Origin of the sequence: Streptomyces sp. NPDC096311, from assembly GCF_044763085.1 — a bacterium.
Classification (GTDB): domain Bacteria; phylum Actinomycetota; class Actinomycetes; order Streptomycetales; family Streptomycetaceae; genus Streptomyces.
Genome location: NZ_JBIWFN010000025.1, coordinates 1 through 110,542 on the forward strand (window position 1 = coordinate 1; position 110,542 = coordinate 110,542).

Sequence of the window (110,542 nt, forward strand, 5' to 3'; positions counted from 1 at the left end):
GGGGGCTCTCCGCGGGGCGGCGCCGGGGCCCCCGGGCGCGGCTGGTTGCCCGCGGGGGGGGGGGGGCCGGGGGGGCGGGGGGGGCCGGGGGGTGGGGGGGGGGGGCCGGGGGGGGGCGCCCCCCCCGCGACCGTCAGTCCAGCGTGATGGCGCGCTCGGGGCAACTGCCCATCGCCGTACGCACGGTGTCCTCGAACTCGGGCGGTACCTCCGGTGTGAGCACCACCGCGTAGCCGTCGTCGGTCAGGTCGAACACCTCGGGGCAGAGCGACCAGCAGACCCCGTGTCCCCGACAGCGGTCCTCGTCGACCTTCGCCTTCACCGCGCCGGCTCCTCGGCGAGGGTGAACTCGACGTTCAGGTTGGTCAGACCGCGCAGGATGTACGTCGGGATGTAGTGGTAGCGGCGCGCGCCCTCAGGTCCGTGCACGCGCTCGGAGAGCCTGATGTCGGCCGTGCGGTCGAGGAGCCGCTCGATGGCCACCCGGCCCTCGGCGCGGGCCAGCGGCGCACCGGGGCAGGTGTGGATGCCCCGTCCGAACGCGATGTGGTGGCGGGCGTTGGCGCGGGAGGGGTCGAAGGTGTCCGGCTCCTCGAAGTGGCGGGGGTCGCGGTTCGCGGCCCCGTTCAGGACCATCACCGTGGTGCCGGCCGGTATGCCGACACCGCCCACCGTGGTCGGCACCCTGGACAGCCGGAAGTCGCCCTTGATCGGGCTCTCCATCCGCAGCGCCTCTTCGATGAAGTTGGGGATGAGGGCGCGCTCCTCGCGCAGTCGCCGCTGCAGCTCGGGGCGCTCGACGAGCAGCTTGAGGGCGGAGCTGAGCAGCCGGACCGTGGTCTCCTGGCCCGCCGCGAAGAGATTGGTCGCCACCCGGGCCACATCGGCGACGTCGGGCGTCGAGCCGTCCGGGAACGTCGCCGAGGCCAGACCGGAGAGCACGTCGTCGCGCGGCTCGCGGCGCCGCTCCTCGACATAGGACGCGAACCGCTCGTACAGGTATTCCAGTGGCGTGTGCTCCATCTCCCGTTCCGTGCTGCCCACACCGCCGTCCGCCTGCGGCCGGTGCTCCAGCCCTCTGACGAACTCCTCGCGGTCCTCTTCGGGCACGCCGAGCAGGTCGGTGATGACCTGCAGGGTGAACGGGCCCGCGAACCCGCTGATGAAGTCGCCCTCGCCCGGGGCGAGGAACGTGTCAAGGCGACGGTCGGCCAGCTGCCACATCGCCGCCTCGTTCTCCTTGAGGCGTCGCGGTGTGATCAGCCGCATCAGCAGCGCGCGGTGGTCCGTGTGCGTCGGCGGGTCGAGGGTCGGAAGCTGGTCGCTGAAGGGGAGTTCGGCGCGGTGCAGCTCGATGAGTTCGCTCACGTCGTCCCCCTCGAGCGGGACCGGGAACCCCGGGAAGGGGCCCGTCACCGAGAGGCACGACGAGAACGTCTCGCTGTCGTTGAACACGTGAACCGCTTCGTCGTACCCCGTCACCATCACCACGTCGTGGTGGCTCTCGCGCTGTACGGGACACTTCCCGCGCATCGCCTCGAAGTACGGGTAGGGGTCCGCGACGAGCCCCTCGTCCCGGAAGAAGTTCATCGCCTCGAAGTCGTTCACCGTGTGCAACGCTCCCTTCGGCACCGGGCGTGTGGATCCCGGTGGTCGTGAGTGGTGGGTCGGCTGGGCTCGGGCGGTCGCCGGGCCGGGTCAGGGCAGCGGCTCGGCGACGCGGTGGATCTCGGCGTTGGCGCCGTCGACGACCCTGGGCTGGTGCCAGGTTTCGACGCACATCGACACCATGATGATCGAATGCACCAGTTCGAGGAGACGGCGTGCCTGGCCGGGGAGCGCGTCGAGCGGGAACGTGTCGCAGTGCGCGAGCGCTTCCTCGATGCGGGGGAACCCGGCGTCGTAGAGCACCTGAAGTTCGGTCATGTCGCTCGCCAGGCGGCGCTCGTAGCGCTCGGGCTCGATGGCCAGGCACCAGGTCGCGGCGAAGGATTCCAGCTCCGCGAACGCCTCCGGCAGGAGGGTGTCGGACACCGGGGGCGCCGACACGCGCACGACGATGATCGAGGTGTCGGCGACCTCGATCTCCTTCGTGAAGCAACTCCCTTTGCGCGGCAGTTCCTCGACCCGGCCGTCGTTCAGCCAGGCCCGCTTGAAGACCGCCTCGCGCTCGACTTCGTAGAACTCGGGTGACACGCAGTCCTCGTAGGACACCACTCCCGTTCCCAGGTCCGGGGAGTGCTCGGTCCAGCTGCCCCCGGCCGGCTCCGGATAAAGGGCCATCGCGTCAGTCCTCCGATACGGGCGTTGCCTGAACAGTTACGGCCGAGCGGACGAGAACTGCATTCTCTTCATTGAGCATCAGATTTTCACGGTGTGGCTGCCCCGTCAACGGTCGGCGGGGGACGGGGTGAATCCGGGGTCACGTGCGGGGCGGGCCGGTCATCCGCATGGGGCATGCCGGCATCACGCGCCGCTGTTCCGGCGCGTCCGTCCTGAGCTCCGTCTCGCAGGGCCGTCGACGTCGGCGCGACGGACGTTCGGGGCGGCCACCGGGGTCGCGATGTCGCGGTGACGGGTTCGCGCGACGCGACTCGTACGCGCGTTCGCGCGACGCATTGCGCGGTGAATTGCTCGGCGGTGGTGCGGAGGGCATGGAAATCGCACGGAGATCGTGCGGTGAATTCGCGGCGGACGGACATGGATTCGCGGGCGACGTGTGACGCTCCAGAATCGTCCTCTCGCCCGGCGTCACTCCCCTTGGATGATTCTCCGGGATTGTTTCGCGCTTGTTTGGGTGACCGATATGAGGGAATTGTCCTAGCAGTGCTTCGGACAGGAGGCACGTCCGTGGGAGCTGGTCCGCCAGATCGCCGGATGTCTCCCGTCCGGCTTTTTGTGCGTGCCCTCCCATGGGGACTGCCCCGTCGGCAACCCCTGAGGGAGTTGTGAGCACTATGCGCATGAGGTCCGGCACCAGAAGACACCCCCATGACGACGCCCCGGACACCTCCGCGGCCTTCGTCCGCCTCGCCGAACTGCCGGCCGGGCCCGAGCGACAGATGCTGCGCGAGGAGATCATCCGGTCCTGGCTGCCCATGTCGGAGCGTGTCGCCGGCCGCTACCGGGGCAAGGGCGAGTGGGTCGAGGACCTCAACCAGGTGGCCGCGCTCGGCCTGGTCAAGGCCGTCGACCGCTACGACCCCGAGCTCGGCAACGCCTTCGAGAGCTACGCCGTCCCGACCATCACCGGCGAGATCAAGCGCCACTTCCGCGACCACATGTGGACCCTGCACGTCCCGCGCCGCGTCCAGGACGTGCGCAACAGGGTGCGCGTGGCCCTCAAGGACCTCTCGCAGACGATGCAGGGCCAACGGCCCACCATCGCCGAGATCGCCGCGTACGCGCACCTGAGCGAGGACGAGGTACGTACCGGTCTGGAGGCCCTGGACAGCTTCTCCGCCCTCTCCCTGGACGCCGAACTGCCCGGCGGGGACGACGGCTACGCGCTCAACGACGCACTGGGCGCGCGCGACACCGGATTCGACCTGGTCATCGATCGCGAGTCGGTGAAACCGGCCCTGCACGAACTCCCCGAGCGCGAACGGGCCATCCTCTACCTGCGCTTCTTCCAGGGCATGACGCAGAGCTGCATCGCCGACCAGCTCGGCATCTCACAGATGCACGTCTCGCGCCTCCTCAGCGACTGCTGCGCCACCCTGCGCGAACAGGTGCTCGCCGATGCGGCCTAGCCCACGGGCGGTGGGCACACCCGGCCGCCCGGGGGGTTGTCCCGTCCGGGCGGTCGGAGGCGAGCTCACTGCCGAACCCTCCCGGGAGCGGTTGGCCAGCGGGCCACCTCTTTCTGAACTACCTGGGTGGATCAGATCCAAACAAATTCCGCGCCTACGGGGCGGGATGACTGTCGGGGATCTGCGTGGGCCCGTACTTGTCGAGCGTGTCCTCCAGGGCCGCGCGAATATCGGGCGGCAGATCTCCCCGCCGCCCCCAGGCGAGAATCATTTCCGCGACAGTGCGCAGCTTGACGTTCGTGCGCTGCGAGACTTCCCGGAGCACGGCCCAGCCCTGGTCGGGCGACACCCGGCCCAGGGCGACCATCATGCCGATGGCCTGGTCCACCGTGGCGTGCGAGGTGACGCCCGCCTTCAGCTGGTCGACCTCTTCCCGCAGCTCGACCATCCGGTCCGCCGTGTCGGAAGGGGAAGCCGACTCCGGCGGCGCGTCGCACGGTTCGGCGCCTCCCGAACGGGCGTCTGACGTCATCGTCCCCTCCGTGGCCTGGATCCTGACGGCGGAAACCGTCGTCCTTGGAGTCCATCGTGGCCACTCGGCCGGTCAGGTGCCAGTGCGTCCCTTGCCCACATATCGCGCCCCCTGCCCACAGTCCGCCGCCCGTTCACGCGACCAGGGTCACCGCCGCCACGGCCGGCGTCCGCAGGGTGCGGCGGGCCGTGAACAGGACGGTCCCCAGGGTCACCGCCGCCGCGACCGCGACGACGGCGAGCCAGATACCAGGTCCCTGGCCCGGCCACGGGGAGTCCGTGCGGACGGCGCTGAACGCGAGGACCCCGGCGAGCCCGGCCAGGGTGCCGAAGAAGACGCCCGTCACCGTCAGGATCAGACCCTCGGCGCCGACCACCCCGAGCACCTGCCCCGGTGTCGCACCCACCAGCCGCTGCTGCCCGAACTCCCGGCCGCGGTAAGTCGTCGCCGCGTACAGGGAGTTGATCAGCATGACGCAGCAGAAGACCACGATGACGCCGACGACCGTGAGGTTGAGCGTCTCGAGGTTCTTCGCGCCGACCGACTTCGGAGCACCGGAGGCCCTGAGCGCGTCGCTCTCGACCGCCTGCATGGTCAGCGTCGCCGACGCCATGCAGGTGAAGAGGATCAGCGGCATCAGGACACCGGACATCTCCGCGGCACGCCGACGCAGGTTCCGTACGGCCAGATACCCGCTCGGGCCCGCCAGCGGCAGCCGGTCGAGCAGGCCCTCCAGCAGTCGCGGCGCCACCAGCGCGCACCCCACGGACAGCAGGATCGCCCCGTAGGCGGGAGGCGCCATCAGCGCGGCGTCCTCGGCCGAGAACGCGAAGGTGGAACAGACCGCCGCACCACCGGCGAGCAGAGCCGCGTACGCGAGGAACGTCCGTGCCCGGCCCCGGGGGCGACGGCGGAGCGTCACCCGCCGCACCGCGAGGAACGCCGCGCCCGCCGCGGCCGGCACCGTGATGCCGATGCCCGACCCGAGGGCGACGGGGCCGAAGGAGTAGTCGACGGACCGGGCGACCTGACCGCTGTCCTGGAAGACGCCCAGCAGGGCGCGTCCGCCGAGCATCGCCGGACCGATCGCCAGTACCGCGCCCACCAGGGCGATCGCCACCGCCTCACCCACGACCATCCACCTGATCTGCGCGGGAGTCGCCCCGGAGCACCTGAGCAGCTCCATCTCGGCGCCGCGCTGACGGACGTTCACCGTCAGGGTCGAGGCGATCGCGAAGAACACCAGCAGGGTGCCGTAGCCGCCGACGACGCCCGCCGCGGTGGACAGCGACTCCGCGCTCACGGAGTCCACGCCCGGCCGCGCGGCCGTGTCGTGCAGGGAGTTGAAGGTCATGACGACCGCCGCGCCGAGGAAGGCGGACAGCAGGGTCGCCGTGGCGCGCCCGGGGCGCTGCCGGAGGGAACGCAGGGCCAGAGCGAACACGGCTCACACCCCCACCCTCGTGTCGTCGCCGAGGTGCGCCAGACGCTCGGCCACGGCGTCCGCCGTCGGCGCGGGCAGTCGGCCGGCCATCCGTCCGTCCGCGAGGAACACGACCGCGTCGGCGTACGAGGCGGCGAGGGGGTCGTGCGTCACCATGACGACCGTCGTGCCGTGCACCCGCACCGCCTCCTGAAGCAGCCGCAGCACATCCCGTGCGCCGCGGCTGTCGAGGGCGCCGGTCGGCTCGTCCGCGAAGATCACCCGAGGCTCGGCGACCAGCGCCCGGGCGATCGCCACCCGCTGCTGCTGCCCGCCGGAGAGCTGGTCGGGCAGGCTGCCGAGCCGGTCGCCCAGGCCGACCGCCGTCAGGACCTCCCGCACCCTGGCCCGGTCGACGCGCCGCCGGGCGAGCTTCAGCGGCAGGATCGTGTTCTGGGCGACGGTCAGCGTCGGCAGCAGGTTGTACTGCTGGAAGACGAACCCGATCCGGTCGCGCCGGAACCTCGTCAGCTCGGCCTCCCCGCCGCCCGTCATCTGCGCACCGTCGACCCGCACGATGCCGCTGTCGGGCCGCTCCAGCCCCGCCGCGCACCGCAGCAGCGTGGACTTGCCCGACCCCGAGGGCCCCATGACCGCGGTGAAGCTGCCGCGCGCCAGGCCGAGGTTCACCCCGTCCAGCGCGGTCACGGCGCTCTCCCCGGCGCCGTAGGTCTTGCCGACCTTGACCAGCCGCAGCGCCTCCCGGGCGGGTTCCGATTCATTCGTACGTCGTGAGGTGCGGCGAAACATCGTCATCACTCTCCGTCCGGCACGCCCTGTGCCTCGCTCACGACGCTACGGAGCGAACGCCCGACCCACATGGGGCGCAGAACCCGTATCGCGGGGTGTACTCAGCGACACCCCGTACGGGTCACCAGAACGCGCCGACTCCCGCCCGCCCCCGATGGAATGGACGCGTGACCGCGCCCCCGGACGACTGTCTCGCCCGCAACGAGTGGATCTGCGGTGAGTATCTGAGCACGCGTCGCCAGATCCTCCTGGACGCGGTCGTCCAGCACCTCCAGCTCACGGCGGTCTCCGTGCTCGTCGGACTCGTCATCGCGGTGCCGCTGGCCGTCCTCGCCCGCCGCTGGGGCTGGGCGGCCGGACCCGTCCTCGCGGTGACCACGATCCTCTACACCATCCCGTCCCTCGCGATGTTCTCGCTGCTCCTCCCCGTGTACGGGCTGTCGGCCACGCTGGTGGTCTCCGGACTCGTCCTCTACTCGCTGACCCTTCTCGTCCGCAACATCCTCGCGGGCCTGCACGCCGTCCCCGAGGAGACCCGGCAGGCCGCCCGCGGCATGGGATACGGGCCCATCCGCCTCCTGCTCACCGTGGAACTGCCGCTCGCCGTGCCCGCCTCGATGGCCGGACTGCGCATCGCCACCGTCTCGGCGGTCTCACTGGTGACGGTGGGCGCGATCGTCGGCTTCGGGGGACTGGGCAATCTCATCTACGCGGGCATGAACACCTACTTCAAGGCGCAGGTCCTCACCGCGTCCGTACTCTGCGTCGTCATCGCCGTCGCCGCGGACCTCCTCCTGCTCGCGGTGCAGCGGCTCATCACCCCCTGGACCCGGGCGGCCCGCGGATGAACGCCCTGACCGGGGCCTGGGACTGGCTCAGCGACCCCGCGCACTGGTCCGGGGACGACGGCGTCTGGCACCGTCTCGCCCAGCACCTCGTCCTGACCGTCGTCTGCCTCGTCATCAGTTGCCTCATCGCGCTGCCCGTCGCCCTCGTCCTGGGCCACCTCGGCAAGGGCGGCGCGCTCGCGGTCAACATCTCCAACATCGGCCGCGCCGTCCCCACCTTCGCCGTACTGGTCCTGCTGCTGCTCACCCCGCTCGGCAAGTGGGGCGAGGGCCCGACCGTCGTCGCGCTGGTCCTCTTCGCCGTGCCACCGCTGCTCACCAACGCCTACGTCGGGATGCGCGAGGTCGACCGGAGCGTGGTGCGCTCGGCGCGGGGCCTGGGGATGACCGGTCGACAGATGCTGTTTCACGTAGAGTTGCCCCTTTCGCTCCCGATGGTCATGAACGGCGTACGGATCGCCGCGGTCCAACTCGTCGCGACCGCCACGATCGCCGCGCTCGCGGGTGGCGGCGGACTCGGCCGGATCATCACCGCGGGCTTCAACCTGGCGAGTACCCCGCAGGTCGTCGCCGGCGCGATCCTCGTCGCCGTGTTCGCCCTGATCGTCGAGGGCATCTTCGAGATCGCCGAACGGCTGGCACCGCGCTGGGCGAGGGGCATCCGATGAGGCGAGGCGGCGCCCTGTTGAGCCTGGTCCTGCTGACCGGCTGCGGCACCGGGCCGTCCCTGGAGAACCGCGGCGCGGTCACCGCGCCGCCCGGCGACAGCAAGCACCTGACCATCGGCTCGGCCGGGTTCACCGAGAGCGACCTGCTGGCCCAGATGTACGCGCTGCTGCTCGACCAGGCCGGATACAAGACCTCCATGCTGACGGTCGCCAACCGCGAACTCTACGAACCCGCCCTGGAATCCGGTCAGATCGACGTCGTGGCGGAGTACGCCGCCACCTTCGCGGACTGGCTGAACGCCAAGACCCACGGACCGGACGCGCCGCCCGTCGGCTCACCCGATCTCGACAGCACGATGAAGGCGCTCCGGTCGCTCGCCACACCGCGCGGCCTCACCGTCCTCGACCCCGGCAGGGCCGTCGACCAGAACGCCTTCGCGGTGACGGCGGCGTACGCCGGGCAGCATCACCTGAGGACTCTCAGCGACCTCGGCGCGTCCCGTCTTCCGGTACGGCTCGCGGCGGGCGACGAGTGCGTCCAACGGCCCTACTGCGAGCCGGGGTTGAAGAAGACGTACGGCATCGACATCACCGGCGTCGACCCGAAGGGCGTGGGCACCACCCAGGCGAAGCGGGCGGTGCAGAGTGGTCAGGACCAGATGGTCCTGACCACGACGACGGACGCGACGCTCGACGAGTTCGGTCTCGTCCTCCTCGCCGACGACAAACATCTGCAGAACGCCGACTACATCGTGCCCGTCGTCAACCGCTCGCGCGCCGGCAGCGAGGGCGTCACCAAGGCACTCGGCAAGCTCAACGACGTACTCACCACCGCGGACCTGGCAGCGATGAACCAGCAGGTGGACAGCTGGCGACGGCTGCCCGAGGACGTGGCGCGGACCTATCTGAAGGACAAGGGTCTGCTGAAGTGACGCCCTCAGACGCCCTCAGACGTCCTCGGACGCACTGACACGCCCTCAGACCCGGCGCCAGCGCGCCATCGCGAAGGAGAACAGACCGAACAGCACGAGTCCGGCGGCGACGCACACCAGCAGCCACGGTCCCACCGGGGTGTGGGCGAACGAGCGGATCGTGTCGTCCAGCCCCTTCGCCCGGTCGGGTTCGTAGTCGACCGCCGCGCGCACGGCGAAGCACCCCGCCGCGGCGAACACCAGCCCGCGCGCCGCGCCACCGCCCACGCCGGTCACATCGACCAGCCGCCGCGTGCGCGCCGACATCTGACCGAGCTTCAGCTTCTTGTGGTACTTGCGCAACACGGCCCGCCCGCCGATCAGCAGACCCGCCACGACGATGCCGGCTCCGGCGGCTCCGACGATCCACTGCCCCGTCGGCAGATCCAGCACCTTGGCCGTCACATCCCGCGACTGCTGGTCGCTCGAACCCTTCCCGCCACTGCCCGAGCCCGCCGCGAACGACAGCACCGAGCAGGCGACGAACGCGTAGAACACGAAGCGCACGGCCGACAGCAGTCGCTTCTTCGCCGCCCGGCCGTCCGGGCCGGCGGATCCGAAACACGCCTCGGACAGCCGCCACAACGCCATGCCGACGAGGCCGACAGCCAGCGCCCACAGCAGCACCGCGCCGAAGGGCTGCCGCGCGATCTCCGCGACGGCGCCGTCGCGGTCCGCCTGCTTCTTCCCGTCCCCGAAGGCGATCCGCAGCGCCAGCACACCGATCAGCAGATAGATCACGCCCCGCGCCGTCAGACCCGCCCGGGCGGCGTACTCCATCCCTGAGCCTCTCGCCGCGCGCCGCGCCTCGGCGCGTCCGGTCCGTGCCGTCGCGCTTGCGTTCATGTGGACTTCCCGCGGAACGGGTGCCCTCGCATCGGAGAGACACACGTGTGCGGGAGTGGTCAGATTGCGGTATTCCGATGCTGGATGAGGCCTTCCTGCCGGCCCTTGGCTCGCTACGCTTGAGAGGGATGCTGTGCCACCGGGGGGGTTCACATGGGCAGTTCGGGATTCCGGACTCAGAGCAAGGCGGTTCAGGCCGAGACCACGTCCCGGCCCACCACCAGGACTGAGCCGGAAGGGAGGCAGTCGACCAGCCGGGGGCGGGAGGTTGAGTCGCCGCCGAGGCAGTCGACCAGCCGGGTACAGGAGGTTGAGTCGCCGCCGAGGCAACCGACCAGCCGGGTACAGGAAGCTGAGCTGCCGCGGAGGCAACCGACCAGCCGGGTACAGGAGGTTCGGCGCGTGCGAGACGACTCGGACGTGCTCCCGCTCATCGACTACGCCGACTACGACAGGTTGCTGCGCCTGGCCCGTGAGCCGAGTCCCGAGCAGATCAGCCCCCTGCGTCCCGACGAGCCGACGACTCCGTTGGTCTATGTCTTCGGCCCGATCACCGACAGCCAGGTGGCGATCAACTCCCAAGGGAATGTGACCCAGAATCGGACCGACGTACGGCCCGAGCAGTCATACCGGGCGCACTTCCAGCCGGCCCGGCGTGCCGACCCCGTACAGGTGGTGGAAACGCTGCGGGTCGAGGTCGATCGACTGGGGCTCGACCTCTACTCGCAGTACGTCATCCGGCAGGCCGCAGCGGTGATCAAGGTGGAGCTGGCCCGCCCCCCGATCAACGAGGAACGTGTCCGCAGGGCTGTCGAGCAGATCCTCGCCTGCCTGGCTCGGCAGCTCGGCGGCGCCCCACTCACCGCCCGACTGGCGGCCCTGTCGGCTCGTCTGGAGGCTGTCTTCAGTAGCGCGACGGAAGAGAACTCCGGTTCAGGAGGCGTGCGTTGACGAGTTCGGGCGGTGCCCAGTTCCACGGGCCCATTCACGGCAGCCAGATCGCGATCGGCGGTCACCACGTGACCCAGCATCAGTACGTGACGGCCGACGAGGGGACGAGCGCCCGGCTCGCCGAGGCCGTACGGTCCGTGCTCGCGGCGCTGGAGACGCTCGGCCTGGCCGCCGAGGACGAGACCGCCGTGCGCCAGGACGCCGAGGCCGCCCTGGCGGAGGCCGCCCGGTCCCAGCCGGACGGGGGACGCCTGCGCGGTCTGCTGGGCCGGATCAGGGCCGTACTCGCATCGGTGGCGGCCGGTGCGGCCACGGGGGCTGCCGCGGGCGCCGGCACCGGAGCGGCCGAGCTGGCACACACCGTGCTCCTCGACCTGCAGAACGCCCTGCCCTGAGCCGTGCCGGGGGCGCCCCCAAGGGGCGCGGGGAACCGCGCGCCCAGCCACATCGAACCCGCAGCGCAGAACACCCCGCATCCCCGCCCCACCCAGCGGAGCGCTCACGCATCGGAGATCGAGTCGAATGACACCTGCCCCCGCCGCACCCCCCGCGCATCCGCGTCCACCGACCGCCGTAGCGCTTCGTGCAGTTTCGCCGGGGTGAGTACGCCGAGGAAGTGGGTCCCGTCCAGTACCGCGACCCAGCCCGCGTCGTGCTGGAGCATCACACCGAAGGCCTGCTTCAGCGGGGCGCCCACCGGGACCCATGAGTTCATCCGGTGGGCGCGGTCGCCGACGGACCCACCCGCAGCCAACTCGTCGACGCCCACCCACCCGTGCAGATCGTCCTCCGTATCCAGGACGACCGCCCAGCGCGCGCCCAGCGCGTGCAAGCGGGCGACCGCCGCCTCGGCGGGCTCGTCCAGGCGGGCGACGGGCGGCTGTTCCAGGTCGTCGGGCTCGATGTCGGTGACCGACAGCCGCTTCAGCCCGCGGTCGGCGCCGACGAACTCGGCGACGTAGGGGGTGGCCGGGGTGCCCAGCACGGCCCCCGGCGTGTCGAACTGCTCGATGCGGCCCTGCCCGTACACCGCGATGCGGTCGCCGAGCCGTACCGCCTCCTCGATGTCGTGCGTGACCAGCAGCACGGTCTTGCGCACGGCCTCCTGCATGCGCAGGAACTCGTCCTGCAACTGTTCCCGGATCACCGGGTCGACGGCCCCGAAGGGCTCGTCCATCAGCAGTACGGGTGGATCGGCGGCGAGCGCCCGGGCCACCCCGACCCGCTGGCGCTGGCCGCCCGACAGCTGTTCCGGATAGCGCGAGCCGTACGTCTTCGGGTCCAGGCCCACCAGATCGAGCAGCTCCGCGGCGCGCGTCCGCGCCCTTGCCTTCTTCCAGCCGATGAGTGTCGGCACGGTCGCCGTGTTGTCGAGGATCGTCCGGTGCGGGAACAGGCCCACCTGCTGGATGACGTACCCGATGCGCCTCCGCAGCCGCACCGGGTCGACCGTGGCGACGTCCTGGCCGTTCACGAAGATCCGGCCCGAGGTGGGTTCGATCAGGCGGTTCACCATCATCATGGTCGTCGTCTTGCCGCAGCCCGACGGGCCGACGAGCGTGACCAGTTCGCCCTCCACGACCTCGAACGAGAGGCCGTCCACGGCCGTCGTGCCGTCCGGATAGCGCTTGGTGACCTGTTCGAACCGGATCATCCCCTCACGCTAACCGCGCAGGTCACTCCCCGCTCACCAGCACCACTTCCAGGGTGCGCGGACCGTGCACCCCCTCGACCCGGTCGAGCTCGATGTCGCTGGTCGCCGACGGGCCGGAGATCCAGGTCAGCGGGCGGGTCGGATCGAGGCGCTCCAGGGCCTGGGGTACGGAGGAGACGACCTGGTCGGGGACGCGGACGACGCAGATGTGGTGATCGGGGACCAGTGTGATGCGACGGCGTCCCTGGTCCGGGCCGCCGTCCAGGACGAGGGTTCCGGTCTCGGCGATCGCGAGCGCGCACGCGGTCACGACGCTGTCGACGCGGTCCAGCTCGCCCGAGGTGTCCTCGGCCCGGTCCGGGACGCGCGTCACGTCCGACGCCGCCAGCCACCGCGCGTCCAGGCCGGCCGGGAGGACCACCGACGCCGAACCGTGTCCGGCGAGCAGCCCGGCGAGGGTGGGGGCCAGCTCGTCGGCCGCGCAGCGATGCACCAGTGCCCGGTAGTCCGCCAGGTTCTCCGCCAGCAGATCCACCGTCTGCTCGACGCTCCGCCCCCCGTGCTCGCGCAGGTACCCCCGCTCGACGGCCTGCTCGTACGGCGTGTCGTCGCGTGGTACGTCGGCGAGCGCGCGCCGCACCCGCCCCAGGATCAGATCCCTGCTGCTCACTTGTCCGTGTCCTTTCCGCCGTGCGTACGCTGCCACCAGTCACGGAACGGCTCCGCGGGCACTGCCGGGAGATCCCGGGTGCCGCTCCACGCCTTGCCCGGACCGGGCAGCGAGCGTGGATGGAAGCGGCGCGTCCGGGAGGCGAGCCGCTGGCCGGTGCGCAGCGCGCCGGGGTGGCTGAACGCCCAGCGTGCCGCCCGCATCGCCGCTCGCTCGGCGGCGTGCCCCTTGGCGGGCTTGAGCACGACCTTGTTGCCCTCCCGCGTCACCTGACCGCCCTCGGCGATCCGTTCGCGCAGGTGGACGAGGACCTCCGGGATGTCGATGGCGACCGGGCAGACCTCGTAGCAGGCGCCGCAGAGTGAGGAGGCGTACGGGAGCGAGGCGTCGATCTCGCTCGCGGTGCCCCGGAGCTGGGGGCTGAGGATCGCGCCGATCGGGCCGGGGTATACCGAGCCGTAGGCGTGGCCGCCCGCGCGCTCGTACACCGGGCAGACGTTGAGACACGCCGAGCAGCGGATGCAGCGCAGGGCCTGGCGGCCGACCTCGTCGGCGAGCGTGTCGGTGCGGCCGTTGTCGATGAGGACGAGGTGGAAGGTCTGGGGGCCGTCCCCTGCCCCGGCTCCGCCGTCCCTCGTGCCCGTCCACATCGAGGTGTACGGGTTCATGCGCTCCGCGGTCGAGGAGCGGGGGAGGGTCTGGAGGAAGACCTCCAGGTCCCGCCAGGTCGGCACGATCTTCTCGATGCCGACGACCGAGATCAGCGTCTCGGGCAGGGTCAGGCACATCCGGCCGTTGCCCTCGGACTCCACGACCAACAGGGTGCCGGTCTCGGCGACCATGAAGTTGGCGCCGGAGATGCCGACCTTGGCGCGCAGGAACTTCTCGCGCAGGTGCAGTCGGGCGGCCTCGGCCAGTTCGGCGGGCGTGTCGGTGAGGCCCTCGGGGGCCGGGCGGCCCCACTCGCCCATCTCGCGCGCGAAGATGTCGCGGATCTCGCCGCGGTTGCGGTGGATGGCAGGGACGAGGATGTGGGAGGGCCGGTCCTTGCCCAACTGCACGATGAGCTCGGCGAGATCGGTCTCGTAGGCGTGGATGCCCTCGGCTTCCAGGGCTTCGTTGAGGCCGATCTCCTGCGTGGCCATCGACTTGACCTTGACGACCTCGCTCTCCCCGGTCATCTTCACCAGGTCGGTGACGATCCGGTTGGCCTCGTCGGCGTCGGCGGCCCAGTGCACGATCCCCCCGGCCGCGGTGACCGACTCCTCCAACTGCACGAGGTAGCGGTCGAGATGACGGAGCGTTTGGTCCTTGATCTGCTTGCCGGCTTCGCGCAGCGCGGCCCAGTCGTCGAGTTCCGCGACGGCGACCGCCCGCTTGGCGCGGATCGTGTGGGTGGCGTGGCGCAGATTACCGCGCAGGGTCGGGTTGTTGACCGCCTCGTGCGCCGCCTCGGGAAACGCGGGCATGCCGACGAAGGTGCCACTCATGCGCTCGGCTCCTCTTCCGTACTGGCCAGGATCTCCGCGATGTGCACGGACCGCATCCGCGTCTCCAGCCGGGCCATCGTGCCGCCGATGTGCATCAGGCAGGAGTTGTCGGCGGCGCACAGCACCTCCGCTCCCGTCGACTCGGCGTGGTGCGCCTTGTCGGCGCCCATCGCGGCGGAGACGTCGGCGTTCTTGACGGCGAACGTGCCGCCGAAGCCGCAGCACTCGTCCGCGCCCGGCAACTCGCGCAGTTCGAGCCCCTTGACGGCCTGGAGGAGCCGGCGCGGCCGGTCGCCCAGCCCGAGACTGCGCAGCCCGTGACAGGTGGGGTGGTAGGTGACGGTGTGCGGGTAGTACGCGCCGACGTCCGTCACGCCGAGCACATCCACCAGGAACTCGGTGAGCTCGTACGTCTTCGGCACGACCGGGGCGAGGGTGGCCGCGAGGGTGTCCCCGCGGCCCTCCGCCCGCGCCCGCTCCCCCATCCGCGGATACAGCTCCCGCACCATCGCGCCGCACGACCCGGAGGGCGTCACGATTGCCTCGTACTCACCGAAGACATCGGAGAAATGCCGGGCCAGTGGCTCGGCCTCATGCCGGTACCCGGTGTTGTAGTGGGCCTGCCCGCAGCAGGTCTGCGCCATCGGGAAGTCGACCTCGACGCCCAGCCTGGTCAGCAGTTTCACCACAGCGCGGCCGGTGTCCGGATAGAGCGTGTCGTTGACACAGGTCAGGAACAGGGCGACACGCATCGCGGCTCCTTGGGATCGATCATCGGATGAGTGCAGGGTACGCGGAGGACGAGCGGCAGGGGAGCCCCCGCTCACGGACACGGGCGAGTCGCCGTTCACGGACGGGTGAGCCGGGCCTCCGCGACGCGCCAGGCCGCCCCGTCGCCCCGGGGCTCGTACCGCCGCAACGGCTGCGTACGGGCGAGGAGTCGTCGCATCGACGTACGGTCGCCGACCAGACCGTGTGCGCGGGCCTGGACGAGGACGTTGCCGAGCGCGGCGGCCTCCGCCGGGCCGGCCACGACCGGCAGTCCGCAGGCGTCGGCCGTCAGTTGGCACAGGAGTTCGTTGCGGGTGCCGCCGCCGACGATGTGGACGACGTCGACCGGGTGGTCGGCGAGAGCCTCGGCCTCACGGATCGCTCTGCGATGGGCGAGCGCGAGGGAGTCGAGGATGCAGCGGGTGATCTCGGCGCGCGACTCGGGCACGGGCTGTCCCGACTCCCGGCAGGCGTCGGTGATCCGGTCCGGCATCCGGCCGGGGGCCAGGAAGGCGGCGTCGCCCGCGTCCACCACCGACCGCAGCGCGGGCGCCCCCGCGGCGGCCCGCAGCAGCTCACCCAGATCGGGCTGCCCCCATTCCCGTACACACTCCTGGAGCAGCCACAGACCCATGATGTTCCGCAGATAGCGGACCGTGCCGTCCAGGCCCAGTTCATTGGTGAAGTTGGCCGTGCGGCTCGCCTCGGTGAGGACCGGCCGCTCCAGCTCCAGGCCCGCGAGGGACCAGGTGCCGGTGCAGATGTACGCGAACCGCTCGCCCGCCGCCGGGACGGCGGCGACCGCGGACGCGGTGTCGTGCGAGCCGACGGTCGTCACCGGGACCGGGCCCCTCAGCCCGGTCTCCTCCAGGACCCGCGGGAGCAGCAGACCGGCCGGGTCGCCCGGCTGCCGCAGCGGCGCGAACAGCCTGAGGTCGATGCCGAGCCGGTCCGCGAGGTCGTGGGACCAGTCACGGGTGCGCGGGTCGATCAGCTGGGTGGTCGAGGCGTTGGTGATCTCCGTGCCCGCCTCGCCCGTGAGCCAGTACGCCAGCAGGTCGGGAACGAGCAACAGCCGCTCGGCGGAGGCGAGTTGCGCCGTCGAGCGGGCCGCCGTGAGCTGGTACAGGGTGTTGAAGGGCGCGTACTGGAGCCCGGTCGCCGTGTACAGCTCGGCGGCGGGCACGGTGGCCCACACCTTCTCCGCGACCCCCTCGGTGCGGGCGTCGCGGTAGTGAACGGGGTTGCCGAGCAACACGCCGTCGGCGTCCAGCAGCCCGTAGTCCACGGCCCAGCTGTCGATGCCGACGGAGTCGACCTGCCCGGCCGCCCGCAGTCCGTCGAGCACCCCCGCGTACAGCGAGAGGATGTCCCACCGCAGCCCCTCGGGGACCCGCACCGGCCGGTTCGGGAAGCGGTGCGCCTCCGTCAGCTCCAGCGCCTCGGGGCCGACGCGGCCGACCATGACGCGCCCGCTGGACGCGCCGAGGTCGACCGCGGCGAAGCTCTTCACGTGCTCGCTCATCGCAGGAAGGCCGCCGCGACACCCGCGTCGACCGGGACGTGCAGACCGGTGGTGTGGGTCAGATCCCCAGCCGTCAGGGCGAACACGGCGTTCGCCACGTGCTCGGGCAGCACCTCGCGCTTGAGGATGGTCCGCTGGGCGTAGAACTCGCCGAGCTTCTCCTCCTCGATGCCGTACGTCGCCGCGCGCTGCGCGCCCCAGCCGCCCGCGAAGATGCCCGAGCCGCGCACGACCCCGTCGGGGTTGATGCCGTTCACCCGGATGCCGTGCTCGCCCAACTCGGCGGCAAGGAGCCGTACTTGATGCGCCTGGTCGGCCTTGGTGGCCGAGTAGGCGATGTTGTTCGGACCGGCGAAGACCGAGTTCTTGGACGCGATGTAGACGATGTCCCCGCCCAGCTTCTGCTGGATCATCACCCGCGCCGCCTCCCTCGACACCAGGAAGGAGCCACGGGCCATGATGTCGTGCTGGAGGTCCCAGTCCTTCGCGGTGGTCTCGAGCAGCGGCTTGGAGATGGAGATACCGGCGTTGTTCACCACCAGGTCGACGCCGCCGAAGGCGAGCACCGCCGCCTTGAAGGCTTCGGCGATCTGTTCCTCGGAGGTCACGTCGACGGTGACGGCGACGGCCTTGTCGGACCCGCCCAGCGAGGAGGCGACCTCGGCGGCGTTCTCCGCGTCGAGATCGGCGATCACCACGCACGCGCCCTCGGCGACGAGCCGCTCGGCGATCGCCTTGCCGATCCCGCTGCCCGCCCCCGTCACCAGCGCCACCCGGGTGGCGAGCGGCTTCGGCCTCGGCATCCGCTGGAGCTTGGCCTCCTCGAGCGCCCAGTACTCGATGCGGAACTTCTCCGACTCCTCGATCGGCGCGTAGGCCGAGACCGCCTCGGCGCCCCGCATCACGTTGATCGCGTTGACGTAGAACTCGCCGGCCACCCGCGCGGTCTGCTTGTCCTTGCCGAAGGAGAACATGCCGACACCGGGGATCAGCACGATCGCCGGGTCCGCGCCGCGCATCGCGGGGGAGTCCGCGTCGGCGTGCCGCTGGTAGTAGGCCGCGTACTCCTCGCGGTACTCGCCGTGCAGCTCCTTCAGCCGCGCGATCGCCGCGTCCAGTTCCACGGTCGGCGGCAGGTCGAGGACGAGCGGCCGGACCTTGGTCCGCAGGAAGTGGTCGGGGCAGGAGGTGCCGAGCGCGGCGAGGCGCGGGTGCTCGGCGCTCGCGAGGAAGTCGAGGACGACGTCGGAGTCGGTGAAGTGGCCGACCTGCGGCTTGTCCTGCGAGGCGAGGGCACGGACGTACGGTGCCAGCGCCGCGGCCCGCTCCCGGCGCCGGGACGCCGCCAGGGCCGTGTACCCCTCGACGACGGGCCCGAAGGGCTCCGCCTTGCCACGCTCGACGAGGAACGCCTCGGCGGTGCGGATGATGTGCAGCGAGTTCCGCTCGCACTCCTCCGCCGTGTCGCCCCACGCCGTGATGCCGTGCCCGCCCAGGACGCAGCCGATCGCCCGCGGGTTGGCCTCCTTGACCGCCGCGATGTCCAGACCCAGCTGGAAGCCGGGCCGGCGCCACGGCACCCACACCACACGGTCGCCGAAACACTCGGCGGTCAGCTTCTCGCCGTCCGCCGCGCACGCCAGCGCGATCCCGGAGTCGGGGTGCAGATGGTCGACATGGGCCGCGTCCACCAGCCCGTGCATCGCCGTGTCGATGGACGGGGCCGCGCCGCCCTTGCCGTGCAGGCAGTAGTCGAACGCGGCGACCATCTCGTCCTCGCGCTCCACCCCCGGGTAGACCTCCGTCATCGCCCGCAGCCGGTCAAGGCGCAGCACCGCGAGCCCCGACTCGGTCAGGGTGCCGAGATCCCCACCCGACCCCTTCACCCACATCAGCTCGACATCACCGCCGGTCACAGGGTCGGTGTCGGTGCCCTTCGCGGAGGCGTTGCCGCCCGCGTAGTTGGTGTTACGAGGATCAGCACCGAGCCGGTGCGACCGGGCCAGCAGAGCGGCGGCTTCGGGATGGGATGCCATGTTCCTGGTCCTTAGGGAAAAGAGGGGGTGAGATGTGACGTACCTGGAGGCGAAGCGCCCTGAAGGGGCGCGGGGCTGTGACATTCCGCGGCTGCGCCGCGTGGGCGCGACCAGCCACACACGGGCCGCGGTCTGCGACGGTCCGCACCTGGCAGACGAGACTCAGTCGCTCAGGCCCCCCACCCCGCCTGCTGCCCGCCCACCCGCTCCGCCGCGATCTTCTCCGCCCATCCGGACCGCCGGTACGCGGCAATGGGGTCGGGCTCCAGCCCCGACTCCTCCCGGACCTCGCGAAGCAACGGCCGCACATCGGTGTTGTACGCATCCATGATCACCGCGTTGGCCGCGAGCACATCCCCGGTACGCTGCGCGTCGGCCAGCGCCGCACCGTCCACGAGCAGCGCCTTCGCCGTCGCTTCCTGCACGTTCATCACGGAACGAATGATCGCCGGGATCTTCGCCTCGATGTTGTGGCACTGGTCGAGCATGAAGGCGACGTCCGGCGTGAAGCCACCGCCGCGGATCACCTCGTACATGATCCGGAACAGCTGGAAGGGATCGGCCGCACCGACCATCAGGTCGTCGTCGGCGTAGAACCGGGAGTTGAAGTCGAACGCGCCGAGCTTCCCCTCGCGCAGCAGCGTGGCGACGATGAACTCGATGTTGGTGCCGGGCGCGTGGTGACCGGTGTCGACGACGACCTGCGCCTTCGGGCCGAGCTTGAGGCAGTGCGCGTACGCAGTGCCCCAGTCCGGGACGTCCGTCATGTAGAAGGCGGGCTCGAAGAACTTGTACTCCAGCAGCATCCGCTGGTCGTCCCCGAGTCGCTCGTAGACCTGGGCCAGGCCCTCGGCCAGCCGGTCCTGGCGCTCACGGATGTCGTCCTGACCGGGATAGTTCGTACCGTCTGCGAACCAGAGCTTCAGGTCCTTCGAACCCGTCGCGTCCATGATGTCCACGCACTCGAGCAGGTGATCGAGGGCCTTCCGGCGGACGGCGGCGTCCGGGTGACAGATCGAGCCGAGCCTGTAGTCGTCGTCCTGGAAGGTGTTGGAGTTGATCGCGCCCAGCTTCAGGCCGCGCTCCTGCGCGTACTTCGCCAGCGCCCCGTAATCGTCGACCTTGTCCCAGGGGATGTGCAGCGCGACGGTCGGCGCGGCCCCCGTGAAGGCGTGCACCTGGGCGGCGTCGTCCAGTTTCTCGCGCGGATTGCGCGGGACTCCGGGCTGCGCGAACACCTTGAAGCGGGTTCCCGAGTTCCCGTACGCCCATGAGGGCGTCTCTACTGCCTGGGTCTTGAGGGCGGTCTTCACCGCGGCAAGCTCGGTCACTTCGGGGCTCCTGTGACTTCGGGTGTGGCTTCGGTTTCGAACGACTTGTGGAGTCGGGTCCGAACTGCACTTCTGCCTGATCGGAACAGCTCTTCGGCCTGAAACGATCTGAAACGATTCAGAACGCCGAAGCTATGAGCCGTCCGAAGGCGTGTCAAGCCCCTGGGTGAAGACCGCCGTCCGTGACTCGGTTGTGACCATCGGCTATCGAAAATTTCGACCCGGACCCATTGACGTGACCTGGGCTACCTGCCTAACGTCCCGGCAACCTAGTTGAAACCTTTCACGACGTCGTGAGGCCTCGCCGCCCGCGTCGTTGAGGAGCTCACATGACCCACCGGTCCGACGCGGGTCCGGCCCCCGTACTGGCGCTGGAGGACATTTCCAAGTCCTTCGGCGCGGTACGCGCCCTGCGGGACGTGTCCCTCGAACTGTTCCCCGGCGAGGTGCACGCTCTCGCCGGTGAGAACGGCGCGGGCAAGTCGACCCTCATCAAGACGCTCGCCGGCGTGCACCGACCGGACGCCGGCCAGGTGCTGCTGGACGGTGAGCCCACCGTCTTCCACGGTCCCGCCGACGCCCGCGACGCGGGCATCGCGGTGATCTATCAGGAGCCCACCCTTTTCCCCGACCTGTCGATCGCGGAGAACATCTTCATGGGCCGCCAGCCCCGGCGCGCCCTCGGCCGTATCGACCACAAGGCCACCCATGAGGCGACCGCCGCTCTGATGAAGCGACTCGGAGTCGAACTCGACCCCGACCGTCCGGCGCGCGGACTGTCCATCGCCGACCAGCAGATCGTCGAGATCGCCAAGGCGCTCTCCTTCGACGCCCGCGTCCTGATCATGGACGAGCCGACCGCCGCCCTGACCGGCAGCGAGGTGGCCCGTCTCTTCGGTGTCGTGCGCACCCTGCGCGAGCAGGGCTCGGCGGTGCTGTTCATCTCGCACCGCCTGGAGGAGATCTTCCAGATCTGCCAACGGGTCACGACCCTGCGCGACGGCGCCCGGATCTCCAGCGAGCTTCTCGACGGCATGACCGAGGACGACCTCGTACGCCGGATGGTCGGCCGCGACCTCGACGAGCTCTACCCCAAGCAGGACGTCGAGGCGGGCGAAGTCGCCCTGAGCGTGCGCCGGCTGACCCGCGAGGGCGTCTTCACCGACGTCTCCTTCGACGTGCGGCGCGGCGAGATCGTCGGTCTCGCCGGACTCGTCGGCGCCGGGCGTACGGAGGTCGCCCGGGCCGTCTTCGGCGTCGACCGCTGGGACGCCGGAGAGGTCGAGGTCGACGGGAAGGCACTGACGAACGGCGCGCCCTCCACGGCCATGGCCGCGGGGCTCGCCCTCGTCCCCGAGGACCGGCGCGCCCAGGGCCTGGTGATGGACATGTCCATCGAGCGCAACATCGGGCTCACCGGGCTGCGTACGACCGTGAAGGCGGGGCTGGTGGACCGCGGCGCCGAGCGCAGCCGCTCCCTCGACTGGGCGGTCAAGCTCCAGGTGAAGTACGCCCGGATCGCCGACACGGTCAACACGCTCTCCGGCGGCAACCAGCAGAAGGTCGTCCTCGCCAAGTGGCTCGCCACCGGCCCCAAGGTGCTGATCGTCGACGAGCCCACCCGGGGCATCGACGTGGGCACGAAGGCCGAAGTGCACCGGCTGCTCTCCGAGTTGGCCGCCGACGGGGTGGCCGTCCTGATGATCTCCTCCGACCTGCCCGAGATCCTCGGCATGGCCGACCGCGTGCTGGTGATGCACGAGGGCCGGCTCACCGCCGAGATACCCCGCTCCGAAGCCACCGAGGAGACCGTGATGGCCGCCGCGACGGGGAGGGTTGCCGCGTGACAGGCATCGATAGCGCGGTCCCGGCGGCCCCGGGAACTCCGGTGGCCCCGGCCGTGACCGTGACCGCGACGGGCGTGCGGTTCGCCTCGCCCGTGGCCGGGCGGGTCGCCGGTGTGACGCTCGGAGCCACCGGTTCGGTTGCCCGTCGCACGCCAGCCGTCGCGAAGACGTCCGCCCCTGCCCTGCGGGCGACTGACCCGCGGGCGACCGTCGAGGGGGCCGCCCGCACCACGGCCGCCTTCCCCGAGGGGGCCGTCCCCCGCACGTCGACGGCTGTCCGTCAGACCCCGAACATCCCCCGGAGGGCCGCCGTATGACGGTGACCGCACCCAATCCCGCGCCCGCCGCCGAGGTACCCAAGTCGAGTGGTACCCGGCTGGTGGACCGTGTCTTCAAGATGCGTGAACTCGCCATCCTGGTCGTCTTCCTGGTGATGATCGCGATCACTCAGATGGGCAACAGTGAGTTCCTGTCCGAACAGGGCATCAAGGACCTGCTGTTGAACGCGACGATCCTGGTACTGGTCGCCACCGGTCAGTCGCTGGTCGTGATCACCCGGAACGTCGACCTGTCGGTCGGCTCCACCCTCGGCATCAGCGCCTTCGCCGCCGGCACCTATCTGCACGGCGGCGGAAACCCCGTCGTCGCGGTCGTCCTGGCCGTCCTGCTCGGCATCGGCTGCGGACTGGTCAACGGGCTGCTGGTCAGCCTCGGCCAGGTGCCCGCGCTGGTCGTCACCCTGGGCACGCTCTACATCATCCGCGGCGTCGACTCCATCTGGGTCGGCTCGCGCCAGATCACCGCGGCCGACCTTCCCGGCGGCTTCGTCGACTTCGGTTCCGGCGGCATCTCCGCGGTCCCCTACCTCGCCCTGATCGCGCTGGCGGTCCTGCTGGTCACCGCGTACTACCTCAAGCACTTCGGCAGCGGCCGCGAGCTGTACGCGCTGGGCTCCAACCCGGAGGCCGCCCGGCTCGCCGGCATCCCCGTCCGTCAGCGGATCCTCACCGCGTACGTCGTGTGCGGCGGCCTCGCCGGACTCGCGGGCGCCCTGTACCTCGCCCGGTTCGGCAACGTCGACTCGGGTACCAGCACCGGCTACGAACTCACCGTCGTCAGCGCGGTCGTGGTCGGCGGTGTCGTCTTCACCGGCGGCTCCGGCAGCGTCTACGGTGCCGCGCTCGGCGCGCTGCTGCTGACCTCCATCAACAGTGTGCTGCCCGCCCTCGGCGTCAGCTCCGTCTGGGTGCTCGCCATCAACGGCATCCTGCTCATCCTCGCCATCGCGGTCGACCGGATCGTCGCGCTGCGCGTGGCCTCCGCACTGAAGAAGAGGAACGCCCGCCATGGCTGACTCGTCCCTCGCGCGCGCCGTCCGCTGGGACACGGTCGTCGGCGCCCTCCTCATCGTCCTGCTGCTGTTCTCGTTCGGCTTCGTCGACGGCTTCGGCAACGCGCTCAACCTGTCGTTCCTGATCGGCAACACCCTGCCCATCGCGCTGATCGCGCTGCCGATGACCCTGCTGGTGGTGGCCGGGGAGATCGACCTCTCGGTAGCCTCCACGGCCGGTCTGTCCGGCTCGGTGATGGGCGCCCTGTGGAACCAGGGCATGGCGATCGAGACGATCATCCCGATCTGCCTGCTCCTCGGAGTGGTGTGCGGACTGGTCAACGGCCTGCTGGTGACCCGGCTCGGGCTGCCCTCCCTCGCCGTCACCATCGGTACCCTCGCCGCCTACCGGGGCATCGCACAGATCGTGCTCGGCTCGGACGCGGTCACCGACTTCCCCACCCAGTACCAGGACTTCGCGGCCGGACGCATCGGGAACACCTTCATCCCGCAGGCCTTCCTGCCCTTTCTCGCACTCCTGGCGATCGCGGTGGTGGTGCTGCACGCCACCCCGTTCGGGCGCTCGGCCTTCGCGGTCGGCGCCAACGAGGAGGCCGCCCGGTTCGCCGGCATCCGCGTCAAGCGGCAGAAGCTGATCCTCTTCGTCGCCACCGGCTTCATGGCCTCGCTCACCGGCATCTTCTGGGCCCTGCACTACGCCAGCGCCCGTTACGACAACGCCAACGGCCTCGAACTCTCCGTCGTCGCCGCCGTCCTGCTCGGTGGCATCGACTTCGACGGTGGCAAGGGCACGCTCGGCGGCGCGATCGCGGGAGTCTTCCTGCTCGGCGCGCTGCAGAACGTGATGAGTCTCCTGAACGTCTCCGCGCAGTCGCAGATCGTCGTCACCGGCGTTCTGCTCGTCATCTCCGTGCTCGGCCCCCGGGTCGCCCGGCAGATCTCCGTAGCGAGGGCGGCACGCACCACTGGATAGACCGTTCGAGAACCGCGGACCACCCGTGGTCGCTCGCGTCCACGCGGCGGAGCCGCATGTCCGATACAGCCCTGTGCCCATTCAGGGGCGCGCCGCACTCACCTCCGTCAGAAGGAACCCGCCATGCGCAAGTCATCCCTCCGCCGTACCGGCGCGGCGCTCGCCGCCGTCACCTCGCTCGCCCTGGCCGTCACCGCCTGCGGCGGCACCACCAAGAACGACGTGAAGAGCGGGGGCGGCTCTGCCGCCGCGACCGGCAAGGCCGACCCGAACGCGGCCACCAAGAAGGGCCTGAAGGTCGGCTTTCTGCCCAAGCAGGTCAACAACCCGTACTTCACCTCGGCGGACAAGGGCGGCGAGAAGGCGCTGACGGAGCTGGGCTCCACGTACAAGGAGGTCGGCCCGAGCAGCGCCACCGACACCTCCGGCCAGGTCAGCTACGTCAACACGCTCACCCAGCAGCAGGTCAACGCGATGGCCGTCTCCGCGCAGGACCCGGGCGCCCTGTGCACTGCGCTCAAGCAGGCCATGAGCAACAAGATCAAGGTCGTCACGTACGACTCCGACACCAAGCCCGAGTGCCGCAACGCCTTCGTCTCCCAGGCCAGCGCCGAGGACCTGGGCCGTACCGAGGTACAGCTGCTCGCCGAGCAGATCGGCTACAAGGGCGAGATCGCGATCCTGTCCGCCGCGCAGACCGCGACGAACCAGAACACCTGGATCGACTTCATGAAGGAGGAGCTGAAGGATCCCAAGTACAAGGACGTCAAGCTGGTCAAGGTCGCCTACGGCAACGACGACGCCCAGCAGTCCTTCCAGCAGACCCAGGGCCTCCTCCAGGAGCACCCGAACCTCAAGGGGATCATCTCCCCGACCACCGTCGGCATCAAGGCCGCGGCCCAGTACCTCTCCGGCTCCAAGTACAAGGGCAAGGTCAAGCTGACCGGCCTCGGCACCCCCAACGACATGCGCAAGTACGTCAAGAACGGCACCGTCGACGCCTTCGAGCTGTGGGACCCGGCGAAGCTCGGCGAACTCGCCGCGCGTACGGCCGTGGCGCTGTCCTCGGGGCAGATCACCGGAGCCGAGGGTGAGACCTTCAAGGCCGGTGACATGGGCTCGTTCACCATCGGCAAGGACGGCGTGATCAACCTGGGCAAGCCGACCGTCTTCAACGCCAAGAACATCGACCAGTTCAACTTCTAGGATCCGGGGGTCCCTTGATGCAACGTGTGTGCTTTCTGCTGAAGGTCCGTGCGGACCGCCTCGACGAGTACCGCGAGCGGCACGCCGCCGTGTGGCCCGAGATGCTCGACGCGCTCTCGGCCACCGGCTGGCACAACTACTCGCTCTTCCTGCGCGAGGACGGCCTGCTGGTCGGCTACTTGGAGACCGAGGACTTCGCGGCCGCGCAGGCCGGCATGGAAGCCACCGACATCAATGCCCGTTGGCAGGCGGAGATGGCGCCGTTCTTCGAATCGCTGGACGGCGCCAGACCCGACGAGGCCATGAAGCCCCTCACCGAGGTCTTCCACCTCGCCTGACAACCCCTTCCTGGCACCCCCGTCACCCGCTGGTATCCGCGCGAAGCCCTCCCCAGGAGTCCGGACATGAAGAGACGCACCCTGCTGGCCACCGCCCTGCTGACCGGTGTGGCAGGCCCCGGAATCGGCGCCGGTACGGCGCGCGCGGCCGACCCAGGCCCCTCGGTCTCCCTCACCGGCAGCACCCAACTCGACGCCCAGGCCCTGTTCTTCGTGTCGTACGACGGCCTGGTCAACAACAACTCGTTCCAGAAGAACGGTCTGCTGACCTACAAGGGCTACCAGTACGCCGTCTGGTACACCGCCGACCGCAGCGCGGTCGTCGCCCGCCGGGCGCTCGGCGCGTCCGGTTGGTCGACGGTCACCCTCGCCCATCGGCTCAAGAGCTCCGACTCGCACAACGTGATCTCCATGGGCGTGTCGAAGACCGACGGCCGGCTGCACCTGAACATGGACTCCCACAGCGACGGCTTCTTCTACGTGAAATCGGTGGCCGGGCTGCTCGACAACCCCGCCTCGACCGCCTGGACCTCAGCCGTCTTCGGAGCCGTACAGACCTCGCTGGACGGCCTCGCGCTCACCACGCAGTTCACCTACCCCCAGTTCGTCTCCACGCCCGACGGCAAGCTCCAGCTGAGCTACCGCGTGGGTATCTCCGGAAACGGGCGCAACGCCCTCGCGGAGTACGACGGCTCGTCCTGGACCGCTCTCGGGGAGTGGTCCGGCTCGACCGGCACGTACACCAGCGAGCACGGCTCCAGCACCGCTCGCAACATGTACCTGCACGGCATCGACTACGACGTCAACGGACGCCTGCACTCCTTCTTCACCTGGCGCGAGCAGAACGGCGCCGTGATGTGCAACAGCGGCGGCATCACCAACCACGACACCGGCTACGTCTACTCGACCGACCGCGGCCGTACCTGGCGCAACAACGCGGGCACCGTCGTCGGCACCACGGGCGGCTCCGACACGGTGGGTGTCACCGACGCCGGACTCGTCGTCGACGCGCTCAACCCCGACCACTCCCTGATGAACCAGGAGAGCCAGGCCACCGACTCCACCGGCCTGCCGCACGCGATCATCAGCTATGTGCCCGGGCGGTTCGGGCAGTGCACCACGAACTACGTCACCGACCGGACGAACAACGGCCGCGCCTTCCACCTCCACAAGAACGCCTCGGGCAGCTGGGCGAAGACCGAGATCCCGATCGCCCTCGGCTCGAGCCAGCGCACGAAGCTGATCCTGGACACGTACGACAACGCCTACGCGATCATGCCCTTCGGCCGGATCGCGGGCGCCTCGAAGTCCTCCGGGTACACGGACTGGACACTCCTGTACGACGGCAGCGGCCTCGACGCCTTCGGTGAGGTGGTGATCGACGAGACGCGCGTCTCACAGGACGGGACACTGTCGGTCATGTACCAGGAGAAGTCGAGCGGGACCACGCCCTCGGCGCTCCACGTCGTCGACTTCCGGCTGCCCGCATGACCAGCGAAGTCGGCGGACTCGCGGGTAATGTGAAGGCCCGCCCGCCGCTTCTCGTCCCCCTGGAGGTTCCCGCCTGATGGCACAGTCGGTGGGTATCAAGGACGTCGCCCGCGCCGCCGGAGTCTCCGTGGGCACGGTCTCGAACGTCATCAACCGCCCGGACAGCGTCGCCTCCGAGACCCGGGCCCGTGTCCAGTCGGCGATAGACCGGCTCGGCTATGTCCGCAGCGAGTCCGCGCGGCAGCTGCGGGCCGGACGCAGCCGGATCATGGGCCTGCTCGTCCTCGACATGGGCAACCCCTTCTTCGTGGACGTCGCCCGCGGCGCCGAGCGCGCCGCGCGGGAGGCCGGGCTCGGCGTGATGGTCTGCAACAGCGCGCAGAGCGCCGGCGAGGAGGCCGACTACCTGTCGCTCTTCGCCGAGCAGCGGGTACGCGGCGTGCTGCTGACGCCCGCCGACGCGACCGGGCGCAACATCGCGACGTTCCGCCGCAACGGCATCCCCTTCGTGCTGGTCGACCGCGTCGCCGAGGGCACCACCGAGTGCTCGGTCTCGGTCGACGACGTGGCGGGCGGCGCGCTGGCCGTACGGCATCTGGTCGACGCGGGCCATCGATCGATCGCGTACGTCAGTGGGCCGCCCGGCCTCAACCAGGTCAGGGACCGCCGCGTGGGCGCCCTGAACGCGCTGGCCGAGGCGGGCCTCCCGCCCACCGCGATGCGGGAGCTGCCCACCCAGCGCCTCGACGTGGCCGCGGGCCGCGACGCGGGCGCGCGGCTGCTGGGCCTCGCCGAGCGCCCGACCGCCGTCTTCTGCGCCAACGACCTGCTCGCGCTCGGCGTCCTGCAGGCCATGTACGCGGCGGGCGTCGGCGTCCCCGACGACCTCGCGATCGTCGGCTACGACGACATCGAGTTCGCCGCCGCCGCGGCCGTCCCGCTCACCTCCGTACGGCAGCCCGCCATGACCATGGGCGCCCTCGCCGCCGAACTGCTGCTGGAGGAGACGGAGGCCGAGACGGCACCCACACCGCACGAACACCGGCGCGTGGTGCTCCAGCCGGAGCTGGTCGTGCGCCGCTCCAGCCTGTCGGCGCGCTGACGCGCGGCACGCTCCACGCGCCTGGCCTGCTGAGCGACCATTCAGTACGACTTTCTTGATCCCCGGTCTCGGCCGGTCGGGGATCATGTGCTCAACTGGGACGCAGCCTGGATCCGTACGTCTCGGGAGCCCTGTTGAGCGTCAGCTACCGCCAGCCCGGTGTCGTCCTCACCGACCACCGTTTCACCGTGCCCCTCGACCACGACGACCCGGCGGGGGAGAGCATCGAACTGTTCGCCCGCGAGGTCGTCGCGAGCGACAAGACGCACCAGGACCTCCCCTGGATGGTCTACCTCCAGGGCGGCCCCGGCTTCGGCGCCAACCGCTTCGTCGGCAAGCAGGCCTGGCTCGGCCGCGCGCTGAAGGAGTTCCGGGTGCTGCTGCTCGACCAGCGCGGCACCGGCCACTCCACGCCCGCCAACCGCCAGACGCTGCCGCTGCGCGGCGGTCCCGGCGCGCAGGCCGACTACCTCGCGCGCTTCCGCGCCGACTCCATCGTCCGCGACTGCGAGGCCATCCGCCCCCGGCTCACCGGCGGCGACCCCTGGACCGTACTCGGCCAGAGCTTCGGCGGCTTCTGCGTCGTGCACTACCTCTCGACCGCCCCCGAAGGTCTGCGCGCGGCCCTCATCACCGGCGGCCTGCCCTCCCTCGACGCGCACGCGGACGACGTCTACCGGGCCGCGTACCCCCGTATCGAACGCAAGGTCGCGGCGCACTACGCGCGTTACCCCCAGGACGTCGAGCGGGCCCGGCAGATCGCCGACCACCTCCTCCGCCACGAGACCGTCCTGAGCAACGGCTACCGCCTGACCGTCGAGGCCTTCCAGTCCCTCGGCATCCTCCTCGGCGGTGGCGAGGGCAGCCACCGGCTGCACTACCTCCTGGAGGAGGCCTTCGTCCGCACCCCGCAGGGCCTGGCCCTCTCCGACGCCTTCCAGGAGGAGGTACAGGGCCTCCTCTCGTACGCCGGCCACCCCCTGTACGCGCTCGTCCACGAGGCCTGCTACGCCCAGGACGACCGGCCGACCGCCTGGTCCGCCGAGCGGGTGCGCGCCGAGTTCCCCCAGTTCGACGCGGCGAAGGCCCTCGCGGACGACGGACCGCTGCTGTTCACCGGCGAGTCCGTGCACCCCTGGGTGTTCGACACCGATCCCGCGCTGCGTCCCCTCCGCGAGACCGCCGAGGAACTCGCCGCGCGCACCGACTGGCGGCCGCTGTACGACCCCGCCCGCCTCGCCGCCAACGAGGTGCCGGTGGCCGCGGCGGTCTACCACGACGACATGTACGTCGGCCCGGAGCACTCCCTGCGCACGGCCCGTGCCATCGGTGGTCTGCGGACCTGGGTGACGGACGAGTTCGAGCACGACGGTGTACGGGCCGGGGGGTCGCGCGTTCTGGACCGGTTGCTGGCGCTGTCGCGCGACGAGGTCTGAGCGGGCGCCGTTCGGGGGAGAGGACAACACGATGGACGACGACGAACTCCTCGAACACCTCGCGGATCGGTTCCAGGAGCACCGCGGTCGCCTGCGGGCGGTGGCGTACCGGATGCTCGGCTCGCTGAGTGAGGCGGACGACGCGGTCCAGGAGGTGTGGCTGAAGCTCGGCCGCACGGACGTCGGTGAGATCAGGAACCTCGCGGGCTGGCTGACCACGGTGGTCGGCCGGGTCTGTCTGGACCTGCTGCGTTCGCGTGCCGCGCGTCGTGAGGAGCCGCTGGACACCTATGTCCCCGACCCGCTGGTCAGCCCCCTGGAGCGGATCGACCCCGAGCAGGAGGTGCTGCTCGCCGACTCGGTGGGGCTGGCCCTGCTGGTGGTCCTGGAGACACTGGAGCCCGCCGAGCGCCTCACGTTCGTCCTGCACGACATGTTCGCGGTGCCCTTCGACGACATCGCGCCCGTCGTGGGCCGCTCGTCGGCCGCGACGCGGCAGCTGGCGAGCCGGGCGCGGCGGCGGGTACGGGGCGCTGCCGTACCGGAGCCCGAGCTCGATCCCGCCCGGCAGAAACTGGTCCTGGACGCCTTCCTCGCGGCCTCGCGCGCCGGGGACTTCGAGGCGCTGGTGTCCGTCCTTCATCCCGATGTCGTGCTCCGCGTCGACTCCGGTGTGCTCGTCGGCGGGGCGGCGGCGTCCAAGGTGGTCCACGGCGCGACCGGCGTCGCCCAACAGGCCCTCATGTTCCGCCAGTTCGCGGAGTTCTCCCGGCTCGCGCTGGTCAACGGGGCGATCGGCGTCGTCACGGCACCCGAAGGCCGTCCCCTGTCCGTCATGGGCGTCACCATCACCGACGGCCGCGTCGTCGAGATGTACATCCTCGCCGACCCCGAACGCCTGACCCACGTGAACCTCACCGGACTGGAGGGCTGAGCCACCGTTTGCGCTGGAAAGCTGCGCGCAGCGCCCTTCCAGGGGCGCGGGGAACCGCGCGATCAGCCCCCACCCACCCGCAGCCGAAGAGTGCGTCGCAGAGGTGCACCCGACGGCTCAGTACGCTGGTGACATGCGAGAAGACAGTGTGGCGGCAGTCGATGACCGGCTCCTTGAGCTGCGGGCCGACTGCGGTCGGTGTTTCGGGTTGTGCTGTGTCGCCCTGCCCTTCACCCGCTCGGCGGACTTCGCGATCGACAAGGACGCGGGAAAGCCCTGCCAGAACCTGCGGACGGACTCCCGGTGCGGAATCCACACGCAGCTGAGGGAGAAGGGGTTCAACGGGTGCACGGTGTACGACTGTTTCGGCGCCGGCCAGCAGGTCTCCCAGGTCACTTTCGGCGGCCAGGACTGGCGCACCGGCCCGCGGGAACGAGCCCGGCAGATGTTCGACGTGTTCCCGGTCGTCCGCCAGCTCCACGAACTGCTCCGGTACCTGAACGAGGCCCTGACCCTCCCCGCGGCCCGCCCGATCCACGCCGACATCCGCCGAGCCCTCGCCGAGACGGAGCGACTGACGAACCAAACCCCCGAGGAGCTGGGGGAGTTGGACGTGAACGCGCACCGGCAGCAGGTCAACACCCTCCTGCTGCGGACCAGCGAACTCGTGCGCGCGGGAGTCGGCCGCGGCAAGAAGAAGGAGCGGCGCGGCGCCAACCTCATGGGCGCCCGACTCAAGGGCGCCGACCTGCGGGGTGCCAACCTGCGCGGCGCCTACCTCATCGCCGCCGACCTCACCGGCGCCGATCTGCGCGGCGCGGACCTGATCGGTGCCGACTTCCGTGACACGGATCTCACGGACGCGGATCTGACCGACGCGTTCTTCCTGACCCAGCCCCAGCTGAACGCGGCCAGGGGCAGCGCCGGGACCAGGCTGCCGCGGTCAGTCACCCGCCCGGGCCACTGGACGCAGTGACACCGGGTCCGCCGCGGGTGCCCGGTCATCGAGGTGCAGCCGCAGCCCCTCCGGCATCAGCGTCAGTCGTTCGGAGACTTGCAGCTGGTAGTCCGGTTCGGGCCGCAGCTCATAGCGGCGCAGCAGCAGCCCCAGGACGAGCGTCGCCTCGTGCAGCGCGAACTGCCGGCCGATGCAGGCCCGCGCCCCGGTGCCGAACGGCTTGAAGGTGTGGGCGGCCCGGGACCGTACGGCCCCCGGGTCGAAGCGGTCCGGGTCGAATTCCTCGGCGTCCGCGCCCCACACCTCCGGGTTGCGGTGCAGCAGCGCCGTCAGGACCAGGGTCCAGGCACCCGTCCGCATCGGGTGGACCCCGCCCAGCACGGTGTCCTCGCGGGCCTCGCGCGCGAAGGCGGGCGCCGTCGGCCACAGTCGTAGCGACTCGTCGAGGACCCGGCGGACGTACCGCAACTTGGCGACCTGGTCGTAGGCGGGCAGGGGAGTGTCGCCCCAGACCCGGTCCACCTCGGCCTGTGCGCGGGCGGCGACGCCCGGGTGCTGGGCGAGGTAGTGCAGGGCGAAGGAGAGCGCGCCCGAGGTCGTCTCGTGGCCGGCGATCAGGAAGGTGATCACCTGGCGGCGGATGTTCTCGGGCGTCAGCCGTTCCCCCGTGTCCGGGTGGGCGGTCTCCAGCATCCGGTCGAGCAGGTCCCCCTCGCCGGAGGAGTGCCGGCGGGCGGCCACGACGGCGTCGACCGTCTGGTTCAGGTACGCGGTGTGCGCCTCGTTGCGGCGGGTGGCCCCGCGCAGCAGGACCGGGGCCAGCGGCGCGGGGAGCACGTTCAGGCGCTGCGCGTAGGTCAGGGTGCCGACCATCGCGGTGACGAAGGGGTGCGGCCTGGAGCGCTCGAAGGAGCCGAAGTCGTGGCCGAAGCCGGTGCGGGCGATCGTCTCCAGCGTCAGTTTCGTCATGTCGCCGGGCACGTCCACCGCCCGGCCGGCCGCGCGTTCCCCGTCCCAGCGGTCCATCAGCCGCTCGGTCACGGCGAGCATCATCGGGTGGTAGCCCTCCATCGCCTCACGGCTGAAGCCCGGGGCGAGGACGTCGTGGGCCAGCTGCCAGTTCGGTTCGTGGTTGTACGCCGTGAACAGACCGTCCCCGGCGACCGGCCGCAGGTTGGCGACCCCGAGCCCGACGTGCTTGGCGAACCGGTTCTCGTCCGCGAGCTCGGCCGCGAGCTCGGCGCCCCACACGAAGACGATCTCCTTGCCGAAGCCCTTGCGCCGGAAGATCGGCCCGAGCCTGCGCCCGAACCGCATCGAGTCCTGCAGGGGAGAGCGGACGTTCGCGCCGATCACATCCCCGACGAGGGGGAGCCGGTAGGGCGGGCGGGGGATGCGGTGCAGCTCGGGCCAGCCCAGCTCCGCGCTCCGGAACCCCTTGGGCAGCACGGCCCCTGTCGTCTCCGCCATGACGCGATCTCCCTTGTGCCGGTGGCACGTCGACGCTGCCGCCCCGACCATGTTGTACGCGGGTTCAATAGCGGTTTTCAGTGTGATCCCGTTGTTGAACCGACGTCAAGTAAGGTGCGGCCATGATGGGCAAACAGGGGGAGCGAGGGGAACGGACCCGCCGTCGGCTGAGTACCGAGGAGCGCAGGGAGCAGCTGCTGTCCGTCGGGGCGCGGCTGTTCTCCGAGAGCCCGTACGACGAGGTGTGGATCGAGCAGGTCGCCGAGATCGCCGGGGTCTCGCGCGGGCTCCTGTACCACTACTTCCCCACCAAGCGGGACTTCTTCGCGGCCGTCGTGGAGCGCGAGAGCGAGCGGATGCTGCGGCTGACGGCCGCGGTGCCCGGCATTCCCGTCCGCGAGCAGCTGAGCGCCGGACTCGACACCTTCCTGGCGTACGTCGAGGCCCACGCGCACGGCTTTCGTGCCTTCCATCGCGCCGACGCGGCCGGTGACCAGGCCGTGCGCAGGGTCTATCAGCGGGCGCTGGCCGCGCAGGAGCAGCAGATCCTGGCGGCGCTCGACGCGGACCCCGACGTTCCCGGGGGGATCGAGGACCGGCCCGAGCTGCGGATCGCCGTCCGTGGCTGGCTCGCCTTCACCACGGCCGTATGCCTGGAGTGGCTCAGGGGGGCGGAGCTGACCCGGGAGCAGCTGCGGGATCTGTGCGCGCGGGCGCTTCTGGGCGCCATCACGCCGTAACTCGTGCGAGGGACGCAGGTGTGGCGTGGTTGGCGTACACCCGGATCTCCGATAGGTTAGGCAAGGCTTACCTAAGGGAGGTTGGGATGGGTGACCGCATGGGTGACCGTCATACCTGGACGGCCGCGCCCGCCGCTGCCGAGCGCGCCCGCTCGGTGCTCGCCGCGGCATGGTCCTGCGCGGTGACCGCGGAGGGCGGCAGGGAGGAGCTCGTCGGCGCGCACACCGTCACCGTGGACGGCCGGGTTCTCCTGCACGTGCCGGACGACAGCGCGCTGACGGCCGCGGCGGTCTGCGCGCCGCGCGGAGAGCCCTCCGCCGTCCTGGAGTTCGCGGACGTCGCGCCCGTGCCGGTGCGGGGCCGGATCCGCGCCCGGCTCTGGATGGCCGGCCGCTTCGTCCTGGCGGAGGGGCACCTGGAGTTCCGGCCCTCGCGCGTGGTGCTGCGCGAGGCGTCCGGCGCGCTCGTGGTGGACCTCGACGAGTTCGCGGACGCCGTCCCCGACCCGCTCGCGACGGCCGAGGCGAGCCTGCTCACCCACCTGGCCGACGCGCACCCGGACGCCGTCGAGCGGCTGACCCGTCTCGTCGAGCCCGAGGGTCTGCACGGCGCGGTCCGCGTCCAGCCGCTCGCCGTCGACCGGCACGGACTGACGCTGCGGATCGAACGGGCGCGCGGCAACGGCGACGTACGCCTGTCCTTCCACGCGCCCGCCGACGACGTCTCGCAGCTCACCGAGCGGATGCATGTGCTGCTCACGCAGGCGAGCTCCGCGAACTGCCCCCGCGCGCTACAGCGGCAGCGTACAGACGGCGACGGGTGAGGCGAACGGCTTGCCCGCGAGCCGGAGTACACCGCTCGCGCCCTCGACGTGGAAGACACTGACCGTGCTCGAGCGCTGGTTCGCCGTGAACAGCAGCCGTTCGTCCGGTGAGAAGGCGAGGTGGCGCGGGAAGTCGCCACCGACCGGGACGCTGTCCAGGAGCCTCAACCGGGCACCGGCCGCCTCGACCGCGTACCGCGTCAGGGTGTTGTGGCCGCGGTTGGCGAGATAGGCGTACGAACCGTTCGACGTCACCAGGATCTGCGCCGGATAGTTCGTGCCCGTGCCCGTGCCGGTGGACTGCGGGTCGCCCGGGGTGAGCCGTCCGCTCGCCGGGTCGTACGCGCAGACCACGACCGTGTTGTCGACCTCGTTGGCGAGATAGGCGAAGCGGCCGCCGGGGTGGAAGGTGAGATGGCGTGGCCCCGCGCCCGGCCGGGTGTGCGCCTGGGAGACCTCGGTGAGCGTTCCCTTCGACTGGTCCAGGCGGTAGGTGTACACCGTGTCGGTGCCCAGGTCGACGGCGAGGACGTGCCCCCCGTCCGGACTGGTCGTGAACTGGTGCGCGTGCGGGCCGTCCTGGCCGGGGCCCGGTGCCGGACGGGAGTGCGTGACCAGGTCGGTGCGTTCGCCGAGTGCGCCCGAGGCGTCGACGGGGTGCACGGCCACACTGCCCGAGGCGTAGTTGGCGCTCAGCAGCCACCGTCCGCTCGGATGCACGGAGAGGTGGCAGGGGCCCGCGCCACCGGTGCTCCGGGAGCCCAGGACCCGGTTGTCGGCGAGCCGTACGGCCGTCACGGCGCCCTCCGGCCGCTCGTCGACGGCGTACAGCGTGTGGCCCTTCGGATGCGTGGCGAGGTACGACGGGTCGCCGATGCCGGTGAGTGTGCCGGTGGCCGTCACGGTGCCCGTCACCGGGTCGTACGTGGCCAGGCCGATCCCCTTTCCACCGCCCTCGACCGAGGTGTACGTGCCGAGGAACAGCCGGCGGACGGTGGGGGAGGAAGAGGTCGGCCCGGGGGCCGAGGTGGCGGGGGAGCCCTCGGCGGGTGGGTTCGTGGCGGCCGTGGGTCGGGTGCGCGGCGCGGCCGGTGCCGGCACCGTCGTCACCGCGGTGATCCCCGCCAGCGCCCCGAGGAACCGGCGCCTGCCCCAGCCGCCGCCCGCGTCCCGTGCCGGATCCGCGCCACTGTTCATAGCTGCACCTCGGGTGTCGGTTGCCTCGGTCGTCACAGCCACCTTGGCGTGCCACACCCGAGAAGTGCAAGAACGGCAATGCTTGTTGCGCCCTGTGCAACAAGAAGGGGGATGGTCCGACGGCTGAGTGGGGCCGCCTACCAGTCACCGTCCTCGACCGGCTCGCCCGGCGCGTCGCCCAGCTGTTTCACCTGGTGGGGCGAGGGCTCCTGCCAGGGCTCGTGGTCGTCGCCGAGCCACTCGCCGACCGGCCGCACCGAGCTCAGTGTGTCGGTGGGGGCGACGTCATGGGCCGCGTCGTCGTAGTACTCGAACCAGGGCAGCCCGGCCCGTGTGTAGGCCGCGCGGTCGACGGGTGACGGCGGGGGAGCCTCGCCCGTGATCCGGCGCCACTCGGGAGGCGTCACGAGATGCACGAACACCCGGCCGGCGGGCTCCCTGGCCCAGGCGCCGCGCGAGCGCTCGTCCGCGTAGACCTCCTGGCGCATCGAGCCTCCGACGCCGAGTCCCATGGCCGGGGCACTCCTCGCGCGGGCCGCCGAGGGGGGCGCGGCGGCCATGGCGGCGCCGGGAGCCGGCGGGGCGGCGCCATAGGCGGACACGCTCTTCACGGACCTCGTGCTCACGGACCGGCGGCGCTCCCACTCGCGCCACTTCGCGAGCTCCGCGTCATTGAGCCGGAAGGACTGCAGCTGCAGGCCGCCCCACACCTCCTCGCCGGTGACCTGGCCCTCGACCGTGGCGCCGAGCCCCAGCGGCACGGCCACGAACTGGCGGACCGTGCCCTTCCCGGAGTTGATGCCGTCGAGCCAGGGCTGGCGGGGGATCACCACGTAGTTCTGCGGGTTCCGGGAGAGCAGGGAGCTCCACGGCCTGCCCGAAACCGCGCACACCTTGCCCACGCCGACCTGGAGCGCGGCCGGCTCCGTCGAACCCGCGAAGCTCAGCCACATGGCCTCGCGCAGATACACCGGCAGCATCACACCGCCGCGCGCACGCCACTCGGCGGGCACGGTGTCCGCGTGGTCCTCGACGCGGCGCACGGGGAACTCGCCGAGCCCCGGCGGCAGTTCGTGCGTGCCCGTCTCGGGCAGGCGCAGCGTCCGCATGAACCGGACCCGCACCCCGCCCGGCAGGCGCAGTGTGTTCCCGTCGATCCGCACCGCGTCGTCGGCCATCCGTCCGCTCCCCCCATCGTCGCCCCCGTCCCCGAAAACGGAACGTCTGTCCTCAGAGAGAACGACCGGAGACGGGGGGACGGTTCCGGTCCGAACGCGGCTGTCGCGGCCCGCGGGCCGTCCGAAGGCGCTGCCGCAGTCGGACGAGGTGGTCACGGCGCTTGCGCTCTTCGCGGGTACCGCGGTCGAGCTCCTCCATGAGCCGTCGTGAGCGGTGCTCCGTGTCCAGCTCGTCCAGGATGCGGTTGATCTCGGTGAGGACGGCGCCGTGCAGCTGCCACTGCCGGGCGTCCCGCTGCACCTCGTCGAGCAGCAGCTGGGCCAGCTTGTCGCGGGTCGCCGTGGCTGTGGACAGCTCCGCGGCGAGCCGGGCCTCGGCCGACTCGGCGTTCTGACTGATGTGCGTGGTCACCAGGACCGCGAAACTCACCACGGCGTCGCCCACTTCGGACAGCAGCTGCTCCAGCGTCGCCCCCACCTGAGGCTCGAACAATGGCTCGGGATCGCGCTCCTTGGCGAGGTCGGTGAGGGTGCGGGCGAGCACCCGCAGCACCACCGTGCAGATCTCCAGCGTGTCGAGGCCGGTGCGCAGCACGATCCGGTGCAGCAGGCCCTCCCGTACGCGCGGATTGAGCTTGAGGCTGTCCTCGGCCTGCCGGAGCGCCGCGTCCACCTGGACGATGTCGTGGTCCAGGCGGCGCGCCTCGTGCAGCCGCGCGGTGGCGTGCTCGACGGGGGTGCGGCCGGCCGCCTCCTCGCCCATGCGCAGCATCAACCGCCGTACCCGCCGCGCCAGATCCTCGATGGACTCGCCGGCCGCACCCACCCACACCGGCGGAGCGAAGAGCAGATTGCAGCCGAGTCCGACCACCGCGCCGATCAGTGTCTCCAGCACCCTGGCCCAGGCCGTGTCCCCGACCCTGGTCACGCCGAGCACGAGCATGGCGCTGATCGCCACCTCGGGCACGAACTCGCTGACCCGGACGAGATGGCCGACGGCCAGCGAGGCGAGGATGAGCAGGGCCAGACTCCACCATGTCAGACCCACGAGAACGCTGAAGGCGATGGCGACGACGACACCCGCCACCACGGAGTTCACCCGGCGGATGCCGGTGGTGAGAGTGGCGTAGAGCGTGACCTGCACGACCAGGAGCGCGGTGAGCGGGGCGGTGAGCGGCGCGGGCTCCGGACTGAGCCGCAACGCGATCACGTACGCGACGGTCGCGGCCCCCGCCGACCGCACCGACTGGACGACCACGGGTTCCTCGTGCCACTTCCGGAGCTGTGCGCCCGCCACGGCCCACGCACCACGTACGTCTCGCATCCTTGGCCTTTTCCCTTTTCGCAGGCGTACCGAACGTGCTGATCGAGGACCGTAACTGTCCGCAAGGGAGCCTAGTTTGTTCTCGTCGGCCGGAAGGCACCGAGGAGGGGACCAGGAATGAGCGATCTCGCGGGCTTCGAGCTGCTGACCAGGGCACATGTCTACCTGAGTGAGGTGGCCGCCGCCGTACCGGAGCGGGCGTGGGGGGCGCCGACGCCGTGCAGCGCGTGGACGGTGCGGCAGGTCCTCAACCACGCGCGACTGGATCAGCAGGCGTACGGCGCCGCGATCACCGGCGCCGACCGGCCCGGCTCCGACCCCTTCCGGCCCGCCGACGTGCTGGACTCCGACGCGCAGACGGTGCTGGAGAAGGTGCTGCGGGGCGTGGCGGACGCCTACGCGCAGTTGCCGGCCGACTCCCCGGAGGTCGCGACCCCCCTCGGACCGCTGCCGTTCCCGCCGGCCGCCGCCGCTGCCGCCATGAACGCCGCCGTGCACGCCTGGGACATCGCCGTCGCCACCGGCCAGGACGCGCCGCTGGAGGAGGAGCCGGCGGCGGGTATCAGGTTCGCGGCGGATCGGCTCGTCGATCATCTGCGCGACTCGTACGGGGTGTTCGCCGCTCCCCGCGAGGTGCCGGCGGCCGCCGGCCGGGCGGAGGCGCTGCTCGCCTTCCTCGGCCGGGACCCGCACTGGACGCCCGCCGTGTCCTGACGCGCGGACTGCGCGGCGGGGACCCCCGCGGTGTTCTCAGCCGGTGGGCCGCCGTCACCGGCTGGAGTCGGCGCGGCTGCGGGACCGGTAGCCGGCCACCTTCGCGAGGTTGCCGCAGCGGTCCATGGAGCACCAGCGGCGCCGACGGGCCTGGGAGTCGTCAAGGAAGAGCAGCGAGCACTCGGGGTTCTCGCACTCCTTGACCCTGGCAAGGAGCGGGCCGCCGACCAGCAGGACGGCGTCCCGGGCCACGGTCGCGAGGGCCGCGGGTCCGGGACGCTCGGCCGTCCAGCGCAGGGGCTGCCGGGGGCCCGCGCCCTCGTCCTGCGGCTCGGCGAGCTGGGGGGCGAGGTCGGGACGGGCCGCCGCCTCGTTGGCCCGCGCGACATCGGCCGGATCGGGTGCCTCCCCGGCCATCGCGGCGCGTACGAGCCGGTAGAGGGCCTCGCGCAGGGTGCGGGCGTGGGTGAGATCGCCCTCGGTGACGCGCACCGGGGTGTCGTCGGCCCCGGCGCTCAGGCCCGCCCCGGTGATCCAGCGGGCGAGGGCGTCGGGGTCCGGGAGCCGCTCCAGGGGGGTGGCGTGCCGCTTGCCGAGCGTGGCCACGAAGTTCAGGCAGGGGCGTCCGCCGATGAAGGGGAACGGCGAGGCGGGTTCGGGGACGGCGGCGGGAGCGGAGGGCATGGTCGGAGTGTAGCGCCTTGACACCGGTTGAAGTGGTGTCGCATGGTGACACCACTTCAACCGGTGTCACCGTGCTCGTGGGCCTCCTCGGACGCCGCGGTGCTCCGATGCGTCCACAGGGAAGCAGGTGCGGTATGCGTGCGGTGCGGATCGACGAGTTCGGCGGGCCCGAGGTGCTGGTGCCGGTGGAGGTCCCCGACCCGGTCGCGGGCCCGGGCCAGGTGCTGCTGCGGGTCGTGGCGGCGGGGGTGAACCGGGCGGACGCGCTGGTCCGTGCCGGGCGGTACCACCGGGCCGGACGGCCGCCGCTGATCCCGGGCGTGGAGGCGGCCGGCGTCGTCGCCGTGGTGGGGGAGGGGGTCACCGGCATCGAGGTCGGACAGCGGGTCATGGCCCTGGACGGGGTGAACGCACCCGGTTTCTACGCCGAGTTGGCCGTCGTGCCCGCCCGGCAGGTCACGGTCGTGCCGGACGGTCTGGAGCTGGCCGAGGCCGCCGCCCTGCCCGTGGCCTGGCTCTCCGCCTGGTACTGCCTGCGCCATCTGGCGAAGGTGACCAAGGACGACACCGTGGTGGTGAAGGCCGCCGCGAGCGGGGTGGGCAGCGCGGCCGTCCAGATCGCCGCCGGGGCCGGCGCCCGTGTCGTCGCGCTCGCGGGTTCACCCGACAAGACCGCCTGGGCCGCCGGACTCGGCGCCCACGACACCCTTGACACCTCCGCGCATCCGGGCGACGCGGAGGTCGAGGAGGTGTTGCGGCTGACCGGCGGGCGCGGTGCGGACGTCGTCCTCGACACCGTCGGCGGCCCCGCCTTCGGACGGAGTCTGCGCGAGGTCGGGCACGGCGGGCGGGTGATCGCCCTCGCCAACGTCGCCCTGGAGCCGAGCACGATCGACACCCGCGACTTCTATCCGAAGAACGCCGCCGTCCTCGGCTTCCAGCTCACCAATCTGCAGATCCACGGCTACGACCCCCGCGAGGACCTGCGCGAGCTGGCCCGGCGGGTCGCGGCGGGCACGTACCGCGTGCCGGTCGAGACGGTGGTCCCGCTGGACCAGGCACGCGCGGCCCACGAACGTCTGGAGCGGCGCGACAACCGGGGCAAGATCGTGCTGGCCGTCCAGGAGAAATGAGTTGCGGATGTCGCGCCCGACGAGTGATCTCTGAAGGTCCCGGAGCGGGGCGAACGCGTGCGGAAACAGGGCAGGGGAGGGGCCAAGTGGACTTCAGGGACGGCCGCACACCCCAGGGGAGGGCGCTGCGCCACGTTGCGGCGCTCTCCCGCGGCCCGGCGGTGGACCCGGCGCGCGCTGGACTGGCCGGCCCTGTTCGACCTCCTCACCCCGCTGCGGCCCCGCCACTGTGTACATGTGCGGCGACGGCTCGCGCATGGCACCCGGCGTCCGCGAGGCCTTCCGTACGCTGTACCGGGACCGTACGCCGTACGCCGTACGCCGGATGCCGACGAGGCGACCGCCGAGAGGTGGCTGAACGAGCTGATCGCGAACGGGCGTTACGTGGAGGACGCGTACGCGGCCGGGTGACCGAAGGGGCGGGTGGGGCGCATGACGGAGGACTCCTGGGAGCGGGCGCGGCGGATCCTCGCGGCGGCCGGACTGCCGCCGGACCGCCTCGCCCGCTGCCGTCCCCTCGACGGCGGCACCTACAACACCGTCGAGGAACTCCTCCTCACCGACGGCACCCGCCATGTGCTGAAGGTCCCGCCCCCTGAGACCGCCCCGGGCATGCGCCATGAGCGCGAACTCCTGGTGTCCGAGGCGGAGTTCTACCGGTCGGCGGCCACCGTCGACGTACCGGCGCCACGCGTCGTGGCCACCGGGGGCCGTCACCTCCTCATGACGGCCTGCCCGGGCCAGGCATGGGACGACACGGTCACCGGTGCCGAACAGACCCACCTGCGCACGGAGCTGGGCGTCCTCGTGGCCCGGCTCCACCAGGTCACCGGGCCCGCCTTCGGCTACCCCTCCGGGGCCCTCGGCCCGCTCGCCCCCGACTGGCGCACCGCCTTCACCACCATGTACGACGCCGTCCTGGACGACGCCTGCCGTTACCGGGCCTGGTTGCCCCGGCCCGTGGAGGAGGTGGCTCGCACCGCGAAGGGGGCGTACGACGCCCTGGACGAGGTCACCGACCCCCGCCTGGTCCACTTCGACCTGTGGCGGGGCAACATCCTCGTGGACCGCTCGGACGGCACACCCCGGATCGGTGGCCTCATCGACGGCGAGCGCATGTTCTGGGGCGACCCCCTGGCGGACTTCGTCTCCCTCGCACTCCTCGGCGACATCGAGCAGGACTCCGCCTTCCTGACCAGCTATCAGAACGCGGGAGGCCGCCCCGACTTCGACACCGCGGCCCGTCGGCGCCTCGCCCTCTACCGCAGCTACCTCTACCTGATCATGCTCATCGAGACCGTGCCCCGCGCCGTGGGCGACGACCATGCCGCCTGGACCCGCGAGGCGGTGGCTCCGCAGCTCGTGGCGGCCCTGGACGACATCGGTCGGCGTGGCGCCGACCGGTCGAACGGATGACCTCGCACCCTCGCCTTCGGCTGGACGCGTACTCCGGTCGGGGTGTCACGCGCGTCCAGCGCGAAGGCCGGGGCGTACGTCAGGCCGCGCTGCGCCCGCGCTCCCCGTGGGCCCGGATGATGTCCGCGTACCGGTGTCCGCTCCCCTTCACCGTGCGCCGCTGGGTCTCGTAGTCGACGTGCACGAGGCCGAAGCGCTTGTCGTAGCCATAGGCCCACTCGAAGTTGTCGAGCAGCGACCAGGCGAAGTATCCGGCGAGGGGGACGCCCTTGCCGGCCGCCGCGGCACAGGCGGCGAGATGCTGCTCCAGGTACCGCGTGCGCTCGGGGTCGTCGACGGTGCCGTCGGGGCGCACGACGTCGGGATAGGCGGAGCCGTTCTCGGTGACGTACAGCTTGCGGGCGCCGTAGTCGTCGGTGAGGCGCAGCAGCAGGCGCTCGATGCCGGAGGCGTCGACCTCCCAGTCCATGCCGGTGCGGGGAACGCCCAGGCGGCGCACCGTGCGCACGCGCGGCGCGGGGCCTGAGGGGTCGTCGGCGACCGTGGACGGGAAGTAGTAGTTGAGGCCCAGCCAGTCCAGGGGCTGTGCGATGGTCTCCAAGTCGCCCGACACTTCCGGGAGTTCGACGCCGTAGACCTCACGCATGTCCGCGGGGAACCCGCGGCCGTGTACCGGGTCCAGCCACCAGCGGTTGGTGTGTCCGTCCAGTCGGCGGGCCGCCGCGACGCCCTCGGGGCGGTCGGTGGCGGCCTCGATGCTGGAGAGGTTGTTGACGATGCCCACCTGGGCGCCCGGTGCGGCGGCGCGGACGGCCTGCACGGCCAGGCCGTGGCCCAGGAGCAGGTGGTACGAGGCGCGGACCGCGACCGCCAGATCCGCGAGGCCGGGAGCCATCCGGCCCTCCAGATGGCCGATCCAGGCCGAGCACAGCGGCTCGTTCAGCGTCGTCCAGTGGTGGACGCGGTCGCCCAGACGCTCCGCGACGACCGCCGCGTACGAGGCGAAGTGGTATGCCGTGTCGCGTGCGGCCCACCCGCCGCGGTCCTGGAGCACCTGCGGCAGGTCCCAGTGGTAGAGGGTGACGGAGGGGGTGATGCCCGCCTCCAGCAGGGCGTCGGTCAACTGGTCGTAGAAGTCGAGCCCCTTCGCGTTGACCGGGCCGTCGCCGCCCGGCACCACACGTGGCCAGGCGATGGACAACCGGTAGGCGTTGGTGCCCAGTTGGCGCATGAGCGCGATGTCCTCGCGCCAGCGGTGGTAGTGGTCGCAGGCGATGTCACCGTGGTCGCCGTTGTCGATCTTGCCCGGTGTGTGCGAGAACGTGTCCCAGATGGACGGCGAGCGGCCGTCCTCGGCGACGGCTCCCTCGATCTGGTAGGCCGACGTGGCCGTGCCCCACAGGAAGTCCTCGGGGAGTGCGGCAAGGTCGATGGTCACGGAAGTCCCTTCAGGGGATGGGGAGTCGGTCACTTGACGGCTCCGGCCGTCAGGCCGGCGACGAGGTAGCGCTGGAGCAGCAGGAACCCGGCGACCACCGGGACGCTCACCACGAGCGAGGCGGCCATGATCTGGTTCCAGTACACGTTGTTGAGCGTGGAGTAGCCCTGGAGCCCGACGGCGAGCGTGCGCGTGGTGTCGTTGGTCATCACCGACGCGAACAGCACCTCACCCCAAGCGGTCATGAAGGCATAGACGGCGACGGCGACGATGCCGGGGATCGCGGCGGGCACGACCACCCGCAGCAGCGCGCCGAGCGGTCCGCAGCCGTCCACGAGCGCCGCCTCGTCCAGATCGCGCGGCACCGAGTCGAAGTACCCGATCAGCATCCAGATCGAGAACGGCAGGGAGAAAGTGAGATACGTGAGGATCAGGCCGCCGCGCGAGCCGAACAGTGCGATGCCCGTGGCGTTGCCGATGTTGACGTAGAGAAGGAAGAGCGGGAGGAGGAAGAGGATGCCGGGGAACATCTGCGTCGAGAGCACGGTCACCGTGAAGACGCGCTTGCCGCGGAAGCTGTAGCGGCTCACCGCGTACGCCGCGAAGACCGCGATCACCACCGAGCAGACCGTTGCCGCGCCTGCCACGATCAGCGAGTTCACGAAGTACCTCGCCAGCGGGACCGTCGACCAGATGTCGATGTACGGGCGGATCGTCAGCCCGCTCGGCAGCCAGCGGAACTTCCCCGAGACGTCCGCGAGCGGCTTCAGCGAGCTGGAGACCATGACGTACACCGGTACCAGGACGAAGCCGGTGAGCAGGGTGAGGAAGATCCTGCGGGACCAGAGGAAGGACGGCGGGGGAGCCATTGGCGAGCGGGGCGCCTTCGAGGCGCGGGACGCCGTCTGCGCGGTGCTAGACATCGGCCGTCTTCCTTCCTCGGGAGGTCAGCAGCAGGTAGACGCCCGTCACGACGAGCAGGAAGAGCAACAGCAGGACCGACATCGCGGATCCGGTGCCGAAGTTCCAGGTGACGAACGAGGCCTGGTAGATGTGCACCGAGATGAGGTCCGCGGCCTCCGGAGCGGTCCTGCCGAACAGGACGAACGGCGTGTTGAAGTCGTTGAACGTCCACAGGAACAGCACCAGCACCAGCACCTGGTTGACCGGGCGCAGTGACGGCAGGGTGATGCGGCGCAGCTGCTGCCACAGACCGGCGCCGTCGAGGGCGGCGGCCTCGTACAGCTCCCCGGGGATGTTCTGGAGGCCGGCCATGACGATGAGGAACGCGAACGGCCAGCCCTTCCACACCGACACGGTGAGCAGGGCGTAGAAGCTGTTGTCGCCGATGAGCCAGAAGGACGGCTTGTCGGTGAGGTGCAGCTGGTCGTGCAGGACGTGGTTCACCAGGCCGTTGTCGTGCTGGAACATGAACACCCAGGTGATGACCGCCGCGTACACGGGCAGCGCGTACGGGACGAGGAAGAGCGCCCGCAGCAGACCGCGGCCGCGGAAGGAGTCCTGCATGTAGATCGCGGCCGCCGTGCCGATCAGCCAGCACAGGCCCACCGACAGCAGAGTGAAGCCGACGGTGACGAGGAACGAGTGCAGCAGCGCCTTGCCGACGGGCGCGCTGAAGTCCACCGACACCTTGTAGTTGTCGAATCCGGACCAGGGCGCGGTGCCCCAGTCGCGGATGTAGAACTGGGTGAGCTCCTTGAAGCTCATGAAGATGCCGATCACCATCGGCACCAGGTGGACCAGGAGTTCGAGGATCAGGGCGGGCAGGAGCATCAGATAGGGCAGTGCGATGCGCCGGATCCGCCCGGGGCGGCGCGGCCCGCGCGTCGCCCCGGGAGAGTCCTTGGGCACCGCCCGTTCGCCGGAATCGGCGGAGGCGGCGGTCGTGGTGGTCATGAGGGAGTCCGCGCTCACTTCGCAGGCATCTGCTGCTGGGCCTTCTCGAGCTCCGCCTTCACCGACTCCGTGGTCACCGCGCGTCCGGCGGCCGCGTCCGCGAACAGCGCCTTGACGGCCGTACCGATCGTCGTCTCGAACTGGGACTCGTCGGCGACCTGCGGAAGCGCGGCGGCGCTCTTGGCCAGGGTGTCCTTGAGGACCGCGTTCGCCGGGGTGTTGAAGGTGGCGTCCGTCTGGGCCGTCTTCACCGGCGGGATCGAGCTGTACGCCGTGTTGAGGATCTTCTGCTCGGCGTCGCTGGTCATGAACTTCACGAACTTGGTGGCGCCGTCGAGGTTGTGGCTGTTCTTGAAGACGGCCAGGTTGATGCCCGCGACCATCGAGTTGACGTGGGTGCCGGTTCCCGGGGTGCCGGACTGCACGGGGACCGGGGCGATTCCGTACGCGTCATCGCTCATGCCCTGCGACTTGAGGTTGGCGGACGCCGACTGCCACAGCAGCATCGCGTTCTTGCCCTTGGCGAAGTCGCTCACGGACTGGTTCTGCGCGTACTCGGCGTTGCCGGGCGCGATGACCTTGTCCTTCGCCATCAGGTCGATGTACTGCTTGACCGCCGCGACCGTCCCGTCCGAGGTGAAGTCCGGCTTGCCGTCGGCGGTGAAGAAGTCGGCGCCGTGCTGCTTGGCGAAGACGAAGACGTGGTGGATGTTCTCCGAGGGGTTCGAACCCTCGGCCCCCAGGCCCCACTTGCCGCCCCCGGACAGCTTCTTGCCGTCGGCGACCAGCTCGTCCCAGGTGGCCGGCGGCGTCGCCAGCCCCGCGTCGGCGAACATCTTCTTGTTGTAGTAGAGCGCGTACGCCATCGAGTACAGCGGGACCGCGGCCGGGTCCTTGCCCTGCGCGCCCGTCGAGCCGAGCGCCGAGTCGACGAAGCGGTCCTTGCCGCCGATCTTGGCGAAGTTGCTCGCGTCCCACGGCAGCAGCGCGCCGGTGGCCTGCAACGAGGCGCTCCAGGTGTTGCCGATGTTCAGGACGTCGGGGCCCTGGCCCGACGTGGTCGCGGTGAGAATCCGGTTCAGCAGGTCCGACCAGGGGACGACCTCCACCTTCACCTTGATCCCGGACTGCTTCTCGAACTTGTCGAGTTCGGGCTGGAGGACCTTCTTGTCGACCTCGATGCTGGCGCCCTGGTTGGAGGCCCAGTAGGTGAGCGTCTTCGGCGAGTCGTTGGATCCACCGCCCGTCGACGAGCCGCCACCACAGGCGGTCACGGCGGTCAGCAGGGAGACGGTGACCGCACCGGCGGCCGCGGCTCGGATTCTGCGCATGGCTGCGTATGTCCCTTTCCCGGAGGGAGAGCCACGAGAGGCGCCCGCGTTCACTTCTCGAACGACCCTCATGTCTTAATTTAGGACGTGAGTTAAGACCCGGAAGAAAGTCGCGTCAAGGGATCGCGCAGGGGTATCTTGCAGGTCGGGCGGGCCGGAAGGGATTCTCATGGCGGTGCGGAACGGGCGAACAGTGCGTGACCTGCGGCGCGGCAATCGCACTGCCGTGCTGCAACGGTTGTATTTCGACGGCCCCTTGAGCCGCTTCGAGCTGGGCCCGGCCACCGGCCTGAGTTCCGGTTCCATCAGCAACGTGGTCGCTGAACTCGTCGCGGACGGTCTGGTCGAGGAGGCCGGCAGCGTCGACTCCGACGGCGGCCGCCCGCGCACCTTGCTGCGGGTCGTACCCGGCAGCGGCCACATGATCGGCGTCGACGTCGGCGAAACCCGCGTCCGCGTCGAACTCTTCGACCTGACCCTCACCGAACTCGCCCGCACGGAGCGGCCGCTGGAGCGGCAGGGGTACGAGGGTGACTGGGCGTCGCAGGGCGACGGACAGGCTCAGGGGGAGGCCCCGTCGCCGGGCGGCGGCCCGTCGTCGAAGCGTCGGGAGTACGACGTCGATGTCATCGTCGGGCACATCCGGGACGGCGTCGCCGAGGTTTTGGACCAGGCGGGCATCGCTCCCGAGCGACTGCTCGGCGTCGGTATCGGCGTCCCGGGAATCGTCGCCCGCACGCCCGAGGAGGGTGCGGTGGTGCACGGTCAGACGATCGGCTGGGACGCCGTTCCGCTGGAGTCCCTGCTCCGTTCAGCCTGCCAACTCCCCGACACCGTCCCGTACTTCGCGGACAACGGCGCCCGGACCCTGGGCCAGGCCGAGATGTGGTTCGGCGCCGGACGCGGCGCGCGCAACGCGGTCGTCGTCCTCTTCGGCTCGGGCGTCGGGGCCTGTCTGGTCACCGAGGACGTGGAGCACGGCCGCTCGGTGGAGTGGGGCCACCTGACGGTACGGGTCAGGGGGCGCCGCTGCCGGTGCGGTGCCCTGGGCTGCCTGGAGGCGTACGCGGGCGCGGAGGCGCTTCTCGACCGCTGGCGCGAGGAGGGCGGGCGCCCGCCCGAGGGAACCGACGAGGAGACCGCGCTCACCGCGATGCTCACCGCGGCCTACCCGGCCGAGGAGGGTGTCGAGCCCGACCTCGTCGCGCTCGCCGTCCTGGAGGAGACCGCCGAGTACCTGGGCGCGGGCCTGTCCGACCTGATCAACCTCTTCCAGCCCGAGAGGATCCTGATCGGCGGCTGGGCGGGCCTCCAGCTCGGTACCCGCTTTCTGCCCGCCGTCCGCCGGTACGCGGCCTCGTACGCCCTGCGCTATCCGGCCGAGCGCGTCTCCATCGACCTCGGCCGGCTCGGCCCGGACGCGGTCACCGTCGGCGCCGCGATCCTGCCGCTCGCCGACTTCTTCGCGCGGGGCGGCCGACGCGCCGAGCCGGTGAGCGAGAGTCCCTCCCCGGCCTGGCGCACCGCCCTGGAGGAGCGCGCCCCGCACTGACCAGCAGCCGGGGGTTCACGACGCACGGCAGTCGCCCTGCCTGCCCGCAGCAGGGCAGGGACCCTCGAGATCGTCCGGAGGGCCCCTGCCGTCACTCCTTACCGCATCACTTGGCGGGCTTGTAGAAGGCGTAGGTGGCGGAGTAACGGACGCTGATCTGGTCGGTACCGGTGCAGGCGGTGGTGGGTGCGACGCCCCCGTGGGTGTCGAGGCGCTGGACGTAGGAGACGCCGGCGAAGACCCCGGTGCCGCGCGTGGCGGTGGACTGCAGGAGGAGCTCGGGGATGGTGCCGGTCTTGGGGGAGTTGGCGATGGCGGCGGCGTTGACCGCGCTGCCGTCCACCGTGGACACCCAGACGGGGCCGCGGGAGTGGAGGGCGAGGGGGCGGCGGGAGCGGTCGTTCCTGGCCCACAGCGTGGCGGCGGGTTCCAGCAGCTTCCAGGCGCCGTCGGCGCAGGTGTAGGTCTGGACGCCTGCGGCGGAGAAGACGCCGGTGAGCCGGTTGCCGTCGGGGACCTTCAGTGCGGCGGGAGCGTCGACGCCGGTGCGGGCGGGCTGCGAGGTCGCGGCCTGCCCGACCGTCGCGCCGAACAGCGTGCCGGCGGTCACGGCGGCGACAGCCGTCGTGGTGAGGATGAGACGCTTGGCGAGCTTCATCGGGTTTGTCTCCAGAACGTTTTCTGAACGAGGTCGAGTGGCACCGCGGTGGCTGGGCGGGCTGTCGTCGGTGCGCACACGGCCACGCCCTGTTCTTCGGCGTTCTTCGGCGTTCTTCGGCCGTGATGGACCGGGTGACAGCCCCGGCGTCCTGACGGATCCGGCCGCGGAGTCGAGCGCGCGGCGCGATGACGCCGGGGCCCTGGGCCGGCCAGGATTTCCCGGTGGGGATCAGCACGCCTCACGAGTAGGGAGTCTCGCCGCAGGGGTTTCGGCTCGACGAGGGTCTATGGGGCACGTGGCAGGGCACGCCGCCGCGTACTAGGGGCGTTCGACGGCCAACGGGTTCGTGTTCCGGTTCCGCCACCACGGCACCAGCTGGACGAGGCCGAACACCACCTCGACGCCGAAGAACAGCCACAGCAGCCGCAGGGCACCGTGGGCCAGCGCGTACGCCTGCCACGCCGCGAACAGCGTGCGCGCGATGCCGTCGAGCAGTCCGTGCACCGGCAGCGGCCGGACGATGCGCAGGACGGCCCAGACCACCACGACCGAGCCCATCAGATTCGCGTACAGGGTCTGCACCGGGTCGAGTTCGGGCAGGGCTCCCAGCCCGAGCGCGTTGCCCGACGACGACAGCGCATCGTGCACCAGCGCGTACGTCCAGGGCGTCGCGAAGCCCGCCGTGACGACGAGGTCGTACCAGGCGCTTGCCCGTACGGCGCGAAGATAGGCGGGGCGTTCGGGGGCGAGGGTCCGGATCACGATGAGGCTCCAACTGGTCTCGGGACAGCGACGCCTCACGCTAAACAGTGGAGTACGGTCCAAGGTCAAGCCCGCCGTCCGATGGAGGGACATGCGTATCGGAGAGCTCGCCGCGCGGGCGGGCATGAGCAGAGACACCATTCGGTTCTACGAGAAGGTCGGCCTCGTCACGGGGCGGCGGCTGGCCAACGGCTATCGCGACTTCCCGCCCGAGGTGGTGCCCTGGTTGCACTACGTCCGCACCGCGCAGACGCTGGGATTCTCGCTCGCGGAGATCGCGCGGCACGGCGAGGAGTTGCGGGAGGCGCCGGACTCCGCGGCAGCGCTGTCCGTGCTGTTCGAGCAGAAGATCCAGGTCATCGACGCCCGCATGGCCGAACTCGCCACCCTGCGGACCGAACTCGCCACGCGCGTCGACACCGGATGCCCGTTGCGGGCCATCGGCCGACCTCGCTGACCACGAGGTGACATGACCTCGGGGGTAATCGACCCCGCCCCGGCCCTCCGGAACCATGAAGGACGTACCCACTCGTCCAGCCACCGGATTCCGGGAGGTATCCCATGCCGTACTTCGAGAGCCCCGTCGATGGCACCCGACTACACTTCGTCGACTACGGTCCCGCCACCGGGCAGGTCATCGTGTTCGTCAACAGCGCCTACTTCGGCACGGAGATGTGGGAGTACCAGATGCTGCCGCTCGCCGAGGAGGGCTACCGGTGCGTCGGCTTCGACCGGCGCGGCCACGGCCGGTCCGACGACGTGTGGGGCGGGTTCGACCTCGACACTCTGGCCGACGACGTCGACGGGCTGCTGCGCCACCTCGACCTGTCCGGGGTGACACTGGTCGGGCACTCCATCGGCACCGCGGAAGTCGTACGCTGCCTGACCCGGCACGGCGTCGAGCGGGTGGCGAGGGTGGCACTCGTCGCGGGCATGGCGCCCGGGGCCGTCCGGTCCGCGGACCATCCGGAGGGCGTCGACCCGGGCGTCGTCGAGGCAGGCAACGAGGTCTTCCGCCGCGACCGGGCCGCCTTCTTCGTGGACGGGGCCCGCTCGTTCTTCGCCCTCGACCTCCCCGGGAACGAACTCTCCCCGGCCTATGTACAGTCCATGATCGACCGCTGTCATGGCGCCACCGCGCGCGGCGGGGCGGCGTTGGGGGACCTCGCGGCCACCCTGAACGTCGCCCCCGAACTGGCCAAGCTCGACCTGCCCGCACTGGTCGTGCACGGCACCCACGACACGTCGGCGCCGCTGGACCTGACCGGCCGCCGGGCGGCCGAACTGCTCCCCAACGGCACACTCAAGGTCTACGAGAACGCGGGCCACGGCCTCTTCGCCACGCACGCGGAACAACTCCTCGCGGATCTGTGGGAGTTCACGGCCCGAGGCTGACGCCCCGGGCGCGTCACGCGAACGCGTTCACCCCGGTCAGCTCCGCCGACAGCGTCCACAGCCGCGCGGCCTGCTCGGGGTCGATCGCGTAGTCCCGTACGCCGGTGCGCTCGCCGCCGGCCGAAGCGACCTCGGCGATGTCGCAGTCCTCGCAGTACACCCCGCCGAGGCCGGCCAACTGGGGTGAGGTCGCGGCCCACACCTGGGTCGCCGCACCCTCCTGGGGCGACTTGAAGCCGGACGGGTTCAGCGGGTTGCCGTCCTCGTCGATCCAGCCGCGCTCCACCATCTCCTCCTTGGCGAGGTGACGCTGCAGCGGGGTGAGGATGCCGCCGGGATGGAGGGCGAAGGCCCGTACGCCGGACTCCCGGCCGAGCCGGTCGAGGTGGACGGCGAACAGGACGTTCGCGGTCTTCGCCTGCCCGTACGCCTCCCACTTGTCGTAGCCGGTGCGCCAGTGCACGTCGTCCCAGCGGATCCCCGAGTTGTGGTGACCGCCCGAGGAGACGGAGACGACCCGTGCGCCGCCCGGCTCGATCGCGGGCCACAGACGGTTCACGAGCGCGAAGTGGCCGAGATGGTTGGTCGCGAACTGGGCCTCCCAGCCGGGACCGACGCGGGTCTCCGGGCAGGCCATGATTCCGGCGTTGTCGATGACGATGTCGATGGTGCGGCCGGAGGCGAGGAAGCGTTCGGCGAAGGCGCGGACTCTGTCGAGGTCGCCGAGGTCGAGCTCGTCCACCTCGACCCCCTCGATGCCCTTCACCGCCTCCCGGGCCACGTCCGGGCGGCGCGCCGGAACGACGACGTGGGCGCCCGCCTTGGTGAGCGCGCGGGTGGTCTCCAGACCGAGTCCCGAGTACCCGCCGGTGACGATCGCGAGCTTCCCGGTCAGGTCGACGCCCTGGAGGACGTCGTCGGCGGTGCTGTGGGCGCCGAACCCCGAGCCGATCTTGTGCTGTGCAGTGGTCATGTTCCGACGCTACGGATTGGAGAGCACTCGAAGTCAAGCGGAGGCAGCCGCCCACGGCGGGGGCGGCAGGGCGGGGCGGCAGCGCACGGCGGGCCGGGCCTGGCGCCGGACATGGAAAGGCCCCGACCGGACGGGGGAATCTCGGTCGGGGCCGTCTGTGGTGGGCACGGATGGCGGTCACCTCTCGGCGAGAGGCTCCACAGGGCTTCAGCCGAACGATCGTCCCTGTGGGCAAAAGGTGAGGCCCGGGGACACTGTCCCATCCGCACCCACGGTTGGTTTAACGGGGAACTACCGAGGGGTGTTCCCGCGTGACCTGGGCAGGAGCGGTGATCTGCGTCACCCGGAGGGGGCAGGGGGGCGGACGGTTCTCGGGTCGCCGTGCGACTTCAGGCGTCCGGGGGCTCGGGCGCGGTTTTGCTCTCGCCGCCCAGCCTACGCCCGTCAGGTGCTGGTCACACGGGTCGGCGCCGTCCGCGACCGGGTCCAGGCCAGCAGCTCGTCCTCGCTCCAGGTCGTGATCACGCGCTCGGCGGGCACCCCGCACTCCTCGGCCCGCGCGCAGCCGTGGATCTGCCAGTCGAGCTGGCCGGGGGCGTGCGCGTCGGTGTCGATCGAGAAGAGCACACCCGCGTCGAGCGCCCGGCGCAGAAGCGGGCGCGGTGGGTCGAGACGTTCCGGGCGGCAGTTGATCTCCACGGCGGTACCGGACTCCGCGCAGGCGGCGAAGACCGCGTCCGCGTCGAACTCCGACTCGGGCCGCCGCCGCTCGGTGAGCAGCCGGCCGGTGCAGTGCCCGAGCACGTCCGCGAGCGGATTGCGTACGGCGGTGACCATACGGCGGGTCATCGACCTGGCGTCCATGCGCAGCTTGGAGTGCACCGACACCACCACGACGTCCAGCGACTCCAGCAACTCCGGCTCCTGGTCGAGCGATCCGTCGTCGAGGATGTCGCACTCGATGCCGGTGAGCAGCCTGAAGGGGGCCCACCGGCGGTTGAGCTCCGCCACCACCGCCACCTGCTCGCGCAGCCGCTCGGGGGACAGGCCCCGTGCCACGGTCAGCCGCGGCGAGTGGTCCGTGAGCACCGCCCACTCGTGCCTGAGGCGCGCGGCGGTCCGGCCCATCTTCTCGATCGGGCTGCCGCCGTCCGACCAGTCGGAGTGCAGATGGCAGTCGCCGCGCAGCAGCGCCCGCAGGTGTTCACCGCCCTCGGCGAGGGGGCCCGCGGCCTCCTGTTCCAGCGTCTCCAGATAGCCGGGCGGCTGACCGGCCACCGCCTCGCGCACGACCTGCGCCGTCTTCGGTCCGATGCCCTTCAGCGACTCCAGGGTTCCGGCGGCGAGGCGCCGGTCGACCTCCCCGGCGGGCAGCGCGGCCAGCACGGCCTCCGCGGTGCGGAAGGCCCGTACGCGATAGGTGGGGGCCTGGGTGCGCTCCAGCAGGAACGCGATCCGGTCCAGGGCCTCGACGGGATCCATCGGCACCACCTTCCGTGAGCCTTTCGCCCCTTTCAAGCCCTTCAAGCCTTGCCCAGCCGCCGTCGGCCCGCACGGCGGAGTGTCACTCGCCTGGACCCGCTCGCGGGAATCGATCTACGTTCTAGTACGCTCTAGGCATGACCGAAATCTCGAGTCCCCACATCTCCTACCCGCGGGTCATGGTGCTCGGGGTGCAGCCGTGCGACCCGCCGTTTCGGATCGTGGAGATCGACGGGGAAATGGTCGGCGAGGCGAAGTCGATCACCGATGTCCTGACGTTCGCGGGCTCCCAGGGGATCCATATCCACGATCTCGACGACCCGGACGTGGTGCGCTGGGTGGGCGGCGACAAGTTCACCTGGGCGGCACACCACGGCCGGTCCGGCGGATCAGGGCACTAGGGCCGGTCCGGCGGACCAAGGCGCCAGGGCCGGTCCGGCGGATCAGGCCGCGGCGCCGGACAGCTGAGCTGAGCCGAGGCGCGGGGAGCGCGCGGATCTCGGGGTTCGCGCCGGTGTGAGCTGTCGCGGGAGGAATGACCCCGCACCCCAGGAAAGATCAGCAAAGGGCGGGAACCCGGCATGGGCCGATGCCCGCGAGGGCACGGTTGATCTTGCCGGGTGATCGCGACCGCCCCGGCGCCCCCTCTTCCCTTCGGGAGTCGTCATGCCCCGTGGCTTCGCCGTGCCCGCCGCCGCCCTCCTCGCCTCGACCGGTCTGCTGGCCTCGACCGCCCTCCTCGCCGCCGTACCGGCGAGCGCGGCGACGCACGGCGCGTCGCGGGCCGGAGACGTGTGCTTCTGGACCGCCGCCGGACAGCACGGCTCGTCGTGGTGCTACAGCCCACCGGGCTATACGGACGTCCCGGAGTTCCTGCACGACAAGGCCGCATCCTTCAGGTCCCACGCCGACACCGCCGTGTACGCCATCGACTGGGGCCGCGGCACCTGCTACGCCCGGCTGATCCGGGCGCACGACCTGGCCGACAACTGGCCCTGGGGCGCCCGGCTCGACGGCGTCGCCGACACCATGATGGGGTGCGAGGTCGGCTGACCCGTGCGACTCCTTCGCGCGTTCGCCGCCGTCGCGCTCGCGGTGCTGGCGTTGACGGGGTGCTCGACGGCGACGGCGCAGCGGGCCGTGCCCCCGCTGCCCAGGACCGAGCGCGACCGCGACGACCTCATCGACACCGCCCAGCAGGTGCTCGTCGACCGCTGTCTGGCCCGGCAGGGACTGACCCTCCCGAACGCCTCGGCCCCGCAGGACCACAGCGCCTCGGCCCCGCGGGACCGCCGACTGCAGGGCGCCCTCTTCGGCCGCGGCCACCCCGAGCTCTCCGTCACCCTCGCCACCGGCTACACCGTCACCGCACACACGGACGGCTGCCTCGCCGCTGCCGAGCGCGATCTCTACGGCGACCAGCGGCTCTGGTTCCGTACTCGGGTCGTGGTGAACAACCTGCGGGCCGAGGCTCAGCAGCGCATGAAGCGCGACCCCGACTACCGCGCCGCGACCGCCCGCTGGACCCGCTGTGTCACCCCGGCGCACGGGGCCCGACCCGGCCGCCCCGACCCCGCCGTCTCCACGCGCTGTGCACGTGAGAGCGGCCTCACCCGGCTGCGGGCGCGGCTGGAACCGGCCCTGCTGGCCCAGGTCCGCGCCGAGCGGCACGGACAACTGACCACCTACCGGCAGCTGCGCACCCGCGCACTGCGCCGCGCGGCGGATCTGTACGCCGAGCGGACCGTCCAGGCAACCCTGAAGAAAGGCAGTGACCCTTCGTGATCACCCAGCGTCTCGCCCTCTCCGCCGCAGCGGCCCTGCTCGCCCTCACCGGCGGTCTCGCCCTGGCCACCCCCTCCGGCGCGGCCGACTGTCCCAGCGGCAACTTCTGCGTCTGGGAGAACGCCAACTTCGACGGCCAGCGGGCCAACTGGTCGGGGGACGACGGGTGGTGGGAGAGCTGGATCGCCGACACCGATTCCTCCTGGGCCAACCACGGCATCTCGGGCCCCGGCGTCAAGGACCACGTGAAGGTCTACGAGGACGCCTGGCAGGGCGGCGCCATGACCATCTGTCTCGGACCGGGTGAGGAGGTCGGCTACAACGCCGTGGCGAACGACCGCGGTGACTCGCACACCTGGTCCATGGGCTGCTGAGAGGCCGCCCCCCAGTCGATCGCCCCCAGTCGATCGACTCCGGCCGATCAACGCCGTCCGCCCGCGGTGGGGGCCGCGGGCGGACGGTCATGGCGTGCGGCCCCTCATGCCTTCGGGGCCCCGCGCCGATTGCGCCGGCCCTGCCGACGGCGCTTGGGATGCACCGCCCGGCCGATCCGCCGTCCCAGCAGCAGATAACCCACCAGCGCTCCGGACGTGTTGAGGATGACATCGTCGATGTCGAAGGCGCGTCCGGTGATCAGCGTGCCCTGGACCAACTCGACCAGCAGCATCACCACCGCGGTGAGCAGCAGAACGCGCAGGATCCCCCGGGCCTTGGGAATCAGCACGGGCACCAGCACGCCGAACGGCACACCGAGCACGACGTTCCCGCCGATCTGCTTCACGGCGTCACGCAGCGCCGGCTGGTCGAGATAGGCCCGCAGAGAACTGCCGGGGTGCAGATTGGTGTGGATCAGCGCCTTCGACGCCGGTGACGGCTCCAGCGTCAGGCGGGCCAGCGCGACCGCGAACGCCACCATGGCCACGAAGGCCAGCAGCATCACGAGCAGCCGCACGGGCAGCGGGAGCGCCTTGCGCTCCTGCGCGGGTACCGATGACCGTCGACCGGATTTCGCTGTACCGGTGGTGCGCAGGGTGCTCATGAGTGACGCCGTACGGACCATTCGATTCTCCCGGTTTCAACTGTTCTGCAGGTAAGGGCGGTTACCCGCGAAGCGCCCTTCGATGCCGAGCCCGTCGTGTTACGGAAGGGTCTTCTCCGGGTCCGGTGGGGCGACGGCCTCGCCCCACCGGACCCTCGCCCGAGTGCGGCCCGGCTCAGGCGCCGTAGCTCACGCTCACCTCCTTGAAGCCGAGGGAGCGCAGCAGGCCGTCGAGCATGCCGGTGGTGTTCGCCTCGGCCCGCTTGGTGAGCTCGCTGTCCTTCGCCGCGTCGCCGATGTGCTTGACCGCGAGCTTCTGCACGGCCTGTTCGCTGTCCGGGTTGTCGGAGAAGAAGTCGCCGAGCCGGTCGAGCAGACCACGCTGTTTGGAGACCGCGTACGAACGGCTGGGGTCGAGTGCGGGCTTGCCGAGGAACGCGTGCGGCAACCGCAGGGTGGCCGTGGTGCGGTCGGCGTCGACCGTCACGTCCTTCTTGGCGAGCGAACCGAGGTCGACATACGCCTCGACCGTGCCGGCCCCCACGTACAGCGTGCGGGTGCCGCGGATCGCGTCGGGCAGGTACTTGGCATCCTTCTCCAGGTCCACCACCACCTGGAAGTTGCCCGAGGCTGCGTCGTAACGGCTCATGTCCTGGATCGACTTGAGGAGGGCTGGTCCGGAGCGGTCGTGCGTCTGGGTGCCGAACAGGTCGCGCAGCCCAGGCAGAACGGCCAGGCGCAGCCCGGCGAACAGCACCACGAGCACCAGCACGACGGCAGTGATCGCCTTGGCCCACGCGGGCATGCGCTTGGGCAGGCGCTTGATGGACGTCGTCATTCGACGGTCCTCCTTCCTGCTCACCGGATGCCCCCCAAATCACCTACTAGGCCGCCCTGTTGGCGGATTGACGTCGCTGACGGGGAGCGCGGGCGGGAGCGCGTCCACTCCGGCGGCACCGGTCACCGCACATCGCCGTACGCCGCATGAGCGCCGCGTCCGGCGGCCGTACCGCATCCGCCGCACTACACGCGGCGGTCCCCCGACGGGCGGGACCACCAGACCCCTTCGCCGTGGGTGAGCCCCGGCAGTCGCAGCTCGACCTCCCGTACCTGCCGGGCCGGCAGCTCGCCGGTGACGAGCCAGCAGGTCCGGCCGCCGGTCGTCTCCCCGAACCGTGCGCCGTGCGCGGCGAGCCGAGCCGTGACCGGGGCCAGCGCATCGAGCGGGAGCTCCACCTCGAAGGCGTGGTACGGCTCGTACACCCGCGTCCCCGCCCGCTCCAGCGCGCGGCGCAGCACGACCGGGGTGAGGCCGCGGAAGTCGGCGGCCGTGCTGAGCGGCGCGACGAATCCGGAACGGACGAGCGTCACCCGGTAGTCGGTGACAGGACGGCCGTGCCGACCGGAGAGCAGGGTCGCGTGGACCGTGTCCTCGATCGCCTGGTGGAAGGCCCGGGGCAGGGCGCCGAGCTCGGTCTCGTACGTGAAGACGCCGCCGGAACCGTGCGGTCCGGGCTCGATCCGCAGCCCGACCGTGGCCCAGAATCCGGCGTGCCCGTGCCGCTGGATCTCCTCGCAGGCCTCGCCGGTGCCGTCCGGCCGTTCCAGGAACCGCACCCGGCTCGGCTCGAACTCCGCCTCGATGCCGAAGTCCTGGGCGAGCGTGGCCGCCAGGACCTCCTTCTGCACCTCGCCGTAGAGGAGGAGCGCGGTGCTGCCGGACGCGGCGGGCCTGGCGTGCATCAGCGGGTCCTGGTCGGCCAGCGCGAGGAGGGCCGAGCGCAGCGGGGCCGCCTGGTCGGGGTGCCGGGCCCGGACGAGGGTCTCCAGGGTCGGCGCCGCGAACTGCGGCGCACGGTCGGTGACCTCACCGAGCCGGTCGCCGACGCGGATGCCGGCGACGCCCCGGAGCGCGGCGATGTTGCCCGCGGTCAGGGCGGCGGCCCCCGGCCGCCCCACGACCTCCAGTTCCCGGGCCCGGCCAGGGACCTGTGTGGTGCGCCCGTCGGCCTCGCGCCGGGTGAACACGAGCCGCTGACGACGCGTCACTTCACCGCCGTACAGCCGCAGATACGCCGTGCGCTCGCCGCCGGGTCCGGGGCGCACGGCGAAGACCGTGCCCCGTGGCTCGGCGGAGTCGGAGGCCGTCGGGCGCGGGACGAGCCGGCTCAGCCCCTCGACCAGCTCGGTGACCCCTTGCCCACCCAGGGCGGACCCGAAGAAGACCGGGTGGAGGGAGCCGCCGGCGGTGCGCGCGACGAGCGCGGCCGCCAGGTCGTCCGGGGTCGGCGCGGGGCCGTCCACGACCGCGGCGAGGACGTCCGTGTCCACCTCCGCGAGTGTGCCGGCCGCCGTCTCGTCCAGCGGACGCGGGACGAGACGGGCACGCGCGGTGCCGAGGCCGCGCACACCGACGAGCGGGACGACGTACGGCGTGAGGCGGCGCCGGATGTCGTCGAGGAGTCCCGCCTCCCGCGCACCCGCCCGGTCGATCTTGTTGACGAAGATCAGGGTGGGCAGCCCGAGCCGTCGCAGGGTCTTCATCAGGACGCGTGTCTGTGCCTGTACGCCCTCCACGGCGGACAGGAGCAGCACGGCGCCGTCGAGGACCTCCAGGGCGCGCTCGACCTCGGCGATGAAGTCGGCGTGCCCGGGGGTGTCGATGAGGTTGATCTGGACGTCGCCGGCGGTGAAGGCGGCGACGGCCGAGCGGATGGTGATCCCGCGCCGGCGCTCGATCTCCCCGTCGTCCGTGCGGGTGTCACCGGCGTCGACGCTGCCGAGCCGGTCGATGGCGCCGGCGTCGAAGAGCAGCCGCTCGGTGAGGCTGGTCTTACCCGCGTCGACGTGGGCCAGAATGCCGATGTTCAGAGTGTCCATGCGTGGTCGAGTCCTCGGGAACAGTCGTCCGGTGGGGGCGCTGAGAAGTTCCGAGGAATCGGCGCATGTCGTTCTCCCATGGGTGGGGGGCGCTGGCGGGACCATCCTGGCGTATGCCCCGTGACCGTGCGCAACCGAATTTCCCCCGGTGGGAGTACCTGGGCTGGGCCCAGTAGCATGAGGCACGCATCCCGGGTCGATCATGCCAACCGGCGGCGCACCCGGATCGATCTTGCGAGGAGCGGTCGTGCGTGACATCGCCGTGTTCAGCGGTAGTGCCCATCCCGAGCTGGCGGCAGAGGTCTGCGCCCATCTCGGCGTGCCCCTCAGCCCGACCCGGGTCAGCCGGTTCGCCAACGACTGCCTGGAGGTCCAGCTCCAGGCCAACTGTCGCGAGCGCGATGTGTTCCTCGTGCAACCGCTGGTCACCCCCGTGCAGGAGCACCTCGTCGAACTGCTGATGATGTGCGACGCGGCGCGTGGTGCCTCCGCAGGGCGGATCACCGTGGTCATGCCTCATTATTCGTATGCCCGTTCGGACAAGAAGGACATGCCGCGGATCTCCATGGGCGGTCGGCTGGTCGCCGACCTGCTGGTGGCGGCCGGGGCCAGCCGCGTCCTCGCGATGACGCTGCACTCCCCGCAGGTCCACGGGTTCTTCTCGGTGCCGGTCGACCATCTGCATGCCCTGCGGGAGCTCGCCGCGCACTTCCGCGGTCACGATCTGTCGCGTACGACGGTCGTGTCGCCGGACCTGGGCAACGCCAAGGAGGCCGCGGCCTTCGCCCGGCTGATCGGCGCCCAGGTGGCGGCCGGTGCCAAGCAGCGGTTCGCCGACGACCGGGTGAGCATCAGCTCCGTCATCGGTGAGATCACCGGGCGCGATGTCATCGTCCTCGACGACGAGATCGCCAAAGGCAGTACCGTCCTCGAACTCCTGGAGCGGCTGCGGGAGTTGGGGCCGCGGTCCATCCGGGTCGCCTGCACCCACGGGCTGTTCGCGGCAGGCGCGCTCAAGCGGCTGAGCGAACAGGAGGACGTCCTGGAGATCGTGTGCACCAACACCGTGCCGGTGCCGGACGAGGAGCACACCGAGAAGCTGCGGATCCTGTCCATCGCCCCGGCGCTCGCCGAGGCCGTGCGCCGCATTCACAACGGTGAGTCCGTCAGCGCCCTGTTCGACGCGCCCCCGAGCGAATAAACAGGAAGGGCGACCCTTCCTGACCTCGTTCAGCGTTCGGTACCTCGCTCGGCCCCCCGCCAGGAAGCGGCGCAGCAACGCTCGGCGTCACCCAGGCGATCAGGAGGGCTCGCAGTGGCGAAGGCGAAGTTCGAGCGGACCAAGCCGCATGTCAACATCGGCACCATCGGGCACATCGACCACGGGAAGACGACACTCACGGCGGCCGTGACGAAGGTTCTGCACGACCGGTTTCCCGACCTGAACCCCTTCACGCCGTTCGACCAGATCGACAAGGCGCCGGAGGAACGCCAGCGCGGCATCACCATCTCGATCGCTCATGTCGAGTACCAGACGGAAGCCCGACACTACGCGCACGTCGACTGTCCGGGGCACGCCGACTACATCAAGAACATGATCACCGGGGCCGCGCAGATGGACGGCGCGATCCTGGTGGTCGCGGCGACGGACGGGCCGATGCCGCAGACCAAGGAACATGTGCTGCTCGCCCGGCAGGTCGGCGTCCCGTACATCGTCGTCGCCCTCAACAAGACGGACATGGTCGACGACGAGGAGATCCTGGAACTCGTCGAGCTCGAGGTGCGTGAGCTGCTCACCGAGTACGAGTTCCCCGGCGACGACGTTCCGGTCGTCCAGGTCTCCGCGCTCAAGGCGCTGGAGGGCGACCCGAAGTGGAGTGCCTCCGTTCTCGAACTGCTCGCGGCCGTCGACGAGTTCGTGCCCGAGCCGGTCCGGGACGTCGACCGGCCCTTCCTGATGCCGATCGAGGACGTCTTCACCATCACGGGTCGCGGCACGGTCGTCACCGGCCGGATCGAGCGCGGGGTGCTGAAGGTCCACAACGAGGTCGAGATCATCGGCATCCACGAGCAGAAGACGAGGACGACCGTCACGGGCATCGAGATGTTCCGCAAACTCCTCGACGAGGGCCGGGCGGGGGAGAACGTCGGCCTGCTGCTGCGCGGGGTCAGGCGCGACGACGTGGAGCGGGGGCAGGTCGTGATCAGGCCGGGTTCGGTCACCCCGCACACGCAGTTCGAGGCGCGGGCGTACATCCTGTCGAAGGACGAGGGCGGACGGCACACGCCCTTCTTCGACAACTACCGGCCGCAGTTCTACTTCCGCACGACGGACGTGACGGGTGTCGTGACTCTTCCCAGGGGCACGGAGATGGTCATGCCGGGTGACAACACCACCATGAACGTGCAGCTCATCCAGCCCATCGCCATGGAGGAAGGCCTGAAGTTCGCCATCCGGGAGGGCGGCAGGACGGTAGGGGCGGGGCAGGTGACCAAGATCCTGAAGTGAGCGAGGGGGAACCGGCCGAGGTCACACGGTCCGGTCGGCAGGGGTCATAACGTGCCCGACGTGGCTTCCGGCTGCCCCAGCGCCGCGTCCAGCGACGCCGAGGGCGGCAGGAGCTTGGCCAGGCCGGTCACCTTGAGGACGCGCAGTGTCAGCGGCCGGGTGCAGATCAGGTGCAGCCGGCCGCCCCGGTCGAGAACGCGGCTCCTGGCGCGGTAGAGCAGGCGCAGCCCGGAGCAGTCGAAGAATTCCACGGGCCGCAGGTCGATCACGATCTGCGGCTCCGGATGACCCGTCAGGGCGTCCAGGTACGGCGTGATCTCCAGCGCCGCGACGATGTCGATCTCCCCGTGGAGCTCCAGCACCGTGTGACCCCGGTCCAGGCGGACGCGCAGATGGGGGGTGGGCGGTGCGGGGTCGTACGTCACGGCGACATCGCCTCCAACCGGCTGCTGACCCACTCCTGGCGGCAGGGCCCGCAAAACCGTTCCCTGCTCTGCAAGTTACCCTCGTTGGAGTGAATTCCAGCATGTTCGATTGACATATGTCTGTGATTTGGAGGGTGAGTCGCCCCTCGGGTCGGCCACGCGGATCACGACAGAGCGTGCCACGCCTTGGACAGAGCCTGGCGGAACTGATCCCTCTGGTGTGCGCTGAGCTCGCGCACCATGCGTTCCTCCAGCTCACGTACCGCGTCGGTGTACCGCGCGAGGAGTTCGCGCCCCTCGTCGGTGAGCAGGATCAGCAGCTCGCGCCGGTTGTGCGGATTGCGCTCGCGGCGGATCAGTCCGCGGTTCTCCAGTGAGCGCACCAGGTCGGCCATCGACTGCGCGGTCACGAAGGAGTCCCGCGCGAGCTGTGCCGCCGAGAGGCCGTCGTGTCGTTCCAGCACGGTGAGTGACGTGTACTGCAGTGCGGTGATCCCCGCCGGCTTCACCAGTTCGTCGAGGTGGGAGCGCACGACGAGCTCTACCTGCTTGACCATGTAGAGCAGGGATGGAGGTGCCTTCGTTACCTGGGTGCCGACCATGGGTTCAGCCTAAGGCATTGACAGGAAACCTGTCCGTAATGAGACTGCGGACCAACAGGAATCCTGTTGGTTGAAATCTTGCCGATCAAGGCTGAGGAGTGGGCAATGACGACCACCTTCGAGAGCGGGCCCGGGCGGCTGTTCATCGGCGGACAGTGGCGCGAGGCGGCCGACGGAGCGCGTACGGACGTGATCGACCCGTCCACCGGCCAGGTGGTCACGACGGTCGCCGAGGCGGGTGCGGCGGACGTGGACGCCGCCGTACGCGCCGCACGGGAGGCCTTCGACCACGGCCCCTGGGCCGGTCTGAGCGGACGGGAGCGGGGCAGGGTGCTGCACCGCGTCTCGGAGCTCATCCGCGAGAACGCCGACGAGCTCGCCGCCCTGGAGAGTCTCGACGTCGGCAAGCCCATATCCCTGTGCCGCCCCGTCGACGTGCTCACGGCGGCCGACGAGTACGAGTACTGTGCCGCGCTCGCCCAGACCCTGGACGGCGCCACCCGCGACACCCCGCTGGGCGCCTTCGCCTACACGCGCCGGGGACCGCTCGGCGTGGTCGCCGCGATCACGCCCTTCAACTTCCCGCTGATCCTCTCCAGTTCGAAGCTCGCCCCGGCTCTCGCGGCCGGGAACACCGTGGTGCACAAGCCCGCCGACGAGACCCCGCTCAGCGCCCTGTACATGGCCCGCCTGCTCCAGGAGGCCGGGGTCCCGGACGGTGTGGTGAACGTCGTCACCGGCAGCGGACCGGTCGCGGGCGAGGCCCTGCTGCGCAACCCCGGCATCGACAAGCTCGCCTTCACCGGTTCGACCGCCGTCGGCCGGCACGCCGCGAGCGTCGCGGGCGAGGCGCTCAAGCCGGTCACCATGGAACTGGGCGGCAACGCGGCCCACGTCGTCTTCGAGGACGCCGACCTGGAGAAGGCGGTCGGCGCGGTCATCAAGGGATTCGTCTTCAACACCGGGCAGTTCTGCATGGGCGGCCCGCGGCTGCTGGTGGCACGCTCGGTGTACAGCACCCTGCTGAACATCCTCGCCGACGCCGTCCCCGGCGTCCCGGTCGGCGACCCCCGCGCCCCCGAGACCGTCGTCGGTCCGATGGCGGGGGAGAAGCATCTCCGGAAGGTCGAGGAGTACGTCGAACTGGCCCGCAAGGAGGGCGCCCGCATCGTCTGCGGCGGTGAGCGGCTCGACCTGAACGGCGGCTACTACTACAGGCCCACGGTCCTCGCGGGCCTGCCGAACGACTCCCGCGTGATTCAGGAGGAGATCTTCGGCCCGGTCCTCACCGTCCAGCCCTTCGACAGCGAGGACGAGGCCGTCGAACTTGCCAACTCCACCCCGTACGGCCTGGCTTCGGGCATCCAGACCACCGACCTCACCCGCGCGCACCGCGTCGCCGACCGGCTCCAGGCGGGCATCGTCTGGATCAACGACTGGGCGATGCTCGACCCCGCGGTCCCCTTCGGCGGGGTCAAGGACTCCGGTTTCGGCCGGGAGTACGGGCCCGAGGCCCTCGCCTCCTACACCAAGGTCAAGTCCGTCGTCGTCTCGCTCGACTGAACCGCGCACCATCACCAAAGGGAGTTCGTACGATGTCCACCCCCACCCGCGCGGCCGTGGTCGAGTCCTCAGGCGCGCCGTTCACGCTCGCCGATGTCCAACTCGACGAGCCCGGCTCCGGTGAAGTCCTCGTCCGTATGGTGGCGACCGGCCTGTGCCACACCGACCTCGGTGTGGCGAGCGGCGGTCTGCCCTTCCCCCTGCCCGGCGTCCTCGGCCACGAGGGAGCGGGCGTCGTCGAGGCCGTCGGACCGGACGTCACCGGCGTCGCCCCCGGCGACCATGCCGTCCTGTCCTTCACCTCCTGCGGCGGCTGCCACAACTGCCGCGACGGACACCCCGCCTACTGCGCCACCTGGCTGCCGCTGAACCTCATCGGCGGCCGGCGCGCCGACGGCACCAGCACGATCAGCCGCGCCGGGACCCCGCTCGGCGGACACTTCTTCGGGCAGTCCTCCTTCGCCGAGCGGGCGCTGGTCGACGCGCGCAGCCTGGTGAAGGTCGACCCCGATGTGCCGCTGGAGTCCATCGCCCCCCTGGGCTGCGGGGTGCAGACCGGGGTCGGTGCGGTCTGGAACGTGCTGAAGCCCAGGCTCGGCGACGCCCTCGTCGTGCTGGGCGCCGGTGCGGTCGGCCTGTCCGCGGTGATGGCCGCCGCCCTGACCCCCGCCACAAGGATCATCGCGGTCGACCGGGTCGCCGAACGCCTCATCCTGGCAAAGGAGTTGGGTGCGACGCACACGATCGACGCGGGCGAGGCCGACCTCGGCGAGGCCGTCGCGCTGCTGACGGACGGTCACGGTGCCGACGGTGTTGTCGAGACCACCGGCAGCGTCGCCGTACTGCGCCAGGGCGCCGACGCGCTCGCCGCGCGCGGCACCCTGGTCGTGGTCGGCGCCCCGCCCTTCGGTACCGAAGTCGCCCTGGACGTCAACGGGTTGATCCCCGGCAGGCGGATCGTCGGCCTCACCCTCGGGGACGGCGAGACCCAGACCTTCATCCCCGCGCTGGTCCAGCTCGTGAAGGAGGGGCGGCTCCCGCTGCACCGCCTGATCAGCCACTATCCGTTCGCGGACATCGAGCAGGCGGTGCGGGACATGAAGGCGGGCAAGACGATCAAGCCCGTACTGACCTTCTAGCCGACAACCTGTGGTCGCCTTCTGGGCGACAACCCGTACTCGCCTTCTAGTCGACCGTGAGCACGAGCTTCCCCGTGGTCCGGCCGGTGTCGCCGAGCGCGTGTGCCTCAGCGGCATCGGCCAGCGGGAACGTCCCGGCGATCGTCGCGCGCAGCTTGCCCGCGTCGACGAGGTCCGCGACCGCCCGCATGCCCGCGTGGTCCGCCTCCACCAGCATCCGCGCCGCCCGCACACCGAGCGCCGCGGCTTCCTTGTAGAGCTCCTGCGACCCCATCGGCAGGATCGACACCACGATCCCGCCCTCGCGCAGCACCCGCAGCGAACGGAAGGTGTTCTCCTCGCCGATCGTGTCCAGGACGACATCGACGTCGCGGACCGCCTCGGTGAAGTCGGTCTCCCGGTAGTCGATCAGCTCGTCGGCGCCGAGGCCGCGCAGGAACGCGTGCTTGCCCGCGCTCGCCGTGCCGATCACATATGCGCCGCGCGCCTTGGCGATCTGCACGGCCACATGCCCGACGCCGCCGGCCGCGGCGTGGATCAGCACCCGCTGCCCCGGCCGCAGATCGGCCGTGTCGACCAGCGCCTGCCAGGCGGTCAGCGAGACCAGCGGCAGGGCGCCCGCCTCCGTGTGGTCGATCCCGGCCGGCTTGGGCGCGAAGGAGCGGGCGGGCGCGGCGACGTACTCGGCGTGCGAGCCGTGCCCGAACGGGTAGGGCAGCATGCCGAAGACCTCGTCGCCGGGCTCGTACAGGGTGACGCCGACGCCGACGGCCTCCACCACTCCGGAGACGTCCCAGCCCAGGACGAAGGGCGGCTGTCCCAGGAACCCGCCCGTCGCCCGGTGCTTCCAGTCGGTCGGGTTGACCCCGGCCGCCCGCACCCGCACCAGTACCTCGCTCGGCCCGGGGGTCGGCCGCTCGGTCTCCACTTCCTTGAGTACCTCGGGCCCGCCGAGGACGTCCTGACTGATCGCGCGCATCGTGTTCGTAGTGCTCATGAACACAGCGTGCCGGGCCGGCGCGCTCCGCGAAATGGCAAGATTGCCAACCTTCGATAGGATCGTGCCATGAGTCGAGTGGAGCGTGTGGAGCGCGTGGTCGTCCTGGCACTGGACGGCGTCTACCCCTTCGAGCTGGGCATCCCCAGCCGGATCTTCGGCGCCGCGGACGGCCGGTACGAGGTGCTGACCTGCACCGTCGACGGTCGCCCGGTGCGCTGCAACGCGGACTTCTCGGTCACCGTCGAGCACGGCCCCGAGGTGTTGGGCACGGCGGACACGGTGGTGATCCCCGCCATCGACCCGGCCGCCGTGACCGCGGAGCTCTCCGCCGAGGTCACCGCGGCGCTCGCGCTCATCCGCCCGGGCACCCGCATCGTCTCCATCTGCACGGGCGCTTTCGTGCTGGCGGCGGCCGGTCTCCTGGAGGGGCGACGGGCGACCACGCACTGGCAGGTGGCCGACGCGTTCCGGCGCCTGTTCCCGGGGGTGCTCCTGGACGCGGACGTGCTCTTCGTGGACGACGGCACGATCCTCACCTCCGCCGGTGCCGCCTCCGGCGTCGACGTCTGTCTGCACATCCTGCGCAATGACCACGGCAGTGAGCTCGCCAACAAGGTGGCCCGGCGCTGTGTGGTGCCGCCCTGGCGCGACGGCGGTCAGGCCCAGTACATCGAGCAACCCGTGCCGGACGCGGCGGCGACCAGCACGGCGGCGACCCGTGGGTGGGCCCTCGCCCGACTGGGTGACCCGCTGACCCTGGCCGATCTCGCCGGACACGCCCGCATGAGCCTGCGCACCTTCGCCCGCCGCTTCAACGACGAGGTGGGCATGAGCCCCGGTCGCTGGCTCATCCAGCAGCGCGTCGTCAGGGCCCGCCATCTGCTGGAGTCCAGCGACCTCTCGGTGGACCAGATCGCCGGCGAGGTCGGTTTCGCGACGGGCACCTCGCTCCGTCAGCACCTGCACGCGGCGATCGGTGTCTCGCCGGGGGCCTACCGGCGCACGTTCCAGGCGGCTCGCTGAGCGACGGACGGTCGCCGTTCCTCGTACGATCGCTCACCCTCCCTCGTACGATCGCTCACCCTTCCTCGCGCGAGCCCTCACCGCCCCCGTGCGAACGATCACGGTCCCTCGTGCGTCGGAGGAGGGACGGCGAGCGTTCGTCGAACAGGGGGCGGGGATGCGCAGAGGGATCATGGCGGCGGTGGCACTGGTGGGGCTGGCGGCGGTGGGGTGCGACGACGACGGGGTGCGCGAGGACCTCGTCGTCACCGGTACGCCCCCGGCAACGCCGTACGCCGGGCGGCTGGACCTGCCGTTCAAGGAGAGCGCCGACGGTAGTGCGCACGAGGCCGAGGCGGCTTCGGGCGCGGCGGGCCGGGCACTGGAGTGCGACGGCGAGATCTTCGAGGGGAGCGGGGGCGGCGCGTGGAGCAAGGGTGACGGCGGCACGACACCCGAAGAGGGACTGAGCGCGTACTTCGACATGGAACAGCCCCAAGTCCCCGACCATGGCTACCGGATGGAGCGCAGGCAAGGCGACCGAGTCCTCTTCTCGTACGACGTCGACGGCAGGACCAAGGTCGCCGTGGTGGTCGCCAAGGACCAGCCGCAGCGCCCCGGTTGGGGCCCGGAGACCAGTGCCTCCTGTGATCCGGCCGAACTCCCGGCGAGCTTCACCGACTCGACGGAATTCGAGATCTGGACCGATCGCGCGGGTCGCCGGGTGCCCACCACCGTGCTGAGCAGCTCCGTGGGCGCGGAGCAGTGCGGCTGGCAGAGCGCGCATTTCCTTTCGGCGGGCGACGGCAAGGACGGCAAGGCCGGCCGGATGTACGCACGTGATCCGCGCGGAGTACTGGGGAGCGGACTGCTCACCGCCGCGTACGAGGGGGACGTCCGCATGCCCGCCGGCGCGCACGACACCGGATATCGCCGCGGCGACTGGCAACTCTGGCTGACGCCCGACAGGATGACGGCCTACGTCCGCACGCCCGACGGGGTGGAGGCGTGGCCCGCGACGAAGGACACGGTGGGCTGCCAGTGAAGTGAACCGTGGGAGCGGGGTCAGCGGCTCATGTGCAGCGCGACCAGCAACTGCCAGACCTGGTCGGCGACTTCCTCCGGGGTGCCCTCAAGGAGTCCGTGCAGCCAGTCGGCGAGCACCCCCGCGAACGTGGCGGCGACCGCGGAGGCCACCAGCGGGGCGTCCGCGGCGCCCGCGAGGGTGCGCTCGGCCAGGCTGCGGGCGCGCAGGTCGCGATGGAGGACGTGCCCGAGCGGGCCGCCCCCGCCCGGGCTGAGCAGCGCGCGGTAGAGACCGGCGTGCGGGGCGAGGTCGGCGAAGAACGCGAGCAGGGCGGGCGGCGCGGACACCGGGTCGGGTCGCCCGCGCCACGCGTGCAGCGCCTCCACGGCCTCCCGTACGACATCGGCGCAGGCGTCGACGGCCAGCGCCTCCAGGTCGGCGTAGTGCACATAGAAGGTGGCCCGGCCGACCCCGGCCCGCCGCACCAGCGCGGCGACGCCGACCTCCTCCAGCGGGTGCTCGGCGCACTCCGCCAGGAGCGCCCGGCGCAGCTTCTCGCGGGTGCGGGCGGCCCGCGGGTCCTCGGGCGTCACTGCGCGAGCAAGACGGCGGCGAGGGCGAGCGCGCCGGGCAGGGCCTGCGCGAAGAGGATGCGGCGGTTGGCGGTGAGCGCCCCGTACACCCCGGCGACCACGACGCACACCAGGAAGAAGACCTGGACGCGGAACCCGGTCGGATCGGCGGCGATCAGCCCCCACACCAGGCCCGCCGCGAGAAACCCGTTGTAGAGCCCCTGGTTGGCGGCCATCGGCGCGGTCGCCCGGGCCATCTCCGGGTCGAAGCCGTGCAGGCCGCGCCCCGGCTTCTTCTCCCACAGGAACATTTCCATCACGAGTATGTACGCGTGCAGTGCGGCCACCAGGCCCACCAGCACGTTCGCGACCGTCTCCATCGTCAGCAAGCTCCCTCGTACACGGCTGTCCACGGTGTTCCTGGACAGATGTCTCCTGGACAGGTGTCCACTATAGCTGGACGGCTGTCCAGGAAGTCACGGGGCGCTTCAGGTTGCCCCGTGCGCCCCCTGGGGTAGCGATGCTGCGTTTTCCGTTGCCGTAGGGGGAGTCGACGTGTCGGGCAGCCTCGCGCCGGGTGGTTGGAGCGGGAATGAGCGGGGCATGTGGGCCGCGTTCCGCAGGGGGGAGTGGTACGCGGACGGGGGCGAGGTCCGGGCGTCGGTGGTGCGCCGGCTGCTGCTCGCGCCGCCGCCCGCCGAACCGGGCCACCTGCCGAGGCTCAGGCTCAGGGACGTACGGATCACCGGGCGACTCGACCTGGCCGAGGCGTTCGTCGCGGGGACGCTACGGCTGCGCTCCTGCCGTTTCGAGCAGGTCCCCTGCCTCGACGGCGCCTCCTTGGGGGCGCTGGAGCTCCGCGACTGCGAGCTGCCCGGGCTCTCCGCGGTCGGCGTCACGATCGGCCGGCAGTGCGAACTCACCCGGTGCCGGGTGGCGGGCCCCATCGATCTCTACGGCGCCTCGATCGGCGGCACCCTGCACCTGGAGGACAGCCGGCTCACCGGGCACGGCGAGCGCCGCGGCGAAGGCGCGCTGCAACTGCTGTGCGCCACCGTCGGAGGGGACATCCAGGCGGGCTCGGGCCTGCGCGTCGACGGCTGCACCGACCTGCGGGACACCTCCGTACGAGGCAGTGTCGTGCTCAAGCGCGCCGAGCTGCGCAACCCGTCCGGGATGGCGCTGAAGGCCAACCGCCTGCACATAGGGGGCGACCTGAACTGCCGCGGCGGCCTCGTCGCCGAGGGCACGGTCGATCTGTGCGACGCCCGGGTGGGTGGCGGCGCGCTGTTCGAGGACGCCTCGCTGACCGCGGAGCACGGGCCCGCGCTGCGCGCCCACGGCATAGACGTCGGCGCCGAGTTCAACCTCTGCGACGGCTTCACCGCGCGCGGCCGGCTCTCGATGAGCAGCGTCACCGTACGCAGCCGGTTCTGCTTCAAGGACGGACTCATCGACGCCCCCGTCGGACAGCCCGCCCTCCTCAGCCGCCGCTCCACCGCCTCCGAACTCGACATGCGCTTTCGCGCACCCGTACGCGGCACGGTCGACCTCAGCCACACCCGCGTCACCGTCCTGAGCGGCACCCCCGAGAGCTGGCCCACGGCGCTGCGCATGGAGGGCGTGGTCTACGACAGCCTGCTGCCCCAACTCCCCGCCGCGCAACGGCTTCCCCTGCTCACCCGCGACCCCGAGGGCTTCACCCCACAGCCCTACGAGCAGTTGGCCGCCGCCTACCGCCAGCACGGGCACGACGGCGACGCCCGTACGGTCCTGCTCGCCAAGCAGCGGCGGCTGCGCACCACCCTGCCGTGGCCGGGGCGGGTGTGGAGCGGCCTCCAGGACATCACCGTCGGCTACGGCTATCTGCCGATGCGCGCCGTCTGGTGGCTGTGCGCGATCGTGCTGAGCGGGATCCTGCTGTTCACCCGCTGGCCCCCGCAGCCCGTCGACCCGGGCAAGCCGCCCCGCTTCCAGGCCGCCATCTACACCTTCGACCTGGTACTGCCGCTCGTCGACTTCGGGCAGGAACAGGCGTTCAGCCCACGCGGCGGCCTCCAGTGGGCGGCCGCGGTCCTGGTCTGCCTCGGCTGGCTGCTCGCGACGACGGCCGCCGCGGGCGCCAACCGCACACTCCGCAGGGCGTGACCGTCACCGGGCCCCGGCGGCCCGCCGCAGCGTCAGCGCCCGCAGCGCGAGCTGCATCTCGAACTGGGCCGTCGGATCGTGGAGCCGCTCGCCGAACAACTCGTCCAGCTGCCGCATCCGATAGCGGACCGTCTGCGGGTGCACGGCGAGCCGCGCCGCCACCTCACTCGCGTTGTGGCCGCTCTGCAGCCAGGTCAACAGCGTCTCGGCGAGCCGCTCCCGCTGCGGCGAGCGCATCCGGTCCAGCGGGCTCAGCCGGCGTTCGGCCATCGCGTCCACCAACGCCTCGTCCCGGAAGAGCAGGAGCGTGGCCAGGTGCTCCTGGCAGCGCACCATCTCCGTGTCGGGCAGGATGCCCCGCCGCACCAGCTCCAGCGCCTCGGCCGCCCAGCGCAGTGACCGGGCGCCCTCGTGCAGCGCCACGGTGGGCCCCATCGCCGTACGTAACCCGTGCAGCGCCCCACGGACCGCCCGCGACCGCCCCGGCCCCTCCGGATCGGGCACGACGAGGACGGCCGGCTGGACGTCGAACCGGGCGAGGAACTCCGGCGGCACGATGGGCCGGGCCGCCGCCGTGGGCCGCGGGCCACGGTCGATCGCGACCACCGCCAGCGCGCTGGGCACCGGCCACCCCGCGGTGTGCGCGAGTTCGCTGATCGCCTCGGCCGACGCCGGCGGATCGGCGGTGAGCAGATCGAGGAGACGGGCCCGCCGCTGCTGCAACTCGCCCGCCCGGTGCAGCCGTGCCTCCGTGTAGCCCGCGGTCGTCGCGGCCGCCATCTCGTCCAGATGCAGGAACAGCGCCTCGCCGAAGGCGGCCAGCACATGGCGCGGCAGCAGTTCGGCGTCGACCAGCGCGTTGATCCGACGCCACGTCACCCGCGCGCCGAGCCGCAGCGCGGACTGGAACGAGTCGAGACTGCGCCCCTCGTCCGCCTCGCCCCGCCCGATGCGCCGATAGGTCTCCTTCACCGGCTCCCCGTCGGTGTCCGGCTGCGCCATCCGCTCCAGGAACCCCTGCAGGGCGTGCTCGACACCCCGCTGGACGACCTGCATGTACGTGTCGTCCGTCGGGCGCGCGTACTCGGGGATCTCGGTCTTGATCGCCCGTACGACCTCTTCCCTGATGTCGGTGAAGAACGGCCGGAGATGGTGGTGCAGGCCCGAAGGGATCGCCTTGAAGGGGCCGTTGGGCTCGTCGCCCGTCTCCTGGGCGGCCCCCGCGTCCGTCGCGTCCGCCACGGAGTGTGTCGCCTCGACGGCTCCGCGGTCCGCGTCCTCGCTCTTCGAGGTGTGGAATCCGGTCATCGCTGCGGCTCCCTTCTGCGGGCGCGGTCGGGGGCTGGGAGACGATACCGGCAAGTAACGAGCCGCGCCCCGTCAACGGCGGACAGACGTGGGTGTGTGGATTGTCACTCGGCGACAACGGGGACCCGACGGCACGGACGGTCGGCGGCCCGGAGCCCCCGTGACTCGGCCCCGGACGCCGAGTCGAGGCCCGGTCTTTTGTCAGCCGACTGACAGAAGCCGGGTGACGAACTGTCAACACCTCGTCTAACCCGACCGGCACCCCTCGGCGGACGCTGGGCCCGTCCCCCCTGCCTGCCCACCCCGCCGGGCAACAGCCCCACGGCCCCCTCGAGTTGGAGCCACCCCATGACCCCCGCCCGGCCGCCCGCCGACGCACCACTGACGGACCACCTGCGGCACTGGGCCCGCCACCGCCCGCAGCAACGCGCCTTCAGTCACGTCGACTTCCCCGACACGGCGTCCCCGGGACAGCACCGCACCCTCGGCTGGCGGGCCCTGGACGCCCGCGCCCGCGCCGTCGCCGACCGGCTCGTGACACTCGCCGCCCCCGGCGACCGGGCCGCACTGCTCATGCCCCAAGGACTCGACTACGTGGCGGCCTTCCTCGGCTGCCTCTACGCACGCGTGATCGCCGTACCGCTCTTCAGCCCCCGGCTCCCCGGTCACGCGGGCGCACTGGCGGCCGTCCTCACCGACTGCGAACCCGGCTGCGTGCTCACCGACTCGGCCACCGTCACCGCGGTCGACGCCTTCGTCCTGGACCACGCGCTGCCCGTCGTACCGGTCGTCCCCGTCGACCGGCTCCCCCTCCAGCGCTTCGCCTTCGACGAGGTCGAGTCCGCGCCGGTCCCCGACGACATCGCCTATCTCCAGTACACCTCGGGCTCCACCCGGGACCCCGCGGGCGTGATGATCAGCCACGCCAACGTCGTCGCCAACGCCCGCCAGGCCATCGACGCGTTCGCGGGCGACCTCGACGATCCCGGCGCCACCACGACCGTCGGCTGGCTGCCCCTCTTCCACGACATGGGCCTGGTCCTCAGCGTGGCCGCGCCCGTCCTCGGCGGCTTCCCCTCCGTCCTGATGGACCCGGCGGCCTTCCTGGAGAACCCCGCACGCTGGCTGCGCCTGCTGAGCGCGTACGACGGCACGATCAGCGCCGCCCCCAACTTCGCGTACGACTACTGCGTGGCCCGCACCGACCCCACCGTGGCCGACGAGCTGCGCCTCGACCGCGTCCGCGCCCTGATCAACGGCGGCGAGCCGGTGCGGCCTGGCACCATCGACCGCTTCCGTGCCGCCTTCGCACCCGCGGGCCTCGACCCGGCGGCGCACTGTCCCGCGTACGGACTGGCCGAGGCCACCGTCTTCGTGACGACGGACGCGCCCGCGGCGGAGCCCACGACGGTGGCGTGCGACGCGGGCGCGCTCGCCGAGGGGCGGATCGAGAGCGCACAGGACCTGACGGGCGCGGCGGCCGTGCTCGTGTCCTGCGGCGCGCCCGTCGGCCAGGAGGTGCGGATCGTCGACGCCGAGGGCGCCGCGCTGCCGCAGGGGCGGATAGGCGAGATCGAGCTGCGCGGCCCCAACATCGGGCGCGGCTACTGGAAGCGCGCCGACCGGACCTTGCGCGACCCCGGGGGTTGGCTGCGCACGGGCGACTACGGCGCTCTGCTCGACGGACGGCTGCTGGTCACCGGTCGCCTCAAGGACGTGGTCATCGTGGACGGACGCAACCACTACCCCCAGGACATCGAGGAGACCGTCCAGAGCGCGATGGACCTCGTCCGCAGGGACCGGCTGGCCGCCTTCGGCGTGACCCGCGCCGACGACACGGGCGAGGAACTCGTCGTGGTCGCCGAGCACCGCCACGAGATCGACCCCACCGAGGAAGAGACCCGCGCGAGGGAACGCGACGTACGCGCCGCAATCCTCGCCCGCCACGGACTGCGGCTCGCCGCACTGCTGCTCGTCCCGCCCGGCTCCGTGCCCCGCACCAGCAGCGGCAAGGTGGCCCGCGCGGCCTGCCGGGCCCGCTTCCTCGACGGCGGGTTCGATCCCTGGTGAGCCCCACGCGTACGGCGTACGGCCCGGAGGCCGGACCGCACTCGTACTGCCGCATGGGGCGTCAGGCTCCCGACGCCGCGTGGACGCGCTCACCCCCCACATAGGTCAGGGCGACCTTCGCGGACGCGATCTCCTCCGGCGGGCCGGCGTACGGGTCACGGTCCAGCACCACGAGATCGGCCAGCGCCCCGGCCCGTACGCTCCCGGTGTCGTCGAGGTGGTTGGTGTACGCCGAGCCCGCCGTGTACGCCATGAGGGCGGCCGTCAGGTCGATGCGCTCGGCCGGCAGGAGCACCGGCCCGGTCCCGTCCGGGGCCACCCGGTTGACCGCGACGTGGATGCCCTGAAGCGGGTCGGCGCTGCTGACCGGCCAGTCGCTGCCCGCGGCGAGCCTCGCCCCGGACCGCAGCAGCGCCCCGAACGGGTACTGCCAGGAGGCGCGTTCCGGCCCGAGGAAGGGCAGGGTCAGCTCGTCCATCTGCGGTTCGTGCGCCGCCCACAGGGGCTGGATGTTGGCCGTGGCACCGAGACGCGCGAAGCGGGGTACGTCATCGGGGTGCACCACCTGGAGATGGGCGAGGTGCGGACGCGTGTCGCTTCGCCCGTTGGCCCTCCGCGCCGCCTCCACGGCGTCCAGGGCGTCGCGTACGGCCCGGTCGCCCAGCGCGTGGAAGTGACACTGGAAGCCGAGCGCGTCCAACTCGGTGACATAGGACGGAAGTCGAGCCGGATCGATGAAGCTCTTCCCTCGATTCGCGGTGGCGCAGCCGCACCGGTCCAGATAGGGGTCGAGCAGCGCGGCCGTGCCGTTCTCGGCGACCCCGTCCAGCATCAGCTTGACGCTGCCCGCGCGGAACCGGCCCTGGCTCAACGCGGCCCGACGTTCGACGAGTTCGGGTATCTGCTCGGCCCCACGCTCCCGGTCCCACCACAGCGCGCCGACGACGCGTGCGGTCAGCGAACCGTCGCGGGCGGCCGTCAGATAGGCGTCCGACGGGTCCTCCATCCCCACGAACGCGCCGACCAGCGCGTCCTGCCAGGCGGTGATGCCGAGCGCGTGCAGCTCCCGCTGGGCACGCAGCAGCGCGGCGAGCCGGTCCGCGGCGGTGGCCCGGGGAGTGTGCCGGCCGACGTAGTGCATGGCCCCTTCCTGGAGCATCCCGTTCGGCTCGCCCGAGGCGTCCCGCTCGAAGCGCCCGTCGGCCGGGTCGGGCGTGTCCCGGGTGACGCCCGCGAGCTCGAGGGCGCGGCTGTTGACCCAGGCGCCGTGGTGATCCCGGTTCGGCAGATACACCGGCCGGTCCGGTACGACCGCGTCCAGCAGCTCCTTGGTCGGCGTACCGCCCGCGAAGGCCTCCATGGACCAGCCGCCGCCCGTGATCCACTCCCGTTCCGGGTGCGCGTCGGCGTAGGCCCGTACGGCGGCGAGGGTCTCCTCGGCGGTCTTCGCCCCCGTGAGGTCGCACTGGCTGAGCTCCAGCCCCGCAGGGACCGGGTGGACATGGGCGTCCTGGAAGCCCGGCAGGAGCAGCCGTCCCGCCAGGTCGACCACCTCCGTCTTCGGGCCGACCAGGTCGTGGACCTCGGAGTTCCCGACGGCGGTGATCCGGTCGCCGGTGACGGCGACGGCTGTCGCGCCGCGGCCTTCGGGGCGCCTGGGACCCCCGGGACCCTCGTGGTTCCCGGGGGTGAGGACCGGGCCGCCGGTGAAGAGGAGATCGGCGTGCATGTGCATCTTTCCTTAGTTGGATGTGGCCAGCAGTTGGGGTGCGTCGGCGTCGGTGCCGTGTCCCGTACGGAAGTAGGGGGACTTACGGACCCACTTCGCCCACGCGGCGGCCAGGAAACCGGAGGCGATCATCAGGGCGGGGGTGAGCAGCAGGAACCAGCCGTTGTCCGCGCTGACTTCGAAGTGGTCGGTGGAGGTGTAGAAGGACCAGGCGAGATAGCCGCCGAGCGCGAGCAGGGCCGCCGCGCTCAAGGAGGGCAGGACCACGGCCCGTATCCCCTGCCGCCAGTCCTCCCGCAACAGGCCCCGGAAGCGGGCGGAGGCCGCGAGGGCGGTGAGCGCGTAGGACAGCGCGACGACGATCCCGACCGCGTTCACCGTCGCCATGATCATGTCGGCGAGACGCGGAATCACCAGGGCGAGGGCGGCGACCACCGTCGCCAGCGCGCCGATCAGCAGCGTTCCGATCGCCGGAGTCCCGTACCGCACGCTGACCTTGGACCACACCGGTCCGAGCGTACGGTCCCGGCTCATCGCGAACATCCCGCGAGCCGTCGGGATCACCCCGGCCTGCAGCGAGGCGACGGCCGAGAACATCAGGGCCACCAGCGGCAACGCGGCCAGCGGCTGGGAGGCGAGCCGGTCACCGAAGAACGCCAGCCCCTGCGCGCCGTGCCCGGCCAACTCCTGCTCGGACAGCACGCGTTGGAAGGCGATCGAGCCGAGGAGGAACAGCCCCAGCATGGTGACCAGCGTGATGAGCCCGGCCCGTGAGGCGTCACGCGGGTCGCGCACCTCCTCGTTCACGGTGAACGCCGCCTCGAAGCCCCAGTAGCAGAACACCGACAGCAGCAGCCCCTGCGCCAGCGCCGACGCCGACGGAATCGCGAACGGGTCGAACCAGCTCAGCCGGAACGGGTGCGGACCGGTGACGATGCCGTAGCCGCAGAAGCCCAGCAGCACGACGTACTCGAAGACGAGCAGCCCGCTCTGCAGCCGGGCCGCGGTCCTGACCCCGGTGACCGCGGTGAGGGTGACGGCGACGAGGACCACGATGCCCACCGCGGTCGTCTGGGCGGTGGAACCCGGGTCCAGCGCCAGCCCCGCCACCGTGTGCAGCCCGGCCTCACCGGCCAGTTGGAGCATCGCCGAGCCGGTCACGGCCGTGGTGTACGCGAGGAACGCCACCGTGGCCACGATGTTCACCCAGCCGACGAGGAAGCCGAGCCAGGGGGTGAGCGAACGGCCCACCCACACATAGCCGTTGCCCGCGTTCGGCTCGACCCGGTTCAGCCGGCTGTAGGCGCCCGCGATCCCGAGGATCGGCAGGAACGCCAGCAGCATGATGGCGGGCAGATGCAGCCCGACCACGCCGGCCGTCACGCCCAGCCCGATGCCGATGCTGGTGGTCGCCGCCGTGCTGGAGGCGGCGATGGCGACGCCGTCCACGACGCCGAGCGATTTGCGCAGGGACGGGGGGTCCTCACCGTAGGGCTGCTGCGTCATGGCCTGCTCCGATCGCACCCAGGGGGCCTGATTCCGGCCCGATGACCGGAAATGAAACTGCCCGAGGCCTTAACAGGTCAACGCTGTTGACATAAGGTGCCCGCACCGGAGGGAGAGTCCATGACGTCCATGAACGACCGCGTCGTTCCGCCCGCCGCCCGGCGGCGCAGGCGCCCCACCAAGACCGGAGTCGTGCTCTCCGAGGACCTGATCGTCGAGACCGCGCTGCGGCTGCTCAAGGAGCACGGCGCCGACGCCCTCACCGTCCGCCGCCTCGGCCTCGCCCTCGGCGCCGACCCGACCGCCCTGTACCGATACTTCCGTGACACCGACGACCTGCTCCTCGCCATCGCCGACGAACTCATCGGCCGCACGCTGCGCACCTGGCGCCCCGCCGGGTACTGGCGCGCCGACCTGCGGGATCTCGGTCTGCGGATGCACGCCGGGGCGCTGTCGCATCCGCAGGCCGCGGTGCTCAGCTCCTACCGCGTCACCGGCCGCGTCCACGAGATCGAGGCCGTCGAGACCATCCTCGGCGTGCTGCGCCGAGCCGGTTTCCCGGACCCGGACGCGGTGCGGATCTACCACGCCTTCGTCGACCAGTCCCTGGCCTTCGCCGCCCTCGACGCGGCGAGCCTGGCGCTTCCGCGCGCCGCCCGCGACGCGGAGGCGGGCGTGTGGCGGGCGACGTACGCCCGGCTGCCCGCCGACACCCACCCGCACATCGCGGCGACCGCCCGCCATCTCCTGCTGGACATGCGCCACAGCGCCTATCCGGTGGCGCTGGACATGCTGCTGACCGCGGCGGCGGCCCGCCTCGAAGAGGTCAGCGAGCGCGCCGGTCACGCCGGTCCTTCCCCTGCCCGAGCAGAAGACCAGGAGTCCGCCCGCCCATGAACCCGCCCGCCCGCTCCCCGAAGCAACGCAAGCACGACACCCTCCACCGGCTGGAGAACGACGTCGACTGCTGGGTGTCCACGGCCGACGGCGCCGGGGAAACGCCGTACCTGATCCCGCTGTCCTTCCTCTGGGACGGCACGACCCTGCTGCTCGCCACCCCCGCCGCCAGTCCGACCGGCCGCAACCTGCGCGCGACCGGCAAGGTGCGCCTGGGCATCGGCCCGACCCGCGACGTGGTGCTCGTCGAGGGAACCGCCGAGGCGCTGGAACCCGCCGCGCTTGCGGACGGAGCCGGCGACGCCTTCGCCGAGAAGACCGGCTTCGACCCGCGCGGACTCACCACGGCGTACCTCTACTTCCGTGTCACCCCGCGGCGCGTGCAGGCCTGGCGCGAGGCCGACGAACTCACCGGGCGCGACCTCATGCGCGACGGGGAGTGGCTCGCGGCGGACTGAATCCGTCCTACGGGGTAACCGGGAACACGGCGGGCGGCCGCCGCCCGCGCCCGGAACCCGTACGGAGGACACATGGCACTGGTCACCGCAGGCGTCGTGGTGCTGGACTGCGCCGAGCCCGAGAAGCTCGCCGCCTTCTACAGCGAGCTGATCGAGGCCGAGGAGACGGACGCGACCGCGAACCGGGTGGAGATCAGGGGCGTCGACGGCATCCGGATGGCGTTCCGCCTCGACGTGACGGCGACGCCGCCCAGCTGGCCGCGTCCCGAGAACTCCCTCCAGGTACACCTGGACTTCCAGGTGGCCGACCTGGACGAGGCGGAACGCCGGATCGTCGGCCTCGGCGGGCGCCCGATCGAGACCAAGGACCCGTCCGGTCCGTTCGAGGAACGCGGTTACGCCGACCCGTCAGGACACTCCTTCACCCTGCGCCTCGTGCCGTCGACCACACCCAAACAGGGCTGACCGCCCGACCCGCGCCAGGCCGCTCCCGCGCGGGTCGCCGGTCCTCAGTCCCGTCCGCCCTTGTCCGAGGACGGCCAGACCCCCGTCGAGCGTTCGACGGCCTTCGCGCCCGTACGGTCCGCGGCGCTGCGCGCCACCGCGAACAAGGCGCCCTGAAGAGCCGCGGCGAGCAGCACCTCGCCCCAGCCGCGGTCCTTGTCCAGGGCGTCGGGCGCGTCCTCCTCGTGCCGAATCGCCTTCCAGGTCGCCCGGAAGGCGATCCCGGCCAGCGCGCCGCTCGCCCAGCCCAGCGCGAAGCCGAGGGGCTTGTAGGCGAGGGGGAGTTTGAGTTTCCTCGGCTTCTTGGACACCTTCTTGGACACCTGGTCCTCCTTCTTGGTCGAGGCCGACGGTGCCACCGAATCCGGGCGCGGGGTAGAGGGCGTGGGTGTACGCCGAAGTGTGAGGCGGGCACCCAGGGGAAACCGCGCAGGCAGGGCGGCGGCGCGGGCGGGATGCGCGACCCCGCCCTGCGTACGGTGGTTGCCGAGGACGGCACCGCCGTGATCGGTGTCCTGCTCGCGATCACCGGCATGGTGCTGCACATGGTCACCAGCCAGGTCGTGGGGGAGGCCTGTGCCTCCCTCGCCATCGGGGCGCTCCTCGTGGGCGTCGCCCACTGGCTCGGCCGGGACGCGCGCGACCAGCTCTCCATCGCCCACACCGTCGCGGAGGCCGACCAGATCTTCCTGGACGTCACCGACGCGGGTGCGGCACAGGCCACGGGGCGCGGGCACGTGGCAGCGGAAAGCCCCGCCGCGACGGGGGAGCGCGGCGGGGCCTGAGGCACGGGTGCCCGGGGCGCGACGGATCATGCGCACCCATTTCCCGGAATCCCAGTCCGGGTCGGTCGGACGGAATCTCTGCCCGGGCCGGTCGGACGGATCTTCTGTGAGGGTCGGTCAGTCCGTCGGCTCCAGCACGAAGACGGGGATCTGGCGGTCCGTCTTCTTCTGGTAGTCGGCGTACGGCGGGTACGCGGCGACCGCGCGCTCCCACCACTGGGCCTTCTCCTCACCCGTGACCTCACGCGCCGTCATGTCCTGGCGCTCGGCGCCGTCCTGGAGCTCCACGTGCGGATCGGACTGCACGTTGAAGTACCAGACCGGGTGCTTGGGGGCGCCGCCCTGCGAGGCGACCACCGCGTACCGTCCGTCGTGCTCGACCCGCATCAGCGGGGTCTTGCGGATCTTGCCGCTCTTGGCACCCAGGGTCGTGAGAATGATGACCGGCAGTCCCGTGTCCATGAGCGTGTTCCCCTTGGTGCCGCCGGAGCCCTCGTACAGCTCCACCTGGTCGCGCACCCACTGTGCCGGGCTGGGTTCGTACTCACCCTCGAGAGGCATGACTTCCGTCCCATCGTCGCTCGTGCTGATCCTGTCTCGGCTCGATTCAACACCAGCGCGGACGCGAATCATCCGCACCCGGCCCGCGGGAGCGCAAGCTCCACTCCTCATGGGGCGACGAGCATCCGTACCGCCAGCACCACGATCACGGCACTCGACGCGAGCGCCGTGACCAGCCGCCCCCGTCGTCCCGTCAGCGCCCGGCCGAGCAGCGCGCCACCGCCGGCGAGCAGGAGTTGCCAGCTCGCGGACGCGACGAACGCGGCGAGCACGAACACCCCCTGCTCCAGGGGGCGCACCGCCTCGGCCGTCCGGCTGCCGAGGACCAGGGCGGCGAAGTAGATCACGGTGGTGGGATTGAGGAGGGTGATCCCGAGCAGGGTCAGGTACGCCCGCGCCGGGCGCACCGGGTCCCGTACGGACCGGACCGCGAGCCGCTGTTCGCGGTACTGGCGCACCGCGCCGACCGCGCCCCGTACGGCCATGGCGAGCAGCACCAGACCGGAGGCCCAGCGCAACGGCACGAGCACTGGTTGCAGCGCGGCGGCGAGCGCGGCGCCCCCGAGGGCGGCGACCAGGGCGTACAGCCCGTCGGCGGTCGCGACGCCCAGCGCGGCGCACCCGCCGGTTCTCAGCGACGTACGCGCGGTGAGGGAGACGAGATAGGTCGCGACCGCTCCGACGGGGATGGCGATGCCATAGCCCGCGAGAAGCCCCGCGACGAGCGCGGCGGTCATGACCGGGGAAGCGAGGGCCTCCGCGGACCGCCGGGCTGCTGCTGGACCCGCACCGGACGAGCGGCGGCGGAGGTCGGCGGCAGGAGGGCTTCGATCGTGGGCATGGGCAGATCCTGGGGCTGTCGAGCCACCCGTGCAAGTGAATTACGCGAGGACGTCACCGAGCCACCGAAGACGGGTGTGTACCGTGGAGGTAGCGGTTGGATCGAGCCATGCACGCGCCGTACGTCCGGCGCCCGGGCCGCGACCGAGGCCCGTGGGAGCCCGGTGGCCGCCCCGACCGGCGACGGTGATCGGCCAGATGGTCCGTCCGGGGCATCTGGCCGAACTTTGCGTGGCTCCTATAGGTGCCTGGGGCATCTAATGAAGATCGGCAAGAGGGAACCATCGCTTGCGAGGTCACTCATGACAGAACCCGTTGCCTTCCCCCAGGACCGTACGTGTCCCTACCACCCGCCCACCGCCTACGACGCCCTGCGCGAGGCGCACCCCCTGTCGCGCGTCTCCCTGTTCGACGGGCGCAACGTGTGGGTCGTCACCGGGCACGGCACCGCCCGTGAACTGCTCACCGATCCCCGGCTATCCTCCGACCGCACCCGCCCCGCGTTCCCGATGCCCACGGAGCGGTTCGCCCAGTCCCGCAACCGGCGGGTCGCGCTGCTCGGGCTCGACGATCCCGCCCACCACACCCAGCGCCGCATGCTCGTGCCGAGCTTCACCCTGAAACGGACCGCGGCCCTGCGCCCGCGCATCCAGGAAACCGTCGACCGGCTGCTGGACGCCGTGGAGCGGCAGGGCCCGCCCGTCGAACTGGTCAGCGCCTTCGCGCTGCCGGTGCCCTCGATGGTGATCTGCGCGCTGCTCGGCGTCCCGTACGCCGACCACGACTTCTTCGAGGAGCAGTCCCGCAGGCTGCTGCGCGGCCCGGCCGCCGCGGACACCCAGGACGCGCGCGACCAGCTGGAGGCCTACTTCGGGGCACTGATCGACCGCAAGTGGAAGGACCCGGAGGACGGGCTCCTCGACGAACTCATCCACGAACAGCTGCGCGAGGGGAAGGTGGACCGCGAGGAGCTGATCAGCCTGGCGACGATCCTGCTGGTCGCCGGGCACGAGACGACCGCGAACATGATCTCGCTCGGTACGTTCACCCTGCTGCACCACCCCGAGCAGCTGGCGGAACTGCGCGCCGAGCCGACGCTCATGCCCGCCGCCGTGGAGGAACTGCTGCGCTTCCTGTCCATCGCCGACGGGCTGCTGCGGGTGGCCACCGAGGACATCGAGGTGGCAGGGGCGACGATCCGCGCCGACGAGGGGGTGGTCTTCTCGACCTCCGTCATCAACCGTGACGCGGGCACCTTCCCCGAGCCGGACGCCCTGGACTGGCACCGTTCGGCCCGTCATCACGTCGCGTTCGGCTTCGGCATCCACCAGTGCCTCGGCCAGAACCTCGCCCGCGCCGAGATGGAGATCGCCCTGCTGTCGCTCTTCGACCGGCTGTCCGGACTGCGTCTGGCCGTGCCGGCGGACGAGATTCCCTTCAAAGCGGGAGACACGATCCAGGGGATGCTGGAACTCCCCGTGACATGGTAAGAGGCTGGCGGCCATGAGTATCGAGATCGCCATCGACAAGGACGTCTGCATCGGCGCGGGGCAGTGCGCGCTGACCGCGCCGAACGTCTTCACCCAGGACGACGACGGCTTCAGTGCGCTGTTGCCCGGCCGTGAGGACGGCGGCGGCGACCCGCTGGTCCGGGAGGCCGCGCGGGCCTGCCCGGTGGGCGCCATCACCGTCTCCGAGAGCTGAGGACCACACGACGAGACCTGGGAACGACTCGACGAGCGCCGAGGACCACTCGGCGAACGCCGAGACCACACGACGGGGACGGCCGGCGCGCGCCGGCCGTCCCCGCCGGGCGTCGGCCCTATCGCCGCTGGGCCTCGACGAGTACCCGTGCCGCGCCGGCCGCCTGCCCGGCCGGCTCCGTGCTCCGTGTGATGCCCGCGGTGACCATGGCGCCCTCGGCCAGCAGGAACAGCTGGTCGGTGAGGGCGCCGGGAAGTCCCGCGGCGGCCACGAGGCCGCCCAGGTAGTCCTTGAACGCTCCCTTGTGGCCGCGGACCTGGGCGACCACGCGTGGTGAGGTCGCGCCGAGTTCGCCGTAGGAGTTGATCCAGGCGCACCCGCGGAAGTCGGGCTCGGCGAACCATTGCCCCAGCCATTCGAACACCGCCAGGATCCGCCGCGCGGGCTCCTCGTACCCGTCGACGTGTTCGGCCAGCCGCTGCCGCCAGCGCACGTCGCGCCGCTGGAGATACGCCTCGACCAGGAGCTCCTTCGCGGGGAACAGCTGGTAGAGCCGCTTGAGGGAGACCCCCGAGGCGCCGCGGATGTCGTCCATGCCGACGGTCTGGATGCCACGGGCGTAGAAGAGCTCCTCCGCGGCGTCCAACGCCTGTTCCCTGGCGGTGGCGAGGGCCTGTTCGCGGGCGGTTGTGCTGTCCATGCGGGGCTGCTCCTTGACGCGAGAACCAACGTTCTCTACGTTAGCAGTCGTGAGGGAGAACGCACGTTCTCGGCTCATGTGATGCGCGTGGACCAGATGCGCGTGTACCTGAAAGGACACCCCCATGAACGACCGCCCGCCCCTCCCCCCCTTCACCCGTGAGACCGCGGTCCAGAAGGTCCAGGCAGCCGAGGACGCCTGGAACACCCGTGATCCCCACAAGGTCGCCCTCGCCTACTCCGAGGACTCGGTCTGGCGCAACCGCGACACCTTCGTCACCGGCCGCGCCGAGATCGTCGAACTCCTTACCGCCAAGTGGGCGCGCGAACACGAGTACGCCCTGCGCAAGGACCTGTGGGCCTTCGACAGCGACCGCATCGCCGTCCGCTTCCAGTACGAGTCGCACGACGCCGACGGGCAGTGGTGGCGGTCGTACGGCAACGAGCTGTGGGAGTTCGACGAGCACGGGCTGATGACCCGGCGCGAGGCCAGCATCAATGACGTACGCATCGAGGAGCACGAGCGCCGCATCTTCGGCCCGCGCCCGGAAGCCGAACGCGGGGACACCTTCCCGGTCCACTAGGCACCCCGCGTGTCCACCGGCGATCCCACATGTTCACCTGGTTCTGGCGAGGGTGCCCGGCGTTCACGCCGGGGAGGAATCGCCTTCAGTGGCCGCGACACGGAGCGTCGTCGCATCGAGGCGACCCTGCGCGCCTGCAACAGGGCCGCCACGCATGCCTCCGCCGTCGCCTTCAACCGAGGCGTGAGGGACCGCAACGGTCCGCAGAAGGAGGTGTACGCGGACCTGAGGGCGGCCTTCGGGCTGTCCGCGCAGCCGGTGGTGCGGGCGGTGAAGAAGGTGGTCGACGCCTACGCCACCCTGCGGGCCACCCTGCGCGCCGGGAATCCGGGGCCCTCGACATCCCGGCGGTGCCGCAGGGCGCTCGGTACGCCGATCGTTCTCCGGCCGGAGGCGGCCCAGCCGTTCGACGACCGCTGCCTGTCATGGCAGCACGACGCGCGCACCGTCTCCCTCTGGACCGTGGACGGGCGGACGAAGGGGACCCGCTGCGCTGGGGCCGCCGATGCCGTCGCCGGGGTCAACGTGCGCGACCGCGCACGCTCGGTGTGGGTATGCGTCACCATGCCCGTCCCGCCACCGGTGTAGCCGGAAGGCGGGAGATGCGACCCGTGACCGTCCTGTCGTAGCGGACAGTCGGGAGCGCGGCGAGGTGTGAACAACGCTGAGCCGTCCAAGCTCGGCCGTTCACGGCCGAGCAGGTGACTAGGGTTCCCACGTGACCGAACAGGCCGAAAAGCCCTTCCTGTACGTCGTCGTGTGCGCGGCCGGTGTCGCGCGGGACGTCAGCAAACTGATCACCACGGCACAGGAACGGAGTTGGGAGGTCGGCGTCATCGCCACCCCGCAGGGGCTCGGCTTCTTCGACGCGCCGGCCGTCGAGGCGCAGACCGGTCGCCCGATCAGGTCCGCCTGGCGGGCCCCGGGCGACCCGCGCCCCTTCCCGGCCCCCGACGCGGTGGCCGTCGCCCCGGCCACCTTCAACACCGTCAACAAGTGGGCGGCCGGCATATCCGACACCCTCGCGCTCGGCACGCTGAACGAGGCGTACGGCCTCGACGTCCCGATCGCCGTACTGCCCTGTGTGAGCGACGCGCTGGCGGCACACCCCGCGTACCGGGGGAGTGTCGAGCGACTGCGCGGGATGGGTGTCCGGTTCGGCGACCGCTACTCCGGGGAGCCGGGGCAAGGCGGTCTGCGCGCGGAGTTCCCCTGGGGAGCGGCCCTGGACCTGCTCGCCTCTCGCGCGTGACGCCCCGGGGTCACGCGCGACGGTAGATCGTGATCGAGTGGCCGACGTCGTCGATCGGCGTGGCGCCGTGGAGCAGCGCGGCCAGACGGCCGTCGGCCTTCGCGACGGCGGTGTCCGACACGGCGAGTAGTCCGTGCACCTCGCTCGGCGGCACCTTGCGCGGATCGGCCGCCTCGATCCCGTAGTACGAGGGCACGCCACTGCCCTTGTAGACCAGCCAGACCCGCTCGTGCGGATACCGCTCGGACAGACGGTCGGCCAGGCGGCCCAGGTCCTGCCCCCAGTCGACGTTCGAGTCGTGCAGCCGCAGACGGGTTTGCGAGGGTCCGCCGAACGCCTCGTTGGAGTACGGCAGGTAGTACGGGAACGCGCGCAGCGAACTGATCGCGACGAAGCCGACCAGCGCCGCCGTGACGAGGTGGGCCCAGCGCCGGCGCAGGGCGACGACCCCGGCCGCCGCCACCGCCAGGAACACCGGGACGAAGAGGGCGTATCTGACGCCGAGGTCCCGGGACCCGGTCATGGCCACGGCCAGCAGGACGGCCGGGGGGAGCAGGACGTACGGGGCGGCGGGCCGCAGCCGGGGCACGGCGGCCATCACGCCGAGGCCCATGAGCCAGAGCGCGATCATGCCGAGCGGTGTCTTCACCAGCAGCGCGGCCGGCAGGTAGTACCAGAGCGAGCCGTGGTAGATCCGTCCGAACAGGAAGCCGGTCCACACGTCGTTCTCGAAGCCGAACTGGATCCGCATCCCGTCGCGGTACGGCCGAGGTACCGGCAGCCAGTCGATGACGAGCCCGCGCAGACCGTGCACGGCCGGGAGGTTCGCGGGAGCCGTCCAGCGCAGCTGCGGGTCGACGAGCAGGTAGGTCGCCCAGACGACGGCGAGCGCCACGAGGGCCGTACCGGCGGCCACCGCCACACCCAGGCCGACGAGCCGCGGTTGCGCACGCAGGCCCAGGCCCGGCGTGCGGCGTGCCTGCCAGAAGGAGAGGAACACCAGGAGCAGCAGCACCGGTACCGCCGGCAGGGTGCTCATCTTGGTGGCGAGCGCCGCGCCGAGCGCCGCCCCCGCGAGAGCGAGGTGGAGCAGGGGCCGCCGACGCCGGGCCCGCCACGCCAGCCACACCGACGTCAGCAGGAAACCGGCCGCCGGTACGTCGAGTGTGGCGAGCGAACCGTTGGTGATGACGTCGGGCGAGAACGCGTACAGCGCGAGCGCCACCAACCCGCCCACGGCGCCGACGAGTTCACGGGCGAACGCGAGGACGACCAGACCGAACAGCAGCGTCAGCCCGATCACCGGCAGCCGCGCCCACAGCATCACCCGCCAGGGATCGTTGCCCGACTCGTACAGCAGCCGCCGCCCGAGCGCCGTCTGATCACCCGTGAAGTGGGCGTCCAGGTGCGGATGGGCGAACACCAGTCCGGTCGCGATGATGAGCTTGCCCAGCGGCGGATGTTCGGGGTTGAAGCGCAGGCTGTGTTCCCGCACATAGGTCTCCGCCGTGCCCACGTACACCGGCTCGTCGATCGTCGGCGTCTGCTGCGCGGCCGCCGTGACCATCGCGACCGCCATCTGGGCCAGCAGGGCGACCACCGCCAGCGCGAGCAGCCACCGCCGGTGCCGCCGGAGCCGATCGAACCGGCCCGGCGGTCTGGCGGTGCTCGTGGGCAGGCGGTCGCCCTGCCTGCTGGCCATGGATGTCGACATGCCCTCTGATACGTCCGCTCCGTGCGCACTCGCTCATCCGGAATCCACCCGGCTTCGGTGCGAGTATGCACGGTGACCTCTCCCGGGTCGGGGCAGCGTCCGTCAGCGCGTCCGGCGGACGTACTGCGCACTGCCCGGCGTCGACACCTGCACATCACGGCGCACGATGCTCAGCCGGTCCCCGTAGCTCGCGAGGGCCTTGCGCAGACCGCTGTCGGTGTACTCGATGTCCACCACCCGGTCGTCGAACGCCTTCGCGTACGTGCCGCACTCGTCGTACTGGCCGCACTCCTCGGCCACCGCGAAGTCGAGCTTGGTCCTCGACCTGAGCCCGGCCAACTCCGAGGTGTTCTTCTGTCCGATGGCCAGCCCCCGGGCGTGCGCGTGGGCCGAAAGGAGCGTGATGAACGCGGTGGCGTCGTTCGCCGTCAGCAGACGGCCGGAACGGGTGTAGCTGTCGTAGTTGTCGGGCTCGACGGCGTCGAACCCCTTGTCGGCGCATTCGTCGATCCAGCGGTTGACCCGGGCGGCCACCCGCTTGCGCTTGGCCGGCGTGCGGAGGTCGAGGAGCGCCTCGTTCCAGTCGCGGTCCAGGACGGCCTCGCCGTGCGCGTCCCGCAGCAGCAGATCGGCCGGCCACGCCTTCGTCTCGTCCGGCTGGGCCTGGAAGGCGTTGACGTAACAGATGTTGTACAGGCCGGGCGCGGGCGAGTCCGAACGGTCGCGGCTGACGATGCGGACGCCGGACGGTGGCGGATAAGCGCCGCCGATCTGGTAGTCGAAGCCCGCGTGGAGCGGGGGGAGTTGTACGGCCTCCGGGCTCGACGGAGAGGCCTTACCCTGCTGGGGTGGCGTCTCCTCGTCCGACCCGGCCGTACAGCTCACCAGCGTCGCGAGCGCCACCAGGGCGGCGGCTGCCCCCAGGCCGGTGACGCGGGAAACACGTTGGGCGGGAATGTCGGCTCCATCGATCGCGGGTACGACCCCGCCTCGGACGCTCCCGCGGTCCTGGCGACTTTGGCCGGACTCGAACGGTGTCCGCTACCGGCTGGGCGTACCTCTGCGTGCCCGGCGCGGCGCCTTGGCACCTCAGGATCAAATCGCCTGGACGGCGCCCGCGTCAAGGCGGCCCCCGCGGCCCCCGCGCGGGTCGCGGACCCGGCCCAGTCACATGACAGAAGCGCCGCTGTGACCTGCGGCGTGATGCTGACAGTCACCCTCTTGTCGTAGCCGCGGAACTCAAGGAGGAGGACACCTCATGCCCATCGGAATCATCGGTGCCGGAGCCATCGGCCAGGCCCTCGCCTATCGGTTCGTGGCGGCGGGCGAGCAGGTCGTCATCAGCAACAGCCGGGGCCCGCAGTCACTGCGGGACCTCGCCGCCTCGATCGGCCCGGCCCTGACGCCCGCCACCGTCGCGGAGTCGGCCAAGGAGGAGATCGTCGTCCTCGCCGTGCCGTGGCGACGGCTGAGCGAGGCGGTGGCCGCCGCGGACGTCCTCGACTGGCAGGAGCGGATCGTCATCGACACCACCAACCCACTCGGACCGCCCGACTTCAAGGTCGCCGACCTCGACGGCCGCACCTCCAGCGAGGTCGTCGCCGAACTCGTCCCCGGAGCACGCCTGGTGAAGGCGTTCAACACCCTGACGCCGGCGGTGCTCGGCTCCGATCCGCGCACTTTTGTCGGACGGCGGGTGATCTTCCTCTCGGGAAACCACCCCGGGGCGAACGAGCGCGTCACGCGGCTGGCGGAGCGGGTGGGGTGGGCGGTCATCAATCTGGGCCCACTGGCGTCCGGCGGACGGCTGCAACAGTTCCCGGGCGGTCCCCTGCCGACGCTCAATCTGCTCCTGGAGCCCTGACCCACGCCGTATTGTCAGGACATGACCGGAGACCGCATCGAACTGGCCGTACACGACCACGGTGGTGACGGCCCACCCCTGCTTCTCATGCACGGAGCCAGGCGTACGCTCGCCGACTGGGCCGCCGTTGCCCCCCTGCTCGTCCCCCGGCACCGGGTGCTCGCCGTGGACCTGCGCGGACACGGTCTCTCACCGTCGGGAACCTGGAGTCTTCCCCGGGTACTGGACGACATCGAGGCGGTGCTCGAGCGGTACGACCTGCCCGGCGCGCTGCCCGTCGGGCACTCGGTCGGCGGGATGATCGCCGTACGGTACGCGCTGGAGCATCCGGACGTCACGCCCGGCGCGGTGAACCTGGACGGATACGGCTGGGGCCGCCCCGACCAGTACGTGGGCCTCGACCCGGCGTACGTCGAGGAGCGCCTCACCCAGGTGCGGGAGTCGGCGACCGCGAGGGTGTCCGGCGGACCGCTTCCGGCGGACGGTCTCAAGGACCTGCTCGCCGAGCAGCGCGCACTCTCCGACCGACTGGGCATCCCCTACGAGCTGTTGGAGGCCGGTCTGCTGCGTACCGTGCGGCCCGCGCCCGACGGACGGCTGGAGGTGCGCCCCGAACGGGCGCTCGTGCTGGAGATGATGGCCGCCGTCGACGCACTCGACCTCTTCGACCTCTTCGACGCCTTCGCGCGGACGCGGCGGCCACTGCTGCTCGGACGGGCCGCGCGACCCGTACCGCCCGCCCCCGGCCTGCCCTGGTTCGACGAACTGATGACGGCGTACGGGAAGGGGCTCGCCCGGGACCTCGCCGAACTGGCCGCGCGGCGGGCCACCGTGCGGGTCGTCGGGATCGACGGTACGCACGAGATGCTCCTGGAGAGCCCCGGCGCGGTCGCCCATGCCCTCCTCGCCTTCACCTCCGACGCGTTCCCCGGGTCCGACTCATGACGCCGCTCGGTGACGAGTGGATCGTCGGCCGGGACCACGAACTGGCCCTGCTGTCACGGCTGGTGGACGCTCTCACGACGGGGCGGACCGGGGCCCTGCTGATGACGGGAGGACCCGGCGCGGGCAAGAGCGCCCTCCTCGACGCCGCCGCCCGCATGGCCCGCCGGTCCGGGGTGCGGGTGCTGCGCTGCCGGGGGAGCGAGGGCGAGTCGGGCCTCGCCTTCGCCGGACTGCACCAGCTGCTGCGCCCCTTGCTCGACCTGGCCGAGGGGTTGCCCGCACGCCAGCGGGCCGCGCTGCTCGGCGTGTTCGGACTCGACGACGGCACGCCGACGGTCTCCGACCCCCTGCTGACCTCGCTCGGCGCGCTCACCCTGCTCTCCGACGCCGCGGAGCACGGCCCGCTCCTCCTGGTGATCGACGACACCCACTGGCTGGACCTGGGCACCCTCGACGTCCTGGCCTTCATGGCCCGACGCCTCGAAGGCGAACCGGTCGCCCTGCTCCTGGCGGCGCGCGACACCGCCGTACCCGCCCAACTCGACCGTCAGGTCAACCGGTTGACGATCGAGCCGCTCGACCCGGCAGCCGCCGGACGGCTCCTCGACCACCAGCCCCGGCCCCCTGCGGGACGGGCCCGCTCCCGCGTCCTCGAACAGGCGGCGGGTGTCCCCCTCGCCCTCGTCGAACTCGCCCGGGCCGTGGCGCGCGACCCGGCCGCCGCCCACGAGGACGCGCTGCCCCTCACCGACCGGCTGGAAGCCATCTTCGCCGCGGACCTTCCCGAACTTCCCCCGGCCACCCGTGAGTTGCTGCTCTTCGCGGCCGCCGCGGAGAGCGCCGAGCTGCCCGTCATCCTCTCGGCCGTCGGAGACCGGGCGACCCCGGACGACTGGCTGCCTGCCGAACGCGCCGGACTCGTCCGCATCGACGCCGACCGCGTCCGCTTCCGCCATCCGCTGATACGTTCCGCGGTCTACCGGGCCGCGACCTACACCGAACGCCACACAGCCCACCGGGCGCTCGCCGACGTCCTCGTCGGGGATCCCGACCGCCGTGCCTGGCACCACGCGGCCGCCGCCTCCGGCGTCGACGAGGAGGCCGCCCGGGAACTCGACGACAGCGCGGCCCGGGCACAGCGCCGCGGCGGCTACGCGGCCGCCGCGACGGCCCTCGAACGCGCGGCCCGGCTCAGCCCCGACCCCACCGTCCGCGCCGGGCGCCTGGTACGCGCCGCGACCATGGCGATGTACGCCGGTCACCCGCGCTGGGTCGGCGAACTCAGCGCCCAGGTCGCCACCCGCACCGACGAACCGGCCCTCCTCGCCGAGGCCTCGCTCCTGGCGGGCTGGGCGCTCGCCGTGACCACCCAGTTCGCGGGCTCGCTCGGCTTCCTGCTGCCGGTCGCCGAGGCCGCCGTCGACGAGAACCCCGTACTGACCCTCGACGCCCTGGCGACGGCCACCACACCCGCATACAACTCCGGGGCCCCGGAACACCGCGAGAACATCCTGCGGATCGTGGAGCGCGTGCCGCCTCAGGACGACGAGACGGGCCGGCTCTGGGCCCTGGCCGGCTGCGATCCGGTACGCAACCGGGCCCAGGCCCTCGATCTGCTCGCGGCCACCTGGACCGCGCCCCTGCCGAAGCCCGGATCAGGCGTCGACATCCCGCTGTCCCGCCTGGTCGTCTCCGGCGGGGCCGCCTGGGTCCTGGACGAGACGGCCGAGGCGATACGGCTGCTCGGCGCGGCCATCGACCATCTGCGCCGCTCCCCGACCTCCGGGGCCAACGCCACCGTGGCCCAGGCCCTCGCGCTGGCCCTCTACGAGAGTGGGTCCTGGACCGAGGCCGGCGCGGCACTCGACGAGGCGTACGGCCTGGCCGCCGAAGGGGGACTGGAGAACGTGGTGGTGGGAGCGCCTGTGCTGCGCGCCACGCTGCTCGCCCTGCGTGGCGACACCGAGGAGGCCCGCGCCGCCGTACAGCGCGCCGTGCACGGCATCGACCTGCCCAACTGCCGCAGCCTGCAGGTGCGCACGCACTACGCGCTGGGCGCCGCCGCGCTCGCGGAGGGCGACCACGCGGCGGCCTACGACCGTTTCCGCGCCGTCTACACCCGGCGGCCGGAGCCCGCGCCCCTGCACTTCCACGCCTCCGACTACTACCTGGCCGACCTCGTGGCAGCGGCCGTCCGCACGGGCCGGGCCGAGGACGCGCGGCTCGTCCTCGACACGACCAGGCGGCGCCTCGCCGAGGGCGAGACATCCGCGCGGCTCACCGCGATCGTGCACCGGGCCGAGGCCCTGCTCGCCGAACCGGACGACGCCGAACGGCACTTCACGGCGGCCCTGGCCGAACCGGCGGGCGACCAGTGGCCCTTCGAACGGGCACAGGTCCGCCTCGACTACGCCGAGTGGCTGCGCCGCCGGCGCCGCGCGGTGGAGGCGCGCCCCCAGCTCGCCGCCGCGCTGGAGGTCTTCGAACGGCTGGGCACCCGCCCCTGGACGGACCGCACCCGCGCCGAACTGCGCGCCGCGGGCGTCACCCAGGCGAGCACGCCCGCCGGCTCCCCGGACAGCCTCGCCGAACTCACCCCGCAGCAGCTGCAGATCGCCCGCCTCGCCGCCGCGGGCCTGACCAACCGGGAGATCGGCGAACGGATCTTCCTCTCGCCCCGTACGGTCGGCTTCCACCTCTACCGGATCTTCCCCAAGCTCGGCATCACCTCCCGCGCCCAACTCCGCGACGCGCTCCCCGAGCCGGGGGAATGAGATCAGTGCGGTGCCGCCGGAGCGAACTCCGTGCCGCACGGGCCCGCCCCCTCGCTCTCGGACAGGGCGACGGGCTCACCGCCCATCGTCAGCGTGGGGTAATGGCGGCCGATGTGATGGGTGGAGCGGCCGACGTAATGGCCGATGAAGGAACGGCGGAAGCGGTCGGCGCTGCGGTTCGGCCCGGAGCCGTGCACCAGACTGCCGTTGAAGAACAGCACGTCACCCGGTGCCATGTCGACGGGCACGACGGCCAGACCGGGCGGCGGCGGGACGTACTCCCGTACGAAGGACAGCTCCGCGTCCGCCTCCTCCGGGCAGAACAGGTCCATGCGGTGCGTGCCCGGCACCACTTCCAGGCCGCCGTTCTCCCGGTCGATCGCGTCGCACGCGATCCAGGCGGCCACGCAGGTGCCCGGTTCGACCCGCAGATAGAAGTTGTCCTGGTGCAGCGCCTGCCCCCGGGCCCCGGGCGGCTTGAAGTAGAACATGCTCTGCGCCGCCAGGACCTCCTCGCCGAGCAGGGTCTCCAGGATCCGCCGCAACCGGGGATCGATCAGGCGGCGCAGGGACAGCTCGTTGATGCGGTGCGGATGCATGACCCGGGGATGGGCATCCAGCGGATCCGCCGGACCGCCGGTCCCGGTGGCGCGGGGTTCGAAGTGCCCCGGGACCGGCCCGGCGGCGTGCAGGGCCGCGAACTCCGCGCACAGCTCGTCGATCTCGGCGCCGGTGAACAGGCCGCGCACCACCACGAACCCGTTCTCCTCGAAGTCCGACCACCGCGGCCCGCCCATGTCCATGACTGTCATCCGACCGTCCCTTCCCACCGGAGTCCCAGGTGCCTCACGCTAGGCCGACGAGCCCCCCGGGAGGATGCCCGTGCGTGCTGAGGACTTGCCCGAGCCTGCTGCCCCGTCCCCGCCGCCGGGCCTGGTGACCGTCGGTCGCTTCGACCAGGGACCGAGGTACCGCGTCAACCGGCCCCAGGGCAGCGACAGTTGGCTGTTCACCTGGACGACGGGCGGACGGGGACGGCTCCGGCAGGGAGCGGCCCGGACGGTGGCCGGCGCCGGAGACCTGGTGGTCCTGGGGCCCGGCGTGCCGCAGGACTACGCCGTCGAACCCGGCGCCGGACACTGGGCGTTCTGGTGGGCGCACTGCCAGGCCCGCCCGTCCTGGACCGGATGGCTGCGGCCCCACGCCCTCGACGACGGCCTCTACGCCGTCGGACCCGCGCCCGCCCGGGAACGTATCGAAGCGGCGTTCCGCCGGATGCTCACCGACGCCCGCTGGACGGGAGACGGCCCGCCGCCCGAGGGCGCGGAGCCCGCCCCGGGCGAGGTCGCGGTGGCGCACGGCACCGCCGCCCGGGAGCTGGCCCTGTGCTCCCTGGAGGAGATCGTGCTGCTCGCCGCCGCCCGCGCGGAGCGCCGCCGCCCCGGTCTCGACGCCCGGGTCCGCCATGCGGAGGCGGTGATCACCGCGGACCCGGCCGCGCCCCACACCGTCCGCTCGCTGGCCGGGACGGTCGCGCTCTCACCGTCCCGGTTCGCCCACCTGTTCACCGAGCAACTCGGCCGCTCCCCGATGCGGGCGCTGCGCGAGGCCCGGCTGCTGCACGCGGCCCGGCTCCTGGAAGCCACCGGGCTCCCGGTGGAACGGGTGGCCGCGGCCTCCGGATTCACCAGCGCGTTCCACTTCAGCCGGGTCTTCCGGCAGCGCTACGGGACTCCACCGGGCGCCTACCGGAAGGGCATCGCTAGGAGTGCGGGGGGCGCGGGTGATGTGGGGGATCCGGAGCATGCGGGGGAGGCGGCGGGATCGTCGTGACGGCAGGCGTGGCCTCGGGCCAGATCAGCAGCACCGGGCACGGCGCGTGGTCGACGACGAACCGCCCGGCCCTGCCCAGGCTGTGCGGCCCGAGCCGGGCCCGGTCGCCGTCCCGGGCCACCACGAGCAGATCGGCGCCCTCGGCGGCGCCGACCACCTCATGCTCCATGCGCCCGGTGCTTTCCTGGCGGGTGCAGGGGCGGCCGAGGCGCTCGGCCGCCGCGTCGAGCAGCCGCGCCGCCGACCGGGCGCCGAGGGCCTCCAGCCGGTTCCCGGGATCGCGCTCGGCGTGCCCCCGGCCGAGCAGCCCGGCGAAGGCGCCGTGCGCCAGTCCGGGCACCCCGGGTTCGCTGACATGCAGCAGCACGACCTCGGTCGCCTGCGGCGCGTGCGTGCGCACGGCGTCCACACAGGCCGGCCAGGTCCCCTCGACGAGCCAGACGACGACCCGCATGAGCATCAGCCTCCGGCCCTCACGTGTGCGAGGGTTCAGCCCCCGATGAAGCGGAGCGAGAACCACAGTGCCAGTACGGCGGGAACCAGCGCCGCCGGCACGGCGATCAGACCCAGCCGGGTGAACTCCCGCAGATCGACGCCGTGGTCGTGCTCCTGCACGATACGCCGCCACAACAAGGTCGCCAGGGAACCGGCGTAGGTGAGGTTGGGGCCGATGTTGACCCCCAGGAGCACGGCCAGCACCGCGCCGGAGCCGGAGGTGGCGGCCAGCGGCAGCAGCACCAGGACCGCGGGCAGGTTGTTGATGAGATTGGCCAGTACGGCGGCGAGCACCGCGATCCCGAGCAGCGCGGGCAGTCCGCTGCCGTGCGGGAGGAGATGCCCGAGGGCGTCGGAGAGTCCGTTGTCGACCACGGCACGGACGACGATGCCCAGCGCGAGCACGAACACGAGGAAGGCCGGAGCTGCGGCCCTCAGTACGGTGAGCGGGGTGGCGCGCCCGCGCAGCAGGGCTCGGGCGGCCAGCACCAGCGCCCCCGCCGCGGCGGACCAGGCGGGGTCCACGCCCAGCGCGGAGGCGACGACGAACCCCGCCAGGGTGCAGCCCACGGTGACCAGCGCGAACAGGGGCAGCTCCGGCGGCTCCCCGGTCGTCGGCTCGGGCACGGCCGCTGCCAGGTCGCCGGCGAAGAAGCGCCGGAAGACCACGTACTCGGCCCCGATGGCCACCAGCCACGGCAGCACCATCAGCGCCGCGAACCGGGTGAAGCTGAGACCGCTCGCGGTGAAGGCGAGCAGATTGGTGAGGTTGGAGACCGGCAGCAGCAGCGAGGCCGTGTTCGACAGATGGGTGCAGGCGTACACGTGCGGCTTCGGGCGGGCGCCCATCCGGGCGGCGGTGGCGAACACCACCGGGGTCAACAGCACGATGGTGGCGTCCAGGCTGAGCACCGCGGTGATCGCCGAGGCGAGCGCGAAGACCGCGGTCAGCAGGCGCCCCGGCCGCCCCGCCGCCCAGCGGGCCATCCAGGCGCCGCAGGCGTGGAAGAGCCCCTCGTCGTCGCAGAACTTGGCGAGTACCAGTACCGCCGCCAGGAAGCCGATGACCGGCCCGAGGTGACTCGCCTCCGCGCCTGCGTGGTCCCAGGAGATCGCACCGGTGGCGATCACCAGCAGGGCGGCCGGGGCCGCGACGACCGACTCCGGCCAGCCGAAGGGGCGGACCACCGCGCAGACGAGGACCGCGACGAGCAGGACGACGGACAGGGATTCGGCGAGCGGGGTGTTCAGGGTTCGGTCCTCCGGGACACAAGTCGTGGTGCCCGACCATCAGATCAGACGCCGCGCCTCGCCCCGCTCACCGACCCTTCGGACCTGCGTCGATGTCGTCAGAACTCCCCGAGGAGCGTCAGCTCCGCCCAGATCGTCTTGCCGTCGGCCGTGTGGCGGCTGCCCCAGCGCTGGGTGAGCTGGGCGACCAGCAGCAGCCCGCGCCCGCCCTCGTCGTAGGTCTTGGCCCGGCGCAGATGCGGCGCGGTGTGGCTGCTGTCGGAGACCTCGCAGATCAGGGTCTCGGCGTCGTGGATGAGCCGCAGCCGGATGGGCGGCTCGCCGTAGCGGATGGCGTTGGTGACCAGCTCGCTCACCACGAGCTCGGCCGTGAACGTCGCGGCGCTCAGCTCCCAGGCGGCGAGCTGGTCGACGACCTGCTTGCGGATCGGCGCGACCAGTGCGGGGTCGGCGGGAATGTCCCAGGTCGCCACCTGGGAGGGCGCGAGCCCGTGGGTCCGGGCGAGCAGCAGCGCCACGTCGTCCTGGGCCCCGCCCACCGGAAGCAGGGTCCGCAGAATGTCGTGGCAGGCGCCTTCCAGGGAGTCCGCGGACTCCGCCAGGGCATGGCACAGCAGCTCGTGGTTGGCCTCGACGTCCCGTTCGCGGTTCTCGATCAGGCCGTCGGTGAACAGCGCGAGCACCGTGTCCTCGGGGAGGGCGAGCTCGACGGACTCGAAGGGCAGTCCGCCCAGGCCCAGCGGCGGACCGGCCGGCAGCTCGATCTGCCGGGGCGGTCCCCCGGGTGGGAGCATGACCGGCGGGGGATGGCCGGCCCGGGCGAGGGCGCAGCGCCGTGAGACCGGGTCGTAGACCGCGTACAGGCACGTCGCGCCGACCTCGCCGGTGGTGCCCTCGGCGCCGGCCTCCGTGGAGAGCCGTAGGACGAGGTCGTCGAGGTGGGTGAGCAGTTCGTCGGGGGCGAGGTCGATGTCGGCGAGCGTACGGACGGCGGTGCGCAGCCGTCCCATGGTGGCGGAGGCCGCGATGCCGTGGCCGACGACGTCGCCGACGACCATGGCGACCCGCATCCCGGACAGCGGGATCACGTCGAACCAGTCGCCGCCCACTCCGGCCCGTGCGGCGGGGAGATAGCGGGAGGCCGCCTCCACGGCGGCCGTCCTGGGCAGTGACTGGGGGAGCAGACTGCGCTGGAGAGCGAGGGCGGTCTCCCGTTCCCGGGAGAAGCGCCGGGCGTTGTCGATGCAGACGCCGGCCCTGGCCGTCACCTCCTCGGCCAGCAGTACGTCGTCGGGGGTGAAGGGATCGGGGCGCCGGAACCGGGTGAGGACGGCCACCCCGAGGGTCTGGCCCCGCGCCTTGATCGGCACCGACATGCTGGTGTGCAGGCCGTACTCGGCGATGCGGGCGCCGCGTACCTCGTCCCAGGAGAGCCACTCCGCCAGCGTGGCGGTGTCGTCGGGGGCGACGATGGTCCGGGAGGCCGTGAGGGAGTCCGCCTGCGGTGAGTGGACGGGGTAGACATCGACCTGGCCGGGTTTGACGACCGCCTCCGGGCAGCCCGGGTTCACCGACTGGTGGGCGGCGCGGCGCAGCCTGATCGGCACGGTCGGCGGCTCCGGGTGGGGTTCGCCCCCGTGCTCCGGCGGGTCCAGCAGGTCGACGCTGACGAAGTCGCCCAGGGCGGGCACACAGACGTCGGCGAGCTCCTGGGCCGTTCGGGTGACGTCGAGGGTGGTGCCGATACGCACGCTGGCCTCGTTGACGAGCTGCAGCCGCTCCCGGGCGTTGTACTGCTCGGTGAAGTCGTGCGCGGCCAGGCACACTCCACGTACCTGGCCTTGGGCGTCGGTGAGCGGGGCGATCCGGGCGAGCCAGGCGTGCGCGTGGTACTCGCCGCCGGTCTGCATGAACGTCTCCACGTCCCGACCGGTTCCGGTGACGAGGACCTCGTGCAGCTGTGATTCGAGGGCTTCGCTCTCCTCCTTGCCGCCGATCTCGGAGAACCTCAGGCCCTGGATGCGGGACTCGGGGAGGCCGATCACGTCGGCCATCGCGTCGTTCACCCCGAAGAGGCGCAGCCGGTCGTCGTAGACGGCCATCGGGCACGGGGACTGCGCCAGCACCGCCGTCGTCAGCGGGTCGTCCGGCGCGCGCGGGCCGCGGGCCTCCAGCGGGGTGACCACCAGCCAGGTGGCCGGGCCGCCGTCCCGCGGCTTCCTGCGGTGGGCGAGCAGCCACACGGAGACGGTGTGTCCGTCGCGGTGGCGCAGATCGAGGCTGCCGTTCCAGCGGTTACCGGTCGGTTCGGCCGGTACGGGTGTGTCCGTGGCCAGCAGATCGGCGGCGGGCCGCCCCTCGACCTCCTCCGGGGCATGGCCCAGTAGACGGCGGGCCCCTTCGCTCCATCGGAGGAGGGTGCCGTTCCCGTCGATGACCGCCCGTGCAGTGGCAGCCTCGTCGAGCGGGTGGACCGGGCTCATCGTCGCCACTCCATTGCGGACACTCACAGTGAACAGGCGCGTCACTCGGGTTCCAGCCTAGTGCGTACGCGCGTTCCGCACCCGGGACACGGGCGGCCCCAGGGGGACATCGGTACGACGGATTCCGGCCGATGTGATGCGAGGGGCGGAAGTGGGTGCCGCACCCTTGACGGGGCCGTGTGTCACCCCGTCAGAATCTGTTTGTTCACGATCAGTTGTGATGACTTATGGGCCCTTGAGTAGGGAGAGCCGCCATGTCGGTCACTCGAAGATCGGTATTGATCGCAGGAACCGCCGCACCCGCGGCCGGATCGCTCCTGGGCGCCGCCGACGCCTGGGCGGACTCGCCGGGGCGCGCCGCGGGCCGCCGCTTGGTCGAGCTGCGCGACGGCTGGCGCTTCGCGCTGGTCAACCCGGGTGGGATCACCGACCCCACCGGCGCGTACGAGGGCGCCGCGCAGCCCGGCTACGACGACTCGGCCTGGCGCGAAGTGTCCGTTCCGCACGACTGGAGCATCGAACAGACCCCCACCACGGAACACGGCACCACCAGTGGCACCGGCTTCTTCCCGGGCGGCCTCGGCTGGTATCGCACCACCTTCACGCTGCCGCCCGCCCTCGCCGGCCGGCGGATCTCCGTGGAGTTCGACGGCGTCTACATGGACTCGCACGTGTACTGCAACGGCGAGGAGGTCGGCCACCACCCCTACGGGTACACGGGGTTCGCCTTCGACCTCACCGATCTGCTGCACACGGACGGCACCACCGAGAACGTCATCGCGGTGAAGGTGCAGAACCAACTGCCCAGCAGCCGCTGGTACTCGGGCAGTGGCATCTACCGCGAGGCCCGGCTCATGGTCACCGAACCGGTGCACGTCCAGCGCTGGGGCACGTATGTCACCACGCCGGACATCACGGCGGAGCGGGCGGTCGTACGGGTGCGGACGACCGTCGTCAACGCGTCCGGTGCCGCCGCCGAGGTCCAGGTGATCTCGCGGATCGTCGACCCCGACGGCCGTACGGCGGCCCGTACGTCGAGCATGGTCGCGGTCGCCGACCACGCCGACGAGACCCATGAACTCACCGTCACCAGGCCCCGGTTGTGGGACTTCGCGACTCCGGGCCACCGCTACACCCTGGAGACCGAACTGCGGGTCGCTGACGCGAGGGTCGACACCTGCCGCACTTCCTTCGGCATCCGCACCTTCCGCTTCGACCCGGACGAGGGCTTCCACCTCAACGGCGTCCACGCCAAGATCAAGGGCGTCGACCTGCACCACGACCAGGGGGCGCTGGGCGCCGCGATCAGTGTCGACGCCGTACGCCGGCAGATGACGATCATGAAGTCGATGGGCGTCAACGCCTTCCGCACCTCGCACAATCCGCCCTCGCCGCAGATGATCCAGGTCTGCGAGGAACTGGGCATCGTGATGATGGTGGAGGCGTTCGACTGCTGGCGGACCGGCAAGACGAGATACGACTACGGCCGGTTCTTCGACGAGTGGTGCGAGCAGGACGCCACCGAGATGGTCCTCGCGGCCCGCAACTCGCCTGCCGTGGTCCTGTGGTCCATCGGCAACGAGATCCCCGACTCCACCTCCACCCCGGGCCTCGGGATGGCGGACCGGATCATCGCCGCGATCAAGGCGGCGGACGACACCAGGCCGCTGGTCATCGGCTCGGACAAATACCGTCGCGTGCCCACGAAGGGCTCCGCTGCCGACCTCATGCTCGCCAAGCTGGACGGGCTCGGTCTGAACTACAACACCGCCCAGTCGGTGGACGCCCTGCACGCCGCCTATCCGCACCTCTTCCTCTTCGAGTCGGAGTCGTCGTCCGAGACCTCGACCCGCTCCGCCTATCAGGAGCCGGAGCACCTCAATACCGGCGAGAACCACACGCCGGGCCGTCGCGCGGTCTCCTCGTACGACAACAACCTCGCGTCCTGGACGATGAGCGGCGAGTACGGGCACAAGAAGGACCGGGACCGCAAGTGGTTCGCGGGTGAGTTCCTGTGGTCGGGCATCGACTACATCGGGGAGCCCACGCCGTACGACGTCTTCCCGGTGAAGGCGTCCTTCTTCGGCGCGGTCGACACCGCGGGCTTCCCCAAGGACATGTACCACCTGTTCAGGAGCCAGTGGGTGAGCGAGCCCATGGTCCATCTGGTGCCCATGACGTGGAACCACGAAGCCGGCGACACGGTCGAGGTCTGGGCGTACGCGAACGTCGACACCGTGGAGCTCTTCCTCAACGGGAAGTCCCTCGGCACAAGGAGGTTCGACACCAAGACGACCACCGACGGCCGTACCTATCTGGAGACCACCGAGGCGACCGGCGACGACAAGACCTTCACCTCGGGCCCCTACCCGGGCAGTTACACCAGCCCCAACGGCAGCGCGGGCAAACTCCACCTCACCTGGAAAGTGCCTTACGTGCCGGGTGAGTTGAAGGCGGTGGCCCGCCGCGACGGCCGTACGGTCGCCACGGACGTCCTGCGCACCGCCGGGGCGCCGCACGCGCTACGCCTCACGCCGGACCGCACGTCGCTCGCCGCCGACGACCGGTCCCTGCTCTTCGTGACGGCCGAGGTCGTCGACGCCCGTGGTGCGGTCGTGCCCGACGCGGAGCACCTGATCGCCTTCGACATCGGCGGCGGCTCGCTCGCCGGGCTCGACAACGGTCGGGAGGAGAGCGCCGAGCGCTATCAGGCGAGCACGCGAACGGCCTTCCACGGCAAGGCACTCGCGATCGTACGATCCGGCACGCGGCCGGGCTCGCTCAGGGTGACGGCACGCTCCGAGCGAGTACGCGGCGCCACCCTCACCGTACGCACCACCCCGGCACGAGTGAAGGCGACCACCCCGCCCGCGGTCTTCCGGCCGGACCCGGGTCCCGGCGCCCCGAACGAGCCGCTCGTGGACGCCAGTTACTCCGGCCGCCCGGACACCCTGCCCGCCGCCATGCTCGACGGGGACGCGGCGACGGGGTGGTCCAACGCCTTCTACAAGTCGGCGACGGCTCTGCTGCCCGCCTTCAGCGGGGCCCGCCCCGAGGACTGGGTCTCGGTCGCCTGGGCCCGTCCCCGCGCGGTCGACCGCGTCGAGGTCTCCTTCACCGTCGACGCGACGCACACGCGGCCCGCGTCGGTCGAGGTCGCGGTGTGGGACGGCAGGCGGTACGTGCCGGTGGAGGGAACGGCCGTCGACTGGGCCACCGCGTCCGACGCGCCGACCGTGATCACCTTCGACGGGGTGCGCGGCTCACGGCTGCGGCTCCTCATGGCGAGCGGGCACCCGGGCGCCGTCGAGGGCGGGCTGCGGATCAGCCGTCTGGAGGTCCCGGTGGTCTGACCGGTCCCGGTGCTCGTGCTCGGTCAGCGTATGGAGTTCGGCCGGGCCGAGCGGGCGGTGCACCTCGACGTACTCGCCGTGCGGCAGGCGTTTGACGACGCCGGTCGCACGGCCGTGCGCCACCAGTTCCCGGTCCCGCAGCTGCAACCCCAGGCAGACGCGGCGGGTGACCACGAAGACGACGACCGGGACGACGAACAGGGAGATCCGCACCGCCCAGGTGACGGTGTTGATCGACAGATGCAAGCGCGTCGCCACGATGTCGTTGCCGCCACCCGCGAGCAGGATCAGATAGAGGCTGATCCAGGCCGCTCCGATCGACGTACGCACCGGCCGGTTGCGCGGGCGGTCGAGGAGATGGTGCTCACGCCGGTCTCCCGTGACCCACGACTCGATGAACGGGTACACCCCGATGGCGACCAGAAGCAGCGGGAAGACGACGATGGGTATCAGCACACCGAGCACGAGCGTGTGCCCTGCCACGCTGATCTCCCAGCCCGGCATGACGCGCACCAGACCCTCGGCGAAGCCCAGGTACCAGTCCGGCTGGGCGCCCGTCGACACCTGGTCGGCACGGTAAGGACCGTACGACCAGACCGGGTTGATGGTCGCCACCGCCGAGATCAGCGCGAGGACACCGAACACCAGGAAGAAGAAGCCGCCCGCCTTCGCCAGGTAGACCGGCAGGAACGGGGTGCCCACGACGTTGCGTTCGGTCTTCCCAGGGCCCGCGAACTGGGTGTGCTTGTGGTACACGACGAGGATCAGATGGGCGACGACAAGTGCCGCCATGATCCCCGGAATCAGCAGGATGTGCAGGGAGTAGAACCGGGCCACGATGTCGTGGCCGGGGAACTCCCCGCCGAACAGGAAGAACGACAGATACGTGCCGACCACCGGCACCGACAGGATCGCCCCGTCCACGAACCTGAGCCCCGTCCCGGACAGCAGGTCGTCCGGCAGCGAGTAGCCGAAGAGGCCCTCGAACAGACCGAGGAGCAGCAGCGTCCAGCCGAACACCCAGTTCACCTCGCGGGGCTTGCGGAACGAGCCGGTGAAGAAGTGCCGCATCATGTGCGTCAGCATCGCGGCGAGGAAGACCAGCGCGGCCCAGTGGTGCAGCTGCCGGACCAGCAGTCCGCCGCGCACGTCGAAGCTGATGTGGAGCGTCGAGGCGTACGCCTCCGACATCCGGATGCCGTTCAGGGGGACGTAACCGCCGTGGTACGTCACCTCGTTCATGGAGGGGTGGAAGAACAGGGTCAGGTACACCCCGGTGAGGATCAGCACGACGAAGCTGTACAGGCAGATCTCGCCGAGGAGGAAGGACCAGTGGTCCGGGAAGACCTTGCGCAGATAGCGCCTGCCGAGGGCGTACACACCGAGCCGGCCGTCGAACCAGTCGGCGACACGTTCGCCGGAGGACGCCTTCGCGGGCCGGTGGTCCGTGGCGGTCATGCGCGCTCCCCCTCCTCGACACTGGTCTCGTCGCCACCGGGCTCCTGGTTCTCCTCGTCGCGCCGCACATGCGCGAGCTTCTCGGGATTGGTGACGATGTAGACGCCTGACACCTGCTCGCCGTCCGCGGTGAGGTCCATGACCATGACCGCGTACGGCGACTCGCCCTCGAAGAGCACGGCGGAGTCGTCGCCGTTGACGCGCCGGTAGCGCAGGTCGAAGCCGGTGCTGCGCCGGGTCGCGTAACCGGCGAACAGCCGCGCCGCCTTGTCCCGGCCGTGCACCGGACGCAGCCCGCCCGAGGCCTTCCCGCCGCCGTCCGTCCACACCGTGACGTCCGGTGCCAGGATCTCCATCAGCGCCGCGATGTCCCCGCCGAGCGCGGCCTCGACGAAGCGCTCGGTCGCCTGCCGGCGGACGCGCGGATGGGCCTGGTAGCGCGGCCGACGGGCGTGCACGTGTTCCCGTGCGCGGTGCGCGAGCTGGCGTACCGCCGCGGGGCTGCGGTCGATGACCTCCGCGATCTCGGTGTGCGCGTAGCCGAACACCTCGTTGAGGACGAAGACCGCGCGCTCCAGCGGGGTGAGGGACTCGAGGACCACGAGCATCGCCAGCGACACCGACTCCGAGCGCAGGGCCCGGTCGTCGGCCGAGTCCTCGGGGGCGGGCTCGTCGAGCAGCGGCTCCGGCAGCCAGGGGCCCACATACGTCTCGCGGCGGCGGGTGATCGCGGCGCGCCGCGCGAGCGCGTGGTTCACGGCGATGCGTACGAGATAGGCGCGCGGGTTGGTGATGCCCTCCAGCGGGGTGCGGTGGGCGCGGCCCGTCCAGGACAGCCAGGTCTCCTGGAGGACGTCGTCGGTGTCGGCGACGCTGCCGAGGATGTTGTAGACGATCGCGAAGAGCAGTTCGCGGTGGTCGACGAACACCTGCGTCGCGCCGTCGGCCGTCCCGGCCGCGGGGCTTTCGGACATGCCTTGCCTCCCTTGGTGCGCTCACTACTGCGAGGGGAGAAGCGGGCCCGAATGTGACGTCCGGAGGGCGAAATGTGACGTACGTCTCACGGGGCCTGCCGGGCGTCACACCGGTCGGAGCCCACGCCCTCTTGAACGCGAGTCCGATGCCTCGACACAAGGAGACAGACACCGTGTTCAAGAAGTGGCACGACAAGTGGCACGGCAACCCATGGGCGATCCTCATCACGCTCTCCCTGGGCTTCTTCATGACCCTGCTCGACCTGACGATCGTGAACATCGCGATCCCCGACATGGGCCAGGACCTCGACGCCTCCCTCGACGAGATCCTGTGGGTCGTCAACGCCTACACCCTCGCCCTGGCCGTCCTGATGATCACCGCGGGCCGCCTCGGCGACCTGCGCGGCAAACGCAACCTGTTCCTCGCGGGCGTCGCCGTCTTCACCCTCGCCAGCCTCGCCTGCGGCCTCGCGCAGAATCCGGCGCAGCTGATCGCGTTCCGCGCGGTCCAGGGCCTGGGCGCGGCGCTGCTCATGCCGCAGACCCTGTCGATCATCGCGGAGGTGTTCCCGGCCGACCGGCGGGGTGCCGCGATGGGCATCTGGGGCGTGGTCGCGGGCGTCTCCGGCGCCCTCGGCCCGATCATCGGCGGCGCGCTGATCACCCACCTCGACTGGCGGTGGATCTTCTTCGTGAACCTGCCGCTCGGGGTCGTGGTGCTGGGCCTGGCCGCGGCGGTCATCCCCGGTTCACGGCGCACCGTACGCCACCGCTTCGACACCCTGGGCGTGCTGCTCGCCTCGGGAACCCTGTTCTGCCTGGCCTTCGGCCTGACGGAGGGGCAGCGCTACGACTGGAACGCCTGGATCTGGTCGCTGTTCGGCGCGGCGGCACTCCTCTTCGCCGCCTTCCTCGGCCATGAGCGCGGCCAGCAGGGCCACGACCCGCTCGTCCCCTTCTCACTCTTCAAGGACCGCAACTTCACCCTCATCAACTTCGTGGGCGTCACCGTGTCCTTCGGCATCGTCGGGATGTTCCTGCCGCTGACGATCTATCTGCAGTCCGTCCTGGGCTTCAGCGCGCTCAAGTCCGGGCTCGTACTGCTGCCTCTCGCGCTCGGCTCGTTCGTGATGGCCGGGCCCGCCGGAGTCCTCGCGGACAAGATCGGCGGCAAGTTCATCCTGATGACCGGGCTGCTCGCGTGGACGGCGGCCCTGGTGTGGATCGTGGCCGCGGCCGACGTCGGGTCGAGCTGGACCGCGGTCGCCTTCCCCCTCTTCCTCGCGGGTCTGGGCGCGGGTTGCACCTTCGCACCGATGGCCACGGAGGTCATGCGCAACGTACCGGCGAAGCTCTCCGGAGCGGCATCCGGCGTCAACAACGCGCTGAGGCAGGTCGGTTCGGTGCTCGCGGGCGCCGTCGTCGGCGCCGTGCTCCAGGCCCAGCTCGCCTCCTCGCTCACCGACCAGGCCCGACAGCGCGCCGGACAACTGCCCGCCGCCTACCGCGACGGCTTCGTCGGCGGCTTCTCCCAGGCGGGGACCGATGTGAACGCGCGCCAGGCGGCACGGCTGCCGGAGGGCGTACCACACGACATCGCGGAGCGCATGCGCGCGCTGGGCGCCCAGGTCTTCGGCCACGGCTTCGTGCACGCCATGGATCCCGCCGTCCTGGTCTCGGCCGCCGTCCTGCTGACCGGCGCGCTCACCTGCCTCGCCGTACGCCGTCACCGCGGCCCGTCGGCCAACCCGCACGCCCTGCCCGTCTACGAACCCGAACTGGAGGAAGCGACCTCATGACCACCGAAGCCGCGGCCGGCACGGTCGACCTCACCGTCATGTACGCAGCCCACGACGCCTTCCGCCGCGACCTGGAACGCCTCGGCGACGCGGCGGCCGACGGCACCGCCTTCACCCCCCAGGTCCGCGCGGGCTGGGACAACTTCAGGCATCAGCTGCACATCCACCACACCGCCGAGGACAGCGATCTGTGGCCGCGCGTGGAGCGCAAGGTCGCGGGCCGTCCCCGGGATGTCACCCTCCTCGCCGAGATGGAGGCGGAGCACGCCCTCCTCGACCCGCGGCTCACCGCCGTCGACGCGGCCCTGAAGGACCGGTCGGCCGAACTCCCCGCCCTGGTCCGCACGTTGGCATCGGCCCTCGACGACCACCTCGCCCACGAGGAGGAGAGTGCTCTACCGCTCATCCGGGAGGTGCTGACGCCCGCGGACTGGGGCGCGTTCACCGGCCGTATCCGTAAGACGCAGGGCGTGCGCGGGGCCGCGCTCTTCGTACCGTGGATCGTCGACGGAGCGCCGCCCGCCGACCGCGCCCGGTTCCTCGGCGCGTTCCCGCCGCCCGTACGCGTCCTCAACAAGCTGTTCTGGGAGGCGGGCTACCGCAGGCGCGGGTTGTGGGGGGCCTGAGAGCGCGGAAGCGCCCCGGCGGGGTTCCGCTCCATCCGGCCCTCCGGAGCGGGGCCGCCGCCGAGCGCCCGTACGCGGCCTCGCTGAATCGGCTCGCGGTACCGCCGCGCATACCCCTTGAGCAGGTGATATTTACGAGTAAGTACCCTCGCGGTACCGTGGTGGCATGCCAGCGTTGAATGTGGAGTTCAGTGACCGTGAACTCGAGGACCTCCGGCAGATCGCCAAAGAGCGCGGTACGTCGATGAAGGCCCTGGTGCGCGAGGCGGCCGCGGCCGACATTGTGCGGCACCGGGCGCTGAAGGAGGGCGCGGAGGTGTTCCGCCGCTTCTTCACGGCGCACGCCGACGAGTTCGCGGCCGCCTTCCCCGAAGACGAACCTCCCGGCAGGGGTGAGGGACGGGCGGCCTGAGCGATGGCTCCCGTCATCCATATCGACGTGCCCTGGCTGCTGCAGCGCCACGAAGAGGTGCTGCCCGACCAGCCCACGGTCAACGACTTCTCGGCCCTGGTCGCCGCGGTGGCCCGGCACCGCGTGGACCCGCCCCGCCTCGGAGTCGACTCCGACCCGGCCTGGCGCGCCGCCGCTCTTCTGCACACCCTGGCCCTGCTGAAGCCGCTTCCGGCGGCCAACGCCCGTTTTGCCTGTTCGGCGGCGGTGGCGTACATGTTCGTCAGCGGTGTCGGGATCGACCCGCCCTACGGGGCGCTCGTCGATCTCGCCCGGGATCTGATCTCCGGCAAGACCGACGTCTACGGCGCGGCCGACCGGCTGCGCTCCTGGCAGATCTGATACCTGCCGCGCGGCCCCCCCTGTCGCCCCCGAGGCCGCCGGCCGAGGGCGGGAGGATCGGGGCCGGCGGCCGGTTTCGCGCGGGAGAGCCGCCGTCCTGCGCGGGGCCTCCGAGAAGGGCCGGGTTCCAGTGGACTACGGAGGTCCGCGCGCCGGGAGCGTGCGATGGGCTCCGGAGTGAGCGCGCGGTTCACACGGGGCGCTTGAGCCCCCATGGCGTATGAACGTGGTGCCGCGGTGAGGCGCGTGAACGTGGCGCGGGAAATTTCGAAAGCCGGTGCGAGCGCAGCGAGTTGGCGCAGTTACTGACTATCTTTCAATATGCGGATGTTGCCCAAGTGCCTTGTTGGTCGTGAGCGTGTTGTGCGAGGGTGAACTTACCGCGCGGGTCAATGGCCGGGTATGAAATCGGTGTTCAGTATTCCGGGCCGGCGGCCATTTTCCCGGCGCTCCGTCAAAAGGTGTGCACCAGGCAGGGGCTCCCTTTTCGGCGACCAAGGAATTTCTGTGTACCACCTTGAACCTTGGAAGGAACCCGCTCTGTGCCCACCCCCCACCCCCCTCGCCCGTCCTATCCTCCCGGCGGTGCTCCCGGGGAGTCCGACGAAAGCCTCGCCGCGCGGCTGAGAGGCCGGACGGAGGACGAGGCCACGCAGTCCGTCGCCCTGCTGATGGCGCGGCACTGGCAGCCGACGTACGACTACGCGGCCATCTGCCTCGCCTCTTCCTCGAACGTCGCCTCGATGGTCGCCGCGACGTCCTTCCACTACGCCCTCGACTGCCTGATACGCGGTGAGTCCGGAGCGGCCCTGCGGCCCCGACTCCTCGTGACCGTGCGGGACACCGTCAACGAGTGGTCCGGCGAGGACCGGATATCCGGCGTTCTGCCGGATTTGAGGAAACCCGCCGGGGGGCGGGGTATGCGGGCGGCGCAGTCCATGACCACCGAAAATCGTCAGCTCGCCGAGCGTTCTTTCCATGCCTTGCCGCCCCTCGCCCAGTGCCTGCTGTGGCACACCGAGGTCGAGGCCGAGGACATTTCCGTACCGGCCGGTCTGTCGGGCGTGGACGTCGACACCGCGTCGGCCGCTCTGGAGCAGGCCCGTGAGCAATTCCGCCAGGGATGTGTGCGCGCCCACCGGGAACTCGCGCCGAGCAAGGAATGCGGCTTCTACAACCGGCTGCTCGACGTCCCGATTCGTCGTGGGGGCGCCTTGCTGCCGGATGTCCGACAGCATCTGGGGGAGTGCCGCCACTGTCGGCACGCGGCCGAGCAACTCGGCTATTTCGAGGGTGGCTTGGGGATTCTCCTCGCCGAAGCGGTGCTCGGCTGGGGCGCGCGACGCTACCTCGACGCACGCCCGGGGCGTGTGCGGCAAGCGGTGCGCCCCGAGGAGGGGGCCGCGTTGGGCGTCGGACAGGCGGGCGCCGGCGGAGGCGCGGGTACCGGCGGGCGCGTGGGTACCGGCGGGCGTCCTGGAAGTGCC

General features: G+C 71.3%; 105 protein-coding genes and 2 pseudogenes (1 of these 107 cut by a window edge). 57 read left to right on the forward strand and 50 right to left on the reverse strand.

Annotated features, from left to right (window positions below; translation table 11 throughout):
- Window positions 1-133: 133 nt before the first annotated feature.
- The 3 genes from ACIRA5_RS43870 to ACIRA5_RS43880 all read right to left on the reverse strand — a co-directional run bounded on the left by ACIRA5_RS43870 (window position 134) and on the right by ACIRA5_RS43880 (window position 2,283).
- Window positions 134-322, reverse strand: a complete 189-nt coding sequence (locus ACIRA5_RS43870) for a ferredoxin (RefSeq protein WP_403701287.1) — start codon at window positions 320-322, stop codon at window positions 134-136.
- Complete coding sequence (locus ACIRA5_RS43875) at window positions 319-1,608, reverse strand: cytochrome P450 (RefSeq protein ID WP_403701289.1); 1,290 nt, start codon at window positions 1,606-1,608, stop codon at window positions 319-321. Before ACIRA5_RS43875 ends, ACIRA5_RS43870 begins: the two co-directional genes overlap by 4 nt.
- Before the next feature lie 90 nt (window positions 1,609-1,698).
- On the reverse strand, window positions 1,699-2,283 hold the full coding sequence (locus ACIRA5_RS43880; RefSeq protein WP_403701292.1) for a hypothetical protein: 585 nt from the start codon (window positions 2,281-2,283) through the stop codon (window positions 1,699-1,701).
- Window positions 2,284-2,957: 674 nt separating this feature from the next.
- On the opposite strand from ACIRA5_RS43880, the gene ACIRA5_RS43885 reads away from it, so the two are divergent.
- Window positions 2,958-3,752 (forward strand): SigB/SigF/SigG family RNA polymerase sigma factor, encoded by a 795-nt coding sequence (locus ACIRA5_RS43885; protein WP_403701294.1) that lies wholly within the window; start codon window positions 2,958-2,960, stop codon window positions 3,750-3,752.
- A gap of 154 nt (window positions 3,753-3,906) precedes the next feature.
- On the opposite strand, the gene ACIRA5_RS43890 is transcribed toward ACIRA5_RS43885, so the two are convergent.
- The 3 genes from ACIRA5_RS43890 to ACIRA5_RS43900 all read right to left on the reverse strand — a co-directional run bounded on the left by ACIRA5_RS43890 (window position 3,907) and on the right by ACIRA5_RS43900 (window position 6,523).
- Window positions 3,907-4,200, reverse strand: a complete 294-nt coding sequence (locus ACIRA5_RS43890) for an ANTAR domain-containing protein (protein WP_403701682.1) — start codon at window positions 4,198-4,200, stop codon at window positions 3,907-3,909.
- 217 nt (window positions 4,201-4,417) lie between these two features.
- Complete coding sequence (locus tag ACIRA5_RS43895; protein ID WP_403701297.1) at window positions 4,418-5,728, reverse strand: FtsX-like permease family protein; 1,311 nt, start codon at window positions 5,726-5,728, stop codon at window positions 4,418-4,420.
- A gap of 3 nt (window positions 5,729-5,731) precedes the next feature.
- Window positions 5,732-6,523, reverse strand: coding sequence for an ABC transporter ATP-binding protein (locus ACIRA5_RS43900; protein ID WP_403701300.1), 792 nt, complete (start codon window positions 6,521-6,523; stop codon window positions 5,732-5,734).
- A gap of 161 nt (window positions 6,524-6,684) precedes the next feature.
- Between ACIRA5_RS43900 and ACIRA5_RS43905 the strand changes: the two genes are divergently transcribed.
- From ACIRA5_RS43905 to ACIRA5_RS43915, 3 genes are read left to right on the forward strand one after another with little or no spacing between them, the layout of a single operon-like run.
- On the forward strand, window positions 6,685-7,365 hold the full coding sequence (locus ACIRA5_RS43905; RefSeq protein WP_403701303.1) for an ABC transporter permease: 681 nt from the start codon (window positions 6,685-6,687) through the stop codon (window positions 7,363-7,365).
- Window positions 7,362-8,033 carry an ABC transporter permease gene (locus tag ACIRA5_RS43910; protein ID WP_403701306.1) on the forward strand — a complete coding sequence of 224 codons (672 nt, stop codon included), beginning with the start codon at window positions 7,362-7,364 and terminating at the stop codon, window positions 8,031-8,033. Before ACIRA5_RS43905 ends, ACIRA5_RS43910 begins: the two co-directional genes overlap by 4 nt.
- A complete protein-coding gene (locus ACIRA5_RS43915) occupies window positions 8,030-8,965 on the forward strand; it encodes an ABC transporter substrate-binding protein (protein ID WP_403701309.1) in 936 nt (311 codons plus the stop codon). Before ACIRA5_RS43910 ends, ACIRA5_RS43915 begins: the two co-directional genes overlap by 4 nt.
- Before the next feature lie 45 nt (window positions 8,966-9,010).
- On the opposite strand, the gene ACIRA5_RS43920 is transcribed toward ACIRA5_RS43915, so the two are convergent.
- Entirely contained in the window at window positions 9,011-9,850 is an 840-nt protein-coding gene (locus ACIRA5_RS43920) for a DUF1206 domain-containing protein (protein WP_403701313.1), read from the reverse strand.
- Between the two features lie 402 nt (window positions 9,851-10,252).
- On the opposite strand from ACIRA5_RS43920, the gene ACIRA5_RS43925 reads away from it, so the two are divergent.
- Together ACIRA5_RS43925 and ACIRA5_RS43930 are read left to right on the forward strand one after the other, a co-directional pair.
- Entirely contained in the window at window positions 10,253-10,801 is a 549-nt protein-coding gene (locus ACIRA5_RS43925; RefSeq protein WP_403701316.1) for a hypothetical protein, read from the forward strand.
- On the forward strand, window positions 10,798-11,196 hold the full coding sequence (locus tag ACIRA5_RS43930) for a hypothetical protein (RefSeq protein ID WP_403701318.1): 399 nt from the start codon (window positions 10,798-10,800) through the stop codon (window positions 11,194-11,196). Before ACIRA5_RS43925 ends, ACIRA5_RS43930 begins: the two co-directional genes overlap by 4 nt.
- Window positions 11,197-11,300: 104 nt before the next feature.
- Here ACIRA5_RS43930 and ACIRA5_RS43935 read toward each other — a convergent pair whose 3' ends face one another.
- The 7 genes from ACIRA5_RS43935 to rhaI all read right to left on the reverse strand — a co-directional run bounded on the left by ACIRA5_RS43935 (window position 11,301) and on the right by rhaI (window position 20,278).
- A complete protein-coding gene (locus ACIRA5_RS43935; protein ID WP_403701321.1) occupies window positions 11,301-12,455 on the reverse strand; it encodes an ABC transporter ATP-binding protein in 1,155 nt (384 codons plus the stop codon).
- Window positions 12,456-12,477: 22 nt separating this feature from the next.
- Window positions 12,478-13,125 carry a lactate utilization protein C gene (locus ACIRA5_RS43940; RefSeq protein WP_403701324.1) on the reverse strand — a complete coding sequence of 216 codons (648 nt, stop codon included), beginning with the start codon at window positions 13,123-13,125 and terminating at the stop codon, window positions 12,478-12,480.
- A complete protein-coding gene (locus ACIRA5_RS43945) occupies window positions 13,122-14,615 on the reverse strand; it encodes a LutB/LldF family L-lactate oxidation iron-sulfur protein (RefSeq protein WP_403701327.1) in 1,494 nt (497 codons plus the stop codon). Before ACIRA5_RS43945 ends, ACIRA5_RS43940 begins: the two co-directional genes overlap by 4 nt.
- A complete protein-coding gene (locus ACIRA5_RS43950) occupies window positions 14,612-15,367 on the reverse strand; it encodes a (Fe-S)-binding protein (protein WP_403701330.1) in 756 nt (251 codons plus the stop codon). Before ACIRA5_RS43950 ends, ACIRA5_RS43945 begins: the two co-directional genes overlap by 4 nt.
- A gap of 95 nt (window positions 15,368-15,462) precedes the next feature.
- Window positions 15,463-16,911 (reverse strand): rhamnulokinase family protein, encoded by a 1,449-nt coding sequence (locus ACIRA5_RS43955; RefSeq protein WP_403701333.1) that lies wholly within the window; start codon window positions 16,909-16,911, stop codon window positions 15,463-15,465.
- Window positions 16,908-18,947, reverse strand: coding sequence for a bifunctional aldolase/short-chain dehydrogenase (locus ACIRA5_RS43960; RefSeq protein WP_403701336.1), 2,040 nt, complete (start codon window positions 18,945-18,947; stop codon window positions 16,908-16,910). The genes ACIRA5_RS43955 and ACIRA5_RS43960 overlap by 4 nt, the downstream gene beginning before the upstream one ends.
- Window positions 18,948-19,117: 170 nt before the next feature.
- A complete protein-coding gene (gene rhaI, locus ACIRA5_RS43965; RefSeq protein ID WP_403701339.1) occupies window positions 19,118-20,278 on the reverse strand; it encodes an L-rhamnose isomerase in 1,161 nt (386 codons plus the stop codon).
- A gap of 329 nt (window positions 20,279-20,607) precedes the next feature.
- Here rhaI and ACIRA5_RS43970 point away from each other — a divergent pair, with 329 nt between their 5' ends.
- The 11 genes from ACIRA5_RS43970 to ACIRA5_RS44020 all read left to right on the forward strand — a co-directional run bounded on the left by ACIRA5_RS43970 (window position 20,608) and on the right by ACIRA5_RS44020 (window position 31,932).
- The gene (locus tag ACIRA5_RS43970) at window positions 20,608-22,125 is read left to right on the forward strand and encodes a sugar ABC transporter ATP-binding protein (RefSeq protein ID WP_403701342.1); all 1,518 of its coding nucleotides are present in this window, start codon (window positions 20,608-20,610) and stop codon (window positions 22,123-22,125) included.
- A complete protein-coding gene (locus tag ACIRA5_RS43975; protein WP_403701345.1) occupies window positions 22,122-22,442 on the forward strand; it encodes a hypothetical protein in 321 nt (106 codons plus the stop codon). The genes ACIRA5_RS43970 and ACIRA5_RS43975 overlap by 4 nt, the downstream gene beginning before the upstream one ends.
- Window positions 22,439-23,479, forward strand: a complete 1,041-nt coding sequence (locus tag ACIRA5_RS43980; protein WP_403701348.1) for an ABC transporter permease — start codon at window positions 22,439-22,441, stop codon at window positions 23,477-23,479. The genes ACIRA5_RS43975 and ACIRA5_RS43980 overlap by 4 nt, the downstream gene beginning before the upstream one ends.
- Window positions 23,472-24,449 carry an ABC transporter permease gene (locus ACIRA5_RS43985; protein WP_403701351.1) on the forward strand — a complete coding sequence of 326 codons (978 nt, stop codon included), beginning with the start codon at window positions 23,472-23,474 and terminating at the stop codon, window positions 24,447-24,449. Before ACIRA5_RS43980 ends, ACIRA5_RS43985 begins: the two co-directional genes overlap by 8 nt.
- A gap of 123 nt (window positions 24,450-24,572) precedes the next feature.
- Entirely contained in the window at window positions 24,573-25,655 is a 1,083-nt protein-coding gene (gene rhaS, locus ACIRA5_RS43990; protein WP_403701354.1) for a rhamnose ABC transporter substrate-binding protein, read from the forward strand.
- A 17-nt stretch (window positions 25,656-25,672) separates the two neighbouring features.
- The gene (locus ACIRA5_RS43995; protein WP_060899292.1) at window positions 25,673-25,993 is read left to right on the forward strand and encodes an L-rhamnose mutarotase; all 321 of its coding nucleotides are present in this window, start codon (window positions 25,673-25,675) and stop codon (window positions 25,991-25,993) included.
- Between the two features lie 66 nt (window positions 25,994-26,059).
- A complete protein-coding gene (locus ACIRA5_RS44000; protein ID WP_403701357.1) occupies window positions 26,060-27,484 on the forward strand; it encodes a BNR repeat-containing protein in 1,425 nt (474 codons plus the stop codon).
- 76 nt (window positions 27,485-27,560) lie between these two features.
- Window positions 27,561-28,586, forward strand: coding sequence for a LacI family DNA-binding transcriptional regulator (locus ACIRA5_RS44005; RefSeq protein WP_403701360.1), 1,026 nt, complete (start codon window positions 27,561-27,563; stop codon window positions 28,584-28,586).
- Between the two features lie 134 nt (window positions 28,587-28,720).
- Window positions 28,721-30,022, forward strand: a complete 1,302-nt coding sequence (locus tag ACIRA5_RS44010; RefSeq protein WP_403701363.1) for an alpha/beta fold hydrolase — start codon at window positions 28,721-28,723, stop codon at window positions 30,020-30,022.
- A gap of 31 nt (window positions 30,023-30,053) precedes the next feature.
- Window positions 30,054-30,956, forward strand: a complete 903-nt coding sequence (gene sigJ, locus ACIRA5_RS44015) for an RNA polymerase sigma factor SigJ (RefSeq protein ID WP_403701366.1) — start codon at window positions 30,054-30,056, stop codon at window positions 30,954-30,956.
- Between the two features lie 133 nt (window positions 30,957-31,089).
- Window positions 31,090-31,932, forward strand: a complete 843-nt coding sequence (locus tag ACIRA5_RS44020; RefSeq protein ID WP_403701369.1) for a pentapeptide repeat-containing protein — start codon at window positions 31,090-31,092, stop codon at window positions 31,930-31,932.
- On the opposite strand, the gene ACIRA5_RS44025 is transcribed toward ACIRA5_RS44020, so the two are convergent.
- Complete coding sequence (locus ACIRA5_RS44025; protein WP_403701371.1) at window positions 31,900-33,384, reverse strand: cytochrome P450; 1,485 nt, start codon at window positions 33,382-33,384, stop codon at window positions 31,900-31,902. The genes ACIRA5_RS44020 and ACIRA5_RS44025 overlap by 33 nt on opposite strands.
- Before the next feature lie 122 nt (window positions 33,385-33,506).
- Here ACIRA5_RS44025 and ACIRA5_RS44030 point away from each other — a divergent pair, with 122 nt between their 5' ends.
- Together ACIRA5_RS44030 and ACIRA5_RS44035 are read left to right on the forward strand one after the other, a co-directional pair.
- On the forward strand, window positions 33,507-34,124 hold the full coding sequence (locus tag ACIRA5_RS44030) for a TetR/AcrR family transcriptional regulator (protein WP_101402498.1): 618 nt from the start codon (window positions 33,507-33,509) through the stop codon (window positions 34,122-34,124).
- A gap of 98 nt (window positions 34,125-34,222) precedes the next feature.
- The gene (locus ACIRA5_RS44035) at window positions 34,223-34,948 is read left to right on the forward strand and encodes a DUF2470 domain-containing protein (protein WP_403701685.1); all 726 of its coding nucleotides are present in this window, start codon (window positions 34,223-34,225) and stop codon (window positions 34,946-34,948) included.
- Here the strand turns inward: ACIRA5_RS44035 and ACIRA5_RS44040 are convergent.
- From ACIRA5_RS44040 to ACIRA5_RS44050, 3 genes are all read right to left on the reverse strand, one after another.
- Window positions 34,916-36,145 (reverse strand): lactonase family protein, encoded by a 1,230-nt coding sequence (locus ACIRA5_RS44040; RefSeq protein WP_403701373.1) that lies wholly within the window; start codon window positions 36,143-36,145, stop codon window positions 34,916-34,918. The genes ACIRA5_RS44035 and ACIRA5_RS44040 overlap by 33 nt on opposite strands.
- Before the next feature lie 137 nt (window positions 36,146-36,282).
- A complete protein-coding gene (locus ACIRA5_RS44045; RefSeq protein ID WP_403701375.1) occupies window positions 36,283-37,323 on the reverse strand; it encodes a hypothetical protein in 1,041 nt (346 codons plus the stop codon).
- 52 nt (window positions 37,324-37,375) lie between these two features.
- Window positions 37,376-38,647 carry an aromatic acid exporter family protein gene (locus ACIRA5_RS44050; protein ID WP_403701379.1) on the reverse strand — a complete coding sequence of 424 codons (1,272 nt, stop codon included), beginning with the start codon at window positions 38,645-38,647 and terminating at the stop codon, window positions 37,376-37,378.
- 117 nt (window positions 38,648-38,764) lie between these two features.
- Between ACIRA5_RS44050 and ACIRA5_RS44055 the strand changes: the two genes are divergently transcribed.
- The gene (locus ACIRA5_RS44055) at window positions 38,765-39,361 is read left to right on the forward strand and encodes a TIGR03086 family metal-binding protein (protein ID WP_403701382.1); all 597 of its coding nucleotides are present in this window, start codon (window positions 38,765-38,767) and stop codon (window positions 39,359-39,361) included.
- Between the two features lie 54 nt (window positions 39,362-39,415).
- Here the strand turns inward: ACIRA5_RS44055 and ACIRA5_RS44060 are convergent, their stop codons facing one another.
- Window positions 39,416-40,045 carry a CGNR zinc finger domain-containing protein gene (locus ACIRA5_RS44060; RefSeq protein ID WP_403701386.1) on the reverse strand — a complete coding sequence of 210 codons (630 nt, stop codon included), beginning with the start codon at window positions 40,043-40,045 and terminating at the stop codon, window positions 39,416-39,418.
- A 134-nt stretch (window positions 40,046-40,179) separates the two neighbouring features.
- On the opposite strand from ACIRA5_RS44060, the gene ACIRA5_RS44065 reads away from it, so the two are divergent.
- The 3 genes and pseudogenes from ACIRA5_RS44065 (at window position 40,180) to ACIRA5_RS44075 (ending at window position 42,594) form a co-directional block, all read left to right on the forward strand.
- Complete coding sequence (locus ACIRA5_RS44065) at window positions 40,180-41,178, forward strand: zinc-binding alcohol dehydrogenase family protein (RefSeq protein ID WP_403701389.1); 999 nt, start codon at window positions 40,180-40,182, stop codon at window positions 41,176-41,178.
- Window positions 41,179-41,401: 223 nt separating this feature from the next.
- A pseudogene (locus ACIRA5_RS44070) lies at window positions 41,402-41,589 on the forward strand (hypothetical protein); the annotation flags it as partial.
- 21 nt (window positions 41,590-41,610) lie between these two features.
- Window positions 41,611-42,594, forward strand: coding sequence for a phosphotransferase family protein (locus ACIRA5_RS44075; RefSeq protein WP_403701392.1), 984 nt, complete (start codon window positions 41,611-41,613; stop codon window positions 42,592-42,594).
- A 79-nt stretch (window positions 42,595-42,673) separates the two neighbouring features.
- Here ACIRA5_RS44075 and ACIRA5_RS44080 read toward each other — a convergent pair whose 3' ends face one another.
- The 4 genes from ACIRA5_RS44080 to ACIRA5_RS44095 are packed head-to-tail and all read right to left on the reverse strand — an operon-like array spanning window position 42,674 to window position 47,280.
- On the reverse strand, window positions 42,674-44,032 hold the full coding sequence (locus ACIRA5_RS44080; protein ID WP_403701395.1) for a GH1 family beta-glucosidase: 1,359 nt from the start codon (window positions 44,030-44,032) through the stop codon (window positions 42,674-42,676).
- A gap of 29 nt (window positions 44,033-44,061) precedes the next feature.
- Complete coding sequence (locus ACIRA5_RS44085) at window positions 44,062-44,955, reverse strand: carbohydrate ABC transporter permease (RefSeq protein ID WP_403701398.1); 894 nt, start codon at window positions 44,953-44,955, stop codon at window positions 44,062-44,064.
- Window positions 44,948-45,949 (reverse strand): carbohydrate ABC transporter permease, encoded by a 1,002-nt coding sequence (locus ACIRA5_RS44090; RefSeq protein ID WP_403701401.1) that lies wholly within the window; start codon window positions 45,947-45,949, stop codon window positions 44,948-44,950. The genes ACIRA5_RS44085 and ACIRA5_RS44090 overlap by 8 nt, the downstream gene beginning before the upstream one ends.
- 14 nt (window positions 45,950-45,963) lie before the next feature.
- Entirely contained in the window at window positions 45,964-47,280 is a 1,317-nt protein-coding gene (locus tag ACIRA5_RS44095) for an ABC transporter substrate-binding protein (RefSeq protein WP_403701404.1), read from the reverse strand.
- A 169-nt stretch (window positions 47,281-47,449) separates the two neighbouring features.
- Between ACIRA5_RS44095 and ACIRA5_RS44100 the strand changes: the two genes are divergently transcribed.
- On the forward strand, window positions 47,450-48,832 hold the full coding sequence (locus ACIRA5_RS44100) for an ROK family protein (RefSeq protein WP_403701407.1): 1,383 nt from the start codon (window positions 47,450-47,452) through the stop codon (window positions 48,830-48,832).
- 106 nt (window positions 48,833-48,938) lie between these two features.
- Here ACIRA5_RS44100 and ACIRA5_RS44105 read toward each other — a convergent pair whose 3' ends face one another.
- Entirely contained in the window at window positions 48,939-49,490 is a 552-nt protein-coding gene (locus ACIRA5_RS44105; RefSeq protein WP_403701410.1) for a DUF3455 domain-containing protein, read from the reverse strand.
- Between the two features lie 321 nt (window positions 49,491-49,811).
- Window positions 49,812-50,255, reverse strand: coding sequence for a hypothetical protein (locus ACIRA5_RS44110; protein WP_403701413.1), 444 nt, complete (start codon window positions 50,253-50,255; stop codon window positions 49,812-49,814).
- A gap of 91 nt (window positions 50,256-50,346) precedes the next feature.
- On the opposite strand from ACIRA5_RS44110, the gene ACIRA5_RS44115 reads away from it, so the two are divergent.
- Both ACIRA5_RS44115 and ACIRA5_RS44120 read left to right on the forward strand, forming a co-directional pair.
- Entirely contained in the window at window positions 50,347-50,712 is a 366-nt protein-coding gene (locus ACIRA5_RS44115) for a MerR family transcriptional regulator (RefSeq protein WP_403701417.1), read from the forward strand.
- Between the two features lie 104 nt (window positions 50,713-50,816).
- Entirely contained in the window at window positions 50,817-51,650 is an 834-nt protein-coding gene (locus ACIRA5_RS44120; RefSeq protein WP_403701420.1) for an alpha/beta fold hydrolase, read from the forward strand.
- Window positions 51,651-51,663: 13 nt separating this feature from the next.
- Here ACIRA5_RS44120 and ACIRA5_RS44125 read toward each other — a convergent pair whose 3' ends face one another.
- On the reverse strand, window positions 51,664-52,623 hold the full coding sequence (locus ACIRA5_RS44125) for an SDR family NAD(P)-dependent oxidoreductase (RefSeq protein ID WP_403701423.1): 960 nt from the start codon (window positions 52,621-52,623) through the stop codon (window positions 51,664-51,666).
- 444 nt (window positions 52,624-53,067) lie between these two features.
- Window positions 53,068-54,105 carry a PHP domain-containing protein gene (locus ACIRA5_RS44130; protein ID WP_403701425.1) on the reverse strand — a complete coding sequence of 346 codons (1,038 nt, stop codon included), beginning with the start codon at window positions 54,103-54,105 and terminating at the stop codon, window positions 53,068-53,070.
- A gap of 137 nt (window positions 54,106-54,242) precedes the next feature.
- Here ACIRA5_RS44130 and ACIRA5_RS44135 point away from each other — a divergent pair, with 137 nt between their 5' ends.
- The 4 genes from ACIRA5_RS44135 to ACIRA5_RS44150 all read left to right on the forward strand — a co-directional run bounded on the left by ACIRA5_RS44135 (window position 54,243) and on the right by ACIRA5_RS44150 (window position 56,264).
- Window positions 54,243-54,506, forward strand: a complete 264-nt coding sequence (locus ACIRA5_RS44135; RefSeq protein WP_403701428.1) for a hypothetical protein — start codon at window positions 54,243-54,245, stop codon at window positions 54,504-54,506.
- 265 nt (window positions 54,507-54,771) lie between these two features.
- Window positions 54,772-55,158, forward strand: coding sequence for a hypothetical protein (locus ACIRA5_RS44140; protein ID WP_403701431.1), 387 nt, complete (start codon window positions 54,772-54,774; stop codon window positions 55,156-55,158).
- 3 nt (window positions 55,159-55,161) lie between these two features.
- Window positions 55,162-55,890: a hypothetical protein gene (locus tag ACIRA5_RS44145; protein WP_403701434.1), complete on the forward strand. Its 729-nt coding sequence runs from the start codon at window positions 55,162-55,164 to the stop codon at window positions 55,888-55,890.
- A complete protein-coding gene (locus tag ACIRA5_RS44150) occupies window positions 55,887-56,264 on the forward strand; it encodes a peptidase inhibitor family I36 protein (RefSeq protein ID WP_067360281.1) in 378 nt (125 codons plus the stop codon). The genes ACIRA5_RS44145 and ACIRA5_RS44150 overlap by 4 nt, the downstream gene beginning before the upstream one ends.
- Before the next feature lie 104 nt (window positions 56,265-56,368).
- Here ACIRA5_RS44150 and ACIRA5_RS44155 read toward each other — a convergent pair whose 3' ends face one another.
- From ACIRA5_RS44155 to otr(A), 3 genes are all read right to left on the reverse strand, one after another.
- The gene (locus ACIRA5_RS44155) at window positions 56,369-56,950 is read right to left on the reverse strand and encodes a VanZ family protein (protein WP_403701437.1); all 582 of its coding nucleotides are present in this window, start codon (window positions 56,948-56,950) and stop codon (window positions 56,369-56,371) included.
- 154 nt (window positions 56,951-57,104) lie between these two features.
- Entirely contained in the window at window positions 57,105-57,767 is a 663-nt protein-coding gene (locus ACIRA5_RS44160) for a DUF4230 domain-containing protein (RefSeq protein ID WP_403701440.1), read from the reverse strand.
- A gap of 185 nt (window positions 57,768-57,952) precedes the next feature.
- Complete coding sequence (gene otr(A) / locus ACIRA5_RS44165; protein ID WP_403701443.1) at window positions 57,953-59,809, reverse strand: tetracycline resistance ribosomal protection protein Otr(A); 1,857 nt, start codon at window positions 59,807-59,809, stop codon at window positions 57,953-57,955.
- Between the two features lie 247 nt (window positions 59,810-60,056).
- On the opposite strand from otr(A), the gene ACIRA5_RS44170 reads away from it, so the two are divergent.
- Together ACIRA5_RS44170 and tuf are read left to right on the forward strand one after the other, a co-directional pair.
- Complete coding sequence (locus tag ACIRA5_RS44170) at window positions 60,057-61,010, forward strand: ribose-phosphate pyrophosphokinase (RefSeq protein ID WP_266418006.1); 954 nt, start codon at window positions 60,057-60,059, stop codon at window positions 61,008-61,010.
- 114 nt (window positions 61,011-61,124) lie between these two features.
- On the forward strand, window positions 61,125-62,318 hold the full coding sequence (tuf, locus tag ACIRA5_RS44175) for an elongation factor Tu (RefSeq protein ID WP_403701446.1): 1,194 nt from the start codon (window positions 61,125-61,127) through the stop codon (window positions 62,316-62,318).
- Window positions 62,319-62,362: 44 nt separating this feature from the next.
- Here the strand turns inward: tuf and ACIRA5_RS44180 are convergent, their stop codons facing one another.
- Together ACIRA5_RS44180 and ACIRA5_RS44185 are read right to left on the reverse strand one after the other, a co-directional pair.
- Window positions 62,363-62,743: an anti-sigma factor antagonist gene (locus tag ACIRA5_RS44180; RefSeq protein WP_403701449.1), complete on the reverse strand. Its 381-nt coding sequence runs from the start codon at window positions 62,741-62,743 to the stop codon at window positions 62,363-62,365.
- 164 nt (window positions 62,744-62,907) lie between these two features.
- Window positions 62,908-63,345 carry a MarR family winged helix-turn-helix transcriptional regulator gene (locus tag ACIRA5_RS44185; RefSeq protein ID WP_403701452.1) on the reverse strand — a complete coding sequence of 146 codons (438 nt, stop codon included), beginning with the start codon at window positions 63,343-63,345 and terminating at the stop codon, window positions 62,908-62,910.
- A gap of 105 nt (window positions 63,346-63,450) precedes the next feature.
- Here ACIRA5_RS44185 and ACIRA5_RS44190 point away from each other — a divergent pair, with 105 nt between their 5' ends.
- Together ACIRA5_RS44190 and ACIRA5_RS44195 are read left to right on the forward strand one after the other, a co-directional pair.
- The gene (locus ACIRA5_RS44190) at window positions 63,451-64,908 is read left to right on the forward strand and encodes an aldehyde dehydrogenase family protein (protein ID WP_403701455.1); all 1,458 of its coding nucleotides are present in this window, start codon (window positions 63,451-63,453) and stop codon (window positions 64,906-64,908) included.
- Window positions 64,909-64,940: 32 nt separating this feature from the next.
- Window positions 64,941-66,047 carry an NAD(P)-dependent alcohol dehydrogenase gene (locus ACIRA5_RS44195; RefSeq protein WP_403701458.1) on the forward strand — a complete coding sequence of 369 codons (1,107 nt, stop codon included), beginning with the start codon at window positions 64,941-64,943 and terminating at the stop codon, window positions 66,045-66,047.
- A gap of 46 nt (window positions 66,048-66,093) precedes the next feature.
- On the opposite strand, the gene ACIRA5_RS44200 is transcribed toward ACIRA5_RS44195, so the two are convergent.
- Entirely contained in the window at window positions 66,094-67,044 is a 951-nt protein-coding gene (locus tag ACIRA5_RS44200) for an NADP-dependent oxidoreductase (RefSeq protein WP_403701461.1), read from the reverse strand.
- A 69-nt stretch (window positions 67,045-67,113) separates the two neighbouring features.
- On the opposite strand from ACIRA5_RS44200, the gene ACIRA5_RS44205 reads away from it, so the two are divergent.
- Both ACIRA5_RS44205 and ACIRA5_RS44210 read left to right on the forward strand, forming a co-directional pair.
- Window positions 67,114-68,070, forward strand: a complete 957-nt coding sequence (locus tag ACIRA5_RS44205) for a GlxA family transcriptional regulator (protein ID WP_403701464.1) — start codon at window positions 67,114-67,116, stop codon at window positions 68,068-68,070.
- A 157-nt stretch (window positions 68,071-68,227) separates the two neighbouring features.
- Window positions 68,228-69,094 carry a hypothetical protein gene (locus ACIRA5_RS44210; RefSeq protein ID WP_403701467.1) on the forward strand — a complete coding sequence of 289 codons (867 nt, stop codon included), beginning with the start codon at window positions 68,228-68,230 and terminating at the stop codon, window positions 69,092-69,094.
- Between the two features lie 20 nt (window positions 69,095-69,114).
- Here the strand turns inward: ACIRA5_RS44210 and ACIRA5_RS44215 are convergent, their stop codons facing one another.
- Complete coding sequence (locus tag ACIRA5_RS44215; protein ID WP_067360187.1) at window positions 69,115-69,669, reverse strand: TetR/AcrR family transcriptional regulator; 555 nt, start codon at window positions 69,667-69,669, stop codon at window positions 69,115-69,117.
- Window positions 69,666-70,028 (reverse strand): DUF1304 domain-containing protein, encoded by a 363-nt coding sequence (locus ACIRA5_RS44220; protein WP_403701470.1) that lies wholly within the window; start codon window positions 70,026-70,028, stop codon window positions 69,666-69,668. The genes ACIRA5_RS44215 and ACIRA5_RS44220 overlap by 4 nt, the downstream gene beginning before the upstream one ends.
- Before the next feature lie 223 nt (window positions 70,029-70,251).
- On the opposite strand from ACIRA5_RS44220, the gene ACIRA5_RS44225 reads away from it, so the two are divergent.
- Window positions 70,252-71,796: an oxidoreductase gene (locus tag ACIRA5_RS44225; protein WP_403701473.1), complete on the forward strand. Its 1,545-nt coding sequence runs from the start codon at window positions 70,252-70,254 to the stop codon at window positions 71,794-71,796.
- 3 nt (window positions 71,797-71,799) lie between these two features.
- Here the strand turns inward: ACIRA5_RS44225 and ACIRA5_RS44230 are convergent, their stop codons facing one another.
- Window positions 71,800-73,104 carry a PucR family transcriptional regulator gene (locus ACIRA5_RS44230; RefSeq protein ID WP_403701476.1) on the reverse strand — a complete coding sequence of 435 codons (1,305 nt, stop codon included), beginning with the start codon at window positions 73,102-73,104 and terminating at the stop codon, window positions 71,800-71,802.
- A 348-nt stretch (window positions 73,105-73,452) separates the two neighbouring features.
- Here ACIRA5_RS44230 and ACIRA5_RS44235 point away from each other — a divergent pair, with 348 nt between their 5' ends.
- Window positions 73,453-75,174, forward strand: coding sequence for a fatty acyl-AMP ligase (locus ACIRA5_RS44235; protein ID WP_403701478.1), 1,722 nt, complete (start codon window positions 73,453-73,455; stop codon window positions 75,172-75,174).
- A gap of 61 nt (window positions 75,175-75,235) precedes the next feature.
- Here ACIRA5_RS44235 and ACIRA5_RS44240 read toward each other — a convergent pair whose 3' ends face one another.
- Both ACIRA5_RS44240 and ACIRA5_RS44245 read right to left on the reverse strand, forming a co-directional pair.
- Window positions 75,236-76,903 carry an amidohydrolase gene (locus tag ACIRA5_RS44240; protein ID WP_403701481.1) on the reverse strand — a complete coding sequence of 556 codons (1,668 nt, stop codon included), beginning with the start codon at window positions 76,901-76,903 and terminating at the stop codon, window positions 75,236-75,238.
- A gap of 12 nt (window positions 76,904-76,915) precedes the next feature.
- A complete protein-coding gene (locus ACIRA5_RS44245) occupies window positions 76,916-78,409 on the reverse strand; it encodes an APC family permease (RefSeq protein ID WP_403701484.1) in 1,494 nt (497 codons plus the stop codon).
- 129 nt (window positions 78,410-78,538) lie between these two features.
- On the opposite strand from ACIRA5_RS44245, the gene ACIRA5_RS44250 reads away from it, so the two are divergent.
- The 3 genes from ACIRA5_RS44250 (at window position 78,539) to ACIRA5_RS44260 (ending at window position 80,229) form a co-directional block, all read left to right on the forward strand.
- Entirely contained in the window at window positions 78,539-79,306 is a 768-nt protein-coding gene (locus ACIRA5_RS44250; protein WP_403701688.1) for a TetR/AcrR family transcriptional regulator, read from the forward strand.
- The gene (locus ACIRA5_RS44255) at window positions 79,303-79,764 is read left to right on the forward strand and encodes a pyridoxamine 5'-phosphate oxidase family protein (protein WP_403701487.1); all 462 of its coding nucleotides are present in this window, start codon (window positions 79,303-79,305) and stop codon (window positions 79,762-79,764) included. Before ACIRA5_RS44250 ends, ACIRA5_RS44255 begins: the two co-directional genes overlap by 4 nt.
- Before the next feature lie 72 nt (window positions 79,765-79,836).
- Window positions 79,837-80,229, forward strand: coding sequence for a VOC family protein (locus ACIRA5_RS44260; protein ID WP_403701491.1), 393 nt, complete (start codon window positions 79,837-79,839; stop codon window positions 80,227-80,229).
- A gap of 44 nt (window positions 80,230-80,273) precedes the next feature.
- Here ACIRA5_RS44260 and ACIRA5_RS44265 read toward each other — a convergent pair whose 3' ends face one another.
- On the reverse strand, window positions 80,274-80,591 hold the full coding sequence (locus ACIRA5_RS44265) for a DUF4235 domain-containing protein (protein WP_079064799.1): 318 nt from the start codon (window positions 80,589-80,591) through the stop codon (window positions 80,274-80,276).
- Between the two features lie 105 nt (window positions 80,592-80,696).
- Here ACIRA5_RS44265 and ACIRA5_RS44270 point away from each other — a divergent pair.
- Window positions 80,697-81,053 (forward strand): annotated as a pseudogene (locus ACIRA5_RS44270) (hypothetical protein); the annotation flags it as partial.
- Between the two features lie 117 nt (window positions 81,054-81,170).
- Here the strand turns inward: ACIRA5_RS44270 and ACIRA5_RS44275 are convergent.
- Window positions 81,171-81,614, reverse strand: coding sequence for a nitroreductase family deazaflavin-dependent oxidoreductase (locus ACIRA5_RS44275; RefSeq protein WP_403701494.1), 444 nt, complete (start codon window positions 81,612-81,614; stop codon window positions 81,171-81,173).
- A 107-nt stretch (window positions 81,615-81,721) separates the two neighbouring features.
- Window positions 81,722-82,351 carry a LysE family transporter gene (locus tag ACIRA5_RS44280; protein WP_403701497.1) on the reverse strand — a complete coding sequence of 210 codons (630 nt, stop codon included), beginning with the start codon at window positions 82,349-82,351 and terminating at the stop codon, window positions 81,722-81,724.
- A gap of 405 nt (window positions 82,352-82,756) precedes the next feature.
- Between ACIRA5_RS44280 and ACIRA5_RS44285 the strand changes: the two genes are divergently transcribed.
- Entirely contained in the window at window positions 82,757-83,944 is a 1,188-nt protein-coding gene (locus tag ACIRA5_RS44285; protein ID WP_352045126.1) for a cytochrome P450, read from the forward strand.
- Between the two features lie 19 nt (window positions 83,945-83,963).
- Entirely contained in the window at window positions 83,964-84,158 is a 195-nt protein-coding gene (locus tag ACIRA5_RS44290) for a ferredoxin (protein WP_054234301.1), read from the forward strand.
- A 118-nt stretch (window positions 84,159-84,276) separates the two neighbouring features.
- On the opposite strand, the gene ACIRA5_RS44295 is transcribed toward ACIRA5_RS44290, so the two are convergent.
- Window positions 84,277-84,858: a TetR/AcrR family transcriptional regulator gene (locus ACIRA5_RS44295; RefSeq protein ID WP_403701500.1), complete on the reverse strand. Its 582-nt coding sequence runs from the start codon at window positions 84,856-84,858 to the stop codon at window positions 84,277-84,279.
- A gap of 124 nt (window positions 84,859-84,982) precedes the next feature.
- On the opposite strand from ACIRA5_RS44295, the gene ACIRA5_RS44300 reads away from it, so the two are divergent.
- The 3 genes from ACIRA5_RS44300 (at window position 84,983) to ACIRA5_RS44310 (ending at window position 86,693) form a co-directional block, all read left to right on the forward strand.
- Window positions 84,983-85,441 carry a nuclear transport factor 2 family protein gene (locus ACIRA5_RS44300; protein WP_403701503.1) on the forward strand — a complete coding sequence of 153 codons (459 nt, stop codon included), beginning with the start codon at window positions 84,983-84,985 and terminating at the stop codon, window positions 85,439-85,441.
- 183 nt (window positions 85,442-85,624) lie between these two features.
- Entirely contained in the window at window positions 85,625-86,029 is a 405-nt protein-coding gene (locus ACIRA5_RS44305; protein ID WP_403701506.1) for a hypothetical protein, read from the forward strand.
- A gap of 130 nt (window positions 86,030-86,159) precedes the next feature.
- Window positions 86,160-86,693 (forward strand): flavoprotein, encoded by a 534-nt coding sequence (locus tag ACIRA5_RS44310; protein ID WP_403701509.1) that lies wholly within the window; start codon window positions 86,160-86,162, stop codon window positions 86,691-86,693.
- Between the two features lie 10 nt (window positions 86,694-86,703).
- Here ACIRA5_RS44310 and ACIRA5_RS44315 read toward each other — a convergent pair whose 3' ends face one another.
- Window positions 86,704-88,395: a phospholipid carrier-dependent glycosyltransferase gene (locus ACIRA5_RS44315; RefSeq protein ID WP_403701513.1), complete on the reverse strand. Its 1,692-nt coding sequence runs from the start codon at window positions 88,393-88,395 to the stop codon at window positions 86,704-86,706.
- Window positions 88,396-88,509: 114 nt separating this feature from the next.
- Window positions 88,510-89,310: an endo alpha-1,4 polygalactosaminidase gene (locus ACIRA5_RS44320; RefSeq protein WP_403701517.1), complete on the reverse strand. Its 801-nt coding sequence runs from the start codon at window positions 89,308-89,310 to the stop codon at window positions 88,510-88,512.
- Between the two features lie 355 nt (window positions 89,311-89,665).
- Between ACIRA5_RS44320 and ACIRA5_RS44325 the strand changes: the two genes are divergently transcribed.
- The 3 genes from ACIRA5_RS44325 to ACIRA5_RS44335 are packed head-to-tail and all read left to right on the forward strand — an operon-like array spanning window position 89,666 to window position 93,990.
- Window positions 89,666-90,271 carry an NAD(P)-binding domain-containing protein gene (locus ACIRA5_RS44325; RefSeq protein WP_352045132.1) on the forward strand — a complete coding sequence of 202 codons (606 nt, stop codon included), beginning with the start codon at window positions 89,666-89,668 and terminating at the stop codon, window positions 90,269-90,271.
- Between the two features lie 21 nt (window positions 90,272-90,292).
- Window positions 90,293-91,216 (forward strand): alpha/beta fold hydrolase, encoded by a 924-nt coding sequence (locus ACIRA5_RS44330; protein ID WP_403701520.1) that lies wholly within the window; start codon window positions 90,293-90,295, stop codon window positions 91,214-91,216.
- Complete coding sequence (locus tag ACIRA5_RS44335; protein ID WP_403701523.1) at window positions 91,213-93,990, forward strand: helix-turn-helix transcriptional regulator; 2,778 nt, start codon at window positions 91,213-91,215, stop codon at window positions 93,988-93,990. The genes ACIRA5_RS44330 and ACIRA5_RS44335 overlap by 4 nt, the downstream gene beginning before the upstream one ends.
- A 2-nt stretch (window positions 93,991-93,992) precedes the next feature.
- Here ACIRA5_RS44335 and ACIRA5_RS44340 read toward each other — a convergent pair whose 3' ends face one another.
- A complete protein-coding gene (locus tag ACIRA5_RS44340) occupies window positions 93,993-94,802 on the reverse strand; it encodes a phytanoyl-CoA dioxygenase family protein (protein ID WP_403701526.1) in 810 nt (269 codons plus the stop codon).
- Window positions 94,803-94,866: 64 nt separating this feature from the next.
- Between ACIRA5_RS44340 and ACIRA5_RS44345 the strand changes: the two genes are divergently transcribed.
- A complete protein-coding gene (locus tag ACIRA5_RS44345) occupies window positions 94,867-95,823 on the forward strand; it encodes a helix-turn-helix domain-containing protein (protein WP_403701529.1) in 957 nt (318 codons plus the stop codon).
- On the opposite strand, the gene ACIRA5_RS44350 is transcribed toward ACIRA5_RS44345, so the two are convergent.
- From ACIRA5_RS44350 to ACIRA5_RS44360, 3 genes are all read right to left on the reverse strand, one after another.
- Window positions 95,753-96,277, reverse strand: a complete 525-nt coding sequence (locus ACIRA5_RS44350; protein ID WP_403701532.1) for a universal stress protein — start codon at window positions 96,275-96,277, stop codon at window positions 95,753-95,755. The genes ACIRA5_RS44345 and ACIRA5_RS44350 overlap by 71 nt on opposite strands.
- Window positions 96,278-96,312: 35 nt before the next feature.
- Entirely contained in the window at window positions 96,313-97,569 is a 1,257-nt protein-coding gene (locus ACIRA5_RS44355) for an arsenic transporter (RefSeq protein WP_403701693.1), read from the reverse strand.
- Between the two features lie 98 nt (window positions 97,570-97,667).
- Window positions 97,668-100,052: a SpoIIE family protein phosphatase gene (locus ACIRA5_RS44360; protein ID WP_403701535.1), complete on the reverse strand. Its 2,385-nt coding sequence runs from the start codon at window positions 100,050-100,052 to the stop codon at window positions 97,668-97,670.
- Window positions 100,053-100,306: 254 nt separating this feature from the next.
- Between ACIRA5_RS44360 and ACIRA5_RS44365 the strand changes: the two genes are divergently transcribed.
- On the forward strand, window positions 100,307-103,405 hold the full coding sequence (locus tag ACIRA5_RS44365) for a glycoside hydrolase family 2 TIM barrel-domain containing protein (RefSeq protein WP_403701538.1): 3,099 nt from the start codon (window positions 100,307-100,309) through the stop codon (window positions 103,403-103,405).
- Here ACIRA5_RS44365 and ACIRA5_RS44370 read toward each other — a convergent pair.
- A complete protein-coding gene (locus ACIRA5_RS44370) occupies window positions 103,316-104,863 on the reverse strand; it encodes a cytochrome bc complex cytochrome b subunit (protein ID WP_403701541.1) in 1,548 nt (515 codons plus the stop codon). The genes ACIRA5_RS44365 and ACIRA5_RS44370 overlap by 90 nt on opposite strands.
- Window positions 104,860-105,837, reverse strand: a complete 978-nt coding sequence (gene sigJ, locus ACIRA5_RS44375) for an RNA polymerase sigma factor SigJ (protein ID WP_403701544.1) — start codon at window positions 105,835-105,837, stop codon at window positions 104,860-104,862. The genes ACIRA5_RS44370 and sigJ (ACIRA5_RS44375) overlap by 4 nt, the downstream gene beginning before the upstream one ends.
- Before the next feature lie 173 nt (window positions 105,838-106,010).
- Here sigJ (ACIRA5_RS44375) and ACIRA5_RS44380 point away from each other — a divergent pair, with 173 nt between their 5' ends.
- From ACIRA5_RS44380 to ACIRA5_RS44400, 5 genes are all read left to right on the forward strand, one after another.
- Window positions 106,011-107,636: an MFS transporter gene (locus ACIRA5_RS44380; protein WP_403701547.1), complete on the forward strand. Its 1,626-nt coding sequence runs from the start codon at window positions 106,011-106,013 to the stop codon at window positions 107,634-107,636.
- On the forward strand, window positions 107,633-108,262 hold the full coding sequence (locus tag ACIRA5_RS44385; protein WP_403701550.1) for a hemerythrin domain-containing protein: 630 nt from the start codon (window positions 107,633-107,635) through the stop codon (window positions 108,260-108,262). The genes ACIRA5_RS44380 and ACIRA5_RS44385 overlap by 4 nt, the downstream gene beginning before the upstream one ends.
- 166 nt (window positions 108,263-108,428) lie before the next feature.
- The gene (locus tag ACIRA5_RS44390) at window positions 108,429-108,674 is read left to right on the forward strand and encodes a hypothetical protein (RefSeq protein ID WP_054234230.1); all 246 of its coding nucleotides are present in this window, start codon (window positions 108,429-108,431) and stop codon (window positions 108,672-108,674) included.
- 3 nt (window positions 108,675-108,677) lie between these two features.
- On the forward strand, window positions 108,678-109,055 hold the full coding sequence (locus ACIRA5_RS44395) for a toxin Doc (protein ID WP_075028158.1): 378 nt from the start codon (window positions 108,678-108,680) through the stop codon (window positions 109,053-109,055).
- A gap of 542 nt (window positions 109,056-109,597) precedes the next feature.
- Window positions 109,598-110,542, forward strand: partial view of a ricin-type beta-trefoil lectin domain protein gene (locus tag ACIRA5_RS44400; protein ID WP_403701554.1) — the 5' end (the start) only. Its footprint extends 945 nt past the window's final position; 945 of the gene's 1,890 nt are visible here — the first part of the coding sequence; it begins with the start codon at window positions 109,598-109,600; its stop codon lies off the right edge, out of view.

What these genes read in the sequence shown, in the direction of transcription:
- ACIRA5_RS43880 (WP_403701292.1), bottom strand. Translation starts at nt 2,283, where the DNA reads ATGGCCCTTTATCCGGAGCCGGCCGGGGGCAGCTGGACCGAGCACTCC.
- ACIRA5_RS43885 (WP_403701294.1), top strand. Translation starts at nt 2,958, where the DNA reads ATGCGCATGAGGTCCGGCACCAGAAGACACCCCCATGACGACGCCCCG.
- ACIRA5_RS43890 (WP_403701682.1), bottom strand. Translation starts at nt 4,200, where the DNA reads ATGGTCGAGCTGCGGGAAGAGGTCGACCAGCTGAAGGCGGGCGTCACC.
- ACIRA5_RS43900 (WP_403701300.1), bottom strand. Translation starts at nt 6,523, where the DNA reads ATGACGATGTTTCGCCGCACCTCACGACGTACGAATGAATCGGAACCC.
- ACIRA5_RS43910 (WP_403701306.1), top strand. Translation starts at nt 7,362, where the DNA reads ATGAACGCCCTGACCGGGGCCTGGGACTGGCTCAGCGACCCCGCGCAC.
- ACIRA5_RS43915 (WP_403701309.1), top strand. Translation starts at nt 8,030, where the DNA reads ATGAGGCGAGGCGGCGCCCTGTTGAGCCTGGTCCTGCTGACCGGCTGC.
- ACIRA5_RS43920 (WP_403701313.1), bottom strand. Translation starts at nt 9,850, where the DNA reads ATGAACGCAAGCGCGACGGCACGGACCGGACGCGCCGAGGCGCGGCGC.
- ACIRA5_RS43935 (WP_403701321.1), bottom strand. Translation starts at nt 12,455, where the DNA reads ATGATCCGGTTCGAACAGGTCACCAAGCGCTATCCGGACGGCACGACG.
- ACIRA5_RS43945 (WP_403701327.1), bottom strand. Translation starts at nt 14,615, where the DNA reads ATGAGTGGCACCTTCGTCGGCATGCCCGCGTTTCCCGAGGCGGCGCAC.
- ACIRA5_RS43950 (WP_403701330.1), bottom strand. Translation starts at nt 15,367, where the DNA reads ATGCGTGTCGCCCTGTTCCTGACCTGTGTCAACGACACGCTCTATCCG.
- ACIRA5_RS43955 (WP_403701333.1), bottom strand. Translation starts at nt 16,911, where the DNA reads ATGAGCGAGCACGTGAAGAGCTTCGCCGCGGTCGACCTCGGCGCGTCC.
- ACIRA5_RS43960 (WP_403701336.1), bottom strand. Translation starts at nt 18,947, where the DNA reads ATGGCATCCCATCCCGAAGCCGCCGCTCTGCTGGCCCGGTCGCACCGG.
- ACIRA5_RS43970 (WP_403701342.1), top strand. Translation starts at nt 20,608, where the DNA reads ATGACCCACCGGTCCGACGCGGGTCCGGCCCCCGTACTGGCGCTGGAG.
- ACIRA5_RS43980 (WP_403701348.1), top strand. Translation starts at nt 22,439, where the DNA reads ATGACGGTGACCGCACCCAATCCCGCGCCCGCCGCCGAGGTACCCAAG.
- ACIRA5_RS43985 (WP_403701351.1), top strand. Translation starts at nt 23,472, where the DNA reads ATGGCTGACTCGTCCCTCGCGCGCGCCGTCCGCTGGGACACGGTCGTC.
- rhaS (WP_403701354.1), top strand. Translation starts at nt 24,573, where the DNA reads ATGCGCAAGTCATCCCTCCGCCGTACCGGCGCGGCGCTCGCCGCCGTC.
- ACIRA5_RS43995 (WP_060899292.1), top strand. Translation starts at nt 25,673, where the DNA reads ATGCAACGTGTGTGCTTTCTGCTGAAGGTCCGTGCGGACCGCCTCGAC.
- ACIRA5_RS44000 (WP_403701357.1), top strand. Translation starts at nt 26,060, where the DNA reads ATGAAGAGACGCACCCTGCTGGCCACCGCCCTGCTGACCGGTGTGGCA.
- ACIRA5_RS44005 (WP_403701360.1), top strand. Translation starts at nt 27,561, where the DNA reads ATGGCACAGTCGGTGGGTATCAAGGACGTCGCCCGCGCCGCCGGAGTC.
- sigJ (WP_403701366.1), top strand. Translation starts at nt 30,054, where the DNA reads ATGGACGACGACGAACTCCTCGAACACCTCGCGGATCGGTTCCAGGAG.
- ACIRA5_RS44020 (WP_403701369.1), top strand. Translation starts at nt 31,090, where the DNA reads ATGCGAGAAGACAGTGTGGCGGCAGTCGATGACCGGCTCCTTGAGCTG.
- ACIRA5_RS44025 (WP_403701371.1), bottom strand. Translation starts at nt 33,384, where the DNA reads ATGGCGGAGACGACAGGGGCCGTGCTGCCCAAGGGGTTCCGGAGCGCG.
- ACIRA5_RS44030 (WP_101402498.1), top strand. Translation starts at nt 33,507, where the DNA reads ATGATGGGCAAACAGGGGGAGCGAGGGGAACGGACCCGCCGTCGGCTG.
- ACIRA5_RS44035 (WP_403701685.1), top strand. Translation starts at nt 34,223, where the DNA reads ATGGGTGACCGTCATACCTGGACGGCCGCGCCCGCCGCTGCCGAGCGC.
- ACIRA5_RS44040 (WP_403701373.1), bottom strand. Translation starts at nt 36,145, where the DNA reads ATGAACAGTGGCGCGGATCCGGCACGGGACGCGGGCGGCGGCTGGGGC.
- ACIRA5_RS44045 (WP_403701375.1), bottom strand. Translation starts at nt 37,323, where the DNA reads ATGGCCGACGACGCGGTGCGGATCGACGGGAACACACTGCGCCTGCCG.
- ACIRA5_RS44050 (WP_403701379.1), bottom strand. Translation starts at nt 38,647, where the DNA reads ATGCGAGACGTACGTGGTGCGTGGGCCGTGGCGGGCGCACAGCTCCGG.
- ACIRA5_RS44055 (WP_403701382.1), top strand. Translation starts at nt 38,765, where the DNA reads ATGAGCGATCTCGCGGGCTTCGAGCTGCTGACCAGGGCACATGTCTAC.
- ACIRA5_RS44060 (WP_403701386.1), bottom strand. Translation starts at nt 40,045, where the DNA reads ATGCCCTCCGCTCCCGCCGCCGTCCCCGAACCCGCCTCGCCGTTCCCC.
- ACIRA5_RS44065 (WP_403701389.1), top strand. Translation starts at nt 40,180, where the DNA reads ATGCGTGCGGTGCGGATCGACGAGTTCGGCGGGCCCGAGGTGCTGGTG.
- ACIRA5_RS44075 (WP_403701392.1), top strand. Translation starts at nt 41,611, where the DNA reads ATGACGGAGGACTCCTGGGAGCGGGCGCGGCGGATCCTCGCGGCGGCC.
- ACIRA5_RS44085 (WP_403701398.1), bottom strand. Translation starts at nt 44,955, where the DNA reads ATGTCTAGCACCGCGCAGACGGCGTCCCGCGCCTCGAAGGCGCCCCGC.
- ACIRA5_RS44090 (WP_403701401.1), bottom strand. Translation starts at nt 45,949, where the DNA reads ATGACCACCACGACCGCCGCCTCCGCCGATTCCGGCGAACGGGCGGTG.
- ACIRA5_RS44095 (WP_403701404.1), bottom strand. Translation starts at nt 47,280, where the DNA reads ATGCGCAGAATCCGAGCCGCGGCCGCCGGTGCGGTCACCGTCTCCCTG.
- ACIRA5_RS44100 (WP_403701407.1), top strand. Translation starts at nt 47,450, where the DNA reads ATGGCGGTGCGGAACGGGCGAACAGTGCGTGACCTGCGGCGCGGCAAT.
- ACIRA5_RS44105 (WP_403701410.1), bottom strand. Translation starts at nt 49,490, where the DNA reads ATGAAGCTCGCCAAGCGTCTCATCCTCACCACGACGGCTGTCGCCGCC.
- ACIRA5_RS44115 (WP_403701417.1), top strand. Translation starts at nt 50,347, where the DNA reads ATGCGTATCGGAGAGCTCGCCGCGCGGGCGGGCATGAGCAGAGACACC.
- ACIRA5_RS44120 (WP_403701420.1), top strand. Translation starts at nt 50,817, where the DNA reads ATGCCGTACTTCGAGAGCCCCGTCGATGGCACCCGACTACACTTCGTC.
- ACIRA5_RS44125 (WP_403701423.1), bottom strand. Translation starts at nt 52,623, where the DNA reads ATGACCACTGCACAGCACAAGATCGGCTCGGGGTTCGGCGCCCACAGC.
- ACIRA5_RS44130 (WP_403701425.1), bottom strand. Translation starts at nt 54,105, where the DNA reads ATGGATCCCGTCGAGGCCCTGGACCGGATCGCGTTCCTGCTGGAGCGC.
- ACIRA5_RS44135 (WP_403701428.1), top strand. Translation starts at nt 54,243, where the DNA reads ATGACCGAAATCTCGAGTCCCCACATCTCCTACCCGCGGGTCATGGTG.
- ACIRA5_RS44140 (WP_403701431.1), top strand. Translation starts at nt 54,772, where the DNA reads ATGCCCCGTGGCTTCGCCGTGCCCGCCGCCGCCCTCCTCGCCTCGACC.
- ACIRA5_RS44155 (WP_403701437.1), bottom strand. Translation starts at nt 56,950, where the DNA reads ATGGTCCGTACGGCGTCACTCATGAGCACCCTGCGCACCACCGGTACA.
- ACIRA5_RS44160 (WP_403701440.1), bottom strand. Translation starts at nt 57,767, where the DNA reads ATGACGACGTCCATCAAGCGCCTGCCCAAGCGCATGCCCGCGTGGGCC.
- ACIRA5_RS44185 (WP_403701452.1), bottom strand. Translation starts at nt 63,345, where the DNA reads ATGGTCGGCACCCAGGTAACGAAGGCACCTCCATCCCTGCTCTACATG.
- ACIRA5_RS44190 (WP_403701455.1), top strand. Translation starts at nt 63,451, where the DNA reads ATGACGACCACCTTCGAGAGCGGGCCCGGGCGGCTGTTCATCGGCGGA.
- ACIRA5_RS44195 (WP_403701458.1), top strand. Translation starts at nt 64,941, where the DNA reads ATGTCCACCCCCACCCGCGCGGCCGTGGTCGAGTCCTCAGGCGCGCCG.
- ACIRA5_RS44200 (WP_403701461.1), bottom strand. Translation starts at nt 67,044, where the DNA reads ATGAGCACTACGAACACGATGCGCGCGATCAGTCAGGACGTCCTCGGC.
- ACIRA5_RS44205 (WP_403701464.1), top strand. Translation starts at nt 67,114, where the DNA reads ATGAGTCGAGTGGAGCGTGTGGAGCGCGTGGTCGTCCTGGCACTGGAC.
- ACIRA5_RS44210 (WP_403701467.1), top strand. Translation starts at nt 68,228, where the DNA reads ATGCGCAGAGGGATCATGGCGGCGGTGGCACTGGTGGGGCTGGCGGCG.
- ACIRA5_RS44220 (WP_403701470.1), bottom strand. Translation starts at nt 70,028, where the DNA reads ATGGAGACGGTCGCGAACGTGCTGGTGGGCCTGGTGGCCGCACTGCAC.
- ACIRA5_RS44225 (WP_403701473.1), top strand. Translation starts at nt 70,252, where the DNA reads ATGTGGGCCGCGTTCCGCAGGGGGGAGTGGTACGCGGACGGGGGCGAG.
- ACIRA5_RS44230 (WP_403701476.1), bottom strand. Translation starts at nt 73,104, where the DNA reads ATGACCGGATTCCACACCTCGAAGAGCGAGGACGCGGACCGCGGAGCC.
- ACIRA5_RS44235 (WP_403701478.1), top strand. Translation starts at nt 73,453, where the DNA reads ATGACCCCCGCCCGGCCGCCCGCCGACGCACCACTGACGGACCACCTG.
- ACIRA5_RS44240 (WP_403701481.1), bottom strand. Translation starts at nt 76,903, where the DNA reads ATGCACGCCGATCTCCTCTTCACCGGCGGCCCGGTCCTCACCCCCGGG.
- ACIRA5_RS44245 (WP_403701484.1), bottom strand. Translation starts at nt 78,409, where the DNA reads ATGACGCAGCAGCCCTACGGTGAGGACCCCCCGTCCCTGCGCAAATCG.
- ACIRA5_RS44250 (WP_403701688.1), top strand. Translation starts at nt 78,539, where the DNA reads ATGAACGACCGCGTCGTTCCGCCCGCCGCCCGGCGGCGCAGGCGCCCC.
- ACIRA5_RS44255 (WP_403701487.1), top strand. Translation starts at nt 79,303, where the DNA reads ATGAACCCGCCCGCCCGCTCCCCGAAGCAACGCAAGCACGACACCCTC.
- ACIRA5_RS44260 (WP_403701491.1), top strand. Translation starts at nt 79,837, where the DNA reads ATGGCACTGGTCACCGCAGGCGTCGTGGTGCTGGACTGCGCCGAGCCC.
- ACIRA5_RS44275 (WP_403701494.1), bottom strand. Translation starts at nt 81,614, where the DNA reads ATGCCTCTCGAGGGTGAGTACGAACCCAGCCCGGCACAGTGGGTGCGC.
- ACIRA5_RS44280 (WP_403701497.1), bottom strand. Translation starts at nt 82,351, where the DNA reads ATGACCGCCGCGCTCGTCGCGGGGCTTCTCGCGGGCTATGGCATCGCC.
- ACIRA5_RS44285 (WP_352045126.1), top strand. Translation starts at nt 82,757, where the DNA reads ATGACAGAACCCGTTGCCTTCCCCCAGGACCGTACGTGTCCCTACCAC.
- ACIRA5_RS44295 (WP_403701500.1), bottom strand. Translation starts at nt 84,858, where the DNA reads ATGGACAGCACAACCGCCCGCGAACAGGCCCTCGCCACCGCCAGGGAA.
- ACIRA5_RS44300 (WP_403701503.1), top strand. Translation starts at nt 84,983, where the DNA reads ATGAACGACCGCCCGCCCCTCCCCCCCTTCACCCGTGAGACCGCGGTC.
- ACIRA5_RS44315 (WP_403701513.1), bottom strand. Translation starts at nt 88,395, where the DNA reads ATGGCCAGCAGGCAGGGCGACCGCCTGCCCACGAGCACCGCCAGACCG.
- ACIRA5_RS44325 (WP_352045132.1), top strand. Translation starts at nt 89,666, where the DNA reads ATGCCCATCGGAATCATCGGTGCCGGAGCCATCGGCCAGGCCCTCGCC.
- ACIRA5_RS44330 (WP_403701520.1), top strand. Translation starts at nt 90,293, where the DNA reads ATGACCGGAGACCGCATCGAACTGGCCGTACACGACCACGGTGGTGAC.
- ACIRA5_RS44335 (WP_403701523.1), top strand. Translation starts at nt 91,213, where the DNA reads ATGACGCCGCTCGGTGACGAGTGGATCGTCGGCCGGGACCACGAACTG.
- ACIRA5_RS44340 (WP_403701526.1), bottom strand. Translation starts at nt 94,802, where the DNA reads ATGACAGTCATGGACATGGGCGGGCCGCGGTGGTCGGACTTCGAGGAG.
- ACIRA5_RS44345 (WP_403701529.1), top strand. Translation starts at nt 94,867, where the DNA reads ATGCCCGTGCGTGCTGAGGACTTGCCCGAGCCTGCTGCCCCGTCCCCG.
- ACIRA5_RS44350 (WP_403701532.1), bottom strand. Translation starts at nt 96,277, where the DNA reads ATGCGGGTCGTCGTCTGGCTCGTCGAGGGGACCTGGCCGGCCTGTGTG.
- ACIRA5_RS44360 (WP_403701535.1), bottom strand. Translation starts at nt 100,052, where the DNA reads ATGAGCCCGGTCCACCCGCTCGACGAGGCTGCCACTGCACGGGCGGTC.
- ACIRA5_RS44365 (WP_403701538.1), top strand. Translation starts at nt 100,307, where the DNA reads ATGTCGGTCACTCGAAGATCGGTATTGATCGCAGGAACCGCCGCACCC.
- ACIRA5_RS44370 (WP_403701541.1), bottom strand. Translation starts at nt 104,863, where the DNA reads ATGACCGCCACGGACCACCGGCCCGCGAAGGCGTCCTCCGGCGAACGT.
- sigJ (WP_403701544.1), bottom strand. Translation starts at nt 105,837, where the DNA reads ATGTCCGAAAGCCCCGCGGCCGGGACGGCCGACGGCGCGACGCAGGTG.
- ACIRA5_RS44385 (WP_403701550.1), top strand. Translation starts at nt 107,633, where the DNA reads ATGACCACCGAAGCCGCGGCCGGCACGGTCGACCTCACCGTCATGTAC.
- ACIRA5_RS44390 (WP_054234230.1), top strand. Translation starts at nt 108,429, where the DNA reads ATGCCAGCGTTGAATGTGGAGTTCAGTGACCGTGAACTCGAGGACCTC.
- ACIRA5_RS44395 (WP_075028158.1), top strand. Translation starts at nt 108,678, where the DNA reads ATGGCTCCCGTCATCCATATCGACGTGCCCTGGCTGCTGCAGCGCCAC.